Genomic DNA, 111,045 nt, shown 5'->3' on the forward strand with positions numbered 1-111,045 from the left:
TTACCGTGCTGCCGGGGGACAAGCCGTACGTCGGACTATGCGGGCGGTGAGGCCGACGGGAGACGCCGCCTCCCTGTTCGGCGACCGTCGGCCTGCTTGCCGGCTCGCGAGAGATCCTCTCAGACCACCCTCAGTGGGGTGGCAGTGGTGCGGCTGGGCGTACCGCCGTGAAGTCGGCGTGTTCGTACCGAGTGGCGGGCGAGCAGTAGCAGCCACTCGCCACAGCCCTGCCACGGGTACAGATCGGCGGCTCCGCCGCGTACGGTCCGGGGCCCGTCTCCGGTCCTCCGTGGTCGCGCGTCTGACGGTGCGCCGTTGAACCCGGGGATCCGTACGTCGGCGCAGAGTTCGTTCGCCGACCCCATCGCTGCCAGTCCGAACGTGTTCTCGCGGGCGGCGGTCCGCGTCTCGTCGCCGAATCCGTCGAGCAGTTGGTCCTCGGCGGGTTTGTCGTCACCGTAGAAGGTCAGCGTGGTGCTGCCGGCCCGCGCCGCGTATTCCCACTGCTCCTCGCTGGGCTGCTGGTGCAGGCCAGCGATGCGGAACGGTCCCTGCACGGAACGCGGCACTGTGTTCGAGGTGATCCTTTGCCAAGGCTCCGGCAGCGCCCTCGGTCGGCCCAGCCGCCTTGTGAGCGTGGAAGACGTCGAGAAGGCCAGCCAGAAGTAGGCCCCTGGGCCACCCGTGAGGGCGGCCGGGCGTCCCGAAGTGGCAGAAGCGGTTCTCCCGCCTCAACTGCGCGAGCTCGTCTCGTTCGCTGCTGGTCAGCCCGTCGGCGCGGGTGCCGCTGTCGAGGTTGGCCTGCTTGACCCAGTCACGCACCGGGGTCTCGGTCAGGTCGAAATCCTGGCTGACCTGCCGAAGCGTGCGGTCACCACGCTGGCACAACTCGACGATCTCGGCCTTGAACTCCGGCGTGAACAAACGCCGAGGCTGCGGCCGCTTCTTCCCCATGCTCTCCAAGATGCTGGACATCCTCCCGGAGACCCCAGGTCCCCTGATCTCGGATGTCCGTCAAAACGGGGTAGGCCCACCGGCACATCGGATCACCTGTCGGCTCCGCCTGAAATTGAGGCGGCGTTGACATCGCCCTCGCGTGCGAGGGGAACACGGCGGGGCGGCCACGGCGGCATCGGACCCCGCCGGATCACCCCCGCGTGCGCGGAGAGCACGGGATCTTTTCGGGGCAGGGAAAGACTGATCGTCGTCTCCGGAACGCCGACGTAGAGCAGGATCACCCCCGTGTGCCCCGGGAAGACGGGGCGTTGATCGAGGGCTATGTCGGTCGCCGCGGGATCACCCCCGCGTGCGCGGGGAAGACAGCGGCCTGTCTACCGTCGCCGGCCCGGTCGTCGGATCACCCCCGCGTGCGCGGGAAAGACGTGACCACGGGGACCGTCTCCGCCGCCGTGCCGGGATCACCCCCGCGTACGCGGGGAAGACCCGTGACCGCGCCCCGGGCCTCGGCCGGCAACGGATCACCCCCGCGTGCGCGGGGAAGACGGCGGGACGCCGGTCCTGGAGGACGGCATGGAGGGATCACCCCCGGGTGCGCGGGGAAGATTTGCCTGGCTCCTGCCACTCCGGCGGCACGCAGGGATCACCCCCGCGTGCGCGGGAAGCACAGCACCAGCGCGCAGCTGTGCAGCGTGTACCCGGGATCACCCCCGCGTGCGCGGGGAGCACGGGCGCCGGTCGTGGGGCAGGTGAGACAGGCTGGGATCACCCCCGCGTGCGCGGGGAGCACGCGGCTCTTGGTCATCTTCATGCCGACTTTCCAGGATCACCCCCGCGTGCGCGGGGAGCACGACGCGCCGGACCCGCAGCGCGACCCGCAAGGGGGATTACCCCCGCGTGCGCGGGGAGCACGACGCACGAGTCGGCTTCGAGGACCGGACGACGGGATCACCCCCGCGTGCGCGGGGAGCACACCACCTCGGTACGGGTGCCGAGCCAGGACAAGGGATCACCCCCGCGTGCGCGGGGAGCACGTCGGCATCAACCTGGACATCACCGCGGACGGGGGATCACCCCCGCGTGCGCGGGGAGCACGCCGCGGCGGTGGCCGGGCAGACCGCGTACGCGGGATCACCCCCGCGTGCGCGGGGAGCACGTGTACAGCACCCCGAGGTCGTCCGCTTGAGCCGGATCACCCCCGCGTGCGCGGGGAGCACAGCGGCACCACCGCGCAGGACGCCGTGATTGACGGATCACCCCCGCGTGCGCGGGGAGCACCGGCTGCCCGGATGCGCTCGCGGTGCAAGACCAGGATCACCCCCGCGTGCGCGGGGAGCACTCACGGCCGAAGATCTTCACGATGCTCCTAGGGGGATCACCCCCGCGTGCGCGGGGAGCACAACCGGCCCAGGGACTCGCCGAGTGGCCCCAGGGGATCACCCCCGCGTGCGCGGGGAGCACGAGGATCGGATCACCCTGGACGGCACCACCGAGGGATCACCCCCGCGTGCGCGGGGAGCACCTGCTGACGGCCATCCGCTCTGGCGGCAACGCGGGATCACCCCCGCGTGCGCGGGGAGCACATTCACGGGACCGGATGTGTCGCACCAGTCTCGGGATCACCCCCGCGTGCGCGGGGAGCACGACTTCACCCAGACGTACGCCACGCCGATCCTGGGATCACCCCCGCGTGCGCGGGGAGCACGCACCGATCAGCGCCGGGTGTACGCCCCGCGTGGGATCACCCCCGCGTGCGCGGGGAGCACACTTCTTGACCTGGGGCGTTAGAGATCGACTTCGTAGTTTTCATTCACTAGGTTTTGCAAGATCGTCCCACTTGGTCTTCGTTCAGGTTGGCGCAGTCGGCATGCAATAAAGAGAATCCTGCTAAGGGTAGTTGATAAGGGCCAGGTGAATCGACCAGCGAACAAGCAGTACTGCAGGACGTGCGCCGAGGTCTACCCAGCCCTGAGCAGGATGGCGTGCTGCGAGGTCACGTGCGGCCACGGACGCCGCCGCCCACAAGTGAGCCGACGCCGCTTTGCGCACCGCCCATCTCCAGAACATAGCCTTCGCCGGCTGACGTTGGCCGGTGACGCTCCACCGGCTGGAAGCCCTCTTTGCCTGACGGGCCCTGGAAGCACCGAACCCACGAGGCGTGGAAGACCGGGGGCGGATGGAGCAAGATATGGCCATTGCTTATCAATCTGCGACCGGGCGCGGTCGCAGATCGGCAATGGGAAGCGGGCGGCGCCCGTCGCGTCGGCCCGGCCGACCCGGGTATTGCTGGCGCTGACGTCGCCGGCAACGCCGTGGGCGGACAGTGGTGGCAATGGACAATGAGCAGCCTGCCCCGCCCCGCACGGCCCGCCATCGTGCCCACAATCGGCCGGGTCGCCCACACGCCGTTCTGCTCAGGCTGTCCGACGAGGAGAAGGCCGCGATCGACGCAGCGGCGGCGATCACGCAGCTGACCACGACCGGCTACGCGGCGAAGGCCGCGGTCGCCGCCGCGTCAGCAGCTCAGGCACCCGGTGCTACGACCGGCGATTTACGCGACCTGCAGCACGAGTTGTTCGCCGCTCGCCGCGCCGTCGTGATGTTCGGCAACAACGTCAACCAGGCCGCCGCCGCGTTCAACGCCACCGGCCAACTGCCCGACTGGGCCGTCCAGGCCGTCCGGCTCTGCGCGGCCGCGGTGGCCCGGCTCGATGAGGTGATCTCCCGGATCGACAGGAAGCTGCGATGATCACGCGGGTGCACCGACGGGGCTCGCGCATCGGTGGCCTGCTGCGCTACCTGTGGGGCCCAGGCAAGGCGGAAGAACACATCAACCCGCACCTTGTGGCCGTCTGGGATGGCGCAGGCCCTCTGGCAGACCTGGAGCCCAGAGTCACCGCCACAGGCAACCTGGACCTCCGCGTGCTGACGGCACTGCTGGAGCAGCCGGTCCGCGCCGGTTACCGGCCGCCGACCAAGTTTGTCTGGCACGCCAGCATGCGGCTCGCCCCGGAGGACCGCCATCGCAGCATGGGCGACACGACGTGGGCGAACATGGCGGTGCAGATGCTCACCGAGGTCGGCGTCGCCACCACCGCCGCCGATCCGGGCCTGCGGTGGATCGCCATGCGCCACGCCGACGACCACGTACACATCGTCGCCACGCTGGTGCGCGAGGACGGCCGTACCAACTGGATGCGCAATGACTACCCGCGTTGCGTCAAGGCCACCTACAACGTCGCCCGCCGCTACAACCTGCACCGTCGGGTCCCGCCGGCTGACCGCACCGCGCACCGTCGCCCCCACCCCGCGGAGGTCAGCAAAGCCCGCCGCACCGGCCGCGCCCGAACGCCGCGGGACGAGCTGCGCCGGCGGGTACGCGCGGCTGCGGCTGCTGCCGCGTCGCAGGAGGAGTTCTTCACCCGGCTACGCGAGGCGGGCATCCTGGTCCGACTCCGGCACAGCAGCACCGATCCCCGCCAGATAACCGGGTACGCGGTGGCTCTCCCCGAGGCCCGTACCGCCGGCAGGCAGCCGGTGTACTTCGGCGGCGGGCGGTTGGCGCCCGACATGACCCTGCCGAAGCTGCGGCTGCGGTGGGGCGCTCCCACGTTCATGCCGGTAACGCCGGCGGTCGGCCGGACCGAGCGGGTCGCCGCGATGCGCCAGGCCGCCAAGGTTGTCACCGCAGCCGCCGACGACATCCGCCGCGACGCCCATACCGTGCCCGGGCGGGCGCAGGCCACCGCGGTCGCCGCAGCGGACCTGCTCACCAGCCTGGCCTACACGATGGAAGGTGACCGGCGCGGGCCGCTGCATCGGGCCGCCGAGGTGTTCGACCGGGCAGCCCGGGACCTATACGGCCGGGTTCAGAAGTCCACCAGCCGCTCCCAGGAGATGCGCGCCATGTCGCGCCTGGTAGCGCTCCTAGGCCGCATCTCCGGCGACGACGACACCATCGCAGCGCTTGCGCTGGTCATGGACCTCGCCCGGCTCGCCGACACCCTCGAACAGTTACGACATGCCCAGCACCGCCTACACCAGGCCGAGGCCGCCCGGACCGCAGCCGACGCCCTTCGGCTGGTAGCGGGCGGCCGGCAACGGACGGTAACGCTGCCGCTAACTCCGACATCAACACCCGCACCGACAGTGGGAGGCGGCCGGCGTACCGCGCGCGGCCGCTGAGCAGGCAAGGGAGGTGCATGTGTCGCACCCGCAGCAACACGAGGACCCGATGGCCGAGACCCGCCAACAGTTCCTACAAGGGCTGGCGACGATGGCGACCGTCGGCGAGGCCGGCGCCCGCTGGGCCGCCGTGGGCATCCAGAACAAGGCCGCCGAACGGGAACGCGATGCCCGCCGCGACATGGCCGCCGCGGCGGCCCGCCGCGAAGCCGACCGACTGGCAGCGAAGGTACGAGCGGACCGGGTACGCATGGCGGCGTCGCTGGACGGCGATTGGCTGGTCAACAAGGCCACCTTCACCGAGGCCGCTGCCGTCTGGCGTACCGCGACGATCCACGCCAGTAGCGACCCGGTAGCCCAGCGGGCGGCCGAGTTCGCCGAGCAACGGCTGCGGCAGATCCGTCCCGACCTGATGGCCGCCTACGACCGCCACCGGCAGTCCGGAGCACCCATCCCTGAGGCCATGCGTACCGCTGCCCGGGAGGTGTGGGAGCGCGACGCCCGCGTCGGTCACCGCGCGTACGGCGGAGCTCGCGCGCACGGCGGTACGCCCGAGCGGCGTGGGATCACCCCGGACGGTCCAGCAGCGCTGCCACCCGGTGGTCGTGCGGTAGTAGACGGCTTCGACGCCGCCGTCAGGCATGAGGCGATGAAGCTGGCCGAGTACGTCCGGCCGGAGGCTCTCGACGAGTTGCAGCGCCAGTGGCGTGCCATGGGAAAGCTCCCCGCTGGCGAACCGGTGCAGCTGCTCCGCGACCTCGCGGCAGAGATGAACCAGGCGATCAGGACCAGCGATGCCGACGGTCAGCCGGTCGAGGCGATCCGCCTCGCGCAGAGCCACGTGGAGGAGACCTTGGCCCGCGACCTGCAGAGTCGAGCGGCTGCCGAGCGCGGCGAAGGAGTCCGTGACGGCGGGACAATCGATGATCCGCGTACCTCGGCTAACGATCACGCAGCCGGACAGTCGGCAAGCATGCTCCACGACGACAACGCCGATCAGTTCGCCGCCTCTGTGGCTGCCGTCCGCCACGCTGACACGCTCGCGACGCCGGCCTGGGTACAGGCCTTCCCGAAGCTTCGCGTACCCCAGGTCAATGCCGCAGTCGCCGGGAAGCAACCCGCGACAGCGGTCACCGCGGTGCAGATGCAGGGCAGGACACGATGACGGCCACCACGTCGCAGCGGACACCCAACCGCGCGGCTAATGGAATCGACGAGCTTAGTGCTGAGGTGGCGAGACTGGCTGCACAGGTTGCTGGTTTGCAGCAGGCACAAGCCGAACGTGCCCCCGCTCGCGACGGGGATGATCAGCCGTCGCTGTACTCGACGGTCGAGCAGTGGGTGGCCACCTACCTGCTGCCGACCTTCCCGCGCCCAGCCGGCGAGGTCGGCATGACCCGGTGGCACTGGTGCGAGCAATGGTGGCGCCACGACGAAGCGGTCACACGGCTGACGGCCCTGTGGTACGGCTGGGAGCAGGCGCGACTACAGCTGACCGGCATGCTGCCCTGGCTGCGGGAGCTCGACCACCAGTTGCCCATCCTGTACGGCGACGATGGGCCATTCCGCAACTGCGCTGCGAGCAGCGACTTGGGTGTGACGCGACACCACTCGTCGCCGGAGATGTCCGGCGAGCCCGCGCCAGCTAACTGGTGGAGTTGGTGGGACTGACGTTTGGTGCGAGCTGGCTGCGCCTAGCAGAATACGCCGCCGTGCCTTGTCTTGTAATTGAGGCGCCGCCAAAGCTTGCGGCGCCTCAATTCCTTGGAAAGGCCACCCGCTTCGACCGCATCTTTCTTCGTGCGGCCGCGGGCAGATCGCGGCATAACAGCGTGCCATTCACTCGGATGCCTGCTTGGGGGCTCTTTTGAGCGTCGCGAGGGGAGGCGGCCTGCCATCTGCAGGACGAGCACGGTAGGCGAGCTCGTGAAGCCCCAAACCGAGAAGCCTGAGAGCTGGCGGGTTCTGCACCGGTAACGTAGAACCGGTGACCCCGCCGGCTGACCGACAGTTCGCGTAGTGGAACCAGGCCGGCTCGACGGTCGGTCGCCGGGCAACAGGAACGCCGCCGTCACCGCCAGCCCCACGGCGACAGCGTCGACCGGTGCCGACACGTTCACCGCTGGCTGCCATCCGTCAGCTTGCCGGTCGAACCGACCGTAGCCTCGCTCAGCAGCAGCGGCTCCCCTGGGAGACCTCTGCCTGTCGGCAATCCGACGGGTTCTCATCTCCTCTCTCGCCCCCGGGTATCCGGTATCGTTCGATGAATGCCAGCAGACTGTCAGGTTGAGGATTGTGGCATAGCCGCGATCGGGCGCTGCTTCGAATGCAACAACGCATTCTGTCTTACCCACCAAGCTCGCACATTATCGACGGCTTTTGTGGACCAATGTCGAATCTGCTATCTCGCTCGCCTGAGGCAGGCTCATCGAGACTCGCACTCCGCACCTAGAGATTTCATTCCATCCGGGGCGCGAGATCTCTTGCTCGAGGTCGGCGCAGAGAAGTGTGACCTATATGTCGTTCGGGAGGAGTGGCAACCCGGCCGGTTCCGCAGCGGCCGCACAGTCGAATATAAATCGAAGGAGAGCGAAGGGTGGATCCTCGGCGAGTTTGAGTGGCGGTACAACGACGGCGGGAACTATGGTGGCACCGACGTGAAGGGGGGATGGGAGACAGCTCTACTCGCAGAGGGTAACAGTTATTGGAGCCTTGGAAGCCATGGACTCGCTCGGGTAACGATTCGACCAAACGGTGTCGTAGCGCTTGAAGGGCAGATGGCAAGTTTCAATGATCAGCAGCTCGGAGCTGTCGCCGATGCGGTGAAAAAATTGGCAGATCAGTATAACCGTCCCGCGCCCTGACCTCGACTGAAGAATGCGAAACACTACCAAGATAATCGCCGGCACCACCTGTGGAGTGCTTGCGTTTTCCTTCCGAGACTTCGATGATCGCAACTTCGCCTTCTGGTCGATGTTGGCGATCGCCGGGAATTTCTACGCCAATGTGGCCACGGATGCCATGGTTGAGGCGTGGCGAGGTCCCCGAAGCGTAACGCCGGCCTCCCATGCTGCGCGACAGCTCCTAGTTTGCAGCCTAGCTTTATTGTCGTTTATTGCGCTTGCGTTTGTTGGTCAATCTGTTCTGGTCACGCTGAACGCTCGGGTATTGCAATTTGACAGTGAGTACTCGGATCTGATGAGTGTGGGTCTACTGATCTTGGCTTGCCTATGCGGCTGGGTTTCGGCGATTGGAGCAGGCTACGCCGCATTCGGTGGAGCAGAAGCCTTTTTCCAAGCAGTAGACCGCCGCTCGAACAAAAGACCCATCTATCGGCTTCTGCAAGTAGCGTCGGGTATTCTTGGGTTCGGCATCGGGGGCTACGTCGCGCTCGCTACATTCTGGGTTAGGTACGGAACATTTTCGCTGGATCAGGTCATCTTATTTCGATCGTGAAGGGCGTGCAGCAATCAGCCCCTGGCATGGCGTCCATGGTAGAAGTTCAGCCACCCAGTTAGATGGATTTGATCTGCGGTGCAGTGACGGGTCGCCTCTACGGAAGTCGTGCTCGACTTTGCGGACGGAGGTCGTGTAGCGCGTCTTCAAGGTGTGCGATGGCGGTGATCGCGACGGTGTCGACCCCGACTCCGGTGTACGTGACGATGCGCCGAGCCACTCTGATCGCCTCATCTGGGCTCGTCGCCTCAAATAGCAGCGGCACGAGGACGCGCACCGTGGCACACCTGCCTTCGACGTCCTCGAGCAGCCGCGGATAGCGTTCGATGAGGTGGGCGATGCGGTGGTCGAGCACCGTATCGAGCATGGGCTGCGCCTGTTGCTGCAGGGCTGTCCGAAGCCGAGCCCTGCCGTATGGCCTGCGCAGCAGGTCTGCCGGGTCGGCGCCGGCGCTGAACTCGGCAGCGAGCAGCGGGCCAGGAGGTCGCGGGTAACGGAGCAGTTGCCAGGCCCGATCCATCGCCGCGTGGCCCGCTGGGTCCGCGTCGAATGCCGCGACCAGGCCCTGCGCGGCGCCGGGCAGCTTCCGCAGGATTGTGGCCTGGCTGCCGGTGAGGGTCGTGCCGCACGGTGCGAGGGCTACCGCTCCGCTCCGGCGGGACCGGGAGTAGGACAGCCACACTGCGAGGACGTCGGCGGGTCCTTCGACGAGAACCGGCGTCCATCCTGCCCTGACGCGGTCCTGCTGCTCGGCGATGCCGAACAGCAGCTGGCTCTTGTCGTAGATTGCTGTCCGCGAATTGTTGATGTACTTCGGTACGTCCTTGCCGGCATCAGGGCTGCATCGGCCGAGAAATGCCACGGCGTATCCGGCCGGCTCGCGTACCGGAAACATGACCCGGTCCCGGAATACGTCAATGAGTCGGTCCCGGTCCGTCCGGGTGCGTGTCGACAGGCCCGCGCCGACCAACTCCTCCGCGGTAAAGCCGGCGGCAAGGAGGTGGCGTGTCAGCGAACTCCAGCCCGGTGGTGCGTATCCAATCCGCCATGGCCACTCTCGCTGCACGACGACACCGAGGCCCCGTTCGGCGAGATAGGCACGGGGACCGTCAGCGTGTTTGAGCTGGGCGCGGTAGTAGGTCACCGCGGCCTCGACGGCCGCCAGCAGCCGCGCGGGCTTGGTCCCGGTGCCGGGTTCCGGGAACGTCGGTTGGTTGAGTCGAGGTGCTCCCATCGCCTGCCTCCTATATCCCAAGCTAGCTTCAGTCGACCCGTCCCCGCCAGGCGCGCTGCGCCATCCGGTCTCGTCGGGCGGCTCGGGTGCGGTGTGCCTGTCGAGTCATCTCGACGCTGGAGGCGGCCACAGCAGCGGTCAATCGCGCAGCGTTCGGCTCGTCGTACCAGGGCAGTAGGTTGAGCATTGCCACCTTCACGCCGGTGGCGAACAGCAGCGCGGAGCCCTTCGGTAATGCGCGGATGTGCGCCGGGTCGAGGATGCGCTGCCGACGCACTGACGTCTGGTACGAGGTGTTGCCCTTCCCGTCACGGGTGCGGGAGGCGACGGTGACGTCGTGCTCGCCGATGAGCCGGGACAGGTCCTCAGCGAACCGAGCGTCGTCGATGCCGGCACCAACCAGCTTGACCGTGGCCGCAGACCAGAGCGCGTCCATGCCCTGCTCACCCCACACTCTGGTCCCTTGCCGGTAGGACTGCAGGATGGTCAGCGGGATGATGCCCCGGCTACCGAAGTGGCTGTACAACTCCGGCAGGTCCGCGATCTTGCAGATGTTCGCGGCCTCGTCCAGGCAGGCGACCAGCGGCGGATCGAGTCGGCCCCCGTCCGCCTCGGCAAGCATCACCGCGGCGCGTAACACCTGGTCGGTGAGTCCAGCGACGAGCGGTGCGGCCGCTCCGGCACCGTCCTTAGAAAGCAAGTAGAGCGTGTCCGAGCTCTCCACGAACGCTTCAACGTGCAGCATCGGTAGCGGCAGGTCCGGTGGGGTGACCCAGGCCATGATGGTCGGGTTGGCCAGGCACGCCGCCGCAGTCCGAGCGGTCTCGTAGAGCCCTTCGCGAGTCTCCGGCGCGCCGGCTTGCCGACCGGACATCGCCCGCGCTGAGGCACCGAACCCGTGGCTCTTGAGGATCGTCGCCGGTTCTCGTGAGGTCGAGTCCGACAACCACGCCTGTACCGACGTGAGCGTGCGGCCCTCCAGCGCGGCAGCGAGGATCAGCGACGTGAGCAGGTCCAGCGCGCCCTGGATCCAGAAGTCGTCGCTGCCCTGCGAGTTGCGGACCTGTTGGACGAAGTGGTTCGCCAGCCGGTGGGCGTCCTCGACGTCCTCAACGGTGGCCAACGGGTTCCACCACCAGCTTCGCGGCACGTGGGCGATGGACTGCGGGTCGAACACCCACACGGTGCCATGCTCTGCGCGAACGGCTGCCGTCGTGGCCCACAGGTCGGGTTTGTTACTGGTGGCGAGGGCCGCCCCTGGCGCGTTGACGACGGACTGCACCGCCAGAGCGGTCGTCTTGCCGGCGCGGGGCGCCATCACTGCAAGGATGACGTCCTCCCAGGAGGAGTAGAGCCGATGACCTGAGCCGCGCGGCCGCCGATGCTCACCGAGCACGATCCCCGTGGACTCGGCGGAAATCTCCTTCACCTCCGAATCCGCCAGGCCACGCCGTAAACGCCGCGTCTTGGCGGCCACCGCGGGCAGCGTCATCGCACGCACCTCAGCCGGGCCGGCCAGTGACCGTAGCGGGTCCTCGGCATCGGGCCTGCGCCCCTGCCACCACACTGCCGCGAGAGTGACCAGGCCGAGCAACACCAGCAGCAACACCGAATAGACCAGACCGATGACGGCAGGGGACACCCCGGGCCACAGTGCCGACCATTCGGTACGCAGCAGGTGCTCCAGGTACGCAGACCCGAAGCCGGGTCCGGTGGCGGGTCGCCTGGTCACGGCGGAGGCGATGCGCCCGGCCAGCCAGGACAGCCACATCAGGACGATCGCCGCCCACGCGAGGCCGAGCATCAGGAACGGAGTGAGTGGGCCACCCATGGTGCCGCGCGGCTCGATAGGCCGGGTACTCATGGCTGCACCTGCCGGATCGCGGCGTCGGTGTCGTAGAGCTCCCACTCGTCGTCGACCAGGGTCAGCGACACCGGCAGTCCGTTGCGTTCACCGGTCTTGATCAAGTACTTGCCCCGGCCAGGATGGACCGAGCCGGCGAACCATGCTTCCGGTGCCGCCCAGGACGCGACCAGGTGCTGCTCGGGTCCCGACAGCTTGATGACCTCGTTGACACGGTTGAGTTCGCGGGGCGGCAGCCCGGCGAGGATTTTGATCGCGGACCGTTCGATGAAGCCCTGCGCCTTTGCCCGGTCCTCCGGAGTCGGCAGAGCGTCGAGGTCGGCGAGAGAGTGGGTGACCATCACGCTGGCCATTCCGCGTTGCCGGTTGAGTCGGGTGAGCGCGTCGGCGTGCTCGACGAGGCCGGATGCACCACGCAGGGCTCGCCACAGCTCGTCCATCACGCCGAGGTACTGCCGGCGCGGTGCGAGGCCCTGGTCCGCCAGTACGGATGCGGCGTCGACCATGCCGAAGCCGTACGCCCAGGTGCACAGCATCGCGGCGGCCACCAGCTGGTCCCCGGCGGCGGCGACCTGGGAGATGTCGACGCTGACAGCCGGGGCGTCCAGATCCAGCGACTTTGTCGTCGGGCCGTCGAACACCCCGCGCAGGCTGCCCTCGCACAGCAGCGCCAGGGTAGGTACGAGCTGGTCGACGCGGCGGCGGTACTCACCGTCGGTCCGCGCCCGGGCCGCGGTCAGCAACTCGTCGGCGCCGGCTTCGACCAGGCTCAGCACGTCCGGCACTGTGGGATCCCGGTCAAGGCGCTCGGCGAGTACGTCGATCGCCCGCCCGAGGATGATCTCCTCGGTGTTGTTGAGCGCCTGTCCTCGCACCAGGGCGCACAGAGCCAGCAGGAGAGACATGCGCCGGCCCCGGATCTCGAGCCGCAGTTGCCGAGCGTCGGCGCTGCCCATGCGCGCGAGCGCGCTGCCCAGCGGGCCGGAGTCCAGTGGGTTGAGCCGGTTGAGGCCGCGGCCGACGCGGATGACCTGCCCGCCCAGATGCTCGACGAGTCGGGTGTAGTCGGGCTTGGTGTCGCCGAGAATCAGAGCGCTGGTGCCGAACCCGGTCATGCCGGTGATGAGTCGCTTGACCACCGTGGATTTGCCGACGCCGGGTTGGCCGAGGACGAACACACCGGGGTTGGTGATGAGGCCTTCGCGCAGCCATTCGAGAGGGTCGAGGCAGACGACCTCGCCCCACAGCATGTGCCGCCCGATCGGTACGCCGATCGTGGGTGCCCCGGATCCGGCGACGAAGGGGAACAGCCCGCAGAGCTGGATCGTCGTTCCCTGGTACTCCATGCCGGGGGAAATATGGCTGGCTCGGCCGGCGCCGGGTGTCCGTACACCCCATGCTGGCGCCGGCGCGACCGCGTCTGCGGCGGCGGTGCTCTTCATGAATCTCTCCTGGTCGTGTGGTCAGCGGGGCCAGTGGCGGGCCAGCTGCGGCGGGCATATGCCGCAGGGCAGGGTGGTGGCGAAGCCGGCGGCTTGGCTGGCGCGCAGCTGCCGCAGCCGGATCTTGGCGACGTCGGCGCGGGACTCGACGTCGGCGATGGCCCGGCCCAGGTCGTCGACGCGGACGACGGTGGTCGTGATGAACAGCGACATCAGGCCCACCCCGGACCCGGTCGCTTCTTCCCGCGCGGTCTGTAGGGCCCTTTCCCGGTCGGCGTGGTCGCGAGCGGACTCGTCGCGTTTCTGCGCCCGGTTGTACGCCGCCCGGAACGCTGCGGCGTTGACTTCGCTCTCCACGATGCGAGCGGCCTCCCCAGCGGGGAAAGGTCGGTACAGCAGCGAAACCCGCTTTGGGTACGGGCCGGGAGCCAGCAGCCGGGCGAGGACGTCGGCGTGCACGTGCTGACGTGGTGCCTCGTGCCACGCCCATGAGACCGAGGTGCCGGAGTCGTGCACGTACCGGTCGAGGTGCTCTTCGGCCATCACCGGTCCGGCGGTGTCCCAGTCCAACCACCGGCTCAGATCCAGCCCGGGAGTCGTTACCAGCCGGGCCATGTCACCTCGGCTGGCCGGGTCGAACGCCGTCCGCACGATGGCCGAGATGGTCTCCGCGCTGGCTCGGCCGAGGACGGTCAGTCCGCAGCTGCCCAGCGAGTCCTGCAGACCCGGCAAGGTTCGGCTGATCTCCTCCAGGGCCTCGTCGACGCCCTGGGGTTTGCTGGGGGAGGCACCGGGCTTGAAAGTCACCGACACCCGGGTCTCCACGTCGGCGGCGGCTGCCGGGGACAGCTCCACCAGCCGTTGCAGCACCCGGCGGGCGGAAGCCGGTCCGTGGGGGACGATCCGTCGGCTGACGTGGTCGGCCAATCGGGAACCCGGATCCGGGGCGGTGTCCACGGTGACGGTGACGTGGTCGACGATCGGCAGGTAGCCCAGGTTCGCCAACCAGCCGCCCCAGTTGGCCACCCACGCCGCGCTCGCGTCGGGATCGGCCAGCCAGGTCGACGTGGCCGCGCAGCGCAGTGTCACCGTCATGGTGCCCAACCGGCGGTTGTAGACCGCCCCGTACCCGCCGCCCTCGTCCGCGACGGTCAGCAGGGTTGTCGGTGCGAGTACACCCGGCAGTTGCCAGGCATGTTCGCCGGCCACCATCACCCCGGAGCGGTACGAGGTGTAGCCGCGGCTGGTGCCGATCAGCCATCGCACTCGCTGTGCGATTCCGGCTGACAGCGGCACCCCGTCCCAGCGCAGGACCAGTAACACCACGAGCAGTACACAGGGACCGGCGGCAATGGCCAGCGCCCGCAGTCCCATCGATCCGGAGAGGATCAGCGCGGTGATCGCCACGAGGACGACGAAGGTTTGCGTCGGTCCGAGGCCGAACAGGCCCATGCCCCGAGCCCGCCGCCAGCCCCCGTAGGTACGGATCCGCGCCTGTTCGCTACTCACGACGGCGCACCTCCGTCCCGCATCGCGGAGGTGGCCGTGTTCGCGCCCGCCTTCGCTGCCGCGGCCCCTGCCTGCGCGGCCAGGACGGTGCCGATGACAACCGGTGCCGCCGGCCCGGTCGCGGCTCCCGCCGCTCCGGCTGCTGCTGTGCCGCCCCCAGCCGCTGCGCCACCCGAGGCCGCAGCGCTTCCGCCGGCGGACGCGGTAGCGCCGGTGCCGGCGGGCACGGTGGCCGTGGGTGTTACCGGACCCGGCATGCCGCCAGCGGAGACACTGCCGCTGATCACCGTCGGCGCGTTACCAGCAGCGCCCCCACCGGATCCACCGGTGGGCGAGGGCGTGGATGGAGTCGGCATGGCCCCGGTGGGACCGTTACCGCCGCCGTTACCGGGACCCCTCGACTCCATGTAGCGTGCGTGGTCGCCGGCGCTGTGACCGCCGGCCGCTCCGCGTATCGAGGAGGCGGCGTGCAGGCCCGCAGCCGCGCCGGCGCCGACCATGCCGAGGCCTCCGCCCCCGGAGGCGACGCTGCCGGTGAAGACCGTGAAGAACTTCATCAGCGCGGGCAGGGCGATTACCGACAGGGCCAGCATGCCCAGGCCCATCAGCCAGTCCCGCCCGTTGCCGCGCATCATCATGAACGAGGTGGCGTACACCGACACCGCCGCCGGCTTGTAGAGCGCGAGCGCAAGCGACCAGCCGAGAGTTTTGTGCAGCCAGTGACTGGTGCCTCGGGTGATGGAGCCGGACGCCGCGAGCTCGAGCAGTCCGGGCAGGATGACCACGGCGCCTTCGCGGAAGACCATCAGGATGGTCTGCACCACAGCGGCGAGGATGACGACAACGCCAACGAGAATCATCACGAACGGGGCCACCTCAGCACCGGGCAGCAGCAGCGCCCCGAGCGCTGCACTCATGGCCACGTTGGGCGGCTCGTTGGACTCCTTAAAGATTGCCTCGTTCAGCAGCCACATCGAGTAGCTGTCACCGGCCTTGAGGACCAGGTGGGTGCCGGCGATGCCGACGCTGCCCCAGAGAGCGGTGTTCCAGACCCCCCTAACAGCCTGCAGAAGCGGGGCGCCTCTGCGGCTGATGACGATGGTGATGCCCTGCCAAATCAACCCAGCCACCAAAACCAGGATCGTGATCGGCAGCATGAACCCGCGCAGCTGCTGCGCTGGACCGGCGGCCCCGTTGCACTGGGCCACCCAGTCGGTGGCCCACTGCCCCGGGTCGGAGCCGCTGGTCGGACACAGGTTGTTCGACGGGATGAGCGTCCAGCTGGTCAGGAGGGTGGCGACCCACTGAATCGCGTCTTCAACCTCGCTGGCTAGCCCGTTGAGAAGCGCGGTGACCATCGAGTCACGGGCCTCGACGCCAGTGTTGATACCACCGACGATGACGCCGGCGCAGGTCGTGGGCATGAAAGGGCTGCAGAAAGGCATGAGCTCACCTGCCCGCGCTGAAGGGAAGGAACATGGCGGTGTAGGGATCCAAGACGACGGTTACGGCCTGGTCGAACGTCCCGCCGGCCGGAGCCAGCAGCGCCCAGTCCGAACCCGTCCAGCGCACGCGTACCTCGGTGCTGACTATCAGCGACGTACCCGAGCCGTCCGGAGCCTCGGTCAGCAAGCGAAGGACGACCTCGTCTTCGGTGTAGTTGACGATCCGGTAGCCGAGCAGGGTCGCGTTCAGGTGTCCGACGGGCTGCCCATCCGCCACGCCCGTCTGGCCGCGCAGCTCGTCGTACGCCTGCCTGACCTGGACCCGCATCGCGGCCGCGTCGGCTCCGACGATCTGAGTACGCAGCGTGGGCTCGAAAACAACCGGACCGACCTGCGGGTTCACGCGCACGACAATGTGCACGGCGGCCAGCACGGCACCACCAGGATCGTGTGCAAATCCCCGAGCCTGGCCCTCGTCGGAGACGCGAGGACCGGACTGTTGCGACACAGGCACCGAGACTCCCGCAACGTCGACCCAGCCCAGGTCACGAGGCAGGACTGCCTGCCCGTTGGCGGTCGTCTCGGGGCGCACCGGCACCGGCCCCAAGGGTGAGGAAGCAGGACGATCCGAGTCCGCAGCGAACACCATCGCCACGGCCGCAGCGCCGAGCACCGCGGCAGCGGCCAGACTGAGGGCGGTAACCCGGCGACGCGTGGTGCGGCGGGCGCGGGAGATGACGTCGTAGGTCATGACTCAGCCCGGCAGAACTGCGCCGACGACCACGGCCGCAACCGCGCCGCACGTGAGCCCGGCCAGCACCCACGGGATGCCAGCCGCGCCATCGGCCGCGAACGCCGACCGGTTCCGGCGACCGACGGCCATCATGATCCCGCAGACAAGTAGGCCGCCGACGCCAGCGACGATGAGGAGCCACTTCATCCAGCCGATGAACAGATTCCCGGTGGCCTCAAGGCCGGGTGGGGCGGCGGGCGGGGGAGTAGGGACTGCCAGGGCGTCGAGCGCAGCCCCAGCGAGGTAGTGAGCAAGCACAGCAGTCTCCCGAAGGTCACGATGCCCTCGGTTGGGCATCTGCCCTGGACCTTCGCCGGGTAGGGCTGACGGCAGACTTGATGCTGGGATTGCTGCCACCGTTACCGCCGCTACCAGCCGCGACTGGCAGCGGTAACGGCGTCCGCGCCTCGGCAGCATCTTGGCCATGAATGCGCGAACTTATGCAGCAGTGGCAGTCGTCCTGATGCTGTCCGCTACCGGCTGTTCCGCCGTCGGGAAGCTGGCGGCGACCGCGCCGAGCACTACCAGCGCCCCGTCCGCTCCCGATCCCGCTGACGTCGTTGCCCCGGTGCCGCCGCCTTCGCAGGCCGGGTTCGCGTACGTCGATCCCGGCGAGGTGTGCATCCGGTTCACCGCGGCCCTCTATAGCGCCGACACGCGGCGGGATACCGGACCGGGGGACGCCTACAGCCGCGCCATCCGCTATGCCAGGGGCACGCTTGCGGGACAGAGCTCCGCCGCGAGGCAGGACGGTCGCTGGGCGACCTGGGTCGAACACCGGGCGTACGTCGACGCCGTTGTGGAACCCTTCGTCGACGCATTGCTACCAGCAGATACGGCGATCTCCGCGCGGCGCACGGTTCGGGTGACCGCAACACCCCTTGGTGAGGACGGCTGGCGGGGGCGGACCGAGCACAGCCTGGTGGACTGCACCCTGCGCCGCGGCGGCTCGGACGGATCCGGCTGGCGGGTCGCCGGATACGAGATCCGCCAGGCAGGTCTGCGATGAGCAAACCGTGGACATCCCTCGCGGGAGGGCTCGCTGTTGTGATCCTGGCACCGCTTGCGCTGGTCGTGTTCGTTGCCCTCGCAATGTTTGGAGTGAGCCCGGCGACGGGCTGCACCATCAACCCACCGAGCGTTTCGCCTGGTGCTTCAGCTGCGCAGCCGGAGTGGTCCGGCCAGGGCTCCTGGAACTCCGAGCAGGTCAGCAACGCGGCCATCATCGTCTCCGTTGGGGCCGAGCTGCACGTGCCGCGCTACGGCTGGGAAATCGCCGTGGCGACAGCCATGCAGGAATCCACCCTGCGCAACCTCGGCCACCTCGGCGCCGACAATGATCATGACTCGCTCGGACTGTTCCAGCAGCGACCCAGCCAGGGCTGGGGCACCCCCGAGCAGATCCTCGACCCCCGCCACGCCGCCCGGAAGTTCTACGAGCGCCTCGTCAAGATCGATGGCTGGCCTGCCATGCCGCTCACCCAGGCCGCGCAGGCCGTACAGCGGTCGGCGTTCCCCGACGCGTACGCAAGGTGGCAGCCCGAGGCGCAGCAGCTGGTCGCTCTGATCAGCGACGGCATGAACATTGTCTGCACCAGCGACGGCGGGGACGGACTGCCGTCCCTGGACGACGCTGGACTGCCCGACGGCTTCCTTCTGCCGTCTGACCCGCAGCTGCGGGCAGTCGTCGCCTTCGCCCTGGGCCAGCTCGGCAAGCCCTACGTCTGGGGGGCCGAAGGACCGGACAGCTACGACTGCTCCGGCCTGATGATGGCCGCCTGGGCCGAAGGCGGCGTGAAGATCCCCCGGGTCACCGCCGACCAGGTCCGTACAGGCGCCGCCGTTCCATCCCTGGCAGCGATGCGACCTGGGGACCTGATCTTCATCCCCGGTTCGGACGGCACGATGACCCGGCCCGGCCATGTCGGGATGTACATCGGTGTTGATCGGAGCGGACGGCAGTACCTCATACAAGCACCCAGCACTGGCGATGTCGTAAAGGTCGTCGCGGTCAGCAACTGGAGCAGGCAAGTCGCTGCTATCCGTAGGCCGACGCCGTGACAAGTCCTGTACTCGGTCAGATGACCTGGGGCGCTCACGGGGTCAAGCTAGGCGTGTCCAGCAGCACCTTTGGTCAAGCCGATCCGCATCTGCCGATGTGCGGATGTTGCCGGGTTTCTTACGGTGCTGTCGTCGGTTCCTGAGCTATAGCGGCGAGGACGTTCCTGGCGATACGGCCGGCGATGTGTGGTGGGATGCCGCTGACGCATGGTTCTTCCTCGTGGGCGACCCGGACGAGTCGCTGGATGTCCGTCCCGATCTCTTCCGCCCTGGGCCGGCCGAGTTCGACACCGAGCCAACGCAGCCACTCGATGATGCCTTCGGTCTCGCACCGCTCAAGCCACGGCTTGGCTGGGTCCGGGCGGGACAACAGCATGATGGCGGCAGATAGCCGGGCATATGGTGAGTCGTGGCCGTCAAGCGTGAGGCCTCGCGCATCTGGCAGTGCCATACCCTCCCGCTCTGACGTGAGAACGTCGAACAGCGCCGGACCCACGTGCGACGGAAGCGTCTGAACCCGGGCGCGTTCGCTGATGCTGAGCCCGACATTCACCCGTGACGCGTTCCCAGGATCATCGACCCGCACGATCACGCGCTGGACGCCGGTCTGTCCGATCCGCTGGGTCCAGCGCCCCAGCCTCTCAATGTCGCCTACACAGATCGTGTAGTCATCGAGGTCAAGTTCCCCATCGAAGACGAGGTGACCAACGAGCGGCATCGTGCCCGACCAGATCGACACACGAGTACGAGCGACCTGGCCGCGGGTGCGGATCGCCACATGCCGCTCATCAGCGCCTGCAGGCCCATCGCCCCAATCGAGCTCGGGCCAGGCCGTCGATCCGATGATCACCACTGGATGGTTGGCATGGACTTCGACGGCGGCCGTCAGCACGATTCTTCCCTCCGGTGGCGAGGCGGCGAGGCTGCACAGCACATAGATGCTCTCAGAACCCTTCCGCGGTCCTCATCGCGGGTATCTGGCCTCTCAGACGCTCGCTCATGCCGCGATCCGCATGCTTTACCGGGATCATCGTGCGTCGAGCCTGCCCGGGCGTACAGAGCCGGACAGGAGGACGAAGTTCAGCCGATGATGGCGGCGAGAGTTGGGTTCGCAGCTCGCGTCGTAGTCGACGGCTGCGGCGAGCAGTCTGGCGGTTGCTGAAAAAGCTGGGACTGCAGTTTCACCTACCAGTTCGTCGGGAGCCGGGTCGCCGACCGCTACCCGCAGACCCAGAACTGCGGGGTCGGGTCGGCTGATCAGCCGGTCCGTCGACGGCACCAGGGCTGGAGAACGACACCGAAGGCGCTGCAGGACGGGAAGACTTCGGTGGCGGCCATTGCGACGCCGCGATCTGGGCCCCGGTGACCGGCAGGGTGGGCGAGATCTGGTCGAGCAAGCGCTGCGCCAGGGTGGCGTCGATCTCGACGTCTGCGCTGATGCGAACATCGGCCGCGGTCGCCAGGTCCACGACGTCGTCGCTGGTGAACGCATCAGCTCCGAGAGTACTCAGCCGTCGCGCGAACTCCTGGACATTGATCATTTGCAGCCTCATCGTCGGATTGTTAATTATCCACCGTAACCCCCGCTTCGGTCGGCGGATCCTGCGCCCGCCGTGCGGGCCACTAGGGCCGACAGTCGGCGCCGACAACTGCGACCGCTGCGCGGAAGTCCGCAACTCTTCGGTGAGCTATTCGCGCGCCTGCAGGGCCGTCACGCTCTGTGTTACCCATGCTGTCCCGCGACGCCCGGAAATGCCGCGATCCGGGCGTTCGACCCCTCGTCGATGTCCGCTAATCCCCGAAGTCGAACGCGAGAGTGCCCGCCGCGATGCGGTCGATCAGATCAGATCAGATCAGATCACTGGCGTCGTCGGCTTGCCCGATGACGTTGTCCAGTCCGCTGCTGTTGATGTCTACCAGCAGCACCGCTGCGGGGTCGCTGCTCAGGTCAAAGGCGAGGTGTTCCGGGGGCGCGTGCGTCGGCCACCGTGACGCAGGCCTAGTTGGCGACAGCAGTCGGGGCCATGGCTGAAGCCCGAGCGAGTAGATCAGCAACATCCGGCCCCGGATTATTAGCATCGCCGCAGCGTTACCGGAACGGCCCGCACCAGCGCACGGTAGCCGCGATCCCCGCGTTGGTTGACTGCCCCACGGTACTGAACGTGGCTAGGGCGCCAACTGCCGGTGAGCCGCTGCAGCCCACGTCGATTCAGGTGAGGAGGAGAAACGCGGGCACAGCGATGAGGATGCCGGCGACAGCGCCCGCGACAACCTGACCGACCGTGTGATCGCCCAGCCGCACGCGGGACCAACCCACCAGGACGACGATCGCCAGCGAGAGGATCAGCGCTGGCCCAAACACGACGATCAGTACGGACATCGAGCCGCTGGCGACCGCGGCGTGCGCACTGAGCTTCCACACCTGGTTGATCGCGGTGACGATGAGCAGCACGGCGAACATCACCACGACCATGGCGACGAGCGGCCGGGGCGCGCCGGCGAGAACGAGCGCGGCGAGACCGACAAGGACGGACAGCAGTCCGTAGACCAGTGGCATACGGCGTTGCTCGCGTACCCCGATGTGGTGGTCGGTGAGTCGCCCTCGTCGTACGCCGACCCAGATGACGGCGTACGGGACGGCGGAGCAGAACAGTATGGCGAGCAGTGCCCAGCCGAGGCCGGTCATTACGGCGGGGGCCGTGCTGTGCAGGGCGATGATCAGCGGCATCAGGGCCGCGAAGACGGCTGGCGCACATGCTTCGGTGACGACCCGTGCCACTCGGGAAGTGCTGTTGGCAGGCAGGTCAACGAGTGCGGGCACGATGATGTTCTACCTCTCGGACGACTGCGGGGTAAGAGGCAACGCGTCGGATGTGACGCGCTTGATGATCATCCCGGCCATCGGGGTTGCGATCGCTCGGGCTACCTGGGCGAGCCACGTCACCTGGTCTGCGGCATCGAGGTCACCAGCGGCCGAGTCGCGGGGCGGGCCCAGTGGTAGGGCGAGGGCTTCGGTGGCCTCGCTGGAAGGGGGTACGCCATCGAGCCGGGACGCCAGTGCCGCACCAATGACGACGGCTTCGACCATGGCGGTCTGCTGCTCACCGACGAGGCCGCCTTCCTGAGCGGCGCTCTGCGCCTGCGCGAGGACTGCCGTCGACATCCACGGCCGCAGGGTGGCATAGCCGTCGAGAATCTCCACGGTGATCCTGACCCGTCGCAGGGAAGCGTCCCGGGCGATCGATAGTGCGCCGCGGACGCCCGACGGCGATGGAAGCAGCGCGATTTCAGGCAGTACGGCATGGATTTGCGTCCATAAAGGATAGAGCCGGTAGTAGTCCCGAAACGCGGCGGCCCCCACCCACAGCCGGTCCAGGCCCACGCGAGGACCCCAGGACGGAATTGTGGACCCGATTAGGACCAGCAGGATCGACGTGCTGAACGTCAGTACCACCACCGCATCCGTGATCAGGGCCCAGTCTGGGGACCTGTTTCCCAAGGCAACGGCTACGAGCTTGGCTGCCACGTATGCGAGCCCCCAGAGCGAGCCAACCGTGATCATCCGGAGGCCGAAGCGCAACAGCGGCCGATGGGCGATGCGAGCGTAACGGTTTGCCAAGACCACCACCTGCGTCAGTGACCAGCCCAGGTAGGCCAGGTACACGAACAGGTAGGCCAGGTACACGATGTGGAATGGAGGGTGGGACGGCTCGCCGTAGTACTCGGCGGGGCGAACGCGCGGATCTGAGCGACTGCCGTCCGAGAGTGTCACGACAAACATCACGATCATGACAGTGATGGTGAGCGCCAGGGCGATGGTCCGCCGCCGTACCCGCCGCTGGGTGCTGACGTCGCCGCTGGTCATGTAGAGAAGGAATGCCTGCGCCGCCGTGGCGCACATCAGTGAGAGGCAGTTGGACGTCAGTCGAGTGATATCCGGGATCCCGAACAGCTGGTCGATCTTTGGCATGAGCGGCTGAAGGGTCATCGAGATGGTGATCGCGATCAGGGCAAGGCACAGTGCACGAAGGGGGCGGTTGCCTCGGTCCCGTGCCAGGTCGCGCAACTTGTAGAGGCTCATGCCCCAGCAGATGAGCGTCACGGCGATCATGATGCCGCGAGCGAGGCTCACCATCAGGTGACCCGGCCTTCCAGCGTCGCCACCAGCCTGGCGGAGACTCGAGGATCAGCTGTCGCGGAGGTCGGAATTGTGGACCATGACTCGGCGCGTTGCACGGCGACCGTCCCGAAGACTTCAGCCCGGCGCTCGATCGGCTCGTCATACGCGAGACGTGCCAGTGCAATCTCGGGTACGGATGGATCCACCGACGGCATGAGCATGGCCGCGAGACATTCAAGATCATTCGGGATGGCGACATCGTCGAACATCATGTGCCCGTATTCATGACCGATGATGAGGCTCTGGCGCACTTTGCCGGCATTGGCGTCGTAAAAGACATAGTCGGAGAATTCGCCGGCTACCCAGAGGCCGTGGGGGGCAAGGGCTGGCAGGTGCCGGGGGATGAGGTGAACCTGCCGTCCGCGGCGATGCTCGATCCGGTCATGAAGTTGAGCGAAGGTGAAGGTCGAAGGCAGCTTGAGCGCGGCGAGAAGCTGCGCTGCCTGCTGTCGCAGGTGGCTCACGCTGCTATCGGTATGACGTTGCATCGAGTTCCCTGTTCATCAGGCTTCGGCATGGTTTGGTCCCGTGGCGAGATCTCGGCGGCCTCACCGCTCTGCCCTGCCCGGGTGGTACTCGAGAACCGAGGACAGCTGTGCCAGCAGCAGTGTCTGGGGTCCTGGCGGCGGCTTCGGCGCCACCCAGCCATTCGTCACTTGCAGCACCCGGGTGGCGAACAGCTCGGCTTGGTGTTCCTCGCGATGTGTGTAGACGACGCGCTTGAGATCCCGCCGCAGGCTGGCCATGTCAGCTGTGTGGAGCGCCCTCCTGATATCGCGGCCGACGGCGGGACTACCGACGTGAGCGAAGACCATGTGGCCGATGCCGTGTAGGACGAGATAGTCCCGGTGGAGGCGAGGCAGAGCCGATCCAATCAGGATGTGATCCGTCGTCGCGCCGCGACACCACATGGCGCGCGCCTCGGCCTGGCATGTTCGGACAGCCTTCACAACCAGCCGTCGGCCTCGGGCCCGCTGCAGTTCCGCGCAGAACTCACCCACACTGAAGGTCGCTGGCATGGTGAGGCTGTGCAGGACCTCGTCGCATCGGCGAATCTGCTGCTCATTCCACGCTGTGGCCTGGTTGTCGTGGCACCACCAGCTCTGTAACCGTACGCAGCCGGCGGTGACCGGCGGTCGGTGGCTTGATTGTTTGAAGACGTCGGTCATCAGCGGCGCTGCCGATCGGTGCTCTCCGACCGGCTGCGGGCGGCAGCCTCCAGCCGCTGCACCTGCTCGATCATGGCCACAACTGCGGCATGGCCCTCTGGCGATAGCCGAGCGTCTATCAGGCGCATGGCCACCTGCTTGATAAGCGGATCGGTCAGAGCCTGGGCGAGCCTGTGCTCATGTTGATCTTCCGACGTCTCAGCGAAGAAGGTGGGCGGCTGCCCAAAGAAGGCCGCAATGGCGTCGACGACCGATCGCCGTGGGTCGGGCGATCGACCCTGGCGGAGGTTGCTCAGGTGGGTGTGGGAGATCTTGCATCCTCGACGCGTTAATTCGTTCGCGACGTAACGGATGCTGTAGGGCTTCCCGGCAGGGTCCGTGACATGCAGAAATAGCCAGTCGAGCCGTTCGGCGAACGTCTCGCCGGCTGATTCATCGGCCTCGACCATCGGGACTCCTCGCGACTTGGAACACAAGGTTTACACGACGGTCCATGCTGGAATCAAGCATTGACACGGCTACACGCTGTGTGCGTAACATTACGAGCCTCTGGCAGCGGGTGTGGCCAACGGGGCTGCAGTGTCATCTCCCGCTGCCAGAGTGCTCCTGAACAGCGGCTGCAGCGCCGTCACACCTGCCGCGCCTGCCCACGCGCTGGCCCAGTCATCTCGAGCCGGCCCGCGACAGAGCCTGCCTTGCAGCCGGCGGTATGGCCATGCGCTGGACACATAGTCAAAGGGGGATGCGCCGTTGCGCCAGATACAACTGATCACGAGCCGCGCCGCCACTGCAGCTGCGATAGGTGCCCTCGCCGTGAACCTGGCCGCGTGCACCTCGGACGATGACGCTGCCACACCGAGCGCAGGACCGGTCAGCTCACAACCGGCTCCCAGCATCGACGCGGAGGACGCCCGTGCAAGTGCGTCCACGCTTGCCGCTTACCGGAACTACGTCCAGGCCTACGTCACAGCGTCGAATAAGGGCGACTACAACGCAAAACTCGACAGCTTTGTGGCGGATCCCGCGCTACTGACTGTGCGCCAGGACCTGCTGATCAAGTTCCAGCAAGGACTCGTCACAACTGGTGAACCCACCTCGACGCCCAAGGTGAGCAAGGTCGACACGAGCCGACGGCCCTTCACCGCCGAGGTCGAAGATTGCTTCGACACCGGCAAATGGGACGTCGTCTCCAAGAAGACCGGCAAGTCGGTGCGGAGCGCGGGACAGACCACAAGGTACGTGGTGATCGCGAAGTCGGAGCTGTTCGAGGACGGTCAGTGGCGTATCCGAGAGGTCAGCGCCCAACGGGAGAGGCCATGTTGATCCGAAGGGCGCTTCTGGTTGCGGCCCTGGCGATCGGCGGCAGCCTCTTGGCGCCGGGCGCTGCGTATGCGGACTACGAGCACTGCGACGCGTTGGGCAACTGCTACTGGGTGGTCGAGAATCCCGGCACTGGTGGCGGCGGAAACGGCGGCGGGGACAGCAACAGCGGTGGTGGCGCCGGTCGGGGCTGCACCTACGAGGGTCAGACCGTGCCGTGTGTGGTCGATGGGCTCGGGGTGTGGGACGGGTCGTGCTACGTCAACCGGATCCCCCCACCGCCGGGCGGCCGAACCGACGGCTACTGGAGCATCCGGACGTGCGGCGTCTACGGCGGTGTCGCGTCGCAGACGCCGGCGACCTGGTCGGCGGATCCGCCCGCGGGAATTCTGCCTTCGTACCAGGAGCTCGCTCAACGAGCCATCGCCCAGATGGACCTCGACGGTCCGAACATCGGGATCGCCCCGCAGACCAACGGGGCCGGCCTGGTCGGACTGCCGATCTGGCTCTGGAACACGTTAAGTCCCAGCACCTGGGGCCCGATCACGCGGACAGCGGCAGTGCCGGGACGGTCAGTCACCGCCACCGCGAGGGCGCAAAAGATCGTCTGGAGCATGGGCGACGGCAATTCGGTCACCTGCACCACGCCGGGCACCCCCTATCAGCCCTCATACGGCAACAGGAAGTCGCCGGACTGCGGTTATGACGGCTACTCGCAACCGAGCAGCAATCAGGCCGGAGGCCGATACGCCGTCACGGCCACTACCTCGTGGCTGGTCACGTGGAGTGGTGGGGGTGGGACCACCGGCTCCCAGACCGTCGACCTGTCCTCGACCGCCACGATCGACATCGACGAACTGCAGGTGATCACGTCATGACCAGTGCATCGATGAAGTCCTCCCGCTCTGCCCCGCCGGTCGCTGCTCCCTACGCCGTTCCCCGCGTCGCACCGCAACGCCGCTGGCGGCCCGCACTCGTCTGGTTGGCGGTGGCGCTTATCGCTGCCGGTGGGCTGATCGCCGCCGCGGTACTACGCAAGGTCGGCACCACCGCCGAGTACCTGGCAGTGAGCAGCGCGGTCGAGGTTGGCTCGACTATCGATCGGTCCGATCTCAGCACGGTACGCATCACCGTCGACCCGGCACTCAAACCGATCAGGGCCGGCGCCGCTGACGAGGTCATCGGCATGTACGCGGCGGTCGGGCTGGTACCTGGCACCTTGCTGACCAGGGCGCAGCTCACCGAGACGGCCGTGCCGGGGCAGGGTGAGCAGTTAGTGGGACTCAGCCTGCCGCAGGAGCGCATGCCCGCCGAGAGGGTGAAACCGGGAGCTCGGGTGCTGCTCGTCGTAACCCCGGACGACGGTCCAGCCTCGGGCCAGCAGCAGACGATGGCAGCGCCGATCAGCATCATGGCGACCGTGGTGGACGTGCGTGCCGGGATCAAGGAAGGCACAACGCTCCTCAACGTCGCTGTCCCCGATCGTGATGGACCGCTCATCGCTTCCCGTGCGGCCGCCGGCCAAATCGTCGTCGCCCTGACTCCGGGGAGTTGATGTGGCCATCATCGCGATGGTTTCGGCCAAGGGTTCGCCCGGCGTCACCACCACCGCACTGGCTTGCGCCCTGTCCTGGCAGGGACGCACCGTGTTGGCCGAGTGCGACCCGGCTGGCGGCAGTGTCCTGAGCGGCTATCTGTCGAGACTTGAGATCCCGCCCATCGGCCTCCTGCCGCTGGCCGCGGCGGCCCTCCGCGACCAGCTCGCCGACACGTTCCCTCATCAGCTCGTCGACCTCGATGCCAGGGACCCGGGTCAGCGGCTCGTCCTGCCAGGCATCAACGACACGGTCCAGGCGGGAACCATCCAACCGACCTGGGAGCCAATCACCGCGTTCTTCGGCCAGCTGGAGCACCGTGAACCCAGCTACGACGTCATCGCCGACTGCGGCCGACTCGCCACCAGTGCACCGCCGTGGCCGCTGCTGCTCCGCGCTGACCTGCTACTCCTCGTGGTACGCGCGACGAACCTGCGGACCATCGCGCCGGCCGCGGGCGCGGCAGAGATGCTCCGCCGGGAATTGACTCAGTACGGCCAGGGGGCCGGAACGCTCGCCCTGGCCGTGATTGGCGACGGTCCCTACAGCCGCCGGGACATCGAACAGCGCCTGCAGCTAACCACCGCGATCGAGCTCCCCGACGACCGGCGCACCGCCGAGGTGTTGAGCGACGGCGGCGGCCGACTACGAGGCAGCGAGCGGTTGCTCCGGGCCGCCGCCAGTGCGGAGCCGGCAGTACGCGATGCGATCGCACGGCGGCGGGCTCACCTGGCGCCCACGTCAACGAGGGGGAGTAGCCGTGCCTGAGGAGCGCCAATCCAGCGGTCCGACGTGGCCGGCAGCCGTCGACCGCGTAGCCACAAACGGCCGGCGCTGGCCCACGAACGGCACCGCCGCCTTCAGACCGGCTCCCGAACCGCCCGCCGTTGCGACACACCAAACTGCGCCTCCCAGCATCGACTACGCGGCGGTACGACTGCTGCGCGCCCGGGTCAGCGCGGAACTGACCGTGGCACTCAGGGAAACGCCTAACGTCTCCACTGCCCACCGGCACGCCGAAGCGGAGCGCATCGCCGCTCGGCTGGTACGCGAGCATGTCGACGCTCTGCACCAGGCCGGACAACCGATCCCGCAGGCCGAAGAAGACGCCCTGCTCGACGCGGTCGCGGCCGACATGTTCGGCCTCGGCCGTCTCCAGCAGCTGCTCGATCGTCCGGACATCGTCAACATCCACATCCTGGGCTGTGACAACGTGCGGATCGAGCACACCGACGGCCGGATCACGGTAGGCGAGCCCGTCGCCGAGACCGACAAGGAACTCATCGACATGTTCCAGGTCCTGGCGATGCGCGCCGGAGCGACCGAGCGCTCACTGTCGTCGACCAAACCGTGGCTGGACATGCAGCTGCCCGACGGTAGTCGCCTCACCGTGCTCATGCAGGTGTCGGTGCGCCCCTACGCGGCCATCCGCCGGCACACGCTGATGGACGTCAGCCTGGAGGATCTCCGCGACAAGTACGGCGCCATCGACGACCTGATCTGCCAGTTTCTCAAAGCGGCCATGGCCGCCGGCCTCAACATCATGGTCGCCGGACTGGCCGATGCCGGCAAGACAACCCTGCTACGTGGTCTGGCCCGTGAGATCCCCGACCGGGAGCAGTTCGTCACTCTCGAGGAGTCCCGCGAGCTCGGTCTGCACACCACCGGACGACACCGATGGGCGATGAGTCTCGAGTCGCGCGAGGGCCACGGATCACGCGGCACCGACGGTCGACCTGCGGGTGAGGTCACGATCATGGACATGATCCCGCTGACCCTCCGGATGTCCGTGCAGCGAATCATCGTCGGTGAGGTCCGATCCCGGGAGATCGTGCCGATGCTGCAGGCCATGGCTACCAGCAAGGGCTCCCTCTGCACCATCCACGCTCGGCACCCGCGAGCCGTGATGGACCGCGTCATCGAGCTGGCGCTACAGCACGGACCCGAGATGACCGCCGAACTGGCACGGCGGATGGCCGGTGGGGCCATCGACCTCATCGTGTACGTCAATGTCGAGGACGAGACCAAGCTCGGCGGCCGGAAACACCGCTACGTCTCAGAAGTCCTTGAGGTGGGCGGGATGAGTGGTGATCAACTCGTGACTACCCAGGTCTTCGGCCCGGCCTCGGACGGACGAGCCGTACCCCGGCATCTGCCGGAGCGGTTGCTCGAACCCCTGCTGCGTGTCGGATACGACCCACGCCACCTGACCGCCTACATCCAGCAGGGGGAGCACAACCACGGCGCATGGACGGCCGGCCTTGACACCCTGAAGAGGCGGCCATGAGCCTGCTCGACCTCGCCGCTGTGCTTGCCGGCATGCTGGCTGTGGCAGGCGCGGTGCTCGGTGTTTTCGGCGTCATGGGTACCACCCGTCCGCCCCGACCTTCATCGGCCCTTGAGCAGCAGGCACGCCGCTGGTGGACCGGTTCCGGGCGCACGCGCCGGGGACACCGCGCCCACCAGATCAGGGTGAGTACGGCGATCGGCGCTGGTGCCCTGACCTGGCTGCTGACCGGCTGGCCGGCCGCCGGGATGATCATCGGCATTGCCGTCCCCGGGATACCGTGGCTGTTCGCTGCGGGTCGCGCCGAGAAGCAGGCGATCGCCCGGCTGGAGGCCGTGGAAGCCTGGACTCGCCGGTTGGCCGACATCGTCGCCCGTGGAATCGGTCTGCAGCAGGCCGTCGTCGCCACCGCCGCGACGGCGCCGCAGCGCATCGAGCAGGAGGTCCGCGACCTGGCGGCGCGTCTGCAGGGCAGTGCCGACCCCATCGCCGCCCTACAGCAGATGGCTGACGACCTCGACGACTACACCGCCGACCAGGTCATCGCCCCGCTCATGCTTCACGTCACCGACCGCGGCGAGGGTCTGCACGAGGTGCTGACCGGGATCTGCCGGTCCATCGCCGCCGAGATCGAGATGCGTTCGACGGTGGATGCGAAACGCGAGGGACCTCGCTTCGCCGTTCGGTTTCTCACTGGCATGACCATCCTGCTGCTGGGCTACGGGGTGATCAACCCGCACTATCTGCAGCCGTACGGCAGCATGCTCGGGCAGATCGTGCTGCTCTTCCTCGCCGGCCTATACGTCGTGCTGATGACCTCGGTTCGCAAGCTCAGCCTGCCGCCCAAGCGGGAACGGCTACTGCCACCGGTCGAGGTGCAGACTCTGGCGGCGACAGGATGAACAACGGCTATGTCACTGCCATGGTCCTCGCCGGCGCGATGGCTGGGTTCGGGGTATTTCTGCTGGTCGTACAGCTGATTCCGGCTCCACCGGCGCTCGGTCCCGCGCTTCGGCGGCTTCATCCGCTGAGCGCCGCGAGCACCATCCCGGCCGGCGTCAGCTGGCTCCGGCGGCGGTTCACGGTGCCGTACGGCGACCTGCGGTTGCTGGACCGCAGCACCGACCAGTACTTCCTCACCCTGGGGCTGTCGGCACTGTTCTGCCTGGTCCTGCCCGCCCTGATCACCGTCGTCGTTGCGGTGCTGTCTCTGCCAATCCCGGTGTTCATCCCCGTGGGCGCGACGGTCGTCGCGGCCTTGGCCGGCGCAGTACTGGCCCACCGAGAGGTCGTGTCCAAGGCCGCGGTCGCACGGGCGGAGTTCACCCGGGCCATGTGTACCTACCTCGACCTCGCGGCACATCAGGTCCTTGGAGGGCATGGGCCGGTGGAGTCGCTGGATCGTGCGGCCAGCGTCTGCCACGGCTGGGTCTTCGCCCGCATCCGGGAAGCTCTGCTCAGCGCCCAACTGCAACTGCGACCGCCGTGGGACGAACTGAAAGTCCTCTCCCGCGACATCGAGGTCATCGAGCTGGGTGACCTGGCGGACATCATGCGCACCGCCGGCAGCGAAGGTGCCAACGTCCACCAGACGCTCCGCGCCCGCGCCGACTCGATGCGAGACCGGATCCGCACCGAGGCTCTCGCCCAGGCGGAGCTGCGTACCAACAAGCTCGACATCCCCGCTGCCGCGCTGATCCTCGTGCTCCTCGTACTCATCGGCTACCCGTTCATGGCCCGACTGTTCGTCCGCTGATCCCGGCACAACCCTCTAGGAAGGAACCCGCCATGCTCACCATTCACGGCGTCGTCGCCTACCTGACGACTCGCTGGCAGGACTTGACCGATCCGACCCAAGCTGACCGCGGCGACAGCCCAGTCGGTACCGCCGTCATCACCGCGATCCTCGTCGCCGGCGCCGTGGTCGTCGCCGGTGCGATCGTCGCCGTCGCCAACGGCTGGGTGGCCCTCATCCCGACCCAGCCGTGACCCGGGAGCAGCCCACCGTCTGCCCGTGCCCGTCCGGACGCGGGCAGACAGATCCCTTGCTCAGCGATCGTGGCAGCTCGCCGGTGGAGTTCGCCATCATCGCGCTGCCGATGATCCTGCTGACCTTCGCCGTCATTCAGACCGGGCTGATCTTCTTTGCGCAGTCCATCGCGCTGGGTGCGGCGACCCAGGGGGTCAACGCCGCCCGGGGCTACCAGTCCTCGGCGGCAGCGGGAGAGTCGCGGGCCACCAACTTCCTGTCATCAGCGGGAACGGGCCTGGAGAGCCAGCAGGTCACCGTTGTCCGCACCGCGACCGAGGTGCAAGTCACCGTTACCGGCCAGGCGATCACGGTGTTGCCGGGGCTCAGCTGGACCATCAGCAAGTCCGCCCATGGACCTGTCGAACGGCCGACCACGCCATGAGCACCTGGTGGATCCGCGATCAGCGCGGCTCGGCGAGCATCGAGATGGCGGTGGTGGCACCGGCCATCCTGGCGTTGTTCGCCGGCGCCGTCATCGGCGGTCGGGTAAACCTCGCCCGCCAGGCGCTCGAGGCGGCGGCCTACGACGCCGCCCGTACGGCGTCCCTGGCCCGTAGCGGCAGCGAGGCGAACGCGCAGGCGCTGGCCGCTGCCAACTCCACCCTCGACGCCCAAGGGCTGAGCTGCACCGACGTGGACGTCGTCGTTTCCACCGTAGGCTTCGGTGTTCCTGTTGGCCAACCCGCCACCGTTACCGCCACAGTTAGCTGCACCGCTACCTTCTCCGACGTTGCGCTGCCCGGGATGCCCGGCACCGTGCCGCTGGCCGCTTCCTTCACCAGCCCGCTGGACACGTACCGGAGCAGAGCTCTCGGGTTCACGAATTCTGAAGCCCCGATTGGCGGGAACTGACGTGTCCACCTTCAGTCTGGCCGTCATCGGATGCTTCGGTTCGCGAACTGGCGTCTCGACTTGGGATGTGCGTCGAGCCTGGAAGGGCTCCGTCAGTTCGCTGTCCGCTGGGGATGAGGGGCGAGCAGAGATCGGGAGCCGGGCCGAGTCACGGTGTCTTGTGCGCGATCGCGAGCCGGGTTCTGAATTGCCTGGTGATCTGTCCGTTGTAGACGTCGTCGATGAGGTGGGTGATGCAGGCGAACAGGTCGGTGCGTGCCTGCGGTTCCATGGCTCGGTGGCCGGAGTAGGTCATGAGCAGGTTGAGGTACTCGGGGGCCGTATAGGTCTGTTGCCACGGGTAGCGGCGGAATTCGACTGGTCCGAAGCGTTCCGATCGGTCGAACTCTGCTGCCTCTTCGGGGGTCTCGTCATCGGTCGTCAGGCGCATGCCGGGCGGTGTTGTGGGGTCGAAGCGCTCGTAGCATCGTTGCGCGTCGGCGAAGAAGGCGTTCGTCCCGCCGGCGATGTGGTGGGTCGAGACGATGCCGAGGGCTCCGCCGGGACGCAGCAGGTCGGCTGCCTTGATCATGCGCACGTCGGGGTCGAGCCAGTGGAACGCGGTCGCGGAGAGCACCGCGTCGAAAGGTCCGTTCGAGGGTTGCCAGTCCTCGAACGCCGCCGTGATGACGGTGACGTTGGGGAACTGTGCGAGATTGCGGCGGGCGACGGCGGCCATGTCGGGGCTGAGGTCCATCGCGACGACGGTGCATCCGAGCTGGGCCAGGGGCAGTGTCGCTTGGCCGGTGCCGCATCCGATCTCCAGCACCCGAGCGTGCGGGCCGAGACCGGCGAGCGTGGCGAGATCGGTGAACAGCGGGGGTGGATAGCCGGGACGGCATCGGTCGTAGAGTTCGGCGTCCTGGCCGAATGTGGTGCGCAGCATTTCTCGGTTGGTGTCGGTCATGGTGGCTGGTCATCCCTTCAGGTCGTGCAGGTTGGGGTGATCGAGCACCCCCGGCAGGAACGGGCTCGGCTGCGACGCTCAGGCGAGGTCAGGTGGCGTCTGCGAGATGAGCCTGAGTACGTCGAACACCGCCGTGCGGTTAACGGTTTCGGGAGAGTGCCGCAACGGCAAGGCCGTGACCGGGCTATCGCCGGGCCGGTGGGACAGCTCTTTGTCGGGGATGGGGTCCACGGGCACGTGCGGCATTTTCCCAGCGGGGGTCCGCCGTTGGCGACAGATTTCCGTCGTTACTGGTCAGAATTGATCGTTGCCGTCGAGGTCCGGGTGGCTGAGGACGCTGGTGTAGCGGGTGCCAGCTTGGATGCTCAGGCCGAACAGGTCGGCCAGGCGTCGAACGTCGCCGCCGGTGGCGAGGGCCTCGTCGAGGATGCGGTCTTCGCGGATGGCGGCGATCGACAGGTCGGGGCCGATGGTCAGCCAGATCCAGCGTTTGCTGCATTCCTCGGTGCGGCGGCCGGTGTGTTTGGTGAGGAACAGGTGCGCGTTGGCGGTGTCGGGCCAGCGGTGTTGCCGTATGTCGAGGTAGGCGCGCAGCCGCTCGCGGACGGGTTCGGCCAGGATGATGACCCTGCCCTCGACGTGCAGCCGGCCGTCGCGGACGTCGGTCAGTTGCAGGCGTTGCAGTTGCCCGGCCCGCAGGCCGTGGAACGCGACGAGGGCGACCAGCGCGGCGCGGGCCGGATCGTCGGGCATCAACGCGGCGCGCAGCAGCTCGACGTTGACCGGCAGCGGTTGTTTGGCTTCGTGGTAGCCGATCTTGACGCGGGTGGTGGGGTCGGTGAACAGCACCTTGCGGGCCTTGAGCAGCCGGCAGATGGACTTGAGGCCCTGCCCTGCGGTGGAGCGCGCGTTCCCCGACGGCGGCAGGGCATCGAGTACATGCTCCCGGGTAATCTCCCGCAGCGAATTGTGGCCGGCGGCGGCCCAGACGCGCAGCATGGGCAACGCCCAGCGCAGGTGCAGCTTGATCGTGGTTTCGGAACGGGGTCGGCGCCGCGGCGGGGTGGGGCTGCCGTTCTTCATGATCTCGTACCAGAGGGTCAGTTCGGTGATCATCGTTTCTGGGAGGCCGTCGATCTGCTGGGTGAACCAGCGGTCCAGGGCTGGGGTGCGGTCCTCGACCAGGTCACCGCCCATGGCGAGGACCTTCATCACCGGCCAGATGGGCAGGTCGATGTCGCGCAGCAGGGTCACGTCGCTGGCGTTGATCGGCGCGTTCGGCCGGTCCTGGATGCCGAGCACGATCCGCAGGCCGTAGCAGGTGCCCTCCAGCAGCCTGGGGGTCCAGCCGAGCTCGGCGGCCATGTCATGGGCGAGCTTGTCCAGGGCGGCGGCGCGGGCGGGGTCCGCGCGCAGGTGCAATCCGGCGCGGCCGTGCGCCGCGAGGTCGCGGCGTATCCTGAACAGCACGAGTTGTTCGTGGTCGCCAGTGACCGCGAACTCCGACAGCGGCTGGGCGACCGGCTCGGGCTCAAGCCGGCGTTTGGCGCGGCCGTCTTGAAAGGTGTCGGCGATGAACAGTTGCTGTCCGTGGCGGTTGGCGCCGGTCAGGTCGAGTTTTTCGTCGGGAAGGCGCAGCATGCTGGCCTGCCTGTAGCACAACCGGCAGACCTCACGGCCCCAGAAGCCGACGTGCCGGGGCTGCGCGCATACGGTGCACGGCTTGACTGCAGGGTAGTTCTGGCACCAGGTCACGCAGGCGCGGCACAGCCAGTTGTGGTGCCGGGTCGCTCCCCACGCTTGGCATTCCCGGCACGAGTCGACGCCCGGGTCGCCGTCCTTGTGGCAGCGGTTGCACAACCCGCTGGTGTAATAGCCGATCCGGGAGCCGCAGCGCAGGCACGGCGGCGGGATAACCGGCCCGCCGGGCCAGCACGCGAAGCAGAACTCGACGGCGGCCATCGCCGCCGGAGCGCGTCGGCAAACGCTGCATTTGCGGCGCCGTCGAGCAATAGCGCCAGGCTTCCTGGGGGTCATGCCGGTGGCAGGGAACGGTTGCGGCCCAACCGGGGCGTCACCGTCGGCGGCGGGCTGTCGGGCGTCGGGTCGCCAGCCGTCCGGGCGGCGCGGGTCTGCGTGCGGCGGGCCTCGACCTGGTCGGGTTCGCGGACCAGCAGGTCGGCCGGGGTGCAGTCGAGGACGGTGCAGATCACGTCCAGGTCGTCGAGCCGGATCGTGGTCGGTGTCGTGGTCCACAACGCCGACATCTTGCCCGCGCTGATCTCGAGTCCGTACTCGGCGAGCCGTCGGCGCATCTCGGTGGACTTCCAGATGCCGCGCTCGGCAGCCTTCAGCCGTAGGTTCCAGCGCATCGGCTCACCCTCCGATCCCGGTCAGGCGGGCGGCGACCCGATGGTTGGCCTGTGCCCATGCCTGCTCGATGTGGCCATCATGAACGTGGATATACCGGGTCGTTGTGGACAGCCACGAGTGGCCGAGCAACTCCTGTACGGCTTTAAGGTCCACGCCTCGCGCGTACAGCGACGACGCGCAGAAGTGCCGCAACCCGTGCGGTGTCAACCGGCCCTGCCAGGTTGGCAGCCACCGGACGACCGCGTCGGCCAGGCCGGTGCGCAGCGCGTTGGCTCCTGCCCGCATGCATCGGCCGGTGTGCCGGTCGCGGCGCTCGCTGGGCAACAGCGGTGCGTCGGGGTCGGCCCAGTCGTCTCCGAACTGGTGCCGGACGTCGGTCAGCCACCAGGTCAGCAACTCGTCGACCGCGTTGATCGCCGGAACCAGCCGCGTTTTCGGCCCTCGGCCGCCGCTGCCCTTACCAAACCGCACGTGGAGTTTGCCAAGCTCGCCGACGTCTGGCCGCCAGTCCCGGATGTCGAGCATCGCGGTCTCGGTGATGCGCAACCCGGCCCGCCGCCACAGCGAAGCGGCCAGATAGTCCCGGGCCGCTGGCAGGAACTTCCGCGCGTGTGGCAAGGACTCCCGCCAGCCGGTGAACAGTTGCTCGACCTCCGCCTCGGCCGGCGGCACCCGCGGTACATAGTGGTACGGCTTGCTCGGCCGGTTGAACTCGTCGATCGGCTGGCTGACCAGGTACCCGGTCAGCGCGTGGATGTCGCCCTGGTAGCGCAGTTCCAGGAAGTCGAAGAACTGCCGCAGAAAACTCGCCTTGCTGAACAAGGTGCTCTGTGCCTGCCGCTGCTCAGCACGCAGCCACACCAGATAACGGTCGGCGTCGGCCGACTCCGCCGTCCAGACCGGACGACCGAGATAGCGGATGAAGTCGAACAGCGTGCTCCGCTGATGGGAGATGTGGTGATCGGTGATCCCCGCCGCCGCCATCGCGAGGGCGTACTGGTCTACCAACTCCTGCTCGAAGTCCTCGATCTCCTGCTGGCTGCCCAGCTGCCGCGGCGATCGGATCGAGCGAACCACCGCCAGCCCCACGCCTGCACCTCAGTTCACCGGAGGACCGAATGCCTCAAAGATCGAAGCGATCCTTCAGGAATCTCGACCAAACGTCAACATCGATGGAGGATCGGGAAAACCCATGACGGCCAGGTCAGCAGTTCAGGTACGCGGGGAAAGTCGGAAAGAACCCAAGAGTTGGCTGACACGGCAGTGATCACTCTCAGGCGCCGGCTCGGCAACGACGACGGTCGGATCACCATCTGGTTCGCCGTACTCGCGCCGGCTTTCCTCGCCTTGATCGGCCTGGTTGTCGACGGTGGTGCCAAGGTGCGCGCGTACCAACGGGCGGACAACATAGCCGCTGAGGCTGCCCGGGCTGGTGGACAGGCGATCAACGTGGGGCAGGCCATCGACGGCGGTGCCAAGGAGATCGACGCCTCGATGGCCTCCACCGCCATTGAGGCGTACCTCGGCGATCTCGACGGAGTCACGGGCACCGTCATCGTGGACGACGCCCAGCAGCTGACCGTCACCGTCAACGTCACCTACAACCCGATCCTGCTGGATCTGTTTGGTGGGGGTGCGGGCACGACGGTGACCGGCCGGGCCACCGCGACCCTCATCGCTCAATGACAGACCAGGAAGGAGTAGCCGTGGCGCGGACCGCACCGGCGATCGGTCGGGGTAGGCAGGCGCTCGACGGCCTCGGCGCCCTCGCCGTGGTCGCGCTGATCGTCACCCTGCCGGTTCTTCTCGTCTGGGCCGCCGGCAATCCGCTGCCCGGTTTGAGGGCATGGTTCACCGGCCTGGTCGAAGATCCGAGCGCAGCCGCCTCCCAGGTCTGGCACACCATCAGCAGCCGGGACGATGGAGACCTTTTCCTGCAGACGCTGGCGCTCATCGGTTGGGTCGCCGTCATGCTGGCCGCCTGGACCTGGGTCACCTTTCTGATCGCCCTGGTCGTGGAGACCATTGCCCAACTGCGTGGGCGCCGGCGCGGTCGGGTCCCGCGCAACACCGCTCGCATCCCCGGCATGCGACTGCAGCAGCGTGCCGCGGCCGCGCTGGTCGCCGCAATCCTCGGTGCGCTCGGCGCCCCGGCTTTGGCATCGGCATCAGTGCCTGCCGCCATCGCCAGCCCTCCTTCGGTCGCGCCCGAGCATGCGAGCCCGGAGCAGGTCGCACCTCGCACGGCCGTACCGGTAAATGGCCCGGACGCCACCGGTTACCTTGAGCATTCGGTGGAGCGCGGGGAGAGCCTGCTCGACATCGCAGAGGGGTACAACGTCTCCTGGCAACGCTTAGCTGAGGCCAACCACGGCCTTGCGCAACCCGACGGGCGAAGCCTCCAGCCAGGCAACACGCGGGTGTACGCCGGCTGGAAGCTGCGGATCCCGGTGGACCTCTCCCGGGCAGCGACTACCACGACGAATACGACGCTGGCAGCAACGGCCGCGCCGTTGGTCTATGAGGTGGCACGCGACGACTGGTTAGCCGGTGTCGCTCAACGTTTTCTCGGTGATCCCGACCGCTACACCGAGATCGCAGCCATGAACCCGGATCTCGAACGACGCGACCACCGCTTCCCGAATCACATCGAGCGCGGCTGGCGGGTCGCCCTGCCCGGCGACGCCCGCGATCGTGGCCCTGTCGACCACGCCGAGGGTCAGCTCGTGGCCGCCGACCGTGACCAACGGGCTCCGAGCGCACCGGAAGTCGACGATCAGCCAACCCCGCCTCCCCCATTGGACAGTGGGGGGAATTCCGGCGCAGCAGCTCCGTGGCCGGAGTCCTCAGCGGCTCCTGCCGCTACGCCAACCGCCTCGGTCAGCCCATCCACGACGCCCGTACCGTCGACCACAGCCGGAGTCACTGCGGACCCTTCCGCGCCGCCCGACCAGCCCAGCGACCCGGCCGACGACGGCGACGTCGACGAGGCGATCGTCCTGGGATCGTTGGCCGGCGCAGGATTGCTCTCCGCACTGCTGCTCGCCACCGTGTTGCGTCGCCGGCGCCGCCAACGCCAGCACCGTCGACCTCGCCGCCGGCTGCCGCATCCTCAGGGTGGTGCCACGGAGCGCGCCCTGAGGGTGGCTGAGCAACCCGCGGACGTCGACCGGCTTGACCTCGCCCTACGCAGCCTCGCCGCAGCGCTGGCGGAGCGGGAACAGCCTTTGCCGGATATTGCCGCCGCTTGGATTGTCGACCGCGAGGTTACGGTCGTGCTCAGCGAGCCCGGCTCCCCACCGCCCGCACCGTGGCTTGCCGATCGCAGGGACTGGACCCTGCCTGGTGACGCGGTCATTTCGCCCGTTGACGAGCAGCTTTCCCCGCTGCCCACTCTCGTCGCCATCGCATCGCAGCCCGGTCGACACTTCCTGATCGACCTCGAACGTCTGGGCAGCCTCACCATCGCCGGTGACAGGGAACGCGCCCTCGCCCTGCTGCGCTACCTCGCTTGCGAGTTGGCCTGCAATGCTTGGTCCGACGAGGTCGAGGTCATCGTTGCCGGCTTCCCGGCGCCGGAGACCGAACTGCTCGTCGCGCTTAACCCCGACCGGGTGCGAGCGGTCTCGTCGGTCGGTGAGGCTGCCACGCGGATTCGGCGGCGTGCCGCAGCAGTGGGGGCTGCCCTCAGTGCAAGCGGTTCAGCCGACACGTTCGCCGGTCGCATATTCGACGTTGGCGAAGCCTGGGCACCCCAGGTGCTGCTTGTCGCCGATCCGCACGCGAACGATGTCGGCGTGCTCGATGAGCTGGGGAAGGAGTTGCGGGAGCTTGGGCGGTCTGCTGTCGCAGTGGTCAGCACGACGACGTCCCGCGACGCCGCAGGCCCGAACACCGCCGTGATTGACGAGGGCGGCCAACTGCGCCTCGCCCTGCCGTTCCTCCTTGTCGAGGGCGTCGCAGCAGGATTGCCCGTACGAGAATTGGAACCGCTCGTCGAGATCATGACGCAGGCGCGGGCCGCCATGGACGAGCCGACCCCGCCGGCTACTGAGCAGGAGTCGTGGGCGGAAGATACCGACGCCGCCGGCTCAGTGCTGGACCTCATTACTGCGAGCCAACCGGCCACACCGACGGCGCCCACGGCCGACGATGCAGTGATCGGCGCCGGTGACACGTCGACGGCGGCGGACCCCATCGTCGCGGTGCCCCGCATCGAGCATGCCCGTACGATCGCCGCGGCCCCACCGCGCGAGGTCGCCGCAGCGATTCGCCAGCGCCGCCGCCAAGCCGACCCGCAGCTCGATGCGGACTTACGAGCCTGGCGAGAGCGGGACAGGTTGCGTCCCCGGATCAGCGTCCTCGGGGCGGTCGCAGTCGAAGCGCCCGGCCCGGTGCCCGACCAGCGTCGCCGCTTCCACGCGGAACTCATCGTCTACCTTGCTCAGCGCGGTGCCCGCGGAGCATCCGCCGAGCAGCTCACCGATGCGCTGTGGCCCGATCAGCAGGTCAAGGACGCCAGCCGGCGGGTGGCCATCACCCGCGCCCGCCGGTGGCTGGGGGAGACCACCGACGGGACCGCCTGGCTGCCTGAGATGGGATCCGACCGGCTCTATCGGTTGGCGCCGGGTTACCTGCTGGACTGGCACCTGTTCCGCCGGCTGCGCAGCCGTGGCGAGAGCCGTGGTCCTGCTGGTGTGAAGGACCTACGAGCCGCGTTGGAGCTCGTTCAGGGTGTCCCTCTGGACGGAGCCGACCGGGCGTACGCCACCGGCACTCGCAACCCCTTCACCTGGCTACCCGAGTCCGACATCTATCCGGGGCACATCACCTCCGCTGTCGTCGACACCGCCCACGAACTTGCGAAGCTCCACCTGGACGCGGGCGACCCCACGGGTGCGCGGTGGGCCGTACAGCGAGCATGGCTGGCCGATCCGGAGCGCGGTGACGACGGGCCCTGGCACGACATCATGCGAGCCGCGCACGCGGAGGGACATTCCGCTGAGCTGCGCAACCTGCTGGGTGAGCTGATGCGCGCGCGAGAAGCCGAGGTGCCCGAAGACCTGGCGCCGGTCACCTACGCCCTACTGCGCGAACTCCTGCCAGATTTGTTATCAGCGAGCAGCGGGACCGGATAGACCGACCAGTACGCATCGGACGGATTTTGCCTGACCGCGGCACGTCAAATCACGATTGGAATGAACCTGATGCTGACCTCGAACCAAGATCACGGCACTAACTATGCCGAGGCAGCCCGAGAGATAGCAGCTCGACTTGCACTTGGTAACGATGACATCGCCGCCGCGGGAGCTATCCAGCTGGCGATCGAGGCGTGGAAGTGCCTGGCCGGTACGGACCTTGCTTGGGATCACTATGGCCTGGAGCTGCTTGACGTCCGAGCGAGGCTCTACTCGGATCACGATGACGTGGTTGTCGACGCTGGGGCGCCGGTCCGGGATGACGCTGAGACTCGCCTCGCCGTGTCGGCGCTGCTGGAGCAACTCGCGCGGTACCACGATCGTCTGGCCGCCGATGATCGCGACGACCTGGCTCGACGGCTCAGCCATGACGCTGGCGCCCAACAGCTGCGACGCGCGGTCGCGGCCCTGGTATGACCGTCGGCCGGTGGTACAACGAGGCATACCAGGCCTTAGGTACCGCGTCTACCGCGATGGGCCGGAGCCACACCATGGCTGCGGCCGATATCAATGCCGCCGTGATTGCCAGGTCTGCCATCTACACCCAGTTAGCTCGCGTGACGGCGTTGCTGGTTGGTGGCCGCCCGGTCGTGGAGGCGCCCGATCGAGCCCGTGCCGCGGCCATTCTGGCTAGATATGGGCAGAAATTGACCCAGCTCTACGTTGGGCTTCAAGCCGCTGCGATCGTTGACCGGCAGTTCCCGGCCTCCCCTGTCACCAGGGTCGCCGGACCGGCGCGTTCGCTGCGTCGGGCTGTCGATGCAGTCGGCGTGATCGGTGACATCCTCGCTAGTCACGTTCCGCCGGGGCAGACACCTCGCACTCCGGAGGGGCTCGCGGTTCGAGCTGGCGGTGGCGTCCAATCCGGTCTTGCCGATGTCGCGAGGCTCACCTCGGCCATGATCATGGTCGACACTGCGCTGCCGGGTTGGCTTGACCAGGGGCGAGGCCATCTGACAGAGATCTACCGGCCGGCGGCGGAAGCCGCCAGATGGACCACCAGTAGCCGCTTGAGCGCGGTCGCCGGCGAACTGATGGCCTCGGGCCGTGGGCATCCCCGGCTGCACGGGCTCGATGTTGCTCGGCCTCCGTTGAATCCCGCACCGGTCGTCAGCACCGCAGATGACGCGGTCGCAGCCGTCAGTGCAGCGCGAACCTGGATGTGGCAAAACCCGAGCGAGTTGACGAGTGTCCACCTGCAGCTCGGGACTCAACTCGGCTTGGCGGTGCATGCCCTGTCCAGCAGCGGCGACCCGACGATGATTGGCGGCTGGCGTCAGGCGGCCATTGCGGCTGCTGACCTGCGTGCCACCCCTCCGGTCGGCGCAGCACGCGACACTGCCGCCGAACTGACAGAGGTCCTGCGCTGGCTTCGATCCTTCGGCAAGGGCGACCACGGCGGGCCGGGCGGGCGGCAGCTCGAGCAGTTGTCACGCCTCAACTCGGAGCTCCCGATCATGGCGGCCACGCTTCACAAAGGACTCTCGGCTGCTCTGCAGCGCCGTGATCTGTTCGTCAAGGACGACGGGGTGCTGCAGCGTCCTTCCGGCTCTTTCGTCTTCCGCGCCGCGGAGCGCTGGCGTCCCGCCAGAAGGGGAGACGACGTCGTGCGGGATCTCGTCTCTGCTCTTGTGCAGGGGCAGGACGCCGACAGTAGGAGCGAACATCGAAGCCCTTCATCCCGCGCTTTTCCGATCCCGCCGCGGCCCAGGACGCCGGTGGCTGGGTCGTACTGGTCCCGAGTCGACCCACCGTCCGGGCCGACCGCCCGCCGGTCACAGTGATCACGTGCTAACTAACCGTTCATATTCCACTGCTCAACGGATTGGTCTGACTACTGTAAGCTCGCGTGATCTCGGGGGAGGCGTTCAATGATGAAACTTGAGGCTGGCGCTCAGCGCCCAACGACCTGGATGCCTATCCACCTGTGTATGGCCGGGGAGGAGCGGTCATGACTGGGACATGGGAACGTTGCGTTCGCGAGGTGACGCTGGCGGCGGACTCGGAGACAGTCGGCGCCCTCAGCGTGGGGTGGAGCAACCTCTTCACCTCGCTGGGCTATCTGAGGGATGCGTTGGTCGGACGGTCCTTTGTTGGCCCGATCGCGCCAGGCACCGAGCGCCCACACACCGATGGTCTCCCCGGCATGCTCGCCGGCTGGCAGGGCAGCGGGGGAGACGCTTACCGGGAGCACCTGAGCGAGATCGGCAGGAGCATCGAGGATTTGATCACCAACGCGAGCAACGTCAGCGGAGCGTTGTCGCGGATCGAGGGCGACGTCCGTAAGGCGGTCGCGAGCATCCCGATCCCGCTTGGGGACGACTTTGGCATCAACGAGTGGAGCCTGCCCAACGGCGGAGAACTCGATGGTGCTCAGGACGGCGAGAGCGCCTCGGCCTTTCTTGCCGCGCTGCGCAAGGACTACCAAAGCGACCCGGCGTCGTACGCCGATGGCGCATTCCGTGAGAAGGCCGACGGCCTGGAGGCGACCATGAAGGCCGATGGCCAGGCCAACGACAAGAAGCGGGGCGGCTTCTGGGATACCAGTTCACACCTGAACAACTGGTACCGCGACAACCAGGAGGCGGCCAACAGCGCGGCCGCTCCGCTGAGCAAGGCGATAGAGGTCGAGCGGCCGCGACTCGTCGTTCCGGGGGCGAACGATGTCACCGGTCACGATGAATATCGACCTCGCACTCCCCCGGCCGGTTACACCCCCGCCGGTCTGGATAGCGGCTCCATTGCTGGCAGCTCCGGCTCAGGTCTCGGTGGCCGGTCCAATCTCGACAGCACGGGCATCAGTGGTAACGCCGCCTACGGCGGTAGCCACTCGGCTGCCGCGGTGCCGTCCACCGCCGGTAGCGGTAGCGACCACACCGGTGGCGGTCCAAGCTCGTACACCACACCCTCCTCGCGCACCAACGACCCCGGGTCCGAGCTCGACCTCGGCACAACCAGCCTGGCCGGTGCCGGTGGTCCAACCACCGCGGGCGGTGGCTACAGCGGTTCGGCGAGCCTGGGGCTTGGTATCCAGAGTCCGCTCGGCGGTGGAGGTGGGCTCGGGCTCGGCTCGGCGAGCGGGACCGGTGGGGGCGGCTTTGGTGCCGGAGGTAGCCCTGTCGTCGGCGGCGGCATCAGTGCGGGCGGGATCCCGGGCATGGTCGGCGGTGGCAACGGCAGGGTACCGCCGGTGACCAGTGCGGCCAGGGCGGTACGCAACGCGACCGGGGCCGGTCGTGATGGCGCCGGCGCGGGTGGCTCGCGAGGCAGCGCCGGCGGTTTGATCGGCGGCACCGGTGCCGCTGGGCGGGGCAGTGAGGCCGAACACGACGAATCCGGACCCGGCTCGTCGTGGTTGACTGAGGACGACGATCCGTGGCGTGCCGATGACACCGGTTCCCCGGGCATCCTGCGATGAGGACTGGCGGATGAGTGTGAATGTCGGCGTGCTCCGGCCTGTCGCGGCCGGCCTGCTGGCCGTGCTTCTGACGAATGCTGCCGTCCAGCCTGCCGTCGCCGCGCCCCAGCGGGCCGAACAGTGGTACCTGGACGAACTCCGCATCGACCAGGCTCACAAGCTTTCCACCGGCCGAGGGGTGACGGTCGCGGTGGTGGACAGTGGCGTCGACGCCACCCACCCGGACCTTCAGGGGCAGGTTCTTCCCGGTGGTCGGAGCTATGGCGCTTCCGGCGACGGCCGTGCCGATGAGGACGGCCATGGCACCCACATGGCCGGCATCATCGCAGCGACAAACGCCGCCACCGACGGTGTGGACGGGATTGCCCCGGACGCCAAGATCCTGCCGATCAAAATCCAAAAGGGTAACGGTCCGTCTAGCGACCAGGCGCAGGCCCAGGGCATCCGGATGGCGGTCGACGGCGGTGCCACGGTGATCAACCTGTCCGTCGGAGGGCCGGGCGCCGCCTCCCCGGAGGAGGAACAAGCCATCGCGTACGCCCTCGAACGCAATGTCGTCGTGGTGGCCTCCGCCGGCAACACCGCCAAGGGAGAGAGCGCAGTCATCTCACCGGCCAACATCCCAGGCGTGATAGCCGTAACGGGTACGACCCGTGGCGGAGCGTTCTGGCCCGGGTCGGTCCGAGGGCCGGAGGCCGTGGTGGCAGCACCCGGTGATGGCATCCTCAACATTGGGCCAGACCATGGATACGGGTGGGGGGACGGCACCTCCGACTCCGCCGCGATCGTCTCCGGCATCGCGGCACTGATCCGCTCGAAGTATCCGGACCTGGACGCGGCGAACGTCATCAACAGGATCATCCGAACCGCGCGGGATGCCGGACCGGCGGGCCGGGATCCGCAGTTTGGCTTCGGTCGGATCGATCCGGTGGCCGCGTTGACGGCGGACGTGCCGGCGGTCTCCGTGAACCCGTTGCTCGGTCCGGCGTCCGCCCCGACCAGCGGCGCCGCCCAAGCAGCCGAGGATGACACCTTCGACGTGACCAAGTACGGCGATCAGGGCGGCCCCACCGACCAGCAGGTCCTCGTGATCGCCGCCGGAATCGGCCTGGTACTGGTGGTCCTGCTGGTGTTGGCGATCTTTCTGATCTGGAATCGTCGCCGTCGTACCCGAGAGGCCGCTGTCCAGGCAGATGCGAGCGACGAACTGCTCGACGAGGTGTCCTCTGGTGGCTACCCGCGGCAGCTCCGTTGATCCGTTAGGAGCGGGCGAACGTCACGTAGGACTGAACGACTGCCGGAAAGGACCGATCCGATGACCCTCGGGTCACGAAAGCCCTCAAGTCCCGACGTGCCCGCTCCCGGCCCTGATGTGGATGTCTACTCGCCGGATCGATCCGTTCGCATCGCCGCATCACGTCAGGGTGATGTCGCGGTCGAGGTAGACAACCTGCACCGCCACACGGATGACTCACTGGCCAGGCAAGTGCGGGCGGCGGCCAGGATCGCGCTGGCCGCACTGCAACCGTCGCCACGCGACGGGGAGCCTTCCGTGTACGAGCGAGGGCCTGGTCAATGAGCGGTCTGATGAGCAGGAAGAAGCTGGCCGTCGTGGCCGGCGCCGTGATCCTGGCTCTAGGGTTGCTCGGCGGTTGGCGGTGGTGGCCGTTCGGCGACGACGAGGTAGTTCCCTCGTGCAGTGACCTGGCCGCAGCCCTACCAGATGTCGTCGAAGGGTCGTGGACCCTGACGCGTACGGAGCCGAAGCGTGAGGCTGATAGATCGCGGGTCCGCTGCGAGCTCGACTTCACGTCTGCTGATCGGTCGTATCAGGGCAGGGTCGTGCTGAGCGTCATCGAGAGCAATGACGAGGCCTTCCTCCGCAGCACGGCCACGACCGGCCCGTGCGACGGCGATCAGGTCCCGAACCCGAGCGCGGCACGATACGAGGTGGCGCGCGCCTGCTCGACAAAGATCAACGACAAGGTTTACGCAGGCGTCTTCCTAGCCTCCGACAAGCGTTACGCCCATATCCTCGCGGACTTCAGCAACGCCGGTTCTACGGTCGAGCAGCTCGTCACGTACGCCAACACCAGCGCCCAGCGCATCACCGATCGGGCGATGACGCTGAAGGCCACGGATTAGGGGGACGCCGTGGGCAAGTTGGAGCGCTATTTCGAGGACGTGGCTCGGATCAAAGCCGAAGGCGTCTCCGCCAACGGTTGGGTGACGGTCGTCCGGGAGCACGACGGCGACCTGAAGGTCGACATTCGGCCGGGAATGCTACGCCGGTGCAGTCCGGACCAAGTGGCGTCCGAGATTCGGACGGCCCTGCTCGCGGCGGTGGCGGATCATCGGCGGCTGTACCGCCAGCTGCGCATCGACTACTTCGGCTCGCCCATTGGTGTCGAGCTGTTCACTCCGAGCGAGCCAACGCAGGGGGAGGGACACGCAGCATGACCACGGATACGTCGGCCCTGCGGGTCGAGTCGCGGGCCTTGGTGGCCTTCGGAGTGGAGCGTTACGAGGACGCGGTGACCTACAGCGCCGTTCGCCGCTACGTCGGCGACGTCGGTGCGATTCCGGTCGCCGCCTGGGGCACGCTCGAGGGGATCTCCGACAAGCTCAACCGGGACTGGGCGACGGCCCTGGGTAGCAGATTGTCCGAGGCGGCGATCGCCCGCAACGAGATGGAGCGCATCGCCGACGGGCTGATGCAGATCGCCGCCGACTACGAGGGCACCGAGCTGGACGTCGCCACCAACCTCGACGTGTTCAACCGGGATCTGGGACCCTATCTGCCGCTCGGCGAAGGCTACGGCAACAGCGTGCGAGTCCGTCCGGGTGGCGCTGGCATCCTGTCCCAACCGCACGACCGCAGACTCCCGGACGACCAGCCAGTGTTGGTCATCCCGGACGGCAACGACCGGCTGGGCGCTACCCGCAACGAGCGGCTGCCGCAGACCCGCGTCGTCGAGGAGCCAATCACCATCGGCAGCAGCGACGGCAACAATCTCGGCTTCAGCGGCGGCCGGACCACCTACTACGAGAACGGCGAGGGCGACCAGCTCGACACGTTCATCCACGAGCACCGGGACACGCTTCTCCAGCTGGAAGCGATCCTGATCGAGCTCGGCACCGGCGACCGCCTTCCACTGACCGACCTGATGGTCCACGCCTGGCGCTCCGCGCCCAAGGTGATCTGGAACCGGGCCGACCTTCTACATTCAGTCGCCGGCACCTACGCGGAGCTGCGCGCCGAGATGGACGGCGAGCTGCGGAACCTCAAGCTCTACTGGGAAGGCAGCGCCTCACTGGCGTTCAGCCAGTACGCCGAACGCGCCTCGGCCTACCTGCTTCAGCTCGAGACCCAGACGCGCTGGCTGGCCGAGGAGGGCAAGAAGGCCGCCAGCATGCTCGAAGGCCTCCGCAACGCGTACGCCGGCCTCGGCTACCAGCACATCGGCAAGCTCATCGAGGCCCTCAAGGGCTACATCGAAGCCGTCAACGGCCTCTTCTCGTCGTGCTCGAACCCGGAGGCCGCGCTGCAGAAGGTGGTACAGGAATTCGTCACCTTCCTATTGGAGGCCGAGCGCCTGCACGCCGAAGCCATGTCCGACCTGATCAAGATCGATGAGCAGGAGCGTAAGGAACGTCCCGACCTCGGCACCCGGAACCACACCACGACGCCCTTCCCGCAGGCCGAGGTGGGTGCCGATGCCTGGTTGGACGGCGGCAACTGGGCTCCTCGGCCGGATCGCCCGGCCGCATGACGGCACGCCTCCCCAACTCGGCGCTTTTGGTACGGGGGAACGCCGACGCGCTCGCCCACTCTTGCTGACCACGCGGACGCCGATGAACGGCACGCGTGTCGGCAGCGAACGCCAGCGACGATGGGGCCAGCCCGATGCCCGAGAGGTTGAACGACTGGGTAAAGCGCCGCGGATTCAGGCGACCGGATCGCGGGCAACGGCGGTATTTTTGTCCTCGGGTCTCTCGATCAGCCACTTGGACATCTGCCACTCGTACGGCGCGGAGGACTCGTCGAACTTCACACCGAGATCCCGGCGGGCAGCGGTGTAGAAGCGACCTCGCGCCTGACCGGTAGCCCGAACTGCCTCGTTCCACGTCAGGTCACTGGGCTGGCCCAAAGCCAGCCGCATGAGGCGGAAGGTCACCTGATGCCACTGTCGAGCAGCTGCGACCACTGCGTCGTCACCCAGCATCAGCACTGCCTCCCATCGAGTCGTCCGTTCCTCCTCCGCCATGAGTAGGTCCGCCTCGTTGACTTCCCCACCGAACCATAGGTCGTCCTCGTAGACGCCCCGTTTCGCGGCCAGGCGTACCGCGATCGAGATGACCTTCTTGACGGCGTGCGCGTAGTCCGAGTAGGCAGTGATTCGTCGCTCATCCCAGCGGGCTGCCTGCTGCCGGCGCCAGCGACCTCGCTCCTGTGCCGCCGTCGCGACGTAGGTGGCCAGGGCGCCGATGAGAAGACCAACGAGAGCGGGCAATTGCAGCAAGAACAAGCGCATGCCGAATCCAATCTCGGGGACCACACCGAGCGTGCTCAGTGTTGCGAGACCGCACAACCTCAAAGAAGACAGAAGCCGTCACGGCTTGGTGCTGGTCACTGCCAGGTGACGATGATGGGGTGGTGCGGGCGGGGGAGGACGAAGCGTCCGACCGAGGGGTCCGCTTCGGCGGGAATGTCGGGAATCTCGAAGCGGACTGTGCGGGAGCGGTAGGTGGCGTTCCAGGTGCGGATCTCCTCGCTGACCTGGTACGCGAGGCTCCGCCCGTCGGGTCCGTGGCCGATGACGCCCACCTCGTGCAGTCTGCTGCCATCCGGCCTGGCCGGCGTCGGCCTGGTGGTGAGGTAGGCGAGGTCGGCGCCGCGAGTGGTCGCCATCGCGCCCCACGCGAACATCGGGGTGACGCCGCCGCGGTGGACGGCCGTGGGCTGCACGTTCATCCGCATGATGGCGTTGTCGAGGCGGCAGGCCAGCCAAAGGTCCATCCACTCGTACGGCACCATCGGCGGGAAGAACACTTCGGTCCAGATCTTGCGGCGCTCGGTCCCGAGTACGCCGGCGAGTGCTGCGCTATCAACCTCCTGATCATTGTGCACCTGCAGGATCACGTCCTGCTCGGGGGTGAGGGAGACGAGCCGGCGGGCGTCGTCGCCGGTGCCGCGTAGCGGCATGAACACAGCCAACTCACTGCCCTGGTCGCGCCACCCGCCGTCATCCCTCTCGAAGATGATGGAACGTGAGGCGGCCCCGCGCAGGCGCAGCGGCACGACGAGTCGTCCGCCCGAGGCGAGCTGCTCCAGCCACGCCGTCGGCGTCTCGTAGGCGCCAACGGTGGCGATGATCCGGTCGTAGGGGGCACCCTCGGGGTGGCCGAGCGCTCCGTCGTCTTGCACCACGTCGACGTTGGTGAGGTCGGCGACGGCGAGGTGTCCGCGGGCCCCGGCGACGAGGTCGTCGTCAACGTCGATCGTGACGACGCGCCTGCTGTCGCCGACGATGGCCGCCAGGAGCGCGGCGTTGTAGCCGGTGCCGGCGCCGATCTCCATGACTCGGTGGCCGGGTCGGGCGCCGAGTTGTTCGAGCATCATGGCCACGATCCGGGGTTGTGACGCGGCGCTGATCGAGGTGCCGCAGCCGTCGATTTTGGTGTAGACGGGGCTGTCGGCATATGCCTGCTCCAGCGGTACCCCGGGAAGGAACAGGTGACGCGGAATCCGACGCAGCGCAGCCTCGACGGCGGGCGTACGGATGATGTTCTCGTCGCGTAGCCGGTCGGTGAGCGCGTTCCGCAGGTCCGAGGCTTCACAAGGCAGGTGGTCACCGCTGGTGGTCTTTGGGGTCGTCGCTGAGATGGCCTCGATGCCGCTAGGTCTGGTGTCGTCCGCCATTCCAACCTCCGATCGTGCTGGTCTGTCAGTCGATGGGCGGCTCAGGGATACGCGACGGTGGCGGTGCTGGCGGTGTGGCCTCGTTCGAGAATGAGGACGTACGAGAACAGGCCCGGCCGCTGCCCTGTCACTCGCTCCTGAGCGGCGAGGATCTCGCCGCTATTTGGGTCGATCACGAGTTGCGACGTGGAGCTGTCGGCGGTTACGGAGAAGCCCAGGCCGGGACGTCCGGCTAGATCAACGGTCTTTCCAAGGTATTTGGTCTCGGGGATTGTGGCTAGGACGCGAAGGCTTGCCGCCCGTTGCTCTCGGTTGAGGTATTGGCTTGTGGCGAGCCCGACGAGACCGCCGATGAGTATCCGCGGGTAAGCAGGCTCGGCGGCCAGTTCGCGGGGTGCCAGCGCACTGGCCAGCGTGGCCGCGTCGGTCGGCAGCGGTTCGGGTAGGTGCGGATGCAAGGTGTCCACCCGGTACCGCGTCAAGGTCTCGGGCGTCTCCGCGAAGAGTTTCCGCTCGTCGCGCTCCGGCTGGTGGTCAACGCCGGATAAGTCGGGAAGCCGCCGGGTGATCTCTTGACCAGAGCCGTCGGCGTCGCGGCGCCACCGCCGCACCTCCGTACGAACGATCATGTTGGTCGCGCGGGCCCACATCTGGGTGTGCAGATAGGTGTACGGCAGATCGGCGGTGCCGTCGGTTGGTGTGGTGGAGATGCTTTGGGCCAGGGCCGTCAAGCGCTGGTGTGGGGCCGGGTCTGGGCCGGTCGAAGTCACGCTCGACGTGGTATCTGGCTGACGCTCGGGAGCCAATGTGGCTGGGCTCGGCGTATGCGCAACTGGCGTGCCCGAACTGCAGCTGGTGAGGAGGATGCTTCCGAGAAGGCTTACGACCATGCAGCGGATGATGGCGGTCGATCTGACCATAGGTCTCTGAGTCCTCGTCGGTGTCTGAGTAGGTGGAACCTGGCACAGGAAACGCCGTCGATGCGGGCTTGGTGCCGCGTTAACTGGTGATCAACCGGTATGACTCGACGTCGTAGGGCCGACGGCAGCCGGGCGGGCGAGGCGGCGCAGTGGCCAGAGTCGGGGCCCACTCGGCAGGTGCAGCGGCAGGCCCGCGAGGTAGCCGTTGGCCTGCAGAAAATCCCGGGCGGCCTGGTTGGTCACCACCGTGTCCACCGGGTACCCGAGTTGGTCAACGATCTGGTGGTGACGAGCGAGCAGCTGCGCGCCAATGCCCTGACCACGGCGGCTTCTTGCCACGTACAGCCATGCCAGCCACTGATGCGGCGCATCGGATCGGTAGCTGTCCACCAGTGAGCTGAGCTGCTGGAATCGGGGTAACGCGCGCCTTGTGAAGGTGCCCAGATGGTGATCGGACAACACCGGCGCGTCGTCGACGGGATGCCGGCGCCACACCGCGACGCCGTTCATGTCCGACAGCAGGTCGACGTCGCCCCACTCGATGGAGTGGTCAACTTCCGTTGCCAGTAGTCCCTGGAAGACGGCTTGCCGCTCTGCCGGGTCGGGAACGAGCCACTCAGCCACCGGGTCTTCGGCGAGGCTTTGAGCCAGGAGAGCGGCGATCGCCGCTACATCGCTGGGCCGCCCGGGTCGTACGAGCGAGGTCGTCGACGCAGGGGTCACAGGGCACTCCGGCGTGGCAGCCATCCGCTTGCGGGGAAGCCCGCAGGCCGGGCGGCATCGGGTTGCCCGCGCCACATCCGCCAGATGGTTGGCCCGGTGGTGGGGAGAATCAACGGCGGGCCCGCCCGGTACCCGAGTCTGACGTACAGCTCGCGGTTGCGAAGGTTGCTGGCCTCCAGGTACGCGGGCATGCCGAGCGCGTCGAGCTGGCGGTGGTGGTGGCTCAGCAAAGTGGCGCCGACTCCGCGGTTCTGCTGCTCTGGGCTGACGGCGGCGTAGGCGAGGTAGTGGTGTGGCTCGCTTGGGTGAAACGCCTCGAATACCGCATCGAGGAGGGCGAACTTCGGCGCGTACACGCCGGTGGCCGCTTCCAGTACCGCCGGGTGCTCCAGAACGTTGGGCGGGGGTTCGGTACGCGGGTACCAGATCGCGACGGCGGACAGATCTGCAGTGGTGTCGACCTGACCATTCTCGAGGCCGTGGTTCAGGACCAGCTCGAAGTACCGGTGGTAGACGGCGTGGCGGTCACTGAGGTCAGGGACCAACCAGTCGGCTACGGGTCCGTCGAAGAAAGCCTCGGCGAGGATGGAAATCAAGTCCGCCGCGTCGTCGCGGCCTGCCTGGCGTACCGTCACGCTGGTGCTGATGTCGGTCATGATCACTCCTAGCTCTGTTCAGGCCGGCTGGCGGGCGGCGGGGCCGCGGAGGGAAGCGGTTGCGCTCTGCGCGCCCAGGCCGATGGCGTCGTAGACGTCGGGCTTGGTGGCTCGAAGGATGAGTGCCCAGGTCGCGCCAACGAGGGCGACGATGGCGTACGTGGCGGGGATGAGCCAGCGCAGCGGCGAGCGCGGTTGAACGCCGAGGAGGGTGTCGAACTCCTGCACGGTGACGGCGAGGATCGCCGCCAGCGCGGCCGTGGCGATCAGCGGAGCGACGGCGGCCCGCCAGGGCCCCTCGGTGTGTCTGATCGCGGCGAAGAAGCCGAACACCGCGGCAGAGGTCACCGTCATCAGGGCCAGGACGCCGAGGCCGCCGGTCACCGTGACCAGGAAAAACAGGTGCACGATCGGGTCGGCGTTCGCCACCGCGTAGCCGACGATTACGACCAACGCGACGACGCTCTGGATGATCGAGCCGACCTTCGGTGCGCCGGTGCGGTGGCTGGTCCGACCCAACGCGGCGGGGAGCACCCGCTCACGCCCGAGAGCGAACAGGTACCGCGCCACGGTGTGGTGAAACGACAGCAGCGCGGCGAACAGACTGGTGATGAAGAGGACACGGCCGATCGTGATGACGCTCGTGCCGAGGTGCGGCGCGACGAGGTTGAAGATCAAATCGGTGCCGTTCGAGCGGGCGGCTTCCACGATCTTGTCGGGACCGGTGGCCACGGACATGGCCCACGCCGACAGGCCGTAGAGCAAACCGGTGATGACCAGGGCGATGTACGTGGCGCGCGGTACGGTCCGGCGCGGGTCCTTGGTTTCCTCGCTGAAGACGACGGTGCCCTCGAATCCGACGAAACCCGTGATCGCGGTGACCAGCGCGGCGCCGATTCCGGCAGCGAAGAGGTGCGACGGGGCGAGAGTGTCGAAGTTGATCGTCCCGCTTGCGGGGTGGCCGACCATTACCGCGTCGAAGACAAGTGCGACGGCGCACTCGGCGACGAGCATGACTGCCAGGACCTTGCCGTTCAGGTCGATGCGCAGTAGACCGAGAACGGCTACGACGGCCCAGGCGGTCAGAGCGCACAACCACCAAGTGATGCGCCAGCCGTACTGGCTGTCCAGGAACTGGGCGAGGACCGCGCCGAACCCGCCGTACAGGCCGATTTGCATGGCGTTGTAGGCCAGTAGCGCGACCATGGCTGCGGCGACGCCGGGAGGGCGGCCGAGTCCCCGGGTGACGTAGGTGTAGAACGCGCCGGCGTTGACAATCTGCCGGGACATGGCGACGTAGCCGACCGTGAATACGGCTAGCACGGCGGCGACGACCAGGTACGAAACGGGGATGCCTGTCACACCGGTAACGGCGTACCCGGTGGTTGCTCCGCCGGCGATGACGGTGAGGGGCGCGGCCGCGGCGATCACGAAGAAGACCACGGAGGGGATTCCGAGCCGGCCGCGTGCCAGGACAGCTGTGACGGTGTCGGGTTTGGAATGGGGCATGGTGTCTCTTTCGCCTGGGGTGTCTGGTGTGCCACTCGTCAGGTGGTGCGGTGGCTGAGGACGCCGGCGCCGATGACGCTGCTGAGGTCAGCGAGGAGATCGCGTAGCGGTAACCACGATTGGTTGACCAGCTGGCGCAGGTGTGTCTGCGCGCTGTACGGCGCGCCGTCGAGTAGAGCTGTGTCCAGCTGGGTGTGCAGAGCCAAGCCGGCCAGCGCGACATCGAAGTGGTCGAGCTGCCGGTAGGTGCGCACCCGCTGCGACAGTCGTGCCCAGGACCAGGCCGCAGTGTTGATGTCTGTCGGCAGGTAGACGGTGCGCTGCCGCCAGAGCCGGCTGACCCGCTGCTGTCGGAGAAGCCCGACCTGCCACATGCGTGTGGCTACCTGCTCGTAGGCGGCGGTGGCCAGAAACGTCAGCCAGGTCCGGGTATCGGTGTGCTGCGGCTGAGCGATCAACCGGTCGAGAACGAGGTGTTGCAGCCAGTCGTTCGGCGGGATCGTCCGAAGGACTTGAACCTTTCCGTGCTCAAACGTGATCCGGCGCATGAAGTACAGCTCGGCCAGAAGCGCGGCGGCGAGGCCCGAGGCGAGTGCGGTGGCGAAGAGCCGGGGTCGGCCGGTCTGATCGTCGTGCGCCATATAGAAGAACTCGTCGGCGATGCGAGGGGTGACTGCGGCAGCGGTACCGATGGCTCGCACCGGCCGACGTGGCGCTGCCGGGTCGTTGTGGACAGGCGTGGTCTGTTCATCTGCTGCGCCAGGTGGTCTGTTCACCGCGGCTCGCCTTTCGGAGGTGAGTTGCCGGAGGCGGGGAGGAGCCCGAGCCGCCGGAGGAGGTGTCGGCCCCCGGCGTGGTGGGTGAGCTCCTCCACTGCCCAGGCCTGCTGCTCGCACTCGTTTTTCCTGCAGTGGAAGCAGGTGCGGTGAGCTCCGTGCTGGAGCACCGTTAGGCGGGCAGACTCGAAACGGTCGACGAGACGGTCGCTCTCGTGAGTGCCGGTCACGGCGTCTGCGCGATCCGGCGTAGCGCGGCGACACCGACGCGCAACTCCATACAGGGTGGGTGTAGATCAACCTTGGGGTAGTCGCATTGGGGGCGGTGGCCGCGTACCCAGATCCACTCTTCAGTGAGGTGGGCGAGGTCGGTTCGGAGCCAGGCGACGACGACTTCGACGTGCGTGCCAGGGGTCAGGTCTCGACCGAAAGACCAATCATCGGGACCGAGCCTCAGCAGCGCCCCGGGCTCCACGCTTGGCAGATTGTCGGGGTCGCTCATGATGCGGGCTTCTCGTCGCCCTGAGGGTTGAGGCGGATCTGCCAATCGGCAGGCACCCGATCAAGACCGGCCCAGAAGGCATGGTTTTCCGCAGCGAGCTCTTGAGGGGAGGCCTGGTTCGGGCCGGCCGTGCCGGTCCGGTTCCATCCGCCGCGGTGACCGAACAGCGTCGCCGCGCCTTCGCAGTCGATGCCGAACGGCGTGTACTGCTGACCGTCCTGTGCCGGGACGAACCACTTGATTCGTTTCGTCACCGTCATCTCCCCTCACTGGCTGGGCGCGCGGCCGGGAGTCTCGCCGCCCGGGGGGCGCACCCGTCCGGCGGGTGCAGGGACCGCCCCGCGTGGGGGATCGCGACGGGCCCTGCGCCCTGCTCGACTGGGTGCCGCCGGAGTAGGCACCTCCCCGCCTGGCCCTCGGGCGATCGAACAACCATCTGGTGGGTTCGCCCCACCGGCGAGTAACTGATTGCATGTCAACGATCACGAATTGCTGTGCGACTGGGAATGCCGACTTCGGGTCCGACCTCGTGTACCGACCTCCGGTCCGACCATCCCCTGAACTGCGCGTTTACGGCTGTGCGGGAACCGTCGCCAAGATCGATTCGCAGTTTCCCGGGGTTACATTGAGATCACGAGCCGGTCGCCTGGCGACCGGCTTGAGACGAAGCCGTGGAGGCCGCCGGTGACCAGACCCAGTCCATATGTTCGGCGACGATGGCTTGGACGTGAGGTCAGGCGCCTGCGCAACGAGCACGGGCTGGCCGCGGAGCCGCTCGCGCGCGCTGTCGGATTTCCACGGCAACAGCTCAGTGCTCTAGAAAATGGGCGCCGCGGCCCCGACATCGATCTGGTCAGCGTGATCTGTGACTATCTGGCAGTCGGTGCCATCCGGCGGACGGCCATCATGGACGCCGCGACCGACGGCTGGGCTCGGGGATGGTGGATGGCGGACGCGGAACGCATGGGTGCCAGGCAGGCCATGTACGCAGACCTGGAGAGCGGCACCAGAGCCATCACGGAGTACGCCCTGGCGTTGGTTCCCGGTCTGCTCCAGACGAAGCCGTTTGCCGATGCTCGGCTGCGGAGTGACCCTGCCCGTCACTCCGAGACCTTCGACCCCGTCGCAGCCGTGGCTGCCCGGGCGCACCGGCAGCGACTGCTACTCGCCGTCGATGGGCCGCGCTACGACGTGGTGCTCGACGAGATCGCGATCCGACGCTGTGCCGCCGATCCACACATCGTCGCCGACCAGCTCCGGCATATCGTCGCCGTCTGTGCTGCACACCCAACCGTGACGGTCCGCGTGCTACCGATCGACGCCTCCATCAAGGGCCACAGCGCGCCCAGGTCCGCGTACTCGATCTACCGCTATCGCGACACGCCGGACTGCCTGGCTGTCGCCGCCGACACGCTCACGAGTGATCTGATTTACACCGAGCCGGATGAGGTCCAGCCTTATCTGAGCCTGCACAGCCGGCTGAAGGCCGCCGCGCTTCCGCCCAACATCAGCATTCATCTGCTCCGCGTCGCGGCGCAGGACCTGTCACCGATCAAAGGAGTTTCCGCATGACTTCGCGATACACGAGGTGGCGAAAGTCCACCCGCAGCGACGATGGCAACTGCGTCGAGGTTGCCAACGCCGTCGACGGCACCGTCGGCGTACGCGACTCGAAGGACGCCACCGGCCCGATACTGGAATTCCGCCCTGCCACTTGGAGCGCCTTCACCAGCGGCCTCCGGGCCGGCAAGTTCAGCCTTTGACACCGCCCAGCGTGCTCTGCAGCCCGATACGGTGCGGCTCGACCTTCGGCTCGAGGGCTTGATCCCAACGGAGCCGTGGCCCTCTGGGCCCGAAGTTGGCATCCTGGACATCGAATCCGCATGGTTTCGAGTAGCCGATCAGCAGCAGCGAAGCGCCCGCTACGGGTGAACGCGAAAGGGGGAGGCGGTGTCACGATATCCCGATACCGTTGTCGAACTCGGTCGGCAGCCCAGAGGTGACGGCGACGAAGGTCTCGGCCTTCACCTGCAGAAGCGCCGGGACCGGTAGTGCCGCGCCACCCGGATACGGTGATCAGCCCGAACACCCTGCTCAGTGGCGCCCGCCGGCGTCTAGCCTCACCTCGCCGGCCAGGTCAATCACTGTCGCGCAGCGAGCTGGCCGACGCCGTCAACGCCGCTCTCGATCGGCTCTACCCCGGCAGGGTCCTCAGCGCGCACTACGTCGACTCTCGCTGGATCGGCAAGCTCGAACGTGGCGAGCACCGTTGGCCCAGCGAAGAGCGTCGCGCTGCCCTCCGGCACGTCCTCGGTGCTGGTAGCGACGGCCAACTCGACCTCTACAGCCCGCGGCGTACGGACGTCACCACTACCGCCAACCACGGCATTGAGCAGCCGGTGCCGGGAAGCTGGGATGAGACGATCTTTGAGCTGCGAGCCCAGTGGCATCTGCTGGTCCAGAACGACAAACTGTTCGGACCGCAGTACGCCCTGATCGGGGTCACAGCTCAGCTTAATCTGTTCGACCGGCTGCTCAACGACGTGCCATCGTCGTTTCGTCCCAGCCTCGTACGCCTGGCGGCCCAGTACGCGGAATCGGCCGCGTGGTTGAACCACTCACTCAACGACGCCCCATCGGCCCAGCACTGGACCGGGAAGGCGCTCGACTGGGCAGATCAGATCGCTGATCCAACCATGACAGCGTGGGCGACGTACCGCAGCAGTCAGCACTGGCTCATCGCCGGCAAGCCGTACCGTGCTATCGAAGAGGCCGAAGCTGCAATGCTGCAGGACAGGAAGGTGCCCAGTCCGGTGCGCGCGGCACTCCGCGTGCAGCATGCCCACGCGCTCGCCACAGTCGGCGAGCATCGCAAGGCCATGCAGCTCCTGGACAAAGCGCATGAGTGGGCCGCAGACCGCAGGCCAGGTAAGCCCGAAGGCGAGCACGCCTCCTACTGCACAAGCGGCTACATCGAGGTTCATCGAGGCACATGCTTGAGAATTGGACGTCGGCCCGAGGAGGCCATCACGGTGCTCGACGCTGCGCTGCCGTCGATCCCATCGCTCCACCGCCAGGATTTCACCGCAGCCCTGCTGACCAAGGCGGCAGCCCATGTGGCGGCTGACCAGCCTGAGCAAGCCGCCGCCACGGCACATATCGCCCTACCGATCGCTCGGCGAGCTGGATCGCGCCGGATCCTGCACCAACTTGGCCAGATCGGCTCCGCAGTCGATGAGCACCGCCACTTGGCCGACGTGCGTGCGTTCCTAGATGACCTTGTGGAGACTGCCTGATGGCGTCAGACCTCGAGCTGTCCGCGATGCGGCAGGCCATCACGCTCTCCGCTCTTGGGCTGGGCACCACGAGCCCGAACCCGCCCGTCGGGTGCGTGATCTTGGACCGGGGCGGAACGGTGGTGGGCGCGGGATTTCACCGCCGTAAAGGGGAGCCGCACGCTGAAGCACACGCTCTCAACGCGGCGGGAGATGCGGCTCGCGGCGGTACCGCTGTCGTCACGCTTGAACCCTGCAACCATGTCGGAGTCACGCCGGCGTGTCGCCAGGAGCTGATCAACGCCGGCATCTCCCGGGTGGTCATCGCCGTCATGGACCCGACGTCCCGCGGTGAAGGTGGCGCCTCGATGCTCACCGCCGCAGGCGTCGAGGTCGAGACTGACGTGTTGCGCGACGAAGCCCTGACTGTCCTCGAGCCGTGGCTGACCGCGACCGTGCGCCGTAGGCCGTATCTGACTTGGGCGTTCGCAGCGGACGGTGGACATCAATCGTCGGAGGAAGAACGGCTGCTGCTCGACCTTCGCGCCAACGCGGATCTCGTCCTTGAGGGCAAGACCGTCGACGAGGGCATCCCGGGAGGTCACGCTAGCGCGCACTTCGCACCGCCCGGCGATGCCGACATCGACGTAGGCCTTTCGCAGTGGCTATCAGCCGCCTACGAAGGCGGCGTACGCAGCGTGTTAGTAGTCGGTCACGAGCACGGTGCCGCGCTGCGACGGCACCTGAAGGACGTCGACGAGATCGTCGTCTCTGTGCCGCGCACTGACCCGTCTCGAGCGTTGGAAGTGGTCCACCCCGACCTCGTGCCGATCGGTTTCCGAGCGATCGAAGTCGCGGCTCATGCAGACTCGTTGACGTTCCGCATGCGACGCCTCTACGTGTAGCGCGGATAAGGTCCGCACCCGAACACCTGCTTGTCACCGCCGCACTCAGTAGGAGAACCATCGATCACGCATCGATCGCAAGGCCTACTGCCGGGAGGCAGCCGGTATGGCTCGCCGCACTGATCTGCCGATGTGAGCGCGTTCTCCCGGCCATTTTGCGTAGCAATAGTGATCAGTTCACGGGGACAGGTCGGGATCTCCGTCGAGAATTTCCAGGGCCTCCGCCAAGGCTAAATCGACGATCGGCGGAAAGGACAAGGGAGTGGGCGACCCGGCTTCGTTTGCTCGAACCGTAATTTTAGGCTTCCTGATGCTGCCCCGTTGCCGCGGGAGAAATAGATATGCCGGCCACGGCATCATAGGCGGACGCAAAAGCATGTCCCAGCAATTGCGCACCATCGCATGGTTCACAAGGGCGGTTTGCTCACTGGTCAAGTTAGTCGGAGTGGCGACCAGCGGCTGAATGGGGGTGATTGTGAGCAACCATGAGGGCGTGATCGGCACGTGGACCTCGTGTAGATCCGGGAGGAGTACCGGGCTGGAGAAGTCGAGTTCACCGGTTGCGCTGACCGTGACCACGGGAGCGTCACCTGTAACCAGCACCGGGTCCGGCGAGGAGGTCAGCAGCCAGTGCATATCGAGCAGGAGGCGCTTGATCCTGTCCGCCTCCCGAACCATGGTCCGCAGCATCGACGGAGTGTCAGTCCTGCGCATGACCTCCGGGGTGCGCCTGGCAATGTCGTGATACATGGCCGTGAGGTCCCCCCTCGCCTTCACCGCGGGATCCATCTCGATGGCACGTTGAAGCACCATGCTCGCGAAGATCAGCGGGCCTACGTGGGAGTTCACCTCCTGCATAGTGCGGCGGACAGCCACCGTGCGGACCATCTGCGTCGCGACGAAAGTGGCGAGTGTGGCCCGGCCTGGGCCCGGAGGCGGAAGGACTCCGTCTCGGAGTGCGTACATGACCTCCCCGACCGGATTCTCGATCGAGCGCGAGAACCATTCCTCAAGGGAATCATCCGGTTGGCCGATTTCGCCAACATCGTAAAAATCCACTTCGACGGTTGCCTTCTTGATAGGCATACGCTCTTCCGTGCCGTTGCGATGCCGCGCCAGCAGGATGTCTTTGTCGAGCTTCTTCCTTCCGCAAAAGCCACGCAGATATAGCTTCGGCACGGTGTGATGATCGCGGCTAACCTGCTCAGACATCTCCCAATTATGGCAGATCTCTTCGAATCACGGCCGCTTGCCGCCTCTGCGGGCGAACGAGTCCGCAAACGGTGCCCCCATGCGGCACACAACACTCGCCCGACCCTCGACCAGATCCGCCTGCCCGCCAGCCGACTACGTCTGTCAGCCTGCTCGAGCTCCGGATCTTCGAAGCGTGCGGCGCTGACATCGCCGATCTTGGTGAGGAACATGGCCACCACGTGCTGCGGCTCTGCGACGAGGTCGTGCTCCTGCCGTGCCGCCCACGTGGCCTCGGTGATCCGGGGGACCCGGAGTATCCTCACCTGGTGGTCACGCCCGATGACGTACAGCAGCTCCTGGCCCTTGGTCATGAAGTTCGTTCGTTTGAGGTCAAAGGCCCGGGTGACCTAGACGACAAGGCTTATTGCGCAAGAGTTGCCCGAGCAGCGATTGCACTCGGCAACCTCCGAGATGGAGGGTTGATCTGCGTCGGTATCGATGACACACGCATGGTCGATATGTTTCCCGGCCTGAGTGCCACGCAACTTAGCGGATGGTCCAACTTCGACAACGTCAACGACGCGCTGGCTCGCTATGCCGACCCGCCAGTCGCGTTCCATCTCTATCCGATACGACTTGTCAACGGGATCGATGTGGTGGCGATTGAAGTTGCGGAGTTCGAGGATATTCCTCACCTGTGCCGGCGGGACTACCCAGGCATCCTGCAGAAAGGCATGACGTACGTACGTCCACGCGGCAAGCCAGAGTCCGTCCCGGTTCCGTCCTCAACTGAAATGCGTGAACTGCTCGACCTGGCAATCACCAAGGGCGTACGAGAGTTCATCCGCAGAGCCGGCGTGGCTGGGGTCCACCTGACTGCTGGGACTGCTGAGGAAGCTGGACGGGAGCAGTTCCTAAAAGAAGCAGAGCTTGCTTGGGCCAATCCGACGACCGTGGCAGAACAAGTACTGCGTCTGGGTCATACGGACGTTGCCATCCAGCCTGGTCCTTACGCGCGCGATCGCGTATCTCCAGCCAATCTTGAAGAATATGTGTTGCAAAACGTCGTCCGACTTCGCGGCTGGCCCGTTCCCTTCGTGGATAGCCGCACTCCGATCATGCGACACGGTGCATGGATCGGTCAAGATATAGGACTGGGGGGTGTTCCGCACCTCGAAGCGTGGCGTGCGTGCACGAGCGGCCAATTCCTGCATCGGCGAGCATTGGCTACCGACCTTGAGGAAAGTCAATACCTCAAGCCGTACGTCCCAAACGCCTCCGGAGCTGTTGCCGTTTGGGACATTCTTCTCTATTCGGTTGAGGTGGCCGAATTTGCCGCCCGAATTGGAACTCAGCTGGAGTGCGAAACGGTCACCATCTCTGTCGCGTTGGCCCAAATTGGCGGTAGGCAGCTAATATCTGGCAGTCCTAACCGCGAACTGAACGCCAACTACGTCGTGAACGCTCAGACGCTGGAAGCGATCGAGACCCTTGAAACGGCTCGCCTAATCGAGGATCCCCGCCGAGTTGGCATACAGATCACGCAACAACTGCTTCGCCAGTTCGGCGCGAACATCAGTGACCAAGTCCTGAGCGATTGGCAAGATCAAGTCTTCGGCCGTTGATTCGCCTTGCCAGAAAGGACTCGCACGCTCACGCTATGCCGCCAACCGCGCTGCATACACGGGTGACCAACCCACCTTCGATCCGGCCCGCTTTCATGCCGCGATCCGCGCGGCACGCAGCGTGACGGCTCGAGCTGGCGCTCGCCATCAGGATCTGCCGAGTTGAGTTCGTCCGACCACGCGGTCAAATGGACGACGAGGCGCACCTACCCGCTTCTAGTATTTCCCTTAATGCCCTCACCGCTACTTCCGCTTCGGTTTGCGTCGTCGCGCGGTCGTCCGGTTCTTGAGTGGCTTGTTGGCCCATCGGGAAGAATCATGTTCACGGGGGCGGTCACTTGGTAGAGCGGCGTGTTGACAAGCCGCTCAGCATCGACGTCAGGTTGCTTTGGATGAAGAAAAATGTTTTGGTATGCATTGTGAGTCGCGTAAGCGTTAACTGTCTCTGCAGTTGAGGCCGACGCAGGAAACCGCACCGGAATTGGGTGCGGTTCCAAGGCGAGGATAAGCAGCATGGACGGGTTGAGCGGAAACCAGACTTCGTCGGCGTCAAGGAAGCCGTAGCCCCTGATAGGGCTAGGGTTCTCCTTATGAAGCATGACCGGCTCGTCGCAGGTGATGAGGATGGGCTTCTCGAAAACGCCGAGGTACCAGTGGCGGCGCATAAGGTGTTGGAGGATGCGCTCCGCCAGCTTGCCCATCATGCGAATGTGTTCGTTCGGGTCCGGAACGAACTCGTATTCATGCAGATTCGCCACAAACTCTTCCATCTCGGCGATCTGCTCCGTATTCGCTTCCCCGACCCGTCTTTCGAGTAAGCTCTTAATGGCCTCGCTGTCGAGCCCCGAATACTGAGACTTCATGTAGAAGTCGGTCTGGGTCTCGATCTCTCTGCGCTGACGCTTACCTCGCACCTTCTGGAAGGCGATAAGGGTGGCGATCGTGTACCGGTCATCGGGCGGCGGCGGAAACTGGCCGAAGACCGGGTGCGTGATTCTGCTAATTGCGGCTGAGGCGTCGGCTTCGATCACTCCTAGCGCCTGCTCCATGTGGCCGGCCGGGTTGCCATCAGAATCGATGAAGGTGTAAAAGTCGGTCTCGGCGCTGGCTGTCTTAGGGACGGTTCTGTATCGACGACCTCCCGGCTTCTCGACAACATCTATGTGACCGCCAGCGTCTGCCCAGTATTCAAGGTAGAAACGGGGTACGGTGTGGTGCCGTGCGCCCACGAAATAGTTGGGATTGCCTGGGATAGGCCATTTCTCGACGTCGCTCGCCATCTGCTCGTGAGCTCCCACTGAGTGGATTTGGCTGGCGGCACCAGGGAGCCGCATCGAGGGCTGCATAACCTCGATCATCTCGATGATGCCGCTCTATGGGGCACCCGGGCAACTCGGATGCTCGGCGGCAACGTTTCCTGCGCCCAGTGGCCTACGCCGTCGGTGTCGCGCTCACGGCAACGTGCATGCCGCTGCCTTCGTGAAGTACCTCGGAACTTTTCAGGATCCGCTCCCTTGTCGGTCAGCACGAGCGACTCGCTGTCAGGCCGACGACGACCTGATTTGCCGCATTCCGAGCGCGCTCCCCGGAGCCTGGGAAGACGTTACCGGCTTACGGCCCGCCTTGTCGCACCACTGGCGCTCCCCGCCGGCCGTTCGACAGCCGCTCCTCAATGTCCGTCACAGCGTCGGCGAGGTGGCGGTGGACCCTCAAAGGTCGGCCTAGGCGATGCAGCCCTTGATTGAGGACACTTCGGAGGTGCCGCTCGCCTACGACGATGTCGGCGTATCCCGCCGCGCACGACAGATAGATCATGTCAGTCAGGTCGTTCCGCCTCCACCGTGTGCCCTTGTTCAAGTGTCGGTCTTGGAGGACCTCACGGAACAGTCCGGTCGCCGGGGCATGGCGAAGGTCTGCGGCGAAATGGCGGAGGCACCAGCCGCGCAGTTGATGGACGGTGGCGCCGCAGGCGGCGGATTCATACGCGATTTCATCTGACAGGTCGGCAAACAGCCATGCGTCGATCGCCTTGCGCTTCTGTTCTCGAGTTTTCGGTTCGCCATCGAGCCAGTCACTAAAGTGCTGACTCTTTGCCACCCAGCCGGTGTCCGGGCCGTCTTCGGACCGATCCGCGTCGAGAACGGCGTTGATATGGCCGCACGCCTCGGTCAAGGCCTCCCACTGGAAGGCGTTTTCGGAAGGGACGTCCGACGGTGGCCTCGGTGGAGACCATCCGCGGTAAGGCGAGTACAAAACGTTGGGCGCCAACGAGAAGACCGCGTCGTCTGCCCGATCATTCGGCAGGCCGTAGCGATCGATGAAGGCTGAGCGCAACTCGTTGCGACGCACCTGCAACGGATCACGCACCTGCCAGCCGCGGCTGAGCTGCAACATGGTCAGGCCGAGCCGGTACCGCTTGTCGAAGTCGAACCGCGTGGCTGTCTCATGATGGTGTGCGGACGACATGGGCATCACGACCTGTCGATCGTGGACGAGCTCGGTGAGCCGGTGTGCAGCGGCTAGCTCCGTAGACGTCACCTTCTCCGGGTAGTGGAGAGCGTTGGCCACGGCACTCCAGTGGTTCTGATCCAGATAGACCACCAGGCGGCCTGCGAGTTGGTCGCTGCCATCGAACCGAGGACCTTCGAACAGGATCTCCGCGCCGGTCGTCGTGACCGCGAGCAGCCCGCGATGGTCGGGCGTGATGTGGATCTTCGATAATGCGGAACGTGCCGGGCCAGGTCGATGGGCGAGGGGTACCCGCGCTTCCTTGCCGTCCGAGCGACTCAGAAGGATCTCCGAAGCTTCTAAGTCCATGGTCAGGAGGACGACCTGAGGCTCGAAATCTTGCGGCACCCAATTAGTGTGCAGAGGATACCGTCATTAGTCCAATGATTTATCCATAACGAGCCGTTTCCAACCGACGGATTGAAGATCACGGGTTGTGACGGCGACGTGTCAGATATGCGTATAGGACGAGACTCATGGTAAGGCGACGGGTTGTCGACGCCCGACCGTCTACCCAAAGAGCCTCGGTGACCTATCCTGGCACGATCACGCTACCCGCGGCATAACTGGCTCGCCTGGCCGACGTGCTACCTACCCACAGGGCGGCGATCGGCACCCGGTGGCGCAAGTTCGCGGCCGGTCAGGCCACACTGCTGGTCCTGGTCCACCTATGCAACGGCGACAACCTACCCGCGGCTGACCTCTGGTTTCGGCCTCGGCGTAGCCGCGGCATTCCGGTATGTGCGCGAGGCGGTCACCTGCTCGCCGCCGCCACTGGATCACCGATCACGACAACCGTCGATCCGGGCACGGCAGGCCTAGCCGTTCACATCATTCGTGTGGCGGGTGGTAGTCATCAAGTGTCTGGTATTGCTCTGGCGGCTTTGGATTGCCTGACTCGTGCCGCGCACTCATCTGCCGCGGATCGTGCGCCGCCGTGACGACGGCGGATGTCCGGGCTCGGGGTTCGAGGTTGCCGCTTCTATCGTCGCTGTTGACGACCCCGCCACGGCAGGTAGGCGGCAGCCGTCCCCGCGAGGCTGCCGACGGACAGGGCGACAGCCAGCGGCAAGAACAAGTCCCACGGCGCCCGCAGCCCGTCTTCGACAACGACGCCGACTACCAGGCACGCCGCAGCCGTCACCAGGAAGAAGATCGTCACTCGTAGGCGGTATCCCCGGCGGACCCGAGGGGTCCCGGCAGCGGCCAGGGCGGCTGTGCCTGCGTGCTCCGCCCACCCGAAGCCCACCGCCGCCAGGCAGATCACCAGGCCAACGACGACGCCGAACAGCGAGTCGCCCGCAGTGCTCCGCAACGCCCTGGACAGCGGCGGATCAGGGATACCCGACTCCTCGGTGAAGATGAGGCGCCCCGCTCGGCCGTATGTCCAGCCCGGCACCGCCGCGGGTTGCGACTCACGTTGCCCGGCGGCCTCTGCTCCCATCCGCCCAGTGTCAGTCGGCGATCAGCCGCTGTCGACCATGCCGACGAAACCGGCCTCCCTCGAAGTTGGCGAGTCGTGCGCTCATGCCGCAGACCGGGCATAACAGAACATGGACAAGGACGGCAGCATCCAGCGCGGGTCGTGCCGAGATCAGAGCGACTGTACTTGGCGCTCTGGATCGACCGTTTCATGGGCAGCGAGGTTGTGTGGATCTTCGGGCATGTTCATCAGCCACTTGGACATTTGCCACTCGTAAGGCTCAGATGACTCCCCAAGTTTCACGCCGAGGTCTCTGCGCACCGCGGTGTAGAACCGACCTCGTGCTTGACCGGCAGCCTTTACAGCCTGGTGCCACGTCAAGTCACTGGACTGTCCGACGGCCAACCGCATGAGGCGGAAGGTCACCTGATGCCACTCCCGCGCAGCCGCGACTACCGCCTCGTCACCCAGCATTAGCACCGCTTCCCACTTGGTCGTTCGCTCGTCCTCCGCATCGATAAGTTCAGCTTCGCTCGTCTCCCCACCAAACCAGAAGTCGTCCTTATAGACGCCACGCTTGGCGGCGAGGCGTACCGCAATCGAGATAACCTTCTTGACGGCGTGCGCGTAGTCCGAGTAGGCGGCCAGCCGCCGCTCGTCCCAACGGATCGACTGTTGCCTGCGCCAGCGGCTCCTCTCCTGCGCCGCAGTGGTCATGTACGTCGCGACGGCGCCGACGAGCACCCCGACGAGCGCAGGTAGCTGAAGCATTAGAAGCCGCATGGCATATCCGTCCCCGGAGGCGCGCTGAAGGGCTTCAGCGTGCCGTTCCAGCGCAAGCCCGCGTCGACCCGGCACCGGAGCGGACCCATCGCTGGGACCGCAACTCCTACCGGCTTGGACATTCGGCAGTCGCGTGCTTCGGCCCGACACGGCCAGCGCAGCCGAGCGAGAAGCTCGATCGGCAGAGAGCGATGGGCTGCCGTCCATCATGCGCCCGCGATGCGCTGTCCGCGTCAACCCTCGATCGTCGCGCGGTGTGTCTCGCACCCGGCCTGCAGGATGAAGGCGGCTTGACCGACGCGCTGCAATGCTTCCTCCACCTCCGTGGCGTCGAAGCGCCCGGGGAGCGGGCTTCGCGGCCAAGGACCCTCATGGTCGATGAGGTTGTGGGCGAAGGCATTGCGGCGGTCAGCGAGCCAGTGGATGTGGTCCTGAAGCGATTCTTGATCGGTATGACCCCCCCACCGTTCGGACAACGCGGCCGCCTTCCGCCTTAGGCCGGTCCGGTGCAGTGGCTCGTCCCCTGGTTGGTCAAGCAGGTCAGTCATCAGCGACTCCAGTGCCGCGGTGGCCGACATGATCACCACTCCACCTCCGATTGACGTCGCGTCGGTCTCGAGGATGGCCAGTGATTCACCAACAACATGGTCGTACTCGCCTGGACCAAACCAACTCCGGTCCGCGTCGGTGTGGCCCCACCTTCGCGGATCAAGGTGCTGCCCCGAGGCGCGTAATGAGCGTAGTCGTCCAATGCCGTCGGTCAAGGTGCGGGAAAGGCTGCGGTGCAACCAGATCAAGGCGGCGAGGCGGTTGTCGAACTGGACGAACTCGACGTAGCTACCCGCCACGAAGTAGTCCTCAGCCATCCACACGGCGTTGATCAAGTCTTCTTCGTCCACCGGTACCCTCGCGATGTCGGAGCGGAAGTATCGGCTCGAACAATTGCCGGCCAGCGTCAGGGCGTCAATCCAGTTTGTTGACGACTGTTCCACTGCGGCGAACTGCGGCGTCGGCGGATCGAGGCGATACCGCCATTCCGCTGCAGCTTTGCGCGACACTCATGCCGCGTGCGCGCTGCACGCGCCGGAGGCACAGCCTCAGCCAGTGCGATCACATCTGGCGCAGCGTAACGCCGTGTGGCGTCGCTCCGCACGATCATGCGGGCCAGGCAAGCCGTTCCGGTAGAGCCAACGTATGCCGCCGGGTGTCAGGGCCGCCCGTTACCTCGCGTCTTAGATCCACCTCTGACTACCTGCGGCTGCATCTCGCATGCAGGCGAATACACCGTGTCGCCAAGGCTCAGTAGTCCAGCGATCCGCCAATGTCGCTATACCGTCACGCTGCGTGGCAACTGCCCCGACGCGTACGCGCTTGCGGTCAGCCTGGCACGCTGACGAGCGGTAGGTGAACTCTCGCGGAGGTTTACACAGGTCGGCGTTACGTCGGACCGAAGGTCGGACCACAAGGTCGGACCACAAGTCGGCATTCCCAGCTGCAGCGCGTTGGGAGAGTCTTGAGCGCACGCAGTGATGACGTCGGACTCGTGAGCTCTGCGCGTGCGTTTCACGCAGGCCCACCTCCCGACCGTCGGCCATCCAGCGAGACCGGCTCGGTGCTCTAGTCCCGGTTGTTCGTTGCAAGCACAGGAGCCGCCGCGAGTGGTAGCGGCTCGAATACGTTGGAAGGGACGTTCATGAGCGTCGAGACGATAAACAGCGAGAGCCTGCGCCAAGCGATGGTCGATCAGCTGGCGACTGATCATGCCGACAAGGGCTGGACGCTGCGGCCTGAGGTGGAGGCGGCGATGCGGACGGTACCTCGCGAGCTGTTCACGCCGGGCCTTCCTGTTCAGGAGGCGTACGAGAACAGGGCGGTCATCACGAAGCGGCGTGGTGAGGAGAACATCAGCTCGGTGTCGGCGCCGTTCCTCATCGCGGAGATGCTCGGCCAGGCGGCTGATGCGCTCGGCGGTCTGAAGGGCCGTCACGTGCTGGAGATCGGTAGCGGCGGCTACAACGCCTCGCTGCTGCGGGAACTTGTCGGCGTGGCCGGCTCCGTGACCACCGTGGACATCGACCCAGACGTGACGGGCCGGGCCATCGCGTGCCTCACGACGGCGGGCTACGACGATGTCAAGGTCGTGTGCGCCGATGCCGAGCATCCGGTCGAGCCCGGCCGCCGCTACGACCTGATCATCGTCACCGCTGGCGCGTGGGACATCCCGCCGGCGTGGCGCGAGCAGCTCACCGACATCGGTGTCCTGGTGGTGCCGCTGCGCACGTTCGGGATGACGCGGTCGTGGGCGCTACGCCGTGCCGGTGTCGGCCTGGTCAGCGTAAGCGAGCGGCAGTGCGGGTTCGTGCCGGTACAGGGCGACGGAGCGTACGACGTGCAGTACGTCGACGTGGCCGACGGGGTCCACCTGCGGCTCGATGAGGGCCAACAGATTCCCTCTCAGCGCCTCGACGGCCTGCTCGCGACGCCCCGGCAGGAGGCATGGGCCGGAGTAAGCCTGCCGCCTCCCACCGTGCTGGCTGACCTGGACCTGTGGCTTGCGACTCGCATCGCCGCCGCAGGACAGGAGTTCGTGGTGCTGACCGCGCAGGATGTGGCCATCTCGTCGGGCGTCGTCGCGCCGTCGTGGCGGTTCGGGACGCCTGCCGTTCTGCACGACGACGGCACGTTCGTCTACCGGTCGGAGCTGCGGTGGACCGGCGACGCGTTCGATCTGGGTGCGTACGCCCACGGCCCTGACGCCTCCGCGGCGGCTGCCGCAGCAGGGCGAATGGTTGAGCAGATGCGGACCTGGGTGAACGCCGGCTGTCCCGCGCCGGCGCTGCACGTCGTGCCCGCGCAGACCCCCGACGGCGACTTGCCGGCCGGGACGGCCGTGGACAAGCGGCACAGCCGCGTCGTCCTGGCCTTCACATTGAAGGAAGGGAGCCCTGATGGAGCTCGATGAGCACGAGGTTGGCCAGGAATACGTGGAGGGCGAGCTCAACCTCCGGCTGGTCGACGCCGGCCCGGCGCTGAGCGCGTACGCCACTGCCACCGACGACGGGTGCGGCTCGGGTAACACCGGGTCGAGCGCCTGCACCGGCAGGTAACAGCTGGTGTCACGGCGGGGCCTGGCCCCCACGAGGTCGGGTCCCGCCCCCAACCCTCTTTAGGTCACCGGCTCTGGGAGCACACGATGTTCCAAGCGACGGGCGCAGTCATGATCAGGGCAGCGTCCTACCCCTCCGATCTGACACTGCCGACGTGGCCCGACCTGACCGCCGAGCAGCCAGAACAATGGCGTGATTGGCTACGGCAGGCATGGGCGCTACCGGGGTTCGCCGCCGCCGTTACCCTCGCTGCACCACAGCTAGCCGATCAGATCGCCCGCGTACTCACCGACGAAGCCGTGACCGGGCTGCGGCTGCGCCGGGCGGTAGAGGCGACACTCCGATACCTCCTCAGGTGGACGACGCGCGCGACCCCGTTCGGCCGATTCGCCGGAGTCGCGCCCGTGCAACTCGGCCCCCACGCCACAGCCCGCTGGGGCGCTGGGCACAGGGAGATGAAGCGCCCCGACGGCCGGTTCATCGCCAAGCACACAGCCCGGGCGGAACGAGACTTGCACACGCTTCGCACGGTCAGGGTCATGGCCAACCCGACCGGATATTCGCGCGGCGGGACGTGGGTGTTGCCCTGCCACCACAGCAACGGTGACCGGATCAGTGACGTGGAGATCGACCTCACCGAACCGATACGACTGGCGGTGCAACTCGCCAGCTCGCCGATCGCGTTCGCCGACTTGACCGCCCAGATCGTCGATCGAGTGAACATGGGCCAGCCGGACGGCACCGCAGATGCTGAGCGGCTCTTGGCCGCACTCGTTGCCGCTGGCGTCCTTGTGTCCGAGATCCGCCCTCCAGTGACCGCCACTGACCCAGCCGCCTACCTCGGCCAACACATCAACCTGCCCGATCCCGGCGAGGGTGTTCAGGTCGACGTACGCGTCGATTGCTCGGTGACGCTGCCACCGGCCGTGGTCCGGGAGGCGTGCGAGGCCGCGGCAGCGCTCGTCAGAGTCGCACCGCGTTTACCGGGCTGGGCCGCCTACCATTCCGCATTCATCGAACGATGGGGTCCGGGCGCGGCCGTGCCGTTGCGCGATGTTCTGCGGGTCCTCGGCTTTCCCGCCGGCTACCGCGGCGCGGGGCGCCGCGATCCGGCCGGACTGACCGCCCGCGACACCCTCCTCACGGAACTGGCCCAGCGCGCGGCCCTGCAAGACTGCGCCGAGGTGGTACTCGACGCGGAGCTGATGGATCAACTGCGCGGCGACGACGATCGGCCCCCGGTCCCACACACCGAATTTAACTTCACCCTCGCCGCAGCCACGCTCCGGGACCTCGACCGAGGCGACTTCACGCTGACGGTCATCAGCGGCGCCCGCCACGCAGGCACCGCAGCGGCCCGGTTTCTCCAGCTGTTCACCCCGTCCGAACTCGCGCTGTTCTCGGACGTCTACACCAACCTGCCGACTACCCTGCCCGGCGCGGACGCGGTACAGATATCCGGCCCTCCACTGGGCAGCCGATTGGCCGCTCTCGCCCGCGCTCCCGAGCTGCTGCCCGTCCTGCCCGTCGGCGACTTCCACCCCGATCCGCGATGGACACTCGCGGACCTGGCCGTCGCAGGTGATGGTCAGCGGCTCTGGCTCATGTCGCGTACGACAGGCCGGCCGGTCGAGCCCATGCTGCTCAACTGCCTGCTGTTACCGACGCTCCAGCAGCCGCTCATCCGGTTCCTGACGGAGATCCCCATCGCGTGGACGGCACCGTGCGTCCCGTTCGACTGGGGCCGCTGCCACGGTCTACCGTTCCTGCCACGCGTACGGCGAGGCCGGTCGATCCTGCACGCGGCCCGCTGGATCATCACCGCAGCGGCACTACCCGGGCGTAGTGCGACCTGGCAGCAGTGGCTGGGGACCTGGCAGCGGCACCGTGAACAGCACCGGCTACCCGCAGCCGTACTCCTTGGCAGCGATGACGCACGGCTACGCCTCGACCTGGACGACACCGCCCACCTGGCGCTGTTGCGTAGCCACCTCGACCGGCACGGGCGCGCCACCCTCACCGAGGCGCCGGGACGGGCCGGCTGGATTGACGGTAGACCCGCCGAGCTCCTGCTCACCCTGACCCGCACCCCGCCGCGCGATGAGCTGCCTCCTCGACCGGCGCGGCCTGCCAGCACGGTGCAGCACCGTCCCGGCCAGTCGCTCTGGCTGGATGCCCGCCTCACCGGCCGAACCGAGCACATCCTCGCCGACCTGTCAAAGCGCCCCGTGGTGTTGCCGGCTGGCTGGTGGTTCCTGCGCTACCCCGATCCAGAACCTCACTTGCGGCTGCGCATCCCACTCAATGACGCCAATCAGTTCACCAACGTTGCCCGCGACGTTGCCGCATGGGCTGAGCGGCTCGACGACCAGGGCCTGCTGACTGACTACAGCCTGGCCACCTACCGGCCCGAGACACGCCACGGCACCGGGCCCGCCCTCGCCGCAGCCGAAGCGGTGTTCGCCGTCGACTCACGCGTCGTCCTCGCGAACCTGACCGGCGACCGGCACGCCACCACAGCCGCCAGCATGATCACCATTGCCGACGGCTTCACCGGCGACGGCCCACCCTGGATAACCGAACACGTCCCGCACAGAGGTGGTCCGCGCCTGGACCCCACCCAGCTCAGCCACGTTCGCCGACGCCACAGAGACGACGACCTGACCGCGGCGCTCACCACGGCGTTGACCGCCTACCGGGCACTCGTCGACCGAGACGGCCTCGACCCGGACCAGGTGTTGGCCGACTTGCTTCACCTGCACCACGCCCGCATGATCGGCGTCGACCTCGCATCCGAGCAGCACTGTCTGCGCCTCGCCCGAGCCGTCGCCCGGACGACCCTTATCCGCGGCGTGTCATGATCGCAGGACAATCACTCGCCGACGGAGCAGTCGGCATCGCCCTCTGGCACCTTGAAACCGGCAGATGGAACGCGGCGTACGCCACGCTTGAGCAGGCAACCGCCGATGGTGTCAACGCCACCGACAACGCCAGCCTCTACTACGGCGTACCCGCGCTCGCGTTTGTCCTCGCCGCGTCGGACCGGCCCGTGCTCACCCGGGCCCGAGCCGTCGCCGCAGCCGGGACCGCCACGGTGACCCGCCGCCGGCTGCACACCGCGCACCGCCGCCTAGACCAACGACAACGGCCGGCGTACGCCGAATTTGACCTCATCCGCGGCCTGACCGGGCTTGGCGTCGTCCTGCGTCGCATCGGGGACCTCGACCTCCTCCGCGAGGTACTGACCTACCTCGTACGACTCACCGAACCCATCGGAGAACTCCCCGGCTGGTGGTGCCCACACGGCCCCAGTCGCGCCGAGGCAGGACCCCCCGGGGGCCACAGCAACCACGGCATCGCTCACGGCATCACGGGCCCACTCGCACTCCTGGCGCTCACCCTCCGCGACGGCACAACCGTCGACGGACACACCCAAGCAATCAACCGCATCTGCGACTGGCTCGACACCTGGCAACGTCACACCAACACCGGGCCATGGTGGCCCCAGACCATCACGCTCGACGACCTTGACCATGGCGACCCAAGCCAACGCGGACCGCTCCGGCCATCCTGGTGCTACGGCACCCCCGGCCTCGCCCGCGCGCAACAACTCACCGCCCTTGCCCTCGGCGACACCGCACGCCAGCGCCTCGCCGAGAGCGCAATCGTCGCCTGCCTGAACGATCCGACCCAGATTTGTCAACTCACCGACCGCGGCCTGTGCCACGGAACCGCCGGTCTGCTCGCAACCGCGCGCCGCATCGCCGCCGACGCCCTCACACCCATACCCGTCGCGCCATTGCAACGTCTCCACCAGCAGACACCAGAGGCGACTGACAAACTCGCCGGCTTCCTCGACGGGACATCCGGCGCCGCCCTGGCCGCGACCGGAACCACAAAGACCTCATGGGACGCCTGCCTGCTCCTCTGCTAACCCGCCAACGTCGACTGGACGGCACTTATGGAACAGAACTCCTGGAAGCAGGTGAACGTTGCCTATCCCGGCCCAGACTCCAGGCAACGGGAGAGGCAAGCCGTCGAACACCTCGCCCGCGTGCTACCGGCCGCTGAGGCCGAGGGCCTCATCACCTCGTGGTGGTTCATCCGCAAGGGCCCGTGGCGGATCCGCTATCTCCCCGTCACGTCCACCAGCGATCCGGTGCACCTACTGCTCACCGACACCATGAGCTGGACCAGCGACATCTACGAGCCAGAGATCCATGCTTTCGGTGGCGCCGGCGGCATGAGCGCCGCCCACGCCCTGTTCCACCAGGACAGCCGACACCTCCTGGACTACCTCGGCGACGACCCCGATGACCGGCGGGAACACGCGCTCATCCTGTGTACCGCGCTCATGCGCGCCGCCGGCCTCGACATCAACGAGCAAGGCGACGTCTGGGCCAGGATCGCTGATCAGCGCCGCCCGTTGGTAAGTCCAGCACCCGCTCAGGACCTTCGAGCATGGACTGATCTCACCGCCGACGTCCGCCGCCTCCTGCTTGGCTCACCTCGCGCAGGAGGCATCGCCAACGACTGGCTGAGCGCCTTCGAGGACACCGGGGAGGCACTGCGCGCCCTCCGTGAATCGGGCAAGCTCACTCGCGGAATCCGGCGAGTCATCGCGATGCACGTGATCTTCCACATGAACCGCCTCGGAGTCCGCGCGAGCACACAAGCCACACTCGCCCGCGCCGCCAAAGAGGCAATCTTCGACGATGCCTCTACCTAAAACGAGAGCGCCTGCTGGCGAACGCCCTACTCGCCACGTTCGAGCCTGAATCCTTAGCGACGGCGACCCTGCTGCGGGCTTGCAGGCCCGTCCGCGTCCCATGTCCATCGGCCGTAGAGGGCGTCACTGACCTACTCGCCTGATGCACCGTGCTCGGCCCGTTCTACGGAGGTCAGGCATCACCGATGGCTGCGCCGGTCGTAGCGCGAACACTCGCCGGCAAGGCTCTTATCCGCGACATACGGTTGAACCACCGAAAGGTTCCCGCGAACCAGGACCACCACGCGTTCGTACTGGGGGTCGGCCGCCGCCCGGGCTTTGGCTACCGCGCCTCCGGCGGGGGCGCTCCGGCTCCAGGATGCCCGGGGGCCGTTTGCGGCTGCCGGCTCAGTGGGTGGCTGCGGTGAACACATCCTGTCTGCCATCGACCCGGGCAAGCCGAGCAGACCGCCGCCCGGCCCGCCAGCGTACGAGCGAGGCGTTGGGGTCCGAGGGCCGTGGCGGGCCGGGCGGCGGCCTGCTCCCCAGAGGGCGGGTCGATGGCAGACAGGATGCTGGGTGCTTCTGGCTTGGTCTGCACGGACTGGCTGTCTCGCGCAACCTTCGTCAGTCAACGGGTGAGGCGGACGACGGCTCGAACTGCAAGGACCTGCTCCCGCGAATCACCCCGCATCAGCCGGGCAACTCTCCGACGAGCTCCAGGACGACGAGGACAGCTCACTGTCCAGGCAATGTTCCGGAGAAGGCGGATCGCTACGTGCGTGGGGAGTAGGCGTACCGCAATCTAGCCGCGACTGGGCGAACGTGGGATCACCCCCGTGCTCGCGGGGGAGCAGTTCCCGCCCCTCCGGCTCGGCTTGGGCTCGTCGGGACACTCCCGCGTGCGCGGGTGTCAACGCCGACTGAAAGTTGACCCCTCTGTTCCGGGAACCCACCCGGAACCACAGGGTCATTTTTCACGCGGCGTCGACAGCGGGGAGCAGGCCTGCGATGGGCACCTCGGCTTCGCGCTCAACGGACCACCCCCCGCCTGCGCGGGGAGCAGGCCACCGAGTGCAGTCTTCGGTACCCAGTACACCAGTCGGCTGCAGCGGATTGCTTACGGACTACCTCCGCGTGCGCGGGGAGCACCGGGCCGCCCAGAGCGCCGATGACGGGCACGGTTTACGGTCCGGACCACCCGCGTGCGCGGGGAGCACGGGGTGCATCCCACCCCGGGTGGCTACGACGTGCGACCACCCCCGCGTGCGCGGGGAGCAGGAAGGCGACATCATGTTGCAGACCGACTACCCCGGACCACCCCCGCGTGCGCGGGGAGCACGCACTGAGCGTCGGGGTTCCAGTCGATCGTGAGGGACCAGACCCGCGTGCGCGGGGAGCACGACCTGGGGATCCTCGCCGAGGCCGGCTGGGGCGGACCACCCCCGCGTGCGCGGGGAGCACGGTCCACCTGGTTGGCACCAGCGTGCTTGCAGAGGACCACCCCCGCGTGCGCGGGGAGCACCGCCTGGTCCCCGGAGATCCTGACGCGACCCCCGGACCACCCCCCGCGTGCGCGGGGAGCACACGATATTGGCCGTAGGGTCAGACCTCAGCCCCGGACCACCCCCGCGTGCGCGGGGAGCACGGGGACGAGTAGTAGAACGGCACCGCCAGCGGGGGACCACCCCCGCGGGCGCGGGGAGCACGGCACCGCTTTCGGGGTGATGCACACCGTGGCGGGACCACCCCCGCGTGCGCGGGAAGCACCACGGGGTACCGGCTGACCCGCGAGGATCGGTAGGACCACCCCCGCGTGCGCGGGGAGCACTACGTGGCGGTGCGCCGCTCTCGGCGTGGCCTGGGACCACCCCCGCGTGCGCGGGGAGCACCCCGGCGGCGGTGTGGCCGTGGTCAACCGGACCGGACCACCCCCGCGTGCGCGGGGAGCACGACGAAGGTCAGCGGGAGCCGGTGGTGATCGAGGGACCACCCCCGCGTGCGCGGGGAGCACGAAGCCACTGGCCCTGACGAGATCCGGGCCGCGGGACCACCCCCGCGTGCGCGGGGAGCACTGGGGAGTCGGCGTGAAGGTCAGCGGCATCAAGGGACCACCCCCGCGTGCGCGGGGAGCACGATGGACCGGCCACGGACAAGGCCCTCCGCCAGGGACCACCCCCGCGTGCGCGGGGAGCACGAGTGGCACCTCGCGGTCCTCGGGCCGGGCGGCGGACCACCCCCGCGTGCGCGGTAAGCACTCCCCCCGTACCTCGACGGAGCCCGGGTCCGGGGGACCACCCCCGCGTGCGCGGGGAGCACTTCACCAGCCTGAAGGAGGAGGCCGGGGCCTCGGGACCACCCCCGCGTGGGCGGGGAGCACACCGACACGATCGACGTCGAGTACGAGCGCCTGGGACCACCCCCGCGTGCGCGGGGAGCACCTGCTGAAGGGCCGCCGGGTGAAGCAGTTCAGCGGACCACCCCCGCGTGCGCGGGGAGCACGACGTTCCTCGGGACCGGGGCCACCGGATCGGCGGGACCACCCCCGCGTGCGCGGGGAGCACGCCGAGTTGGTGCGCGCCGGTCAGTCCGGGGAGGGACCACCCCCGCGTGCGCGGGGAGCACTCGGGCCGGATGTGCGCGGCGATCGCGACAGCCGGACCACCCCCGCGTGCGCGGGGAGCACTGGAGCAGACCGGATGGAAGATCCTCGCTGACGGGACCACCCCCGCGTGCGCGGGGAGCACGTCTCCGCTCGTCTGTCCACTCATACTCTGATCGGACCACCCCCGCGTGCGCGGGGAGCACATCACCATCCTCACCATCGGGGACAGCATCACGGGACCACCCCCGCGTGCGCGGGGAGCACACGGTGTGGCGCGCAGATTATCTTTGGCTTAAGGGACCACCCCCGCGTGCGCGGGGAGCACAACCTGACCAACCTGGGTCGCGAGATCATGATGGGACCACCCCCGCGTGCGCGGGGAGCACGAGGGCTTCCATCTCTTGTTGAAGTCTGCTGAGGGACCACCCCCGCGTGCGCGGGGAGCACGGACTGTCTCTCACGTGTGACGGTTGCGCTTGGGGACCACCCCCGCGTGCGCGGGGAGCACCGTGAGCGGATCGCGTCCTGCGCGGTGGCCTCGGGACCACCCCCGCGTGCGCGGGGAGCACGATCCAGGCCAGCTCAGCCATCCGGGCCGTCATGGACCACCCCCGCGTGCGCGGGGAGCACACCTTCCGCTATGGCCCGCACAACCTCCAGACCGGACCACCCCCGCGTGCGCGGGGAGCACGAGCTGGAGCGGTTCCGGCGGTTCCGGCAGGAGGGACCACCCCCGCGTGCGCGGGGAGCACAAGGTGCGTGACCTGTGAACCCCCCTAATTCCGGGACCACCCCCGCGTGCGCGGGGAGCACACTTCTTGACCTGCGGCTTTATAGATCGACTTCGCCGTTCTTATTCACTAGGGTCTGCAAGATCGTTCTGTTCCGTGCAGGAGTATCTCGAGGGTCAACTAGCCCTGCTGCAGCATAGTAGGTGAGGCTCTATTGCAGTGATTAGTGAACGCTTTGAGACTGCCATTGATGGTCAGGACCGGAGGTGAGGTGGCGGTCGCTGCGGCAGCCAGCGGCCCGCGTCGTCGCTGCGTTGAGCGTTGCCCAGTAGGTCCAGGACAACGGCGGCGCGGCACGGACCTGGGCGCATGACCGCTGACGTTGTGGCCGCTCACAGCTCGCCGATGATGCTGATGTGTTGCTCGGCGTACTCGCCGTTGCTGCTCAACCCGTGCTGGTCCACGTTGGCAACCTGACACAGCCGGCTGGGCGGTGGAGTTGCCGGGGTCGGGGTATGGATGGGCGACGCCGTTGTCGGGATCCACCCCGACAACATTCCGGCAATCGGAGGAGACCGCCGGAAGGATCGCCCTCACGTGCGCGGGAAGTAATCTTATTTACCTGCAGGTTTAGATCAACTTCGGGCATCTCGTCTAATTTCTTCAGGACAGTGCTTCGTGTGCTGCTGCCCTACGCTCCCTCAGGATCCAGCGGCTGGCGGCCAGGAACGAACGCTGCCCGGTAGCCGGTGTCATCAGGACCGCGGGCCGAGAGCGCCGGCGGTTAGGCTGTCGCCGATCTCGCGAGCCAATGCGGCCCCGGTTGCTGCGGCCCGGTCAAGTCCGATGCGAAACTCAACAAGCTGGCAGAAGGCTCGTCCGTAGGCTTGCTGCTGGTCTAGCGGCAGCACGGGGATGGCGAGCCGCTTGACATCGATGCGCAGGGCGCCGCTGCCGGTGCTGGAGGCGCGACCAGCGACGCGCAGGTTGTCTGTACGGGAGATAACGCCGGCGACGAACCACGGATCGAACCGGGCCGGATCGACGCGCAGCAGTTGGAGCCCGGCTCCCAGCTCGGCCCCGACTTGCTCCGGAGTAGCTACTCGGGCACTGATTCTGCGGCCGATGACTGGGATGAGGATGTCGCCGGCTTGTACTTCCGGTCCGGCATCGTCGTCCGGGGCGCGGGTCGCAGTGCCGGTGGCCGGGGTGCCGGCTAGGACGTCGGCTCCAGTTAGCACCAGCCCATCAGCCACGGTGTGGGCTGATCTGCTACGGGACAACGCCCGGTGTATGGACATGCCGCCCGACCGGACCAAATCAGCGATGTCAGCCTGGGGAGCTAGCCGAAGGGCTGCTGTCTCTACCTCTTGCACCGCTGGAAGGCTGCGTCGTACCCCATCAAGGAGTTTGTCGAAGTCGCTGATCCTGGCGATGATTTGTGACGGATTGGTGGCGAGTTCGTCTGATCGTGGCAGGTAGCGCTGCGGTGTGAGGTCGACCTGGTCATCGAGTACTTCGATTGCGGGTACGGCGCGGTGGACGCCGGGCTCTTGGGCGTAGTGGTCGGACAGGTAGGCGCGCCAGGCGGCTCCCGCGACGTCGGCGATGGCGCCGGTGGTTGGCGCGGTAGTGGTATCGACAACCAGTAGGGTTCCGGCGTGTGGCTGACCCAGGTTGGGCAGTCTGAGCACCCAAATGTGCAGTCCGATGCCAGTCGGCGGCATCAGGCCGGCGGGTAGGGCGATGACCGCTTGGAGCGCTCCGTGGCGGACTAGTTCAGCGCGGACGCGACGGCCTGCTGGGCGTAGAGCGGCAGCCGGGGGCATGAGAACAACGGCGGTGCCGCTGGGGGAGAGGTGAGCCAGGGCGTGCTGCACCCAGGCGAGTTCGGGCTCGGTGCGAGGTGGCAGGCCGTAGGTCCAGCGGGGGTCGTAGGCCAGGCGATCGTGGCCCCAATCGTGGATGCCGAACGGGAAGTTGGCCACGACGACTTCGGCCCGTAGGTCGGGCGTGGCGTCGGCGAGAAGGCTGTCGCCGACGTGCACGACGGGCGGCTGCGCTGCGTGTCCGGAACGTTTTGCGCGGAGGTGTACAAACCAGAGCCGCAGCAGCGTGATGAGGGCGTACTGAGGATTGATCTCCTGTGCATAGCACCGGGTGACGGCGGCGTCCTGCAGTGCCCGGTCGGCGGCCATCCGCAGGATTGATCCGGTGCCGCTGGTGAAATCGAACGTGCTGGCTCCGGTGCCGGCGAGGTTCAGCAGCACTTCAGCGACACCATCAGGTGTGCCGGCAAGACCGGAGAGCGAGTGAGCCGAAGCGACGTACTGGCTGTGCAGGTACTCGAAGGCCACCTCCGGCTCCCGTTCCCGGCCAAGTTGGTCGACCGCGCTCAACAGGCTGGTGAGCTGCGGTGTCCATTGCTTTGGCAGCACGTCGTCGACTAGGTCGGCCAGTTCGGAGTCGATTGCGCGGAGGTGCGTGAGGAGCTTTCGTGGGGTAGGCAGGCTCTCGTCTGGGGCCTCGGGTCGATCGGAGCGGATGAGCAGGTAGGCGCCGGCGATGCTGAGCGCGTCACTGATCCGCGCCCCGGGCTGGTAGCTCTCGATGTGTCGCCAGGCCCACTGCTCAGTGCCAGCCTCATGTAGTCGGCCGTGTTGACGTAGCCAACTCTCAACCTCACCTGCGTCAAAGGATGGGCTGGTCGGGGTGCCGCCGACGGGTGCTGGGAAGTCGGCGTAGCGGCGACGCCAGTTACTCACCGCAGCCCGGCCGACGTTGGCCAGACGTGCGATGCCGCTGGCGGTGAGAGTGGCGTCGCTGGGGGCCGTCCTCGGCTCTCGAGTCACGCGTGAACGGTACCATCCAAAGGAGTCTTGTGCGCGGTGTTCACAGGCGCTACCTTGTCAATGGTTCGATTCACGACTCACCCTGGAGGGCCCCATGCCGCGTCGTGGGCACAGCACGACCGTCGGAAAGTTCGCAAAGCTGTACCAGAACCGTCGAGCGTCGGAAATCCGTGTGCTCGGCGAGATGCTGCGCCGCGAGCAGCACACGATGCCCAACGAGAGCCCGGAGGTGCGTGAAACGCGCGTAGGTGTAGAAGCTCGCTGACCTGATCTGACCCGCCACCCCGACTATCGAAGGAGGACCATGAACACCCTTGCTCGCGCCCGCGCTGCTGACTACCTCGTCCCCGACCTTTCCGCCGGTCACCTACGTGCACGACGGTGCACGGCAGTATTGCTCTGGTTCCGCGGACACCACTCTCCCGAATGCGTACGAGCGAGTGCGCCTTGACCCGGTCGTCGGCGCCGCCATTGCGGAGGCGTACATGGCTGCGCCCGTCCGGGATGTGCGGGCCTACGCTTCGTACGCCGCGTTCTGTCGGGAGACCGTGCAGCAGTACCACTTCCTAGTGGGCAGGGCCGATTTCGGTGGTCTCGGTCTGTCGGTGCGAATCGTTGACGAGGACCCGTACACGGACGTTGGTTCCATGGTCGAAGACGTATGGCAACGCCGGTTGAAGGTCTGGGCCAGCGCAGCCAGTAGCAACCCGCACCCGTACCTCAGTGATAGCGAAAACGACATGTTCCGTGCGGTACACGATGTCTTCGGTCATGCCGCAAGTGGTCGCGGCTTCGACCGGCACGGCGAAGAGGCGGCATGGTTGAAGCACAGCAACATGTACTCGCGCCTGGCTCGACGCGCCTTGACGACCGAAACGCGTGGGCAGAACTGCGCCTTGAACTTCCACTACCGCGGTGCCCGCTTTCCGGAGCAGAAGGCGGCACTACTACCTCGGTGGTTTAGCGATCCGACTTTGCCTCGTGTGGCGAGGGCTGTCGGGGAGCGGGCCGTTGCTTGCTGAGCTGCTCAATCTCCTGCTGAAGGTCCAGCACGGCGGCGTGCATGGATCCGTCCGCGTGGATGCGGTCCCGAAGCAGCAGGTTGAGCTGGCGCAGGGCGCGGTCGTGCTCGCCAAGTGGTACGTGCGCGCGGGCCGCACGCAGTCGGAACTCGAAGACCAGCGGATCGTCGGCGCCCCGCCGCTCTGTCTGATGTTCGGCGAGCCGCCGCCACTGTCGCGCGGCAGCACGAAACTCGCCAGCGGCGTGCAACTGATCCGCCTGCTCGGCGGACCGTTCAACGTCGAGCTCGGTCTGCTCGGAGGGCGCCGCCGCCAAGAGCCGAGACTGGACTGGTACTCGCCCGACTATCGCGGCATAGGCCCGTACGGCGCCGGCGGGGTCGTCAAGCAACCCCGGAATCGGCACCAGGTCCTGGGCGAGTGGAGCCAGTACCGCGTAGACCTCGGTGGCCGTGGCTGGTCGGTCCTGCGGGCGGGGCGCCAGCAACGCGTAGACCAGGTCATCGAGTACGGGCGGGGTCTCCGACCGCATGTGGGTCGGGCGAGGAGGCAGGTCGTCCAGCTGATGTCGCAGCGTGGTTGTGGTGGTGACCCCCTCGAATGGTGGGTGTGCGGTGAGCAGGTCGAAGAGGGTGGCTCCGAGGCCGTACAGGTCGGTGCGGTGATCGGTGGGCTCGCCGAGGATCTGTTCGGGAGCCATGTAGCCCACCGTGCCGAGACTCTGATCGCTCTGGGTGATCCGCGAGTAGCGGTCGTCATCAGGCACCGCAGCCAGTCCGAAGTCGAGCACCTTTACGGCCCCACTCTTGTCCAGCATGACGTTGCTCGGCTTGATGTCCCTGTGCACCAGGCCCATCTGTCGAGCAGCGAGTAGGACGCAGCTGATCTGAGCTCCGATGGCGGCCACCCAGCCGATCGGGAGTGGACCTTGCTCTGCAACGAGATCACTCAGAGAGATTCCGTGGATCTGCTGCAGGACGGCGTACGGGCGGCCGTCTTGCTCACCAACGTCGTAGATGGCGGGCACGCCGGGGTGATCGAGGCGGGCGGTTAGCAGGACCTCACGGCGGAATCGTCGTACCACGTCGATGTTCGGCGTGGCGGCGTTGACGAACTTCACGATCACCGGACGATTGAGCAGGGTGTCCTGTCCTACCCAAACCTCGCCCATTCCCTTGTGCGCCAGCGGAAATCGACCCAGCTTGTACCGGTCCCTGAGGATCGCGCCCGCCGCCACGAGGCCCAGCATAACGGGCCTGGCGTCCACCCCTTGGATACCAACGCGGCCAGTCGCGAACCGATTTGGTGAATATTTAGAACGGCAATGCTCTTGCAAGCTGTGTTCACAAGGTGCTCTACTGGGTCCTGCGCCTGCACCGGTCCTGGGCGCACGCGGTGATGCCGTGGTTGGTGCCGCTCGGGTCCAACCGGGGCAACGAGGAAGGTGAGTGGTGTGGCTGAGTTGGCCATCGAGCGGGGGTTCCTTCCCGCCTATGCCAGGCTGCAGCGCCGGGTGCAACACGCCGTGGTCTCGGCCATCAGTAGGTTCGCCGAGCACACCCATGCTGGCCTGCATTTGGAGAAGCTGACCGGCGCACGAGACCCGAACATCCGCACCATCCGCATCGACCAGTTCTACCGCGGTGTTGTGCTTGCCCTCGGAGAGCAGAAATACGCTCTGCTCAACGTTCTGCCGCACGACGATGCCATCGCCTTCGCGGTGAGTCGCCGATTCACCGTCAACCAGGCACTCGGCGTGTTGGAGATGCGCGACCAGGTAGGTATTGAGGAGTTCAGTCGGGCTGAACCGTCGGCATCGCGCGGTGGCGGACTGTTCGACCGCGTCTCCTCCGCCGATTTCCTCCGACTCGGCGTGGACGAGGATTTGGTACCACTGCTGCGCGTCATCGCCACCGACCAGCAGCTAGAGAGTCTTGGCTCGCGCTTGCCTGACGTGCAGCTCGACGTCCTACGTGGGCTGGCCAGTGGCCTGTCCGTGACAGAGGTGTGGGCAGAGCTCGCTGACCGGATCGTATCGGGCGTGGACACTGACGATCTCTTGGCCGCAGCGCACCGCACTCCGGAGCGGATCGCCTTCGTCTCTGGTCCGGTGGAGCTGGCTGCCATTCTCGCCCACCCCTTCGATGCCTGGCGGACGTTCCTACACCCGACGCAACGCGACGTGGCCTACCGGGAGACCTACAGCGGTCCCGCGCTGGTCACTGGCAGTGCCGGGACCGGCAAGACAGTCACCGGCCTGCATCGGGCGGTCTTTCTCGCCGAGCGGCTGCCAGAGAGCGGCGGCAAGGTGCTGCTGACCACATTCACCCGCGCGCTCGCGGACTCCTTGGGCAGGCAGCTCTACCGACTCACTGCGGACCCGGCCGTGCGGGCTCGTATCGATGTGGTCAGCGTCGACAAGCTGGCTTACGAGATTGCTGCTCGAAGCGGCCGGAAGATCACGGTCGCCGACGGCGAAGTCACAGATCGACTGTGGGAAGCGACTGCCAAGGCTGGTCCCACCTACCTGAGCCGGACCGGCCAAGTCAGGACCTTCAGCGCCGCCTTCCTCAGGCGAGAGTGGGAGCAGGTGGTGCTGGCCCAGCAGTTAACAACCCTTGAGGCCTACCGCGACGCCCCACGCAAGGGACGCGGCGAAGGGCTCCGCGCAACCCAACGCGAGCAGGTGTGGAGCGCGATTGAAGCTGTCAGGCGGGACCTGACGAAACGGCGGATGAGCACGCACACCCAGCTCGCTGACAACGCGGCCACGATCGCGCGGCAGTCACCGCCCCCGTACCGACACGTCATCGTTGACGAGGGGCAGGATCTCCACCCGGCGCAGTGGCGCCTGCTGCGCGCACTGGTCGCGCCCGGACCGAACGACATGTTCCTGCTCGCCGACCCGTACCAACGCATCTACGACAACCACGTGTCGCTGGCGCAGCTCGGCATTGAGGTCCGTGGCCGAACCCGCCGGCTCACCGTCAATTACCGCACAACCCACGAGATCTTGGATCTCTCAGTGAAGGTCCTCAACGGAGACGCCGCTGTCGGCCTGGACGGCGAGGGTGACACGCTGCGGGGCTACCGCTCGCTCACGCGTGGCGGCGTACCCAAGGTCGTAGCCTGCGACGACCGCGACAGCGAGTTCGAAGCGCTCATCGAGCGTATCGGGACCTGGCTGGAGCAGGACGTAGAGCCGCATGCAATCGGCGTAGCCGTCCGTACTGGGCAGCTCGTCAAGGCCATCAGCAAGATCTTGAGCGACGCCCACATTCCCGTCGCCGACGACCAACGAGGCGTCGACGGGGTGCACGTCGCCACCATGCATCGGATGAAAGGCTTGGAATTCCAATGCCTTGCAGTTGTCGGGCTGGATGCAGGGGTGCTGCCGGCGCCACACGCGTTGACAGCGGCGACGGAGGATCCGCACGGGCACAAGCAGGATCTGCAGCGAGAGCGGTGCCTCCTGTTCGTCGCGTTGACCCGCGCTCGTGACGTGCTCTACCTGTCGCACAGCGGCACACCCAGCGCTCTGCTGCCGGCGGCCCCATGAACACCCCCATCGCTGCCGCAACTCCGAAGCTTGGGGACGCGGCCCGGTCAGCCTGGGGTAAGACCGACCGGACGGGCACTTCAACGGTCGGGTGGCTGCCGCTGTGGCGCCACTTGGCTGACACTGCCGATGTAGCCGGAAGGCTGTGGGATTACTGGCTGAGCCCTGCGGTTCGTCGACGTATCGCAGACGAAATGCCCGGCGGCGACGCGGACGCCCGGACCTTGACTGTCTGGATTGCGGGAGTGCACGACATCGGCAAGGCCACCCCTGCCTTCGCCTGCCAGGCATACGGGTTGGCTGAGCGAATGCGTGACCATGGGCTCGGATATGACCGGGACCTGATCCGCGCCGACCGCAAGTACGCCCCCCATGCCACCGCTGGGCACCTCATCCTGGCTGACTGGCTCCAGCAGCAAGAATGGATCGATCCACACCCGTACGCAGTCATCGTTGGTGGCCACCATGGCACCCCGCCGACCGATGAGGGCCTCCGTGACGCGCAGGTGCGCCCGTACCTGCTCGGTGACCAGGCATGGCAGCAGGTGCAGCACGAGATCCTGACCTGGATGGCCGACCGGTCTGGCGCAGCAGAACGGCTTCGCGACTGGAGAAACGTGCCGCTGTCGCAGCCCATGCAGGCTGCCCTCACCGGCCTGGTCATCGTCGCCGACTGGATCGCGAGCAACGAGGAACTCTTCCCATACGTCCTGGACAGTGCAGACGACGACCGGCTGACGACCGGTTGGGAGTTGTTGGACCTGCCCGTACCGTGGCTGCCGGCTGCGCCACCGGTGAGCGTTGACGAACTGTTCGATGCGCGGTTCGAGCTACCCGCCGGCGCGGCGGCCCGCCCGGTCCAGCGCACGGTTGCTGAACTGGCTGCGTCCATGCCTGCGCCCGGGATGATGATCGTCGAGGCGGCGATGGGGGAGGGCAAGACAGAGGCGGCGCTGGCGGCGGTCGAGATCTTGGCGCGGCGCACGGGAGCATCCGGCTGCTACCTTGCGCTACCTACCCGTGCCACCAGCGATGCCATGTTCGCCCGAATGCTCTCCTGGCTGCGCCGGCTACCCGATACCCGGGTCGGTCGAGGCGACCGTGACGTACGGCTGGCGCACGGCAAGGCGGCACTCAACCCCGAGTACGACCAGCTGCGGATGACGTCCCTGCCGAGCGGCATCGCCGAGGACACCGGCGGCGCGGCCATCGGCGTACACCGCTGGCTTGCCGGCTCGAAGCGGACGCTGCTGTCCAGCTTCGTGGTCGGCACCATCGACCAACTGCTGTTCGCGGCGCTGCGCAGCAAGCACCTGGTGCTGCGCCACCTTGGCCTCGCCGGCAAGGTAGTGATCATTGACGAGGCACACGCGTACGACGTCTTTATGGGGCGGTTCCTGGACCGGGCGTTGGAGTGGCTGGGCGCGTACGGCGTCCCGGTCGTCGTCCTCTCCGCGACACTTCCGGCCCACCGACGGGCCGAGCTCATGGCGGCGTATGACAACGGCCGCCTCGGACCCTTGCCCGCGCTCACCTGGCGTGACCGTGGCAAGACGAAGGTTGACCCATACGCCGCCCTCCGAACCGATCTGCGATACCCCCTCGTCACTGTTTCCACGATTGATCGGGGTGCCGCAGCCACCAGCTGCTCCGACTCCGGGCGCAACGTTGAAGTGAAACTGCGTCGTCTGGACGACGATCTGCCTGCGTTGGGGAAGCTGTTGCGCGAACGGCTGACCGGCGGGGGTTGCGTGCTCGTGGTCCGTAACACCGTGGCACGAGTCCAGGAGACCGCGACCGTGCTCCGGGCGGTGCTCGGGCCAGACACTCCGGTATCGGTCGCGCATTCCCGGTTCATGGCCGTCGACCGCGCCGCAAAAGATCGCTGGCTGCGCGACACCTTCGGGCCGCCGGGCAGCGGCAACCGCCCTCACCGTCACGTCGTGGTTGCCAGCCAGGTCGCCGAGCAGTCCCTTGACATCGACTTCGACCTGCTCGTCACCGACCTGGCCCCGATCGACCTGGTGCTGCAGCGCATCGGCCGGCTACACCGCCACCCCCGCGACGGCCGCCCTGCTCGGCTCGGGACACCGGAGTGCTGGGTCACTGGTGCGGATTGGAGCACCGAACCGCCGCAACCGGTCGCCGGCTCGCGTCGCGTCTACCAACTGGCAACGCTCCTGCGCAGCGCCGCGGTGCTGCGGCCACACCTGGACGGCGCCCCGCTACGAATCCCGTCGGACATCGCGCCCCTCACCCAGTCCGCCTACGGCGGCGAGCCACTCGGGCCACCGTCGGGGCAACCGGCAATGGCTGAGGCGGAGGCGAAGCAGCGAGACGAAATCGCCGCCAAGGAGATGAAGGCGGATGGCTTCCGCCTCGCCAGCGTGGCCGAGGCGGGGGTGCCCCTGATCAGCTGGCTCTCCGGAGGCGTCGCAGGTGCCGACGACCGCGCAGCGCAAGGCTACGTCCGCGACACCGACGGCGAAACCCTTGAGGTCCTGCTGCTGGTACGGACACCGGACGGGCTAAGACTCGCCCCATGGATCGACGGCGGTGGGGTAGTCATCCCGACCGCTTCCACCCCCAGTTGGCGGCTGGGTCGCTCCGTCGCCGCCTGTACCCTCCCGATGCCAAGGGCCATGACCGCACCCGACGTCATCGACGAGGTTATCGCCGACCTGGAGGGCCGGATCGACTTGAGCGCCTGGCAACACAACCCCTGGCTCGCGGGCGAGCTCGTCCTTGAAGTTGATGGTGACGGCTGTGCCCGCGTGGGCCCCTTCGATCTCCACTACGACCTTCACAGGGGTCTCCATGTCGTCCGCGCTGGGTGAAAATCCCCGCCTACGCGGGGAGCATGGCTGCGACCCAGTGAGCTTACGGATCACCCCTCCAAGGCGAGGGCAGTTGCAGCCGACGTCTTTCATGCTTGCTTGCGGCACTCAGTGTGCTTACTTTGTTCGTGGACCTGGTCGAGATTAGACGGTGGTGAGCAGCCTTGACAAGTACCAACCAAGAAACCGGCTTCGTACTCGTAGATGAAGCCTGGATCCCGGTGCTGGACGCGGCGGGACAGCGTCGCGAAGTGTCACTGCTCGGCCTCTTCGAACAGGCCAGCGACATCCGCATGATCGCCTGCGAGCTGCCCACCCAGTCGTTCGCGATCCTGCGACTCGCGCTCGCCGTCCTGCACCGGACGACAGGCGGCCCGCCCGGCGACGGCGCTTGGCGGGCACTGTGGCATGCCCCGCAACTCCCGGTCGCGGATGTCGCCGACTACCTCGGAGCGTTCCGTGACCGCTTCAATCTGCTGCACCCGGAAAAGCCGTTCTACCAGGTCGCGGACCTGCGGGCGGCCAAGAACAACACGTTCGGGCTGGAGCGGCTGATCGCTGACGTGCCCAATGGCATTCCGTTCCTGACCACGCGTGCTGGGGAAGGGATGAAGTCGATCTCGCCTGCAGAGGCGGCCCGCTGGTTGGTGCACTGCCAGGCGTACGACCCATCCGGCATCAAGACGGGTGCCGTCGGAGACCCACGGGTCAAGGGCGGGCGAGGCTATCCGATCGGCGTGGGATCTCTCGGGGCGTTGGGTGGTGTCCACCTTGAGGGTGTGACTCTGCGGGAAACGCTGCTGCTCAACCTGGTGCCGGTCGCGCCCGGCTGGCAGAACGCCGACGATCGAGACCTGCCGGTGTGGGAACGCGAGCCACAGACGGCCTACGAAGAGAGCGATGCGACCCGCGGCCCCTACGGATTGCTCAGTCTGTATACCTGGCAGGCGCGCCGCGTCCGGCTCTTCGGTGATGCCGGCGGCATCACCGGCGCCATGATCGCCATCGGTGACCGACTCGATTGGCAGGATCGGCACCTGCTCGAACCGATGAGTGTGTGGGGACGCAGCGGGCCGCGCGAGCGCGAACAGAAACGGACCCCGATCTACCTACCGCGGCCGCATGACCACAGCCGGGCACTGTGGCGTGGTCTGCAGACCTTGCTGCCGGCGCCGCCACCACCCGGCGCCGAACCGCCACAGCGGCTTTCGCCGATGGTGGTGCAGTGGCTGGCCCGACTGACTGTCACCGGGGTGGTCGGGCCGGAGTTTCGGGTTCGTCCGCGCGCCACCAGCGTTACCTACGGCACCCAGCAGGCAGTCGTCGATGAGGTGTTCAGCGACGCGTTGACCATGAATGTGCTGCTGCTGGTCGAACACTCTGAGCTGCGCACGGCAGCCGTCGACGCCGCAGCTGACGCCGAGAGTGCGGTGAAGGTGCTGCGTCGGCTCGCTGACAACTTGGCCCGCGCCGCGGGTAGCCGGGACATCGACAGCGGTGACGCCGAGCGGGCCGCTGAGCAGGCGTACGCCCGGCTCGACCAGAACTTTCGCGACTGGCTGGCGCGCCTCGGTCCGGACAGTGACCCGGTGACCGAGCGCGCCTCGTGGCAGCGGCTGGTGCGCCGGGCCATCCTTCGGCTCGGTGACGAACTGGTCGCCGCAACCGGCCCAGCGGCCTGGATCGGCCGCGCGGGCGTCGACCGAAACGGCCGAGAAGTTCACTACTCCAGCTCGCAGGCCGAGGCGTGGTTCCGCCGCGGCCTGGCCAAGGCGCTGCCAATGGCAGCCGAGACTCCGCAACAACGGCAGGAGGAACCAGCATGACCGTGGTGGAGATTGACCCCCCACCTGCGCCGGCGCGCAAGCCGTGGGTCCGGCGCCGCAAGGACCTTGGTGAGCACGTCGCCCGTACGGTGGGGAGCCTGCAGGCGCGACTGCTAAGCGACGCATCGCAACCGGAGGCGGTGAGCGCCCTGGCCAGGCTAAGGCGCGGGATCGGCCGAGCTCCGGGCTTCGATTTCACGTTGGAGAGGTACCTGCAGGTGCCGGAGCACCTGCTGGGCTATCGGCCGGCCGATGACGCCGAGGCGGCCGACACCGAGCACGCGGTACACGACGCAGTGACCCTGTACGCGCTGCACCAGCAGTCACGCCGGGAGCGGATGCACGTGAACGGACGCGGGCTGGGCCTCGCCCTGGCTGACCTCGTCCGCAAGTCCAACGGCCCGGAGGGGGTGCGCCGCCGCTTCGCGGCCCTCGGCACCGCCAGCACCTACCAAGAGAGCATTTACCACCTTCGCAGCCTCACGACCATGCTGCGAGAACACCAGGTCCCCGTCGACTACGGCCTGCTCGCCGACGACCTACATACCCTTCGCCGACCCGGCGGTCGTGTCCAGATCCAGGCCATCTGGGGCCGGGAGTCGTTCCGCAGCCAGCCGAGCATCGACGTTCAGGCCCTCACCGCCGAGCCCTCTGAGGAGTACCCATCATGAGCCGCACCATCATTGACGTCTACGCCCTGCAGACGGTGCCGCCGAGCAACCTCAATCGCGACGACACCGGCTCGCCCAAGACTGCCGTCTACGGCGGCGTACGGCGCGCACGTGTATCCAGCCAGGCATGGAAGCGGGCCGTCCGGCTCGCGTTCGCTGACCTGCTCGACCGCTCTCAGCTCGGCGAGCGAACCAAGCGTGTGGGCGAGTCACTCGCGACACGGATCAAGGCCCTCGACCCGAGCCAGTCCGACGAGAGCGCGTCCGCACTGGCCGCCGAGGTGTTCGTCGCTTCCGGCCTTGCCAAGGCTGAGAAGAAGAAGGGCGAGGTCAAGGACGTCGAATCCGGTTACCTGCTCTTCCTCAGCCACCAGCAGCTGGACAACCTTGCCGCCGCCGCGCTGGAAACGGCGCGCACCGGCACTCCGCTGGACAAGGCCCGGTTCAAGGCGTTGGCCAACACGGACCACTCGGTCGACATCGCGATGTTCGGGCGAATGATGGCGGACATGACGGACATCAACGTCGACGCCGCCTGCCAGGTCTCCCACGCCATCAGCGTGCACGCCGTCGACAACGAGTTTGACTACTTCACTGCGGTCGACGACCGGAAGGCCGATGTCGCTGAGACCGGTGCCGGCATGATCGGCACCATCGAGTTCAACTCGTCCACCCTGTACCGATACGCCACGGTCGACGTCGACGCACTGCACCGCACCCTCGGCGACGCGGAAGCCACCCGTGCAGCCGTCGAAGCGTTCCTGGTCGCCTTCGCCCGCAGCATGCCGTCGGGGAAGCAGAACACGTTCGCCCACCGGACGCTGCCCGACGCCGTGCTAGTGAGGCTCCGCGATTCGCAGCCGATCAATCTCGTCGGTGCATTCGAGACGCCCATCCGTGAGACCAACGCCGCCGGCCGCGTCGAGCTAGCCGCCGTTGCCCTGGCCAAGCACACTGCGGCGGTCGAGAATGCCTTCGGCGAGCGGCCAGTCGCCAGCTGGGTCACCCAGGTCGGCGAGAAGACCGCGGTGCTCGCCGACCTCGGTAAGGCGGTCAGCTTTAGCGAACTGGTCACCGGGGTGGGAGAGCACGTCGCCGTAGCGCTCGGCCAGCCGGCATGAGCGTCCTGCTGCTCAGGCTGGCCGGCCCACTGCAATCGTGGGGGTCGTCCAGCCGCTTCGCCCGCCGGGGCACCGAGGTCGCGCCGACCAAGAGCGGTGTCATCGGGCTGCTTGCAGCAGCCAAAGGTGTACGACGCACTGAGCCGCTCACCGACCTACTCGGTCTGGAGTTCGGGGTACGCCTCGACCAGCCGGGGCAAATCCTGCGAGACTTCCAGACCGCTCGTTCTCTCGACGGCCGTCTCAGCGCACCACTGACCTACCGCTTCTACCTGTCAGACGCAGCCTTCCTCGCCGCCGTCAGCGGCGAGAGCGAGCTGCTACACGGCCTGGCGGACGCGCTGGGCCGGCCGCAGTTCCCGCTCTACCTCGGACGCCGCTCATGCCCGCCGGTCGGGCCGATCAGCCTTGGCGTCCACGATGAGAGCCTCGACAACGCCCTGACCTCGTGGCCCTGGCTCGCCGCGGACTGGTATCGCCGCAAGGCGGGCCGCACGATCCGACTGGAGATCATCAGGGACGCCCGACCCGGCGAGCCGATTACCGAGACCGTGCCCGACGAGCCGGTCAGCTTTGATCCGGCGCACCGGCAGCACACCTGGCGGTCGATTCTGCGTCGGCACGTAGACATCACCAACGATCGCGCGGATCAGACGGGCGTTACCGAGCATGACCCGTTAAGCCTGCTGGGAGGCTGAAGTTGTTCCTCACCCGATTTCAGATCAACCCGGCGCGCCGAGGCGCACGGAAGCTGCTCTCGTCGCCGCATGCCATGCACGCCGCGGTCCGCTCGGCCTTCGCCAATCCAGACGATCACGAACGGGACGGCGCCCGGACGTTGTGGCGGCTCGACGCGTCGGCGCCCGCGACCGTTCACCTCTACGTCGTCAGCCCGGGCCGACCCGACCTCACCCATCTCGTCGAGCAGGCAGGCTGGCCCACCACCGAGGCGTGGGTGACACGCGACTACGACGGACTGCTCGGCTCGCTGAACACCGGACAGGACTGGGCGTTTCGGCTGACCGCCAACCCGACTCACAGCGGGCGCAAGACCAGTGACTCAAAGGAGACGCAACGCTTCGGCTTCCAACGTGAAGATGCGCAGATGGATTGGCTGACAAGCCGCGCCGCCCGAAATGGATTCGCGCTGGCTGATCAGCAGGACGGACGCCCGAACCTACGGCTGCATCGCCGTCAGACGCAAACCTTCAAGCGCGGCCTGGCGACCGTCACCCTGACCACCGTCACCTACGACGGCATCCTCCAGATAACCGACGCGGATGCCTTCCGCCGGACGCTGACCAGCGGAATCGGGCACGCAAAGGCGTACGGCTGCGGCCTGCTCACGCTCGCCCCCGCCAGGTGATACCGGTCTGATGGGATGAAGATCCCTGGCGTACCACCAGCCGAACTCGCCGATCTGACCCGCGCCGAGGACCGAATCAGCTTCCTCTATCTCGAACGTAGCGTGATCCACAGAGACAGCAACGCGATCACCGCCACCGATGACCGAGGAGTGGTGCACATCCCGGCGGCCTCAGTGGGCGTATTGCTGCTCGGCCCTGGAACCAGCATCACCCACCAGGCCATCGCCCTGCTCGCCGACCACGGTGCGACTGCCATCTGGGTCGGCGAGCGGGGAGTGCGCTACTACGCCCACGGTCGCTCGTTGGCCGCCTCCAGCCGGCTGCTTCTGGCGCAGGCTGCTGCCGTCAGCAACCGTGACCGCCGGCTTGCCGTTGCCCGCACCATGTACGCGATGCGCTTCCCGGGCGAAAGCACCGCCAATCTCACGATGCAGCAACTACGTGGCAAGGAGGGCGCACGAGTCCGCCGGACCTACCGGGAACACTCCCAGCGAAGTGGCGTCGCATGGAGTCACCGTGACTATGACCAGGCCGACTTCGCCGGTGGCGACCCCATCAACCAGGCGTTGTCAGCCGCGCACGCCTGCCTGTACGGCATCGTGCACGCCGTCATCGTCGCGCTTGGGGCCGCGCCCGGTCTCGGATTCGTGCACACCGGGCATGAACGTGCCTTCGTTTACGACATCGCGGACCTATACAAGGCGGAGATCACCATCCCCGATGCGTTCGATGTGGTGGCCAGCGGATCGACTGACATCGGCGCCGACACCCGGCGCGCCGTACGTGACCGTGTTCATGACGGCGCGATCCTCGCGCGTTGTGTCCGCGACATCCGTATGCTGCTCCTCCAGCCGCAACCGGGCGGTGAGATGGAGGACGAGGATCCCCTCCGCCTCTGGGACGACGGCGGCATCGAACTCACCGCTGGCCGCAACTACGCCGACATCGGTGAGGTTGATTTCTAATGACCGTCATCATCCTCACCGCGTGCCCGCCCGGGCTGCGTGGGCATTTGACGCAATGGCTGTTGGAGCTGTCAGCAGGTGTATACGTAGGACAAATCAGCACCCGAGTGCGCGACAGGTTGTGGGCTCGGGTGATCGAGATGGCAGGCGTAGGGCGCGCCCTGATGGTCTATCAGGCTCCTGGTGAGCAGCGGCTTTCGTTCGTGGCCCACGACCATCATTGGGTACCCGTGGATCTCGACGGGGTCACCCTGATGCGTCGCCCTGTCGACCCGATCGTCAACCCTGCGATACCCGGCGGTTGGAGCAAAGCGGCAAGGCGCCGCCGGTTTGGAAAACGTGGGCGTCCGGCGTAGAGATGCTGGACCGATAAGGGCGATTGGCGCCATAGCTGATGCTAATGATTACGGTCGAGGGTTAATGGTGGGCATGGCATCAACCGATCGACGGGATCCTCGATTGCAGGGTGAGTGTTTCGTTATCAGTCCAGCCGGCCGCTACAGAGGTTGAAAGGCTGAGGTTCGAGCTATCTCGGTGGTTCGGGGTCGAGGGTCATGCCGGTGCTGGCGAGGAGGTCGGTCTGCTGCTGACACGCGCGTAGTCGACGTTTGACCAGTTGCGCGAGGTGGTCGACGCCGCGGGCGGCGGTGTTGGTCAGGCCTCGTTTCATCCAGCGCCAGACGCCTTCGGTGGGGTTGAGGTCCGGGGCGTAGGCGGGTAACCGGATCACGGTCAGCCAGGTCCGGGCGGCGATCAGGGCGTGCATGCGGTGGCTGACGTGGGTGTTCAGGTTGTCCCAGATCAGCACTATCGGTGCCTGTAGGCGCTGGTGGGTCTGGTCGAGGAAGGCGATGTAGTCGTCCTCGCTGAAACTGCCACGTTCCCCGGCGCGACCGCGGTGCAGCCGGGTGCGCCACATCAACCGGCCTCGCTGTCCGGGCTTGAGGCAGACCAGACCGGCGATCGAGACCCGGCCGGAGCCCTTGCCGGAGACCTCGATGACCGGCGTGTGCCCGCGCCGGGCCCACGTCTTGGCCACCGGCGGTCGCATGACCTGGCCTGCCTCGTCCTGGAAGCAGATCCAGGCGCCCCGCGTCGCGGCTAATCTCTTACCGACGGCCACCGCCTACGATGCCAACTCGCGATCGCCTCGGGGGCACGTTCAACCGCCCGGCGGGTCGGGACCTGCTGGCTGTACCCGATGCGGTGCAGCAAATAGGACACCCCGCGCAGCGTGTAGTTGACCGCGAAGCGGCGATCGATGACCTCGGCGACACGGGCCAGGGTCCAGCGGGCGTCCTCCCAGCCGTGGGCCAGAGGACCGTCATCGAGCATCTTCGTGAGTTCTTTCTGCTGGTCAGCGGAGAGTTTGCAATCCGAACCACCCGCCCGGCCGACGCCAGGGCGTTGATTCCGCCAGCTGCCCACTTGCGTCGCCACTCACGGACGGACTTCTCGGAAACCCGCAGCTCAGAAGCGATCTGCGTCGTCGGTTTGGACTCTTCGAACATCGTCGCGGCCTGGATCCGGACCTTCTCACGCCGGACCCGGGCTGCCGCGTTCATGCCACCACCAGCCGGATACCTCATCACCCCGACCTACCCAAACCATCGACGCAGACCACGCAGACACGTCGAGAGACGTCAGCCCTTCAATCTCTGTAGTAAGGGACCATTCCTATATTGCTGAGAGGTTTGCGTGGGGCTCGGTGTGACTGCCGAGCAGGACAGTCGCCGTGTGCGTGGAGCAGGCTTCGGCGGTGGTGCTGCTCGGCAACGTTCTGGGAATACCCGAGTGCGCGAGGAGCGGACTTCCGCCCTTGCCCTCAGCGGCTGGGAGTTCGGATCACCTTTCTTATGCGTAGTGAGCAGGGACGGGGTGGATTTTCGAGGCGGCGGAGACGAGGATCACCCCCGTGTGGGCGGGGAGCAGTACACCGTGTCGTACGACGACGGCCCCACCTATGGATAACCCCGCGTGCGCGGGGAGCAGATGGCACCGGCCGTCACCCTGTACGGCGCGTCAGGATCCCCCTCGCATGCGCGGGTAGTAGTTCTTGGCGGCGACGACCGCGCCGCCGGTCGGGAATCCACCCCCGGGTGCACAGGGATTAGGACGGGGAGGTGTGGGAGATCGCCCAGCAGGAGGGAGCGCCCCCGCCTGCGCGGGGAGCAGGCTCCAGATAGGAGTACCCACACAGCCAGCAGGGGGTCACCCCCGCTTGCGCGGGGAGCAGGCCAACGAGTCGGTCTACACGCTCATTCGCCAGGGATCACTCCCCGCGTGCGCGGGGAGCAACGGATCACCTCCTTGATGTTGGTCAGCCCGTCCGGATCACCCCCGCGTGCGCGGGAAGCAGCCCACAGGTCAGCGCGTCGGACGGCACGGACGGGGATCCCCCAGTGCGTGGGGAGCATCGGTGCCCTGCGGCGCGGGGCACATCCAAGCCGGATCACCCCCGCGTGCGCAGGGAGCAGAACGACGCCGAGTCGACGGCCGGCGGCTGGTACGGATCACCCCCGCCTGCGCGGGGAGCAGCCGGGGGAGAGTGCGAATGTGTGTGTCGAGGGCGGATCACCCCCGCGCGCGGGGGCAGTAATGAACTTGAGCCACCGCAGCAGCGACGAGAGGATCACCCCCGCGTGCGCGGGGAGCAGTTCGAGCGCCCGGCCGCCGGTAAGGCGTTCGCGGGATCACCCCCGCTTGCGCGGGGAGCAGGGGTCGGTCGCCTACTTCGCTTAGATGGGGAAGGCATCACCCCCGCGTGCACGGGAAGCAGGCAACCGACGCTGGCAAGAAGGCCCTCCAGGGCGTCCTGGACGACGGATCACCCCGCGTGCGCGGGGGAGTAGATCGCCTGCGCGCGGGTCGGCAGCGCCTACGCCGGATCACCCCCGCGTGCACGGGGAGCAGCCGGACGTCAAACCGCGGCGGGACGAGGTGCCGGATCACCCCCGCGTACGCGGGGAGCAGACGGTCGTCATGATCCGCTGTCCGCCCGGCGGCGGATCACTCCCGCGTGCGTTGGGAGCAGCTGCCGCCGTAGCGCCAGACCTGCTGGCCGAAGGGATCACCGCCGCGTGCGCGGGGAGCAGTTGATGGACTTTGCGGAGCATCCACGGGCCGTGGGATCACCCCCGCGTGCGCGGGGAGCAGCTGGGCTCCAACGGTGGGGACACGCGCGAGTCCGGATCACCCCCGCGTGCGCGGGGAGCAGGGGCCAGCGCGCCAACGCTGGCCCTTCAACTTGGATCACCCCCGCTGCGCGGGGAGCAGTCACCCTCGCCGATCATCGGCTGCCCATTCACGGGATCACCCCCGCGTGCGCGGGGAGCAGTTAGGGGTGCCAGGAACGGGCAAGCCCATGTGCGGATCACCCCCGCGTGCGCGGGGAGCAGGTACGCCTCGACGAGCGCGGCGTGGGCGCGGCCGGATCACCCCCGCGTGCGCGGGGAGCAGCCCGACACCGTGAAGAACCTTCTCCTGTCGGCGGGATCACCCCTGCGTGCGCGGGGAGCAGGCGATCTGGAAGGTCCCCGTGATTGCGGAGACGGGATCACCCCCGCGTGCGCGGGGAGCAGGCTCACCTGTTCGGCCACGTCAGATCCTCTTCCGGATCACCCCCGCGTGCGCGGGGAGCAGACGATGCCCATCCGGAACGCGCTCAGGAGAAGGGGATCACCCCCGCGTGCGCGGGGAGCAGGGGGAGGACTTCCGGGGCGGCACGACCATCGCGGGATCACCCCTGCGTGCGCGGGGAGCAGTCTGCTGGCGGGCAGCGCAGCGCGGTGGCGATCGGATCACCCCCGCGTGCGCGGGGAGCAGCCACATCCCTGATCTCAACCAGCACCGGTCCGGGGATCACCCCCGCGTGCGCGGGGAGCCGCTGTCGGAGCGGGCAGAGGACGCCGCCCGCATGGGATCACCCCCGCGTGCGCGGGGAGCAGATTCGTTGGTGTGGAACTGCATGGCCCATCCTCGGATCACCCCCGCGTGCGCCGCGGGGAGCAGTCGACTCCGCTCGACGCGCCCTGGTGGATCTCCGGATCACCCCCGCGTGCGCGGGGAGCAGAGATTGCGCTCAGAGGTGACGTTCCCCCGACGGGATCACCCCGCGTGCGCGGGGAGCAGGACATCTGCCCGGCGTCGCCCCGCGGCGTGTTGGGATCACCCCCGCGTGCGCGGGGAGCAGCCGTACGGCGGTGTTGTGCGCCTCGGCGAGGGCGGATCACCCCCGCGTGCGCGGGGAGCAGACGTTCGACTGCTCGGGGCTGATGCTGTACCTGGGATCACCCCCGCGTGCGCGGGGAGCAGGTCTGCGACACCCTGAGCCGCAAGGCCGACACGGGATCACCCCCGCGTGCGCGGGGAGCAGACCGCTTGGCTGAACCTTCACCCGGAGTTACCGGGATCACCCCCGCCTGCGCGGGGAGCAGTCGAGGTCCACTTCCACCATGGTCACGATCGCCGGATCACCCCCGCGTGCGCGGGGAGCAGACGATCGCCCGGACCACGTCCCGGATCGCGTTGGGATCACCCCCGCGTGCGCGGGGAGCAGGCCCGGACCGGCAACTGCACCGCCGGATTCCCGGGATCACCCCCGCGTGCGCGGGGAGCAGCCGGTACTCGTCGGCGTCGAACTGCAACGACAGGGATCACCCCCGCGTGCGCGGGGAGCAGCGGCTGTCGACCATCGACGTGCCGAGGCAGGGTGGATCACCCCCGCGTGCGCGGGGAGCAGAGGACGTTGCCGGAGGCCAGGGCCCGGCTCCGGGGATCACCCCCGCGTGCGCGGGGAGCAGAGACGAGCGCGGCCGAGCGAGACGGCGGCATCGGGATCACCCCCGCGTGCGCGGGGAGCAGGTTTTCGCCGCGACCGGGGACGGCTACCTACAGGGATCACCCCCGCGTGCGCGGGGAGCAGACTTCTTGACCTGCGGCGTTATAGATCAACTTCGCGGTTTTTATTCACTAGGCTCCGCAAGATCGTCCACTCGGTCTCGGTCGGTATGGGGGGCTATCTAGGCAGGCAAGCTCGGCTACAGCCTAGTGGGTGAGCCTGAAATCGTGTCTGAGGTCGATATTGGATGGACGCTGCTAGTCGCGTTGGTAAGGATGGCGAGTTGGCCCAGCTCTGGAGCGGCTACCGCTTGAACAGTTCGATGAGCGTGTTGTCGGCTTGGGCCAAGATCGACGGGCCGTATACCGGTGTGGCCAGCACCCGCCGGCAATGATCGAGTTCGACGTAGATCGCGTCACCGCCCATGACGGTGGCGTCTTGCAACACGGCGAACCGGTCTGCGGTACCCGAGCATTTCTTGGCTGGGCGTAGCAGCGCCAACGTTCGTTCGATGGCCGCGCGCCGCTGTTGAGGCAGGAGGAATCCGTATTCGGAGGTTCCGGCGGTCTGGGGTGTGCCCTGCTGTTGCGCGGGCACTCGGAACACGCACAGGCGCAGCGTCGCGGCTGACGGGATCGACACCGGGCCTGACCGTGCCTCGGCGGCCGCCATTGTCGACCAGTCCTGGCTGCATCCGGAGGCGGCAGCTCCGGCCGACACGATTTCCCGTACGACCGTTTCCGACACCGTGGTCAACCGCAGAGCGCGCACCGCCTCCGATACCTTGGCGAGGGGCTTTCCGCAGGTGTCCACCGGCAGCCCCGGTCGGATCCAGTAGCCGTGGGCGTCAAATAGCAGCAGGTTCGGTTCCCAGGGCATCTCTGTGGTGCAGGCCTCGATGGCAGTTGTGTCGTCGGGCAGGCGTAGCGCGGCAAGTAGCGCCGTCAGATCGGTGGTGCGGTCCTCGGTGAGGACTAGGTCCTCGCCGCCGTCAGCGCGCTGCTTTGGACCGAGCTGGCAGTGGATCGCGGACGCGACCGTGAATTCGTTGCCCAGGCGCGGCAGGGTGAGGGCGTGGGGCGGGCGCCCGTCGGCGCCGACCGGGGCGTTGACCGCGCAGGAGGTCCACCCGGTCTGGGCGGTTGGTGTGCCGGTGAGCGATGTCGATGGCTTCGCCTCCGGTCCGCCGACCGGTTCGTTGGCCACCGTGGACGTACCCCGAGCACATGCGGTAAGGCCTGCCACGGTCATCATTACGACGAGCCCTTTGACGAATATTCGCATATTACTCCCTGGTGGATGAATGTAGGCATTCGGTGTACCTCTGAGACGATGTTGGCGGGGATGAGGTTCCCGGCCCTTCTACCCGGGCTTCGGTCTGACCTGATCGTCGAATTGAGCAGCGCCGGAAATGGCATCCGTACGGCGGGGGCCAGAACACGCCGACCGCCGGGCGGGAGCATGCGCAATGGCAGGCGTGGGCTGGGATCCCTGGGACTCCCCAGTCCACGCCCGCGAACCAGTGACGCTCAAGCTCGTCGAAGTTTCGTAGCTGCTTCCCTGCCCCTTCACAAGCAAGTACATGGATGTACATGATCGTCGGAGATGGTTGCCGTCCATCCACTGCCAAGGAGGCCCTCATGCGGGTAGCTCGACTCTCCGCCCGTATCCCACGCGTTACGCGCCACGCAGCCGTCGTCGTCCTCACCGCCGTCGCTGGCCTGGTCGGGATCAGCGCGCAGCCGGCGTCGGCCACGCCTCCCGGGATCCCGTCGAAGGCGACGGCGCAGTCGCAGCTCAACGCCCTGGCCGTGGCGGCGCAGGGCTCGACGAGTGGCTACTCGCGGGACCTGTTTCCGCACTGGAGCACGGTCAGCGGTAGCTGCAACACCCGCGAACAGGTCCTCAAGCGCGACGGCACGTCCGTCATCGTCGACAGTTCCTGCGCGGCCACCTCCGGCCGCTGGTACAGCCCCTACGATGGAGCCACCTGGACGGCTGCCTCGGACGTCGACATCGACCACGTCGTGCCCCTTGCCGAGGCATGGCGCTCCGGGGCCAACTCCTGGACGACCAGTCGCCGGCAGAGCTTCGCCAACGACCTCACCCGTCCGCAGCTGATTGCAGTGACGGACAACGTGAACCAGTCCAAGGGCGACCAGGACCCCTCCACCTGGCAGCCGTCCCTGTCGTCGTACCGATGCAGCTACGCCAAGATGTGGATCACCGTGAAGTACAGCTGGAGCCTGACCTTGCAGGCGTCGGAGAAGTCCGCGCTTCAAAGCACGCTCAGCACCTGCAGCTCGTGACCAGACCCCCGCGTGCGCGGAGAGCAGGCAGGACTGCTGACCGTCGAGCAGTTCGAGGCGGATACCGCTGTGCACGGAAGCAGACCACCTCCACCACCCGGAGTGTCTCGGTCAGAGGATCACCCCACCTGCGCGTGGGCAGACGTTTTGCGCGTTCCCGCTACCGCCGACCAAGGGGTCGCCCCCGCACACGCGCGGGGAGCAGCTGCTGCGCAAGGTCGAGCTGTACCGAAAAGGGGGATCACCCCCGCATGCGCGGGGAGCAGTCCGTCGACGGCGCGGGAGTCGATGTCGGGCCGGGGATCACCCCCGCGTGCGCGGGGAGCTAGAGTCAACTACTGCCTAACGGGCAGTACGTCAAAGGATCACCCCCGCGTGCGCGGGGAGCAGGACGGCGCTCGCCTCGATGCCGAGCTTCACGCGGGATCACCCCCGCGTGCGCGGGGAGCAGTTCAGGTCGGGCAGCATCCCCCGAAACGCACCCGGATCACCCCCGCGTGCGCAGGGAGCAGCGGACCAGCAGCGCCGACCGTGTACGGAGTCTTGGGATCACCCCCGGGTGCGCGGGGAGCAGCCCCTGACGACGAGCTGCCGGGCCTATTCACCGGGATCACCCCCGCGTGCGCGGGGAGCAGCCACTCGACGACGGCCAGGTCAGCATCGACGGGGGATCACCCCCGCGTGCGCGGGGAGCAGCGTTCCACCACCACCCGGGAGGTGCCTTCGTCTGGATCACCCCCGCGTGCGCGGGGAGCAGACGATCGACGGCGACGCTGCCAAGGCGACCCTGGGATCACCCCCGCGTGCGCGGGGAGCAGCGGCCCTCTCATTATCGCAGGTCAGTGCGACGGGATCACCCCGGCGTGCGCGGGGAGCAGTGAAGGCGTACGACGAAGAGGACATGCACGTCGGATCACCCCCGCGTGCGCGGGGAGCAGGCGGCCAACACCGCGTCGGCGGTCTCCGACTAGGGATCACCCCCGCGTGCGCGGGGAGCAGAACGGTGCCTATGCCGTCATCGACACAATCACGGGATCACCCCCGCGTGCGTGGGGAGCCGATGAGCACCGGGCGACGACGCCCCACCCTGCCCGGGATCACCCCCGCGTGCGTGGGGAGCAGCCTGTCGGGGTGCTCGGGGTGGGCCTCCACAACGGATCACCCCCGCGTGCGTGGGGAGCAGATCAGGTCGGCGCGAGTCGTCATCCGCAGGCTGGGATCACCCCCGCGTGCGTGGGGAGCAGGCTTCCTGACCTGCGATTTCAAAAATCAACTGTGCTGATTTGCTTCACTCTTGCTGGCGCGACTGTCATCTCGCATTGTCCTGCTTCTGGTCGTAGGTGCAGCGCTTAGTTTAGTTCGGGCGGTAGCAATTGACCCCGCTCCCGACCAACTCACTGGACGGCGCCTCAGCCGCCTTGCCGGACAACCATCAACACCATCGGAGCAAGCCGCCACCTCAGCGCTCTTATCCGAGCGGAAGGCCCATGACGGCCGCCAGCCGTCCGGCGCGTCACAACTAAGGAAAGTGCGGCGGTGCGCTCGGCCTCGTCGTAACCTGCATCGACGGTCGCCGCCTCGATTCCACTGGTCGCGGCTCCGGGCAGGCTGCGCCGGTGTCGAAGGACGGTCTGAGTAGGTGTCTGTCGTCACCTTGATGGGAAGATGGCGGCCACGTCGTCTGCGGTGATAAGCCGTCCACGAGAGGGTGCGAGCAGCTTGCCCAGCCATCCATCCTCCTGAGGTAGAAGCGCCTCGATCCTCGTCCGAGCTGCACCGCGTGCTTCGGCGTTGTTGTCGCCGCACAACGCGTCGTACTGGCGAAGGCGGTCGGACAGCACGTCGTAAAGCCGTACGGCCGCGCCGTGGTTGACCAACACGATCTTGTCGTGCGCCGCCTCGGCGGCGTCGTCCTTGGTGGTAGGGGCGGGAGTTAGGAGGCAGCCGAACACGCGGGTCTTCGCCGATCGCCTGGTCTCGACCTCGATCTGGCCAAGCAGTTGGTTCACATCGTCGCGGATCAGCGGCTTGGGTTCGCCCTTCGGGACGGTTTTTACCTCCCAGACGCGGCGCTCGGCGCGCTTGACGGTGGACCAGGTCCAGCGGCAGTCCGTGGCGCTCTGCTCGGTCTTGGGCGGGCGTTCTCCGCTGGCCCCCGCGAGGCGAGCGAGCCTGATCAGGGCTTCGCACTGTTGGTCGTGGCTGCCCGTGAGCAGGGCTCGTCCAGCGGAGAGGACGCGGTCAAGCCGAGCACCGGTCTCACGGCGCCACTCATCCCAGGCGAGGAAGAACCGGTCGGTGTCGTCGGCGGTGTGTTCGTAGCCATCGAGGTCGGCGACGGTTCGGGCCAGGCGGCGGAACCAGGTGGTGCGCGGGCCGCCATCGGTGGCGTCCTCGAGTGCCTTCCGTGCGGCGGCTAGGTCTTGAGGGCGTCCGCGATCGAAGTGGGCATGGGCTTCCACATAGCGCCAGAACGCGCTGTGTTCGGTTTCCCCTGCCTCGGCCAGTTGAGCGGCTGCTTCACTCGCCTTCTTGGCAGCTCCTGCATGGTCGCTGAGCCACAGGTCCGTCGCTGCGGAGACTTCCGCGCTGGCGCTGGACACGTCGCTGCTTCCGCCAATGTTGCGGCCGGGCCGCGCCTTGCGAGGACTCTCCGGTGCGGCTGTCTTCGTGGAGGCCAGGGCATGCGTGGCTGGTTGCCAGAACGAGGTGCAGGCGTGCAGGGTGCCCTCCCAGCCTTGGTCGTAGATCTCCAAGGCGGTGCGGATGCTGGGTTCGGTGCCTGCGGGGATCGACTTGCGGACGGCAGGGTCGGCGAGCATTTGCGCGAAGCTCGGGTCGAGTCCGAGGTAGAGGGACCGGTCGGTCTTTTCGCGATTGGCGCGGCCCAATGCTTGGGTGACGCGCTGGCCGACGCGGTGGCGCATGAAGCTGGCGTCGCCGAGGTAGGCGACGACGAAGCGCTCGAACTCGCTGCTGGCCTGCGGGACGGTGGTGATGATGACCAGCTTGCACAGGTCACCCGTGAGGTCGAGCCCGTCGTAGCGGCCGGCGGTAATCAGATGTCCGTTGGCGACGCGGCTCCAAGTGTCGACCATCGAGTCATCCCCAGGGCGAAGACGGTAGACCTGTTGTCCGTGGCCGCTGAGCGCCTCCTGGAGGGTGTCAGCTTCGGCGTGGCTGGCACACAACCAGGCTGCACGGCCGCCGGCTGCCTGAGTTTGGGTAAGAGCCCAGCCGAGAACGCGTTGGTCCAAGGCGGACTCGGCACTGGGGTTGAGCACCAGCAGCCGATCGCCCGTTGCGCCAGGCGGCAGTGGTGTGGCGGTGGTGAGACGGGTGATCGGCCCGCCTCCAACTCGTCGCTGAAGGTCATCCATTGATCCCAGGGTGGCCGACAGGTAGATCCGCTGCTTGGCGCGGCTGTACTGCGGGTTGAGCGTAGTCGGCGGGTGGTAGGGGCGGATCTCGATGCCGGAGGGACCGATCAGAACGCCGCACTGCGTGAGGTGGTCGCGGACCGTAGGCCAGACGTATCTAATCTCGTCCTTGAGGCGGCGGTCCGTAACGAGCGGCGATGCCGCGATAGCGTCGCGCGTTTGGCCCACGATTGCGTCCCAGTCGCTGAAGGACAGCAGCTCGGGAGGGGTACCAGGCCGGGCGGTGCCGTCCAACATTGCACGTAGGCCGGGGGTACGCGTCGGTGTGCGCCACCACCAGCTCGCAGATCGTCCGATAGAGCTGGCGGGCAGGGCCGAGCTTGTCAGGGATGCGCAAGGTCTGTAGCCCGCTGAGGGGCTGCTCTGCGAGGTGAGCATCGTCGAAGATGACCAGGTCTGCGGCTCCGACCTTCGGATCGCTGTTGAAGTAGACCCAGTAGTTCATTACGCCGACGGCCTGGGCCTGGTGGTAGTCGTCGAGCTTCGCGCCGCCGTAGTCCTTCGCGGCGAAGCGCACCACGTCGAGTCCGAGATCTTCGGCTTCCTCCTCAACCCGCTCGGCGAGTTGACGGGTACCGGTCAAGTAGGCCACCGACCAACCGCGGCTGAGGGCATGATCGGCGATCAGCAGGGCCAGCAGGGTTTTGCCCTCGCCCGTGGGCATCTCGATGGCCAAATCCGCGGTGTCGAGGTGTTGGGCCGCGTAGGCGGTGAGTACCTGGTGCTGACCGGGCCGAAGCTGGGTAAACCTCGCCGACCTGAAGTCCACCAGGTTCTGCTCGAAGTCCAGCTCCACCGCCTCGGTCACCGTTCACTCCTCACTCCGAAGGTGTGAACTCTACGGCGCGGAGCGCTTCCTCGGCTGCGCTATTTACGCCCGCCTGGCCCCCCGCCCGCGCACGTGCGTCGTCGACGCTATGCCGGTGCGCGAGTCGAACCCGTCGATTGGGCCTGCGACCTGCTGCGCGCCACCATCGAGATCGTCCGCAAACCCGCCGACCAGCGCGGGCTCGTCGTGCACCCCCGCCGCTGGGTCGTGGAGAGGACCCTGGCTTGGATCACCGCTCACCGCCGCCTGACCCGCCACTACGAGACCTATCCAGCACATTGGAAGCCATGATCCGGTGGGCCGCCCTCGGCGCCATGCTCCGCCATCTCACCCGAGGCAAACCGGCCACCCGCCAACAACGCCGCACCTTCAACACCCGGCTGGGCAGCAATGTGAAACGCGCTCTGATGCAGTGAGCCCCAGGTCCATCTCTGCGGCAGAATGCCTTCATGCACGTCGGTGATCACCACCTAACAGACCGCCGCGGCGTCGCGATCGTCGACGAGGCGACCCACGGCTCCTTGCGATGGCTATTCCGTGAGGTCTCAGTTAGCGACGTCGGCATCGACGGGCACATCGAACTGATCGACGGTGACCGCGCCACCGGCAAACTTCTTGGCGTGCAGATCAAGAGTGGCCGCTCCTGGTTCCGGGAACCTTCGAACGGCGGATGGGTCTACCGCGGCGATCCACGGCATTTGGACTACTGGCGCGGGTATGCGCTGCCGGTCCTGATCGTGCTCGTCGATGTGGAGGCGCGCGTCGCGTACTGGCAGCATCTCGGCCCGTCGACAATCCAGTCCACCGGCCAGGGTTGGAAGGCCCTTGTGCCGGCCAGTCAGGTACTCGACGACAGCAGCCGCGACGCCCTTACGCGGTTGTTCCGCCCATCCACCATGCGGATGGCCTCGTCTGCACCACGCCGAGCATTGCAGCCACTGCACCGAGCCACAGCATCAGACATCGCGGACGGCTGGCCAGGCGACGAGAAACTCGGCACCGACATTCGCTTGGTCGCTGCCGCGCTGCACGAGGCGAACCTGGGCGGTGTGGAAATGCTGGTTGGTGTCCCATTGCCTCCCTTTGGCGCCCACGCGGCACTCGTGTTAGCTGGCACCCATCCTCAATCTGGGCTGCCTTCGTACGTCTTGATCGAAAGTGAGGAAGCCAGAATCCGGCTACGGGGACGGGTGGGTACCGACTGGCGAGTTCCAAGGACAAGCGCGGAGGAACGAGCCGAGCAGGCATCAGGAGCACTTAGACGAGCCGTGCCGGTGCTGAACGCTCAGCCCGACTGGATCACCTCAATGGCGCTTCGAGAAGAGAAGGAGCCTTCGCAGTCTGTCCCGATCGATCAGAGGTTTCAAGCCACACTGTCTGGACTTTTATCGGAAACCACGGCAAACGCCGTCGCTGAACTGCTGATCGGCAGCCGAGTCCGGCCTGAAGTTCGTATCGGCGGGTGGGTGTGGGACCAGTTCATCGATGACACCATAGATTCCTCCCAGGAACAAGAGGCAGCATATCGAATCGTCCTTAATGCAGTCATCGATGCGTTCCGCAGAGACGAAAAGACGGTGTGCCTCATCGTCGGGCCGTCAGGGTCCGGCAAGACTTCGATCGGGCTGCGGCTGCTTCGCCACTTCTCAAACGAAGGCGTTTTGGCCCTCCATAGCACCGGCTCTCGCTCCTTGACCGAATCACTCCGCCGGCTTGCCGGGCCCACCCGATTCCGCGAAGTATTCAAATACCACAACAGCTTCTCTATGGCTGAGCCGAACGCGGTTGATGTCTTGATTTGTGATGAGGCGCACCGCATCCGCGAGACGTCCACCAATCGTTTCACGCCTCGTTCAGAACGGTCGGGACGCGCCCAGGTGGAGGAACTCATCGCCGCAGCTCGCGTGCCGATCTTCCTTCTTGATGAGCACCAGGTCATAAGTCCCGGCGAGATTGGCAGCGTCACTTTGATCGAGCAGGCGGCACAGCAACTCGGCGCGGCCATCCATCGGATCGAACTGACCGAGACCTACCGCTGGGCTGGATCTTCGCTCTACCTGGACTGGGTCGATACTCTCCTAGGCGGCGATAAAGCCAGCCGCTTCAAGATGCCTGCCGCCGCCGGCTATACCGTCAAGGTGGCGACATCGCCGGCCGACATGGAAAATGAACTACTCTCATGGCACCAGCAAGGCCAAGCGGCTCGGATCGTCGCAGGCTACTGCTGGCCGTGGAGCGACCCCCGTCCGGACGGTTCTCTCGTTAAGGACATCAAGATTGGCGCTTGGGAACGTCCATGGGCAATCAAGAGCGACCGGGCTCACGGCGGAGCCCCGGGGGCGTCCTATTGGGCTACTGATCCGACTGGCATAGGCCAAATTGGATTCGTTTATTTGGTACAAGGGTTCGAGTTCTCCTGGTGTGGCGTGATCATCGGTCCAGATCTCGTTCTTCGGGAAAGGGAGTGGGTCGTTCGACCGAAAAATTCGCGAGACCCTCGACTGCGTCGAGTACGTGACCCCCAAGAATATGCACGATACGCGCTCAATTCGTATCGTGTACTTCTGACACGGGCGGTTACGGGAACCATTATTTATTCAACTGACGAGGAGACGAGATCCTACCTTGCTGAAATGATCGAGTAGGAAGCCTCCGGTCGGCGAATTCTTCTAACGGGTCTAGATGCACCGCCCCGGCGTTGTTCGGACTTGAGCGCTTCTGTTCGTACTGAGAATCAGGCAGGGCTGGAAGTGGCGAGACGACCGACTACTAGGACCTTTCGGTTGACGGCTGCCCTGAACACTGAGGCCTCCTGAATGCCGTGTCGTGATCTCTCGTCTCCGGCGCCAACCGCTTAAGAGTCAGCTCGTGGGGCCTGGCGCGCGAGGCCGGCAGGACGTCGCCGCTCGTACGGCTGATACGCCGACTGCGTCGCGCTCGCCAGCGTGACGGCGAAGCCAGTTCCCAGGATCAGTAACGTGCCAGGCGCGCGCGAGATTGGCGGAGCCATACCCGGTTAAGGGCGCCTGGTGGGCCGCGCGGACGTCCCGGTAACAGTCCAAGGTGCCCCCGTTTTTCCCCCGAAAACGCCTACCAGAAGTCGACTGTTAGTGACAAGGGCTGACAAGTGGACGATCGCGTCTGTGCAGTTCAGCAACAGCTCTTGACGATCCGTGACAAGCGTGGGACCACAACGTTCGGCAAGCGTAGGTTGTCGACTCTTGTCAAGGCTGTGCATGCTATAGATCGTGCGAAGGCGTCGGCGGACCGGTAGCTCGTCGCGTACTTCGCAAGGCCAGCATAGGCTCAGGCGGATTCCGCCGTCGACGTTCCCGCAGTCGCCTCAAAGAGGAGATCGCCGGCCCGTTTGATCCGTATACCCGAGCCGGGCACACGCTCCAGCAGCTGGCGCATCAGGTTCTCCGCGTAGGAGCGGGACAGATTGGTCGCGACATACACTGGGCCAGCGGAAGTTTCGACCTGCCTGGGAAACCACCCCGGGGTTATGTCGCTTTGGTTTGCAGAGATGGCGCCGCTGATGGTCGTCGCCGCGACGCCCTCCCGCTCCGCGACGAACTTCACGAGGTTGCGCACTGCTCGCGCAGCGGCGACCGGTCGCTGCGTTCCGTCCTGCCCTTCCAAGGAGTAGATCGTGAACCGGCCGCGAACGCGGCGGAGCCGCAGGCGCAGAAGTTGTTGCCTGTCGGCATCCCTTGCAGCACTGACGTAGCGGTCGAGGAAGACGGCGAGCAGCTCGTCATCCAATTTTCGTGTGCCGGTCGTCTCGGTCGGGTAGTCCATCAGTCTGGCGACTTGGCCTTCATCGAGGATGGTAAGCGCCGCCTCCAGCTCGCCGACCCTGGTGACGTCCAGCGTGGCCAGCTGCTCGACGAGCACCGTGAGCGACGGCAAGTCCCCCGGCTCGTCCCTCGGGAAGCGCTGGGAGATCAGCTTGCCCATCGTGACCTCGTCCAGCTGAGTGGGGTCGAGAGCCTCCGGCGATGACTCGTCCATCTCGATCACGGGCCCGTCCGCCGGGGCAGCGGCGCCGGAGTCCTGCGGCCGCAGCAGCTCTTCAATCTCGTCGAAGATCTTGTCCATGTACCGACGCATACCGCCGGCCTCGACGAAGTATTGATCCACTCGTCCCTTGGCGTGATCCTCCAGCTCACGATACGCGCCGGACTTGTAGCGAATGTCGTGCTCGTACTCCGCCCAGGCGTGGCCCGCGACGCTTCGCACCTGGATCTCTAGGCCCTGATACTTACCGAGGTACTCCGCGAGGGCCCCGTAGCGGCGCTGCACGTCGGGATCCTTGATGCTGGAGATCACGATGTGCTCGCTGTCGTAACCGTTGTGCTTGATGTCGCCGGGGTTCTGCCGTTCCCGGAATTCGCAGCGGCTCACGATGAGATCTGCTAGGTCGTTGCGTGCCCGAGTGGTGTAGACGATCACGCGGGCGGCCACGCAGTCGTGGATCTGCGCTGCGGGGTGGGTGTATTTCGGCGTCCCGTCGTCCTTCTTCTTTTGTGATTTCTGGGTGTACGAGGCCAAGCTCTTGGGGCGTGCCTCCACGAGATGCACATCGATGCTGGCGTCCAGCGCTACAGAGGTTGAAAGGCCAGGGTTCGGGTTATCTCGGTGGTTCGGGGTCGAGGGTCATGCCGGTGCTGGCGAGGAAGCCGGCGAGGAGATCTGTCTGTTGCTGACACGCGCGTAGTCGACGTTTGACCAGTTGCGTGAGGTGGTCGACGCCGCGGGCGGCGGTGTTGGTCAGGCCGCGTTTCATCCAGCGCCAGACGCCTTCGGTGGGGTTGAGGTCCGGGGCGTAGGCGGGTAGCCGGATCACGGTCAGCCAGGTCCGGGCGGCGATCAGGGCGTGCATGCGGTGGCTGACGTGGGTGTTCAGGTTGTCCCAGATCAGCACTATCGGTGCCTGTAGGCGTTGGTGGGTCTGGTCGAGGAAGGCGATGTAGTCGTCCTCGCTGAAACTGCCACGTTCCCCGGCGCGACCGCGGTGCAGCCGGGTTCGCCACATCAGCCGGCCTCGCTGTCCGGGCTTGAGGCAGACCAGACCGGCGATCGAGACCCGGCCGGAGCCCTTGCCGCAGACCTCGATGACTGGCGTGTGCCCGCGCCGGGCCCACGTCTTGGCCACCGGCGGTCGCATGACCTGGCCTGCCTCGTCCTGGAAGCAGATCCAGGCGCCCCGCGTCGC

General features: G+C 67.0%; 91 protein-coding genes, 4 pseudogenes and 4 CRISPR repeat arrays. Of the genes and pseudogenes, 50 read left to right on the plus strand and 45 right to left on the minus strand.

The features are described 5' to 3' along the window. Positions 1 to 130: 130 nt before the first annotated feature. A pseudogene (locus AB0B14_RS18195) lies at positions 131 to 518 on the minus strand (hypothetical protein); the annotation flags it as partial. A gap of 199 nt (positions 519 to 717) precedes the next feature. Then, positions 718 to 975 (minus strand): annotated as a pseudogene (locus AB0B14_RS18200) (transposase); the annotation flags it as partial. Positions 976 to 1,083: 108 nt separating this feature from the next. After that, a CRISPR array of direct repeats spans positions 1,084 to 2,723; the repeat unit is 24 nt; unit sequence GGATCACCCCCGCGTGCGCGGGGA. Positions 2,724 to 3,289: 566 nt separating this feature from the next. Here AB0B14_RS18200 and AB0B14_RS18205 point away from each other — a divergent pair. From AB0B14_RS18205 to AB0B14_RS18225, 5 genes are all read left to right on the plus strand, one after another. Further along, positions 3,290 to 3,706, plus strand: coding sequence for a hypothetical protein (locus AB0B14_RS18205; protein ID WP_357523081.1), 417 nt, complete (start codon positions 3,290 to 3,292; stop codon positions 3,704 to 3,706). Then, on the plus strand, positions 3,703 to 5,142 hold the full coding sequence (locus tag AB0B14_RS18210) for a relaxase (protein WP_357523082.1): 1,440 nt from the start codon (positions 3,703 to 3,705) through the stop codon (positions 5,140 to 5,142). Before AB0B14_RS18205 ends, AB0B14_RS18210 begins: the two co-directional genes overlap by 4 nt. Positions 5,143 to 5,161: 19 nt before the next feature. Continuing rightward, a complete protein-coding gene (locus AB0B14_RS18215) occupies positions 5,162 to 6,307 on the plus strand; it encodes a hypothetical protein (RefSeq protein ID WP_357523083.1) in 1,146 nt (381 codons plus the stop codon). Further along, complete coding sequence (locus AB0B14_RS18220; protein ID WP_357523084.1) at positions 6,304 to 6,813, plus strand: DUF4913 domain-containing protein; 510 nt, start codon at positions 6,304 to 6,306, stop codon at positions 6,811 to 6,813. The genes AB0B14_RS18215 and AB0B14_RS18220 overlap by 4 nt, the downstream gene beginning before the upstream one ends. Before the next feature lie 1,206 nt (positions 6,814 to 8,019). Next, on the plus strand, positions 8,020 to 8,598 hold the full coding sequence (locus AB0B14_RS18225) for a hypothetical protein (RefSeq protein WP_357523085.1): 579 nt from the start codon (positions 8,020 to 8,022) through the stop codon (positions 8,596 to 8,598). Positions 8,599 to 8,695: 97 nt separating this feature from the next. On the opposite strand, the gene AB0B14_RS18230 is transcribed toward AB0B14_RS18225, so the two are convergent. The 7 genes from AB0B14_RS18230 to AB0B14_RS18260 are packed head-to-tail and all read right to left on the minus strand — an operon-like array spanning position 8,696 to position 17,143. Beyond that, a complete protein-coding gene (locus AB0B14_RS18230) occupies positions 8,696 to 9,832 on the minus strand; it encodes a toprim domain-containing protein (protein ID WP_357523086.1) in 1,137 nt (378 codons plus the stop codon). A 28-nt stretch (positions 9,833 to 9,860) separates the two neighbouring features. Continuing rightward, complete coding sequence (locus tag AB0B14_RS18235) at positions 9,861 to 11,696, minus strand: TraM recognition domain-containing protein (protein ID WP_357523087.1); 1,836 nt, start codon at positions 11,694 to 11,696, stop codon at positions 9,861 to 9,863. Then, positions 11,693 to 13,138 carry a hypothetical protein gene (locus AB0B14_RS18240; RefSeq protein ID WP_357523088.1) on the minus strand — a complete coding sequence of 482 codons (1,446 nt, stop codon included), beginning with the start codon at positions 13,136 to 13,138 and terminating at the stop codon, positions 11,693 to 11,695. The genes AB0B14_RS18235 and AB0B14_RS18240 overlap by 4 nt, the downstream gene beginning before the upstream one ends. A gap of 21 nt (positions 13,139 to 13,159) precedes the next feature. Further along, positions 13,160 to 14,647, minus strand: a complete 1,488-nt coding sequence (locus tag AB0B14_RS18245; RefSeq protein WP_357523089.1) for an SCO6880 family protein — start codon at positions 14,645 to 14,647, stop codon at positions 13,160 to 13,162. Further along, positions 14,644 to 16,092, minus strand: a complete 1,449-nt coding sequence (locus AB0B14_RS18250) for a hypothetical protein (RefSeq protein WP_357523090.1) — start codon at positions 16,090 to 16,092, stop codon at positions 14,644 to 14,646. Before AB0B14_RS18250 ends, AB0B14_RS18245 begins: the two co-directional genes overlap by 4 nt. Positions 16,093 to 16,096: 4 nt before the next feature. Continuing rightward, entirely contained in the window at positions 16,097 to 16,843 is a 747-nt protein-coding gene (locus tag AB0B14_RS18255; RefSeq protein WP_357523091.1) for a hypothetical protein, read from the minus strand. A gap of 3 nt (positions 16,844 to 16,846) precedes the next feature. Continuing rightward, positions 16,847 to 17,143, minus strand: a complete 297-nt coding sequence (locus AB0B14_RS18260; RefSeq protein WP_357523092.1) for a hypothetical protein — start codon at positions 17,141 to 17,143, stop codon at positions 16,847 to 16,849. A gap of 166 nt (positions 17,144 to 17,309) precedes the next feature. Here AB0B14_RS18260 and AB0B14_RS18265 point away from each other — a divergent pair, with 166 nt between their 5' ends. Both AB0B14_RS18265 and AB0B14_RS18270 read left to right on the plus strand, forming a co-directional pair. Beyond that, on the plus strand, positions 17,310 to 17,894 hold the full coding sequence (locus AB0B14_RS18265) for a hypothetical protein (RefSeq protein WP_357523093.1): 585 nt from the start codon (positions 17,310 to 17,312) through the stop codon (positions 17,892 to 17,894). After that, complete coding sequence (locus AB0B14_RS18270) at positions 17,891 to 18,946, plus strand: C40 family peptidase (RefSeq protein WP_357523094.1); 1,056 nt, start codon at positions 17,891 to 17,893, stop codon at positions 18,944 to 18,946. The genes AB0B14_RS18265 and AB0B14_RS18270 overlap by 4 nt, the downstream gene beginning before the upstream one ends. Before the next feature lie 118 nt (positions 18,947 to 19,064). Here the strand turns inward: AB0B14_RS18270 and AB0B14_RS18275 are convergent, their stop codons facing one another. From AB0B14_RS18275 to AB0B14_RS18305, 7 genes are all read right to left on the minus strand, one after another. Then, the gene (locus AB0B14_RS18275; protein WP_357523095.1) at positions 19,065 to 19,838 is read right to left on the minus strand and encodes a hypothetical protein; all 774 of its coding nucleotides are present in this window, start codon (positions 19,836 to 19,838) and stop codon (positions 19,065 to 19,067) included. Positions 19,839 to 20,794: 956 nt separating this feature from the next. Beyond that, positions 20,795 to 21,004 (minus strand): hypothetical protein, encoded by a 210-nt coding sequence (locus tag AB0B14_RS18280; protein ID WP_357523096.1) that lies wholly within the window; start codon positions 21,002 to 21,004, stop codon positions 20,795 to 20,797. A gap of 151 nt (positions 21,005 to 21,155) precedes the next feature. After that, a complete protein-coding gene (locus AB0B14_RS18285) occupies positions 21,156 to 21,674 on the minus strand; it encodes a hypothetical protein (RefSeq protein ID WP_357523188.1) in 519 nt (172 codons plus the stop codon). Between the two features lie 102 nt (positions 21,675 to 21,776). Further along, the gene (locus AB0B14_RS18290; RefSeq protein ID WP_357523097.1) at positions 21,777 to 23,081 is read right to left on the minus strand and encodes an MAB_1171c family putative transporter; all 1,305 of its coding nucleotides are present in this window, start codon (positions 23,079 to 23,081) and stop codon (positions 21,777 to 21,779) included. Further along, complete coding sequence (locus tag AB0B14_RS18295; RefSeq protein WP_357079614.1) at positions 23,081 to 23,590, minus strand: hypothetical protein; 510 nt, start codon at positions 23,588 to 23,590, stop codon at positions 23,081 to 23,083. The genes AB0B14_RS18290 and AB0B14_RS18295 overlap by 1 nt, the downstream gene beginning before the upstream one ends. Before the next feature lie 84 nt (positions 23,591 to 23,674). Further along, positions 23,675 to 24,295: a hypothetical protein gene (locus tag AB0B14_RS18300; protein WP_357523098.1), complete on the minus strand. Its 621-nt coding sequence runs from the start codon at positions 24,293 to 24,295 to the stop codon at positions 23,675 to 23,677. After that, entirely contained in the window at positions 24,295 to 24,744 is a 450-nt protein-coding gene (locus AB0B14_RS18305; protein ID WP_357079609.1) for a hypothetical protein, read from the minus strand. The genes AB0B14_RS18300 and AB0B14_RS18305 overlap by 1 nt, the downstream gene beginning before the upstream one ends. Before the next feature lie 364 nt (positions 24,745 to 25,108). Here AB0B14_RS18305 and AB0B14_RS18310 point away from each other — a divergent pair, with 364 nt between their 5' ends. From AB0B14_RS18310 to AB0B14_RS18355, 10 genes are all read left to right on the plus strand, one after another. Continuing rightward, positions 25,109 to 25,618, plus strand: a complete 510-nt coding sequence (locus tag AB0B14_RS18310) for a hypothetical protein (RefSeq protein ID WP_357523099.1) — start codon at positions 25,109 to 25,111, stop codon at positions 25,616 to 25,618. After that, complete coding sequence (locus AB0B14_RS18315; protein WP_357523100.1) at positions 25,612 to 26,493, plus strand: hypothetical protein; 882 nt, start codon at positions 25,612 to 25,614, stop codon at positions 26,491 to 26,493. The genes AB0B14_RS18310 and AB0B14_RS18315 overlap by 7 nt, the downstream gene beginning before the upstream one ends. Beyond that, on the plus strand, positions 26,490 to 27,170 hold the full coding sequence (locus tag AB0B14_RS18320; protein WP_357523101.1) for an SAF domain-containing protein: 681 nt from the start codon (positions 26,490 to 26,492) through the stop codon (positions 27,168 to 27,170). Before AB0B14_RS18315 ends, AB0B14_RS18320 begins: the two co-directional genes overlap by 4 nt. A 1-nt stretch (position 27,171) precedes the next feature. Then, positions 27,172 to 27,978, plus strand: a complete 807-nt coding sequence (locus tag AB0B14_RS18325) for a ParA family protein (RefSeq protein ID WP_357523102.1) — start codon at positions 27,172 to 27,174, stop codon at positions 27,976 to 27,978. Positions 27,979 to 28,180: 202 nt separating this feature from the next. Continuing rightward, positions 28,181 to 29,497 (plus strand): ATPase, T2SS/T4P/T4SS family, encoded by a 1,317-nt coding sequence (locus tag AB0B14_RS18330; RefSeq protein ID WP_357523103.1) that lies wholly within the window; start codon positions 28,181 to 28,183, stop codon positions 29,495 to 29,497. Next, positions 29,494 to 30,399 carry a type II secretion system F family protein gene (locus tag AB0B14_RS18335; RefSeq protein WP_357523104.1) on the plus strand — a complete coding sequence of 302 codons (906 nt, stop codon included), beginning with the start codon at positions 29,494 to 29,496 and terminating at the stop codon, positions 30,397 to 30,399. Before AB0B14_RS18330 ends, AB0B14_RS18335 begins: the two co-directional genes overlap by 4 nt. Further along, a complete protein-coding gene (locus AB0B14_RS18340) occupies positions 30,396 to 31,253 on the plus strand; it encodes a type II secretion system F family protein (RefSeq protein WP_357523105.1) in 858 nt (285 codons plus the stop codon). Before AB0B14_RS18335 ends, AB0B14_RS18340 begins: the two co-directional genes overlap by 4 nt. A gap of 32 nt (positions 31,254 to 31,285) precedes the next feature. Then, complete coding sequence (locus AB0B14_RS18345) at positions 31,286 to 31,486, plus strand: hypothetical protein (RefSeq protein WP_355595894.1); 201 nt, start codon at positions 31,286 to 31,288, stop codon at positions 31,484 to 31,486. A gap of 83 nt (positions 31,487 to 31,569) precedes the next feature. Further along, positions 31,570 to 31,911, plus strand: coding sequence for a TadE/TadG family type IV pilus assembly protein (locus tag AB0B14_RS18350; RefSeq protein ID WP_357523106.1), 342 nt, complete (start codon positions 31,570 to 31,572; stop codon positions 31,909 to 31,911). Next, the gene (locus AB0B14_RS18355) at positions 31,908 to 32,381 is read left to right on the plus strand and encodes a TadE family protein (protein WP_357523107.1); all 474 of its coding nucleotides are present in this window, start codon (positions 31,908 to 31,910) and stop codon (positions 32,379 to 32,381) included. The genes AB0B14_RS18350 and AB0B14_RS18355 overlap by 4 nt, the downstream gene beginning before the upstream one ends. 148 nt (positions 32,382 to 32,529) lie before the next feature. Here AB0B14_RS18355 and AB0B14_RS18360 read toward each other — a convergent pair whose 3' ends face one another. From AB0B14_RS18360 to AB0B14_RS18375, 4 genes are all read right to left on the minus strand, one after another. After that, a complete protein-coding gene (locus AB0B14_RS18360) occupies positions 32,530 to 33,327 on the minus strand; it encodes a class I SAM-dependent methyltransferase (protein WP_357079578.1) in 798 nt (265 codons plus the stop codon). A gap of 294 nt (positions 33,328 to 33,621) precedes the next feature. Then, complete coding sequence (locus AB0B14_RS18365; protein ID WP_357523108.1) at positions 33,622 to 35,289, minus strand: hypothetical protein; 1,668 nt, start codon at positions 35,287 to 35,289, stop codon at positions 33,622 to 33,624. 71 nt (positions 35,290 to 35,360) lie between these two features. Beyond that, entirely contained in the window at positions 35,361 to 35,699 is a 339-nt protein-coding gene (locus AB0B14_RS18370) for a helix-turn-helix transcriptional regulator (RefSeq protein ID WP_357079573.1), read from the minus strand. A 4-nt stretch (positions 35,700 to 35,703) separates the two neighbouring features. Then, complete coding sequence (locus tag AB0B14_RS18375; protein ID WP_357523109.1) at positions 35,704 to 36,789, minus strand: tyrosine-type recombinase/integrase; 1,086 nt, start codon at positions 36,787 to 36,789, stop codon at positions 35,704 to 35,706. Positions 36,790 to 36,948: 159 nt separating this feature from the next. Here AB0B14_RS18375 and AB0B14_RS18380 point away from each other — a divergent pair, with 159 nt between their 5' ends. From AB0B14_RS18380 to AB0B14_RS18420, 9 genes are all read left to right on the plus strand, one after another. Further along, positions 36,949 to 37,386 carry a TadE/TadG family type IV pilus assembly protein gene (locus tag AB0B14_RS18380; RefSeq protein ID WP_357523110.1) on the plus strand — a complete coding sequence of 146 codons (438 nt, stop codon included), beginning with the start codon at positions 36,949 to 36,951 and terminating at the stop codon, positions 37,384 to 37,386. A 20-nt stretch (positions 37,387 to 37,406) separates the two neighbouring features. Continuing rightward, complete coding sequence (locus AB0B14_RS18385; protein WP_357523111.1) at positions 37,407 to 40,838, plus strand: LysM peptidoglycan-binding domain-containing protein; 3,432 nt, start codon at positions 37,407 to 37,409, stop codon at positions 40,836 to 40,838. Positions 40,839 to 40,898: 60 nt separating this feature from the next. Beyond that, a complete protein-coding gene (locus AB0B14_RS18390; protein WP_357079561.1) occupies positions 40,899 to 41,315 on the plus strand; it encodes a hypothetical protein in 417 nt (138 codons plus the stop codon). A gap of 74 nt (positions 41,316 to 41,389) precedes the next feature. Then, positions 41,390 to 42,682: a hypothetical protein gene (locus AB0B14_RS18395; RefSeq protein ID WP_357523112.1), complete on the plus strand. Its 1,293-nt coding sequence runs from the start codon at positions 41,390 to 41,392 to the stop codon at positions 42,680 to 42,682. A 200-nt stretch (positions 42,683 to 42,882) separates the two neighbouring features. Further along, complete coding sequence (locus AB0B14_RS18400) at positions 42,883 to 44,316, plus strand: hypothetical protein (RefSeq protein WP_357523113.1); 1,434 nt, start codon at positions 42,883 to 42,885, stop codon at positions 44,314 to 44,316. Positions 44,317 to 44,326: 10 nt separating this feature from the next. Beyond that, positions 44,327 to 45,571, plus strand: coding sequence for a type VII secretion-associated serine protease mycosin (gene mycP, locus AB0B14_RS18405; RefSeq protein ID WP_357523114.1), 1,245 nt, complete (start codon positions 44,327 to 44,329; stop codon positions 45,569 to 45,571). Between the two features lie 332 nt (positions 45,572 to 45,903). Next, a complete protein-coding gene (locus AB0B14_RS18410) occupies positions 45,904 to 46,461 on the plus strand; it encodes a hypothetical protein (RefSeq protein ID WP_357523115.1) in 558 nt (185 codons plus the stop codon). A gap of 9 nt (positions 46,462 to 46,470) precedes the next feature. Continuing rightward, entirely contained in the window at positions 46,471 to 46,776 is a 306-nt protein-coding gene (locus AB0B14_RS18415) for a hypothetical protein (RefSeq protein WP_357523116.1), read from the plus strand. Then, positions 46,773 to 48,089 carry a hypothetical protein gene (locus AB0B14_RS18420; RefSeq protein ID WP_357523117.1) on the plus strand — a complete coding sequence of 439 codons (1,317 nt, stop codon included), beginning with the start codon at positions 46,773 to 46,775 and terminating at the stop codon, positions 48,087 to 48,089. The genes AB0B14_RS18415 and AB0B14_RS18420 overlap by 4 nt, the downstream gene beginning before the upstream one ends. A 174-nt stretch (positions 48,090 to 48,263) precedes the next feature. Here the strand turns inward: AB0B14_RS18420 and AB0B14_RS18425 are convergent, their stop codons facing one another. The 9 genes from AB0B14_RS18425 to AB0B14_RS18465 all read right to left on the minus strand — a co-directional run bounded on the left by AB0B14_RS18425 (position 48,264) and on the right by AB0B14_RS18465 (position 55,579). Then, positions 48,264 to 48,851, minus strand: a complete 588-nt coding sequence (locus AB0B14_RS18425) for a hypothetical protein (RefSeq protein WP_357523118.1) — start codon at positions 48,849 to 48,851, stop codon at positions 48,264 to 48,266. Positions 48,852 to 48,946: 95 nt separating this feature from the next. Continuing rightward, entirely contained in the window at positions 48,947 to 50,239 is a 1,293-nt protein-coding gene (fxlM, locus tag AB0B14_RS18430; RefSeq protein WP_357523119.1) for a methyltransferase, FxLD system, read from the minus strand. 41 nt (positions 50,240 to 50,280) lie between these two features. Next, positions 50,281 to 51,009, minus strand: coding sequence for a hypothetical protein (locus tag AB0B14_RS18435; protein WP_357523120.1), 729 nt, complete (start codon positions 51,007 to 51,009; stop codon positions 50,281 to 50,283). Positions 51,010 to 51,249: 240 nt separating this feature from the next. Next, the gene (locus AB0B14_RS18440) at positions 51,250 to 51,783 is read right to left on the minus strand and encodes a GNAT family N-acetyltransferase (protein ID WP_357523121.1); all 534 of its coding nucleotides are present in this window, start codon (positions 51,781 to 51,783) and stop codon (positions 51,250 to 51,252) included. A gap of 95 nt (positions 51,784 to 51,878) precedes the next feature. Next, the gene (locus AB0B14_RS18445) at positions 51,879 to 52,538 is read right to left on the minus strand and encodes a GNAT family N-acetyltransferase (RefSeq protein WP_357523122.1); all 660 of its coding nucleotides are present in this window, start codon (positions 52,536 to 52,538) and stop codon (positions 51,879 to 51,881) included. Between the two features lie 18 nt (positions 52,539 to 52,556). Then, on the minus strand, positions 52,557 to 54,047 hold the full coding sequence (locus AB0B14_RS18450) for an APC family permease (RefSeq protein ID WP_357523123.1): 1,491 nt from the start codon (positions 54,045 to 54,047) through the stop codon (positions 52,557 to 52,559). 38 nt (positions 54,048 to 54,085) lie between these two features. Further along, the gene (locus AB0B14_RS18455; protein ID WP_357523124.1) at positions 54,086 to 54,748 is read right to left on the minus strand and encodes a GPP34 family phosphoprotein; all 663 of its coding nucleotides are present in this window, start codon (positions 54,746 to 54,748) and stop codon (positions 54,086 to 54,088) included. Positions 54,749 to 55,049: 301 nt separating this feature from the next. Then, positions 55,050 to 55,325 (minus strand): hypothetical protein, encoded by a 276-nt coding sequence (locus AB0B14_RS18460; RefSeq protein ID WP_357523125.1) that lies wholly within the window; start codon positions 55,323 to 55,325, stop codon positions 55,050 to 55,052. After that, entirely contained in the window at positions 55,322 to 55,579 is a 258-nt protein-coding gene (locus tag AB0B14_RS18465) for a hypothetical protein (protein WP_357523126.1), read from the minus strand. Before AB0B14_RS18465 ends, AB0B14_RS18460 begins: the two co-directional genes overlap by 4 nt. 430 nt (positions 55,580 to 56,009) lie before the next feature. On the opposite strand from AB0B14_RS18465, the gene AB0B14_RS18470 reads away from it, so the two are divergent. The 4 genes from AB0B14_RS18470 to ribD all read left to right on the plus strand — a co-directional run bounded on the left by AB0B14_RS18470 (position 56,010) and on the right by ribD (position 59,505). Next, complete coding sequence (locus AB0B14_RS18470; protein WP_357523127.1) at positions 56,010 to 56,897, plus strand: helix-turn-helix transcriptional regulator; 888 nt, start codon at positions 56,010 to 56,012, stop codon at positions 56,895 to 56,897. Continuing rightward, entirely contained in the window at positions 56,894 to 57,088 is a 195-nt protein-coding gene (locus AB0B14_RS18475) for a DUF397 domain-containing protein (protein WP_357523128.1), read from the plus strand. Before AB0B14_RS18470 ends, AB0B14_RS18475 begins: the two co-directional genes overlap by 4 nt. Before the next feature lie 309 nt (positions 57,089 to 57,397). After that, a complete protein-coding gene (locus AB0B14_RS18480) occupies positions 57,398 to 58,621 on the plus strand; it encodes a hypothetical protein (RefSeq protein WP_357523129.1) in 1,224 nt (407 codons plus the stop codon). Then, positions 58,621 to 59,505 (plus strand): bifunctional diaminohydroxyphosphoribosylaminopyrimidine deaminase/5-amino-6-(5-phosphoribosylamino)uracil reductase RibD, encoded by an 885-nt coding sequence (gene ribD, locus AB0B14_RS18485; RefSeq protein ID WP_357523130.1) that lies wholly within the window; start codon positions 58,621 to 58,623, stop codon positions 59,503 to 59,505. The genes AB0B14_RS18480 and ribD overlap by 1 nt, the downstream gene beginning before the upstream one ends. Positions 59,506 to 59,682: 177 nt before the next feature. On the opposite strand, the gene AB0B14_RS18490 is transcribed toward ribD, so the two are convergent. Beyond that, positions 59,683 to 60,717, minus strand: a complete 1,035-nt coding sequence (locus AB0B14_RS18490) for a DUF4238 domain-containing protein (protein WP_357523131.1) — start codon at positions 60,715 to 60,717, stop codon at positions 59,683 to 59,685. Between the two features lie 308 nt (positions 60,718 to 61,025). Between AB0B14_RS18490 and AB0B14_RS18495 the strand changes: the two genes are divergently transcribed. Then, positions 61,026 to 62,324, plus strand: a complete 1,299-nt coding sequence (locus AB0B14_RS18495; protein ID WP_357523132.1) for an RNA-binding domain-containing protein — start codon at positions 61,026 to 61,028, stop codon at positions 62,322 to 62,324. Positions 62,325 to 62,530: 206 nt separating this feature from the next. Here the strand turns inward: AB0B14_RS18495 and AB0B14_RS18500 are convergent, their stop codons facing one another. The 5 genes from AB0B14_RS18500 to AB0B14_RS18520 form a co-directional block, all read right to left on the minus strand. Further along, entirely contained in the window at positions 62,531 to 63,604 is a 1,074-nt protein-coding gene (locus AB0B14_RS18500) for a DUF4238 domain-containing protein (RefSeq protein ID WP_357523133.1), read from the minus strand. 331 nt (positions 63,605 to 63,935) lie between these two features. After that, positions 63,936 to 65,180 (minus strand): hypothetical protein, encoded by a 1,245-nt coding sequence (locus AB0B14_RS18505; protein WP_357523134.1) that lies wholly within the window; start codon positions 65,178 to 65,180, stop codon positions 63,936 to 63,938. A 634-nt stretch (positions 65,181 to 65,814) separates the two neighbouring features. Then, entirely contained in the window at positions 65,815 to 66,276 is a 462-nt protein-coding gene (locus AB0B14_RS18510; RefSeq protein WP_357523135.1) for a hypothetical protein, read from the minus strand. 150 nt (positions 66,277 to 66,426) lie between these two features. Further along, positions 66,427 to 67,038 (minus strand): hypothetical protein, encoded by a 612-nt coding sequence (locus tag AB0B14_RS18515; protein ID WP_357523136.1) that lies wholly within the window; start codon positions 67,036 to 67,038, stop codon positions 66,427 to 66,429. A 233-nt stretch (positions 67,039 to 67,271) separates the two neighbouring features. Next, on the minus strand, positions 67,272 to 68,096 hold the full coding sequence (locus AB0B14_RS18520) for a hypothetical protein (RefSeq protein WP_357523137.1): 825 nt from the start codon (positions 68,094 to 68,096) through the stop codon (positions 67,272 to 67,274). 635 nt (positions 68,097 to 68,731) lie between these two features. Between AB0B14_RS18520 and fxlM (AB0B14_RS18525) the strand changes: the two genes are divergently transcribed. The 5 genes from fxlM (AB0B14_RS18525) (at position 68,732) to AB0B14_RS18545 (ending at position 74,874) form a co-directional block, all read left to right on the plus strand. Then, the gene (gene fxlM / locus AB0B14_RS18525; RefSeq protein ID WP_357523138.1) at positions 68,732 to 70,000 is read left to right on the plus strand and encodes a methyltransferase, FxLD system; all 1,269 of its coding nucleotides are present in this window, start codon (positions 68,732 to 68,734) and stop codon (positions 69,998 to 70,000) included. Next, on the plus strand, positions 69,987 to 70,145 hold the full coding sequence (locus AB0B14_RS18530; protein WP_357523139.1) for an FxLD family lanthipeptide: 159 nt from the start codon (positions 69,987 to 69,989) through the stop codon (positions 70,143 to 70,145). The genes fxlM (AB0B14_RS18525) and AB0B14_RS18530 overlap by 14 nt, the downstream gene beginning before the upstream one ends. Before the next feature lie 86 nt (positions 70,146 to 70,231). Beyond that, complete coding sequence (locus AB0B14_RS18535; protein ID WP_357523140.1) at positions 70,232 to 73,006, plus strand: lantibiotic dehydratase; 2,775 nt, start codon at positions 70,232 to 70,234, stop codon at positions 73,004 to 73,006. Next, positions 73,003 to 74,079: a lanthionine synthetase C family protein gene (locus AB0B14_RS18540; protein ID WP_357523141.1), complete on the plus strand. Its 1,077-nt coding sequence runs from the start codon at positions 73,003 to 73,005 to the stop codon at positions 74,077 to 74,079. The genes AB0B14_RS18535 and AB0B14_RS18540 overlap by 4 nt, the downstream gene beginning before the upstream one ends. A gap of 27 nt (positions 74,080 to 74,106) precedes the next feature. Beyond that, entirely contained in the window at positions 74,107 to 74,874 is a 768-nt protein-coding gene (locus tag AB0B14_RS18545; protein WP_357523142.1) for a thiopeptide-type bacteriocin biosynthesis protein, read from the plus strand. 1,022 nt (positions 74,875 to 75,896) lie between these two features. Beyond that, positions 75,897 to 78,271: a CRISPR direct-repeat array (repeat unit 23 nt; unit sequence ACCCCCGCGTGCGCGGGGAGCAC). Positions 78,272 to 78,944: 673 nt separating this feature from the next. Here the strand turns inward: AB0B14_RS18545 and AB0B14_RS18550 are convergent. Then, complete coding sequence (locus AB0B14_RS18550) at positions 78,945 to 81,041, minus strand: N-6 DNA methylase (protein WP_357523143.1); 2,097 nt, start codon at positions 81,039 to 81,041, stop codon at positions 78,945 to 78,947. 314 nt (positions 81,042 to 81,355) lie between these two features. Between AB0B14_RS18550 and AB0B14_RS18555 the strand changes: the two genes are divergently transcribed. Continuing rightward, complete coding sequence (locus AB0B14_RS18555) at positions 81,356 to 82,063, plus strand: hypothetical protein (protein ID WP_357523144.1); 708 nt, start codon at positions 81,356 to 81,358, stop codon at positions 82,061 to 82,063. Here AB0B14_RS18555 and AB0B14_RS18560 read toward each other — a convergent pair. Then, a complete protein-coding gene (locus AB0B14_RS18560) occupies positions 82,002 to 83,300 on the minus strand; it encodes a serine/threonine-protein kinase (protein WP_357523145.1) in 1,299 nt (432 codons plus the stop codon). The genes AB0B14_RS18555 and AB0B14_RS18560 overlap by 62 nt on opposite strands. A gap of 216 nt (positions 83,301 to 83,516) precedes the next feature. Between AB0B14_RS18560 and AB0B14_RS18565 the strand changes: the two genes are divergently transcribed. The 9 genes from AB0B14_RS18565 to cas2e all read left to right on the plus strand — a co-directional run bounded on the left by AB0B14_RS18565 (position 83,517) and on the right by cas2e (position 94,765). Continuing rightward, complete coding sequence (locus AB0B14_RS18565) at positions 83,517 to 85,622, plus strand: UvrD-helicase domain-containing protein (RefSeq protein ID WP_357523146.1); 2,106 nt, start codon at positions 83,517 to 83,519, stop codon at positions 85,620 to 85,622. After that, the gene (gene cas3, locus AB0B14_RS18570) at positions 85,619 to 88,459 is read left to right on the plus strand and encodes a CRISPR-associated helicase Cas3' (protein WP_357523147.1); all 2,841 of its coding nucleotides are present in this window, start codon (positions 85,619 to 85,621) and stop codon (positions 88,457 to 88,459) included. The genes AB0B14_RS18565 and cas3 overlap by 4 nt, the downstream gene beginning before the upstream one ends. Before the next feature lie 164 nt (positions 88,460 to 88,623). Further along, positions 88,624 to 90,285, plus strand: coding sequence for a type I-E CRISPR-associated protein Cse1/CasA (gene casA, locus AB0B14_RS18575; protein ID WP_357523148.1), 1,662 nt, complete (start codon positions 88,624 to 88,626; stop codon positions 90,283 to 90,285). Then, positions 90,282 to 90,956 (plus strand): type I-E CRISPR-associated protein Cse2/CasB, encoded by a 675-nt coding sequence (gene casB, locus AB0B14_RS18580; protein WP_357064579.1) that lies wholly within the window; start codon positions 90,282 to 90,284, stop codon positions 90,954 to 90,956. Before casA ends, casB begins: the two co-directional genes overlap by 4 nt. Next, the gene (cas7e, locus tag AB0B14_RS18585; protein ID WP_357523149.1) at positions 90,953 to 92,077 is read left to right on the plus strand and encodes a type I-E CRISPR-associated protein Cas7/Cse4/CasC; all 1,125 of its coding nucleotides are present in this window, start codon (positions 90,953 to 90,955) and stop codon (positions 92,075 to 92,077) included. The genes casB and cas7e overlap by 4 nt, the downstream gene beginning before the upstream one ends. Continuing rightward, positions 92,074 to 92,775: a type I-E CRISPR-associated protein Cas5/CasD gene (gene cas5e / locus AB0B14_RS18590; RefSeq protein ID WP_357064583.1), complete on the plus strand. Its 702-nt coding sequence runs from the start codon at positions 92,074 to 92,076 to the stop codon at positions 92,773 to 92,775. The genes cas7e and cas5e overlap by 4 nt, the downstream gene beginning before the upstream one ends. Positions 92,776 to 92,777: 2 nt before the next feature. Beyond that, positions 92,778 to 93,443: a type I-E CRISPR-associated protein Cas6/Cse3/CasE gene (gene cas6e / locus AB0B14_RS18595; RefSeq protein ID WP_357523150.1), complete on the plus strand. Its 666-nt coding sequence runs from the start codon at positions 92,778 to 92,780 to the stop codon at positions 93,441 to 93,443. A 15-nt stretch (positions 93,444 to 93,458) separates the two neighbouring features. Next, positions 93,459 to 94,409 (plus strand): type I-E CRISPR-associated endonuclease Cas1e, encoded by a 951-nt coding sequence (cas1e, locus tag AB0B14_RS18600; RefSeq protein ID WP_357523151.1) that lies wholly within the window; start codon positions 93,459 to 93,461, stop codon positions 94,407 to 94,409. Then, positions 94,409 to 94,765: a type I-E CRISPR-associated endoribonuclease Cas2e gene (cas2e, locus tag AB0B14_RS18605; RefSeq protein WP_357064588.1), complete on the plus strand. Its 357-nt coding sequence runs from the start codon at positions 94,409 to 94,411 to the stop codon at positions 94,763 to 94,765. Before cas1e ends, cas2e begins: the two co-directional genes overlap by 1 nt. A 170-nt stretch (positions 94,766 to 94,935) precedes the next feature. Here cas2e and AB0B14_RS18610 read toward each other — a convergent pair whose 3' ends face one another. The 4 genes and pseudogenes from AB0B14_RS18610 to AB0B14_RS18625 all read right to left on the minus strand — a co-directional run bounded on the left by AB0B14_RS18610 (position 94,936) and on the right by AB0B14_RS18625 (position 100,455). Next, the gene (locus AB0B14_RS18610; protein ID WP_357523153.1) at positions 94,936 to 95,532 is read right to left on the minus strand and encodes a transposase; all 597 of its coding nucleotides are present in this window, start codon (positions 95,530 to 95,532) and stop codon (positions 94,936 to 94,938) included. After that, positions 95,511 to 95,849, minus strand: a complete 339-nt coding sequence (locus AB0B14_RS18615) for a winged helix-turn-helix domain-containing protein (RefSeq protein WP_357523155.1) — start codon at positions 95,847 to 95,849, stop codon at positions 95,511 to 95,513. The genes AB0B14_RS18610 and AB0B14_RS18615 overlap by 22 nt, the downstream gene beginning before the upstream one ends. 17 nt (positions 95,850 to 95,866) lie before the next feature. Further along, positions 95,867 to 95,998: pseudogene (locus AB0B14_RS18620) on the minus strand (hypothetical protein); the annotation flags it as partial. 860 nt (positions 95,999 to 96,858) lie between these two features. Continuing rightward, positions 96,859 to 99,333: direct repeats of the CRISPR family, unit length 22 nt; unit sequence GGATCACCCCCGCGTGCGCGGG. 219 nt (positions 99,334 to 99,552) lie between these two features. After that, on the minus strand, positions 99,553 to 100,455 hold the full coding sequence (locus tag AB0B14_RS18625; protein WP_357523157.1) for a hypothetical protein: 903 nt from the start codon (positions 100,453 to 100,455) through the stop codon (positions 99,553 to 99,555). A 434-nt stretch (positions 100,456 to 100,889) separates the two neighbouring features. Here AB0B14_RS18625 and AB0B14_RS18630 point away from each other — a divergent pair, with 434 nt between their 5' ends. Next, positions 100,890 to 101,558, plus strand: coding sequence for an HNH endonuclease family protein (locus AB0B14_RS18630; protein WP_357523190.1), 669 nt, complete (start codon positions 100,890 to 100,892; stop codon positions 101,556 to 101,558). A gap of 177 nt (positions 101,559 to 101,735) precedes the next feature. Further along, a CRISPR array of direct repeats spans positions 101,736 to 102,802; the repeat unit is 26 nt; unit sequence GGATCACCCCCGCGTGCGCGGGGAGC. Positions 102,803 to 103,207: 405 nt separating this feature from the next. On the opposite strand, the gene AB0B14_RS18635 is transcribed toward AB0B14_RS18630, so the two are convergent. Both AB0B14_RS18635 and AB0B14_RS18640 read right to left on the minus strand, forming a co-directional pair. Then, entirely contained in the window at positions 103,208 to 105,166 is a 1,959-nt protein-coding gene (locus tag AB0B14_RS18635; RefSeq protein WP_357523159.1) for a helicase C-terminal domain-containing protein, read from the minus strand. Next, the gene (locus AB0B14_RS18640; protein WP_357523161.1) at positions 105,096 to 105,806 is read right to left on the minus strand and encodes a DEAD/DEAH box helicase family protein; all 711 of its coding nucleotides are present in this window, start codon (positions 105,804 to 105,806) and stop codon (positions 105,096 to 105,098) included. Before AB0B14_RS18640 ends, AB0B14_RS18635 begins: the two co-directional genes overlap by 71 nt. Before the next feature lie 162 nt (positions 105,807 to 105,968). Here AB0B14_RS18640 and AB0B14_RS18645 point away from each other — a divergent pair. The 3 genes and pseudogenes from AB0B14_RS18645 to AB0B14_RS18655 form a co-directional block, all read left to right on the plus strand. After that, a pseudogene (locus AB0B14_RS18645) lies at positions 105,969 to 106,082 on the plus strand (IS5/IS1182 family transposase); the annotation flags it as partial. Between the two features lie 32 nt (positions 106,083 to 106,114). Continuing rightward, on the plus strand, positions 106,115 to 106,243 hold the full coding sequence (locus tag AB0B14_RS18650) for a hypothetical protein (protein ID WP_357523163.1): 129 nt from the start codon (positions 106,115 to 106,117) through the stop codon (positions 106,241 to 106,243). Between the two features lie 33 nt (positions 106,244 to 106,276). Beyond that, entirely contained in the window at positions 106,277 to 108,472 is a 2,196-nt protein-coding gene (locus AB0B14_RS18655) for a DNA/RNA helicase domain-containing protein (RefSeq protein WP_357523165.1), read from the plus strand. 661 nt (positions 108,473 to 109,133) lie between these two features. Here AB0B14_RS18655 and AB0B14_RS18660 read toward each other — a convergent pair. Then, positions 109,134 to 110,411, minus strand: a complete 1,278-nt coding sequence (locus AB0B14_RS18660; RefSeq protein WP_357523167.1) for a hypothetical protein — start codon at positions 110,409 to 110,411, stop codon at positions 109,134 to 109,136. Positions 110,412 to 110,460: 49 nt separating this feature from the next. Then, positions 110,461 to 111,045: transposase (locus tag AB0B14_RS18665; protein WP_357523169.1), on the minus strand; the 585-nt coding region annotated here is incomplete at its 5' end.

The sequence above is a fragment of the Micromonospora sp. NPDC049171 genome (assembly GCF_040648275.1).
Taxonomy (GTDB): domain Bacteria; phylum Actinomycetota; class Actinomycetes; order Mycobacteriales; family Micromonosporaceae; genus Micromonospora.

What these genes read in the sequence shown, in the direction of transcription:
- AB0B14_RS18205 (WP_357523081.1), top strand. Translation starts at nt 3,290, where the DNA reads ATGGACAATGAGCAGCCTGCCCCGCCCCGCACGGCCCGCCATCGTGCC.
- AB0B14_RS18210 (WP_357523082.1), top strand. Translation starts at nt 3,703, where the DNA reads ATGATCACGCGGGTGCACCGACGGGGCTCGCGCATCGGTGGCCTGCTG.
- AB0B14_RS18220 (WP_357523084.1), top strand. Translation starts at nt 6,304, where the DNA reads ATGACGGCCACCACGTCGCAGCGGACACCCAACCGCGCGGCTAATGGA.
- AB0B14_RS18225 (WP_357523085.1), top strand. Translation starts at nt 8,020, where the DNA reads ATGCGAAACACTACCAAGATAATCGCCGGCACCACCTGTGGAGTGCTT.
- AB0B14_RS18230 (WP_357523086.1), bottom strand. Translation starts at nt 9,832, where the DNA reads ATGGGAGCACCTCGACTCAACCAACCGACGTTCCCGGAACCCGGCACC.
- AB0B14_RS18235 (WP_357523087.1), bottom strand. Translation starts at nt 11,696, where the DNA reads ATGAGTACCCGGCCTATCGAGCCGCGCGGCACCATGGGTGGCCCACTC.
- AB0B14_RS18240 (WP_357523088.1), bottom strand. Translation starts at nt 13,138, where the DNA reads ATGAAGAGCACCGCCGCCGCAGACGCGGTCGCGCCGGCGCCAGCATGG.
- AB0B14_RS18250 (WP_357523090.1), bottom strand. Translation starts at nt 16,092, where the DNA reads ATGCCTTTCTGCAGCCCTTTCATGCCCACGACCTGCGCCGGCGTCATC.
- AB0B14_RS18255 (WP_357523091.1), bottom strand. Translation starts at nt 16,843, where the DNA reads ATGACCTACGACGTCATCTCCCGCGCCCGCCGCACCACGCGTCGCCGG.
- AB0B14_RS18265 (WP_357523093.1), top strand. Translation starts at nt 17,310, where the DNA reads ATGAATGCGCGAACTTATGCAGCAGTGGCAGTCGTCCTGATGCTGTCC.
- AB0B14_RS18270 (WP_357523094.1), top strand. Translation starts at nt 17,891, where the DNA reads ATGAGCAAACCGTGGACATCCCTCGCGGGAGGGCTCGCTGTTGTGATC.
- AB0B14_RS18280 (WP_357523096.1), bottom strand. Translation starts at nt 21,004, where the DNA reads ATGTTGCTGATCTACTCGCTCGGGCTTCAGCCATGGCCCCGACTGCTG.
- AB0B14_RS18285 (WP_357523188.1), bottom strand. Translation starts at nt 21,674, where the DNA reads ATGCCGCTGATCATCGCCCTGCACAGCACGGCCCCCGCCGTAATGACC.
- AB0B14_RS18290 (WP_357523097.1), bottom strand. Translation starts at nt 23,081, where the DNA reads ATGGTGAGCCTCGCTCGCGGCATCATGATCGCCGTGACGCTCATCTGC.
- AB0B14_RS18300 (WP_357523098.1), bottom strand. Translation starts at nt 24,295, where the DNA reads ATGACCGACGTCTTCAAACAATCAAGCCACCGACCGCCGGTCACCGCC.
- AB0B14_RS18305 (WP_357079609.1), bottom strand. Translation starts at nt 24,744, where the DNA reads ATGGTCGAGGCCGATGAATCAGCCGGCGAGACGTTCGCCGAACGGCTC.
- AB0B14_RS18315 (WP_357523100.1), top strand. Translation starts at nt 25,612, where the DNA reads ATGTTGATCCGAAGGGCGCTTCTGGTTGCGGCCCTGGCGATCGGCGGC.
- AB0B14_RS18320 (WP_357523101.1), top strand. Translation starts at nt 26,490, where the DNA reads ATGACCAGTGCATCGATGAAGTCCTCCCGCTCTGCCCCGCCGGTCGCT.
- AB0B14_RS18335 (WP_357523104.1), top strand. Translation starts at nt 29,494, where the DNA reads ATGAGCCTGCTCGACCTCGCCGCTGTGCTTGCCGGCATGCTGGCTGTG.
- AB0B14_RS18340 (WP_357523105.1), top strand. Translation starts at nt 30,396, where the DNA reads ATGAACAACGGCTATGTCACTGCCATGGTCCTCGCCGGCGCGATGGCT.
- AB0B14_RS18345 (WP_355595894.1), top strand. Translation starts at nt 31,286, where the DNA reads ATGCTCACCATTCACGGCGTCGTCGCCTACCTGACGACTCGCTGGCAG.
- AB0B14_RS18355 (WP_357523107.1), top strand. Translation starts at nt 31,908, where the DNA reads ATGAGCACCTGGTGGATCCGCGATCAGCGCGGCTCGGCGAGCATCGAG.
- AB0B14_RS18360 (WP_357079578.1), bottom strand. Translation starts at nt 33,327, where the DNA reads ATGACCGACACCAACCGAGAAATGCTGCGCACCACATTCGGCCAGGAC.
- AB0B14_RS18365 (WP_357523108.1), bottom strand. Translation starts at nt 35,289, where the DNA reads ATGGCCGCCGTCGAGTTCTGCTTCGCGTGCTGGCCCGGCGGGCCGGTT.
- AB0B14_RS18370 (WP_357079573.1), bottom strand. Translation starts at nt 35,699, where the DNA reads ATGCGCTGGAACCTACGGCTGAAGGCTGCCGAGCGCGGCATCTGGAAG.
- AB0B14_RS18390 (WP_357079561.1), top strand. Translation starts at nt 40,899, where the DNA reads ATGAACCTGATGCTGACCTCGAACCAAGATCACGGCACTAACTATGCC.
- AB0B14_RS18395 (WP_357523112.1), top strand. Translation starts at nt 41,390, where the DNA reads ATGGCTGCGGCCGATATCAATGCCGCCGTGATTGCCAGGTCTGCCATC.
- mycP (WP_357523114.1), top strand. Translation starts at nt 44,327, where the DNA reads ATGAGTGTGAATGTCGGCGTGCTCCGGCCTGTCGCGGCCGGCCTGCTG.
- AB0B14_RS18410 (WP_357523115.1), top strand. Translation starts at nt 45,904, where the DNA reads ATGAGCAGGAAGAAGCTGGCCGTCGTGGCCGGCGCCGTGATCCTGGCT.
- AB0B14_RS18420 (WP_357523117.1), top strand. Translation starts at nt 46,773, where the DNA reads ATGACCACGGATACGTCGGCCCTGCGGGTCGAGTCGCGGGCCTTGGTG.
- AB0B14_RS18425 (WP_357523118.1), bottom strand. Translation starts at nt 48,851, where the DNA reads ATGCGCTTGTTCTTGCTGCAATTGCCCGCTCTCGTTGGTCTTCTCATC.
- fxlM (WP_357523119.1), bottom strand. Translation starts at nt 50,239, where the DNA reads ATGGCGGACGACACCAGACCTAGCGGCATCGAGGCCATCTCAGCGACG.
- AB0B14_RS18445 (WP_357523122.1), bottom strand. Translation starts at nt 52,538, where the DNA reads ATGACCGACATCAGCACCAGCGTGACGGTACGCCAGGCAGGCCGCGAC.
- AB0B14_RS18450 (WP_357523123.1), bottom strand. Translation starts at nt 54,047, where the DNA reads ATGCCCCATTCCAAACCCGACACCGTCACAGCTGTCCTGGCACGCGGC.
- AB0B14_RS18460 (WP_357523125.1), bottom strand. Translation starts at nt 55,325, where the DNA reads ATGAGCGACCCCGACAATCTGCCAAGCGTGGAGCCCGGGGCGCTGCTG.
- AB0B14_RS18475 (WP_357523128.1), top strand. Translation starts at nt 56,894, where the DNA reads ATGACTTCGCGATACACGAGGTGGCGAAAGTCCACCCGCAGCGACGAT.
- ribD (WP_357523130.1), top strand. Translation starts at nt 58,621, where the DNA reads ATGGCGTCAGACCTCGAGCTGTCCGCGATGCGGCAGGCCATCACGCTC.
- AB0B14_RS18490 (WP_357523131.1), bottom strand. Translation starts at nt 60,717, where the DNA reads ATGTCTGAGCAGGTTAGCCGCGATCATCACACCGTGCCGAAGCTATAT.
- AB0B14_RS18500 (WP_357523133.1), bottom strand. Translation starts at nt 63,604, where the DNA reads ATGGCGAGCGACGTCGAGAAATGGCCTATCCCAGGCAATCCCAACTAT.
- AB0B14_RS18510 (WP_357523135.1), bottom strand. Translation starts at nt 66,276, where the DNA reads ATGGGAGCAGAGGCCGCCGGGCAACGTGAGTCGCAACCCGCGGCGGTG.
- AB0B14_RS18515 (WP_357523136.1), bottom strand. Translation starts at nt 67,038, where the DNA reads ATGCGGCTTCTAATGCTTCAGCTACCTGCGCTCGTCGGGGTGCTCGTC.
- fxlM (WP_357523138.1), top strand. Translation starts at nt 68,732, where the DNA reads ATGAGCGTCGAGACGATAAACAGCGAGAGCCTGCGCCAAGCGATGGTC.
- AB0B14_RS18530 (WP_357523139.1), top strand. Translation starts at nt 69,987, where the DNA reads ATGGAGCTCGATGAGCACGAGGTTGGCCAGGAATACGTGGAGGGCGAG.
- AB0B14_RS18535 (WP_357523140.1), top strand. Translation starts at nt 70,232, where the DNA reads ATGTTCCAAGCGACGGGCGCAGTCATGATCAGGGCAGCGTCCTACCCC.
- AB0B14_RS18540 (WP_357523141.1), top strand. Translation starts at nt 73,003, where the DNA reads ATGATCGCAGGACAATCACTCGCCGACGGAGCAGTCGGCATCGCCCTC.
- AB0B14_RS18545 (WP_357523142.1), top strand. Translation starts at nt 74,107, where the DNA reads ATGGAACAGAACTCCTGGAAGCAGGTGAACGTTGCCTATCCCGGCCCA.
- cas3 (WP_357523147.1), top strand. Translation starts at nt 85,619, where the DNA reads ATGAACACCCCCATCGCTGCCGCAACTCCGAAGCTTGGGGACGCGGCC.
- casB (WP_357064579.1), top strand. Translation starts at nt 90,282, where the DNA reads ATGACCGTGGTGGAGATTGACCCCCCACCTGCGCCGGCGCGCAAGCCG.
- cas7e (WP_357523149.1), top strand. Translation starts at nt 90,953, where the DNA reads ATGAGCCGCACCATCATTGACGTCTACGCCCTGCAGACGGTGCCGCCG.
- cas5e (WP_357064583.1), top strand. Translation starts at nt 92,074, where the DNA reads ATGAGCGTCCTGCTGCTCAGGCTGGCCGGCCCACTGCAATCGTGGGGG.
- cas1e (WP_357523151.1), top strand. Translation starts at nt 93,459, where the DNA reads ATGAAGATCCCTGGCGTACCACCAGCCGAACTCGCCGATCTGACCCGC.
- cas2e (WP_357064588.1), top strand. Translation starts at nt 94,409, where the DNA reads ATGACCGTCATCATCCTCACCGCGTGCCCGCCCGGGCTGCGTGGGCAT.
- AB0B14_RS18630 (WP_357523190.1), top strand. Translation starts at nt 100,890, where the DNA reads ATGCGGGTAGCTCGACTCTCCGCCCGTATCCCACGCGTTACGCGCCAC.
- AB0B14_RS18650 (WP_357523163.1), top strand. Translation starts at nt 106,115, where the DNA reads ATGATCCGGTGGGCCGCCCTCGGCGCCATGCTCCGCCATCTCACCCGA.
- AB0B14_RS18655 (WP_357523165.1), top strand. Translation starts at nt 106,277, where the DNA reads ATGCACGTCGGTGATCACCACCTAACAGACCGCCGCGGCGTCGCGATC.